The following is a 104,906-nucleotide window of genomic DNA, read 5'->3' on the forward strand; positions in this document are numbered from 1 at the left end:
TGGGCAAAAAGCCGCTCAATTCTCCACCTGAATTTGTACCATTCCAGGATTTGTAGCGCTTGCTCAAGGGATTCCACCGTGTGAGTGGTCAATAAGCGCCAATAAATCGGTTTCTGACCTTTGGGCGTTGTCTGTTCTTCCGCTTCGATGGCATACAGTTGAATACTCGGTGGATAGTCCAATTCCTTTAAATGCTCAGGTCGTTGAATTTTGACTGGAGCACAGCGGATCAGTAGCTTTGCATCTCTCGCCATCCGCTGAGTACGGGATTCGTACTCAATCGTAATCGTGGTAAATCCAATCCCCCATTGTGATTTGAGATATCCATAGAGTGATTTGGATTGACCTAGCAGACGACGGTCTTGACGAACCCTGACTAGGAGATGATTGAATGCATCAGGCACCGTTGCCCACTCTTCATACAAGTCCGATTCTCGGTCACCGATATGAGTGACCAGGCTAGCCCCTCCTGTCTTCAAACAGTGTTGACTTCGCTCAGCAGATGCTAACCATTTGAAGGATTCTTTCTCCTCAATCGGCAGATTTTGATATCCTCCTCTATCTTTGACTGTTGGACGATTCGGGTCCCGAGTCCACAGTTGAAGTGCACTCAATCCTAACGGGAAACCAGTCCCTGCATCTAAGGCGAGGGTCGGGTGTATGAAAAAGCCCACATCGCGATCATTGCCGACGACACCCAATTCTTCGAGCTTTAAGCGTCCTGAATGAGATTGTAAGTTGACCTCACTTGTATAGCAAGCGCCATTTTATTCAGGACATAATAAACTAGAGATACTGTTATGTCTTTCAATGGATGCCTAAAATCTACAGCTACGATTTACGTTGCAAAGTGATCGATGCTATTGAACTTGATGGCATGCCTCCCTCAGAAGCGAGTGACACCTTTCATATCAGTCGTAACACCATTAATCTATGGCAACGTCTCAAAGCAGAAACAGGTGATCTTCATCCCATCCCTAGACAACACCTTGGCCATAGCCACAAAATCACAGACTGGGACAAGTTTCGAGCTTTTGCTCAAGAACATCGCTATAAAACCCAAGCTCAGATGGCCGAGTTGTGGGAGGGGCAAATCAGTGAGCGTACTATTTCAAGAGCGCTGAAGAATATTGGATTTACTCGAAAAAAAAGACCTATGGCTACCGCCAACGCGATGAGCACAAACGGGCTGAGTTCGTCCAAAAGTTAACAACAGTAGACCCAGACGATATCGTCTATGCTGACGAGTCAGGGATGGACAATCGAGATGAGTATGACTATGGCTATGGTCCCAAAGGTGAGCGGGTCTATGCTTTAAAGTCTGGTAGCAGAAGTGGACGAGTCAATATGATTGCAGCTTTGAGAGGAAAGCAGCTCATGGCCCCGTTCACGATTGAAGGGGCTTGCAATCGCACCGTATTTGAAATTTGGCTTGAGACTTGTTTGATACCGATGCTCAAACCGGGGCAGAAGTTAGTCATTGATAATGCCACCTTCCATAAGGGAGGGCGAATTGAGCAACTGGTAGAAGCCGCAGGATGTGAAGTGTGGTACTTGCCACCCTATTCTCCTGATTTGAATAAGATTGAACGGTCGTGGGCTTGGATTAAAAGTCGAATTAGACACCAATTAGAGCACTTCGGTTCACTTAGAGAAGCAATGGAACATGTGTTGTACCTAGCGTCCTAATTAGAGTGGCGACTGCTATATCACTAACGGCTAAAACGTGTCGTCCTTTGACCTGTTGCTGGCAGTGGTCACAGAGGCTTTTGACCAACTCAGATATGGACACGTTTTCATTCTCTAAGAAGCGATAGAAGCCCACTTGCTCTGCGCGACCTTGGCTGATTTGACGGATGCTTACGCTCTGATGGTGATGAATGGCATCGAATAATGAAGCCCCCTTTTGAGTAAACGAAGGTCTCCAAAGGTAGTTCCATTGATCAGTTCTTCGTGCACCAGAATAGGATTTTCCATATCTTTGAGGATGCTCTATACGGCTTCACTACAGTCTAATTCAGACTTGTGTGTACACCGTAGCCTTCAACAACTTGTCCAACATTTGATGGATACTCTGGATACTAGTGATGATGACTGGATTATGGAAGGCTTAAAGCGAGTTCGCTGGAAGCAACTTCCGATAATATTGAGCGAGGCTACTTGACAATATTAAATTTTTCCCGCTGAGATTGAGTAGTGACAATCCTCATTTACTTTGTATTCAAAAGAAAGGGAATACTAGATTGATCTTTTCCTCCACTAACTAACACTCTTGGCATTTGGGACCCTCCCTCTCTCCAAGCTTGAATGGCTTCTTTTTGCAACACCAACTCACCACCTTGAGCTTTTAAGGTTTCAGCGAGTAGTCTTTGTGCTTCTGCTTTCCCCTTAGCTCGGTTAATTTCTGCCTGCGCTTCCTGTTCTGCTTCTTGAGCGATATAAACCGCCTTTTTTGCTCGTTGTTCAGCGATTTGCTTATCTTCGACAGACTTGGCAAATTCAGGTGAGAAATCTAAATCAACCACGCTGGTATCTAGAACTATGATGCCGTATTTACCTAGCCGTTCACCTAACACATCATCAAAGTCTTGTTTCAGCTCCGTTCTCTGGGTAATCGCTTCTTCAACGGTTTTCCTTGATGCAGCAATTTTGAAGGATTCCTGGGTTTGGGGGGCGATGATTTTGGTTACAATATTTTCTAAGGTGCCTTGCTTTCTACGAATTTCCACCACTTGAATCGGATCAAGCCGAAAATTGATCGCGAAACGGGCATTCAAATCTTGCAGGTCTTTGGTTGAACTTTGTGCTGGTACTTCAAACTTCTGCACCGTCAAGTCATAGATATCTACAGTGGATATTAACGGAGGCTTGAAGTGAATCCCTTCCAAAAATCCGATATCCCTTGCTTTCCCTAAGATACTGACAACTCCAGCTTGACCGGGATTGATCACAAAAAAACTACTCAACCCAATAACCAGAGTGACTAATGCCACACTAATAAGCGGTACTAAATTACTGCTGGACAGATTTTGTTTATTCAAGGTTAAGTGCTTATGAAGATGGGCAACTGCATCGCCTTAAGTATAGCTATCCTTCAACAGCTCAAGATCGACCCACTATCGTATGGCTCATAATTTTGACTTCCGAATGCTCTCCAACACCCTTACCGCAGCCCCCACCTTCGCCTGCTTCTTTGACGGCCCCTCACCAACTCCCTCTAGGCCCATCGCCCGCACTATGCAGCGAAAACCTTCCGGTAAATCCTCAAATTCATAAGCGGGCATAGAGATTTGCTGACGCTGACATAACTCCTGCAACTCACCGATCGGCCCAATTGAAAGGTTGCTGACACCAGCTGCAATCAAGCACTTTTTGGGTCCTGAAACAACGCAAATACGTTAGATCAGAATCTAAATTATTACAGAGAGCTAAAAAGTGTTGAGAGATATTAAGCTCTAGAAAGCTTACCCTATATAACTTATAGGCTTCGTTGCAGCTGGTGTCAGCGACCCTTCAATTGGGCCGAAGAAGGATGTCGAATGTCAATTACATAGTCCGAAAGTATTTTGATTTTCCTCCTGCTATTAGAGATTTGATTTGAAGCTTTGTCACTTGTACTTGAGATCGATGATCTTCTGCCTCGGTGATGGCCGAAGGCCGGTCGGAGACCATCGCGACAGAGAGCAAATGACAATTATCAATAAAACCACCATCAATAGAGATGCTTTCGAGTAAGCATCTCTATTGATGGTGGGGTAAAGGAGGTTTATTCTCGCTTGGGATTAGCTAGAAGTCTTTGGAGAATTGGCCGCGTTTTTAGCAGCTGCTTGTTTTCGAAAACTCTCAGCCTGCATCTCGAAAATGGTGGCATGGTGAATTAAGCGATCAATAGCAGCCACTGTCATCATCGAGTTGGGGAAGATCTTATCCCATTGGCTGAAAGGCTGATTAGCCGTGATGAGTAGGCTCTTTCGCTCATAGCGATGAGCAATCAGTTCGAATAGGACCGAGGTTTCAACATCAGACTTTTGAATATAGCCGAGGTCATCAATGATGAGCAGATCGTACCGGTCGAGCTTAGACAACAGGCTCTGCAATTCCAGTTGGAGTTTTGCCAGTTCCAGCTGTTGCACCAACGCTGTGGCCGTGACAAACTTCACCCGTTTCCCCAACTCAACAATAGAAGTCCCTAATGCAGAGCTGACATGTGTTTTCCCTGTTCCGCTTGGCCCAAATATCAAAATATTACTGCCCGACTCTAGCCAGTGAGTTGTTTGGGAAAACTCCATGATGGCTGCTGGATTGAGACTGGGAATATGGTCAAACTCAAAATTGGTCCAGGACTTGCCGTAGGGCAGCTGCGCTTCGGTTAGCGCGCGGGAGATCCGATTCTGTTCTCGACGGCTGGCTTCCCCTTGGGCTAAAGCCAATAGAAACTGGGCGTAGGACCAATTCTCCTGAGTCGCTTGATGCTCGATGCTCTGCCACTCGTCGAGGAAATGTCTTAACCGGAGCTGCTTGAGCGTCATCATCAAATTGTCGTATGGATTGTCCGGTGCTGCATTGGAGGAGTTGGTCATAGTCGGAGAGAGCGTGCTGTTGTGAAATGATGTCAGGATATTGCTCAGTCGAGAGCTTGAACTCAAAGGCTTGTTTTAATCTACTCAAGGTCAGGGTGGACTGTTCCAGTTGGGTTTGTAGATAGTCAGCTACCTGGGATTCTTGATCCTGAGTTGCAGCAATGTAGAGGGCTTCTGTCATCAAACGGGCAGCCTGGTCCCGCTCAAAGTCAGCTTTGAGGGATTCCCATAGCTGATGCCATTGAAGATTGGGCAGTAAGTCTGCTTGCCATTGGCAGTAGAGAAACGCATGGGGCTTTCTCCTGAGACTTTCTGCCACATGCTTGTAATCGATACTACGAGCCCGTCTCTTCTTCCCAGAGCCATGGACATGGACCCGCGCCAATTCCACTACGGGAGTGGTGCCTAAGAAACCGACAAGGCGGTCATGGTATAGGTGCAGTTTCAACCGATGACCAATTAAGCGAGAGGGGACTGTGTACAGGACACAGCGGACGGCAATCGTGCTGTTGCAGCTGACTTTAGCGCTGCGGATTTCATAATCAGGGGTGCGATATTTGGGCAAAGGTTGTAATGTGGGGAGCTCCAGTGCAAACTTCTTTTGACACTTGGCATTCAGCTTAGCGATGACTTGCTCGATGAACTGTTGATACTCAGCTACGGATTCGAAGTCAAAGCTGCCTCGACGATACAGGGCCTGGCATAATCGCCGCTTGAAATAGCCATGGGAGCTCTCGATGCCGCCATTCTCATGAGAGACGCCCAGATTGTTGCGGGTCGGCTCCATCCGGTAATGGTCACACAGAGTGGAATACAACTGAGTCAGCTGGGGGGTTACGACCGCCGGTATTGCGATAGGCGGCACTCAGACTATCGGTACGGTGGGTCTTAGGCACACCACCACAGGCAGATAAGGCATTTTGTAGTCCTTGAGATAAGCCGATAAAACTCTCTCCGCCTTGAATCACCTGCACGTACTGCCAGCCGCTATAACTCAGTCGATAGTGATACAAGATATGGTGAAAGGTTTCACCCTGAACCGTCACACTGAAACCTTTGAGCTGGGTGAAGTCTGACTGTCCCATCTCTCCAGGATGATGTTGAATTTTGAACATCACTTCTTTGGGCTTGCCATGAGCTGCCTTCCATTTAGCGGTTCGGCGTTGCACGGTTCTGATCTTGTCATCATATTGCCCAGGATGGTCCTCTTGTAAGGTCTCAAATAGAGTAGTCGCTTCTAATCGAGGCTCACGCTCTAACATCGGCTCAAGTTCTAATTCCCATAATCCATCCAGCGGATCTTCACGGGTTTTCCAGTCATGAGGGCGGCCTCGTTGGGGACGATGGGTGCCACTATCAATACGACGGGCAGTGCGGGTTGAGATCCCTGCTTTGGCAGCTGCAGTGTCTTGGGAAGAGCCGGATTGTTTTGTTTTCATATAAAGCTGTACCTGTTGAGGTTTAATAGGAGCTGGCACTAGAGGTCCCTAATCGTCTTAGGTGTACAAACCCTAGTGTCTTTCCTGTATGGAGTTATAAAAAAGTGAAAAGGTATAGATGCTCTCTGAACTGATTTGAGATCTCTTGTGTTTTGAGAATGAGATCCTGATTTCTAGAGAGGTCTACGTAATTGTCAGGCGGTCATGTATTCGGTCTATGCAATTGTCGCCTATCAGAAGGAGATGCTCATAAGCATCAAAGGCAACGGATGCACTTGGATGGGCAAGGACACTCCAAGCTAATGGCAAGGCACGATCCCGGTAGACCACTGCAATCCAAATCAGGCAGTACTCATCCCAGAACAAAGAGGTATCCAAGCTCAGATAAATCGTGGACTGCTGCCAATGAGACAGAGCCGATTGGATTAACGGTTTGTATAAACGATGAATATTGATGCGACTGTTACCCAGCCACCGACGCACTCGTCGTTGTTTGCTTTGGGCATACAGACCTCGACAGGGAATATAGGATAACCACTGGGGCAGATTCACTTGGCCTGTTTGAATCAAAGCGCAGACCATCCACAGGCAGATGGTTAAATGAGAGCGATGGCTCCAGCATGACCCTTGACCCAGCCAGAGGTTCAAGGAATCATAGAGACGGGAGTTTTTTTCACAGCATCACTAGGGTTAGAGTGATATCCAATCTTATGATGCTGGCTCCCACAGTATGCCGCCGATCACTATACGCCATTACTGGATACAGCTTGACTTTTATGTGGCACAGCTTTTGTCAGCCAACCAGTTCCGCCGACATTGCTTACAGCGAAACATGGCATAACTGAGATTGGGGTTTACGCTGTAGAAAGGAAACTCGGGTAGATCAGCAACGAAGACAATCCATGAAAGATAGATAGAGCATGGCTTAGGGTAAGCAATCAGCCTATCAGACTGGCAGTGATTCCTCAATTTTGGCTACTCAAGGCTGACAGTTTCGATTTAATTGCATGATTCCCAACCCAGTATTTTAGCCACCTGAGTCGTTAACGTTAGGGGTTCAAAAGGCTTGCTAATTACTCCGAAAACATCCAATTCGGCGTATTTCAATTGATCAGCGGGCTCTGCCCTTGCTGTTAGCATGATCACAGGCATGGATTGGGTTGATGCATCCTTTCTCAACTCTCGCAGAAGCATTATCCCGTCCATCCCCGGCATCATATAATCCAGTAAAATTGCATCTGGATGCTCTTGTTTAGCTATGAATAATCCTTCTGGACCAGACTCAGCCATTGACACTTTATACCTACTAAAAGCAACCAGACAAGTCTTTACTACCGTTCTGATATACGCTTCATCATCAATCAGGAGGATGTGTTTTTCTGACATCAGATCTTCTTGTCCTAAAGTAAGTAATCCTTCTGCTGCTAACCTTGCACTATCTGCTTTCTGGTTCAGGGAGCGTAAAGCAAAAGGTACTGCCTTGGCCTAACTCGCTATCTGCCCAAATAGTGCCGCCATGCTGCTGCACGATATTTCGACAGATAGCTAAGCCAAGACCTGTGCCTCCTTGCTCACGGGAATCAGAACCATTGACTTGTTGAAATCGATCAAAAATGATTTCCAATTTATCCGCCGAAATTCCCTTGCCATGATCTTTGACCTGAAATAGGACATGTGAAGAAGCGGAAATACCCCTTTCAAGAGAAGCTTGTTGATTACCCTGTGATAGCAATAGCGTATTGCCATTCTGCGTTAGAACACTGAGCCCTATCGTTGATCCAGAACTTGAGAATTTAATCGCATTGCTAACGAGATTCACAAGAACTTGAATGATACGATCTTCATCCGCCCAGACTTGATGGGTGGTCGGTGTAATGACGAGGCAGATATCTTTGTTATCCGCTGTATGGCTTAGGAGTTCAACAACTCTCTGCATCAGTAATGCCGCACTGCACCACTGCTGATGCAATATGATTTTGCGTAATTCAAGACGTTCTAAATCTAAGATGTCATTCACCAGGCGAACCAAACGTTCTGATTCAGTAGCAGCAATTTCGAGCATCTGTTTACTTGTTTCTGGCTGTTCATTCAGTACCCCAGATGCTAATAATCCTAGTGAGCCATGAATAGAGGCAAGCGGGGTCCGCAGCTCATGGCTAACACTGGAGATAAACTCATTTTTCATCTGCTCTAGAGCACGACGTTCGGAAATATCTACAACCTGTATAACAAAATAGAGTGGCTCCCCTTGAGAATCGCGAACAAGGGAGCCACTACAAATGGTCCATAGGGTCTTACCCAATTTGTGGAGTAACTTACTTTCAATCTGAAGATTAGATGTCAGATTGGTGATTAACTGTTGAACGCAGTTAAGATAATCACCAAGTTCTTGTGGCTGGATAAGGTCTTGAATGTCTAGCTGGAGTAGTTCTGGTTTGGAATAGCCTAAGAGTTGGCAGAGGGCTGAGTTAACTTGCATGAAATGCCCGCTCATGGTGAGCATAGCCATCCCATTCACTGCATTCTCGAAGGCGTTGCGCAGATGTGTTTCCCTGCTTAGGATCTGGGAGTAACTGTCGGATTGCTTCAGAGCAATCGCCAACTGATTGCTGATATCTTGAAGTAGTTCAGCATCACTAGTCTGCCACTGACGATAGTAAGAACAGCTATGGATAATTAACAGACCCCATACCCGCGGCAAATGGTTGTCATCCATTTGCACAATGGGCGCAACAATTTTCGTTTTGACCCCAACCTGCTCCATGAACTCTGCTAGACAGTCAGCCCATTCATCTTTGAACACATCTAAAACAATGCGAGGGTTCCCCTGACAGTAATGCTCATAGCATTCATCCGGAAAACATTCATCCAGAAACATCATTTCCAATGTCATCGGGTATTCTGGCACGACAGATTCCTTTATGACTATCCCAGATCCTTGTGAGGTGAGATGAAAGATAAGTACTCGATCTGCTTGTAAAGCTTGACGGACTTCGGTAACAGTTGTGGATAAAATTTCGTCAAAGTCTAAAGACTGTCGGATATTTTGGGTGATATTAGCGAGCAGTTGCTTGCGGGCGAGTTGTTCTTCTAGGTGCCTCGTTCGGGATTGAAACTCAGGCTCTATTTCCTGATTGAGATTGGGGTGGTTTATCTGTGGCTCCTGATCTCTGATAATGTAACCTTCTACCCATAGAAAGATAACCTGGCCTGATTCTGAGAAAATGGGTTTTATCGACAGTGTAAAGGGGTTGGAGATACCTGATAGGCTGATATAGGTGACATCTTGCTGAATCCTTTGTCCCAAAGCTACTTGAGCGATAGATGCTTGTAGCTGCTCTTGAAGGTCTGGTGAGTGTGTCCACCAAGGTGCTTCCCCAAAAAATTGACCGAGAATATTTGTCTTCTCTAAACCAATAGCATCTAGAGCTAATTGGTTTACCTCTAGAATAGTTCCATTAACAGTGAGTAATCCAATCAACTCAAAAGGCTGATTTGCCATCTTAAATGTTTAGGCTTTTAGACCTTGGGGAGAGACTTGGACATATGCCTAAAGAGGATTATAGGACTTGGGGTGCTGAGTAGATTGCGAGCTGCGGTATTTGCTAGCTAGACAATCTGCCCTTCATCCATGGAGTCTGTCCTTCAGTAAAGCCTTTATAAAGGTTGCTGTTAGAATTTTCATCATTAGCCCAGTGCCATTGATGTATTTTTTATAACGGATCAGATGGTCAAAAGAATTGAATTCATACAAAATTAACTTGTAAAACAGTCCAAAATGAAGAGCAGCAACAGTTAAGTTTATGATGCAGTCCATAGTTAAAGTCTGATCTGGCAAGCTGTTCTTTTCAAGTTGAGAGATTAATGATGTAGTATCTCAACTCAATCTACTAAGCATTTACACGTTTTTGAAACCTATACCTAAAGTATTACCAAGCAGGACCACCGCCACGATTTGCCATCCGATTTTTCTTGGGAGTTGCTTTATTCACGTTGAGATTACGTTCCATCATCTCGACACCATCAAGAGCTGAAATGGCAGCCTCTTCCTCGCTATTAGCTTCCATGTCTACAAAAGCAAAACCTCTAGGACGACTTGTCTCACGGTCTGTAGGAATATTGACCCTAGTGACTGTTCCATACCTGACTGCCTGACAGATCTTCGCCTTCCCCTGCTCATAAAGCCTTGCACTGTAAAGAGCGGATGCGAGAGAACCAGATTTTGTTGTAGTGTTTCTTTTGAGCTTTTTTAGACGCAAAACACGGTTGTGGATCATGGCAGAGCAAGGGGACTGGCATCAACAACTCCCGTCCTTTATGGACGACTCCCTTGAGCCACCGTAATCCAATTTTGAGATAACTAATGCCTCGTCGCCAATGTGGGTCAACCTGTTGGCGCAGCCCTTTAATGTGAACAGCCATTCCTTGAGTCGTGCTGAATAGCAGTGCCACAGCAGCAACCAGATAAAGCCTCTCTAATGCATCAGCACAGCGAATTTTCGACTCTTCTAGCTCAAACACTCCAGACTTACTATCGAGAAATAATTCTTCGACCCGAAACCTCAAAGCGTATTGCCACAAGGTCTGTAGCGTGGGTGATTCATCTGTAATCACCGCCCATGGTTCTTTCACTCCTCGGATATTAGCCAACACCAGATTGCACCGATAGATGCCGTCTTCCCAAAGCCCCACATTGCGGTAGAGGAGGGCTTCGCCTTTGGATGGCCACAATTGTCGGACTTCTCTTGGACATTGACGTGGACCATGGAGAAGGACATCACAAGGGACACGCAGACAGTAATGCCAATGGCTCTGTTGTAACCAGCTCATCAGTTGATGGTTCGCAAACCCACGATCTGCTAACACCATGACATCTGGATGCTGCCGCAATAACCAACGGGCCTGGCGCAATAGCGGTTGATATTCCTCAAAAGCGACAGCTGCACTCTTGTGCTCTAATACTTTCCACAACAATGGTACTGCTCTGCCACAGCAGACGACGGATAGATGAATCATGCAATATTCATTCCATAACACCGTTGTATCCATTGCCAGGTATAGACGATGAGATTGCCAGTTCTTAAGGGCTAGCAGGACTAGAGGTACATATAGCTTGTTAATATCAATGCGTTGATTGGCTATAAATCGTTGCCACCGACGCTCGACACTTTGGGCTTTTCTGGCTCGGCAGGGAACATAGGATTCCCAGGCAGATAAGCTTAAGCGTTCACTACAGATTAAGGCGCTTACCATCCAGCCCAGAGCAATGAGATGGCGTAAATCTCGATAATGGCTGTGTTGACGTAAAAAGGAAAACAGTTGACGATAAATTTGGGTGGGGCCTGACATTTGAATAACGCTGATTTGTGATTAAATCTAGCCTCACATGTCTCTCCACTCTTTTCTCATAAACTATGTAAATAAAGGCTTTGACCTACTTCTGTCAGGCAATCAGGTTCCATACTCTGAAAAGACTGTATTGATATCCGCTTCAGTCATAGTAAAGGACAGGTTACCAACATAAATTGACATAGTTAATTTTCCTAAGATAAAAGGTGATGCTGTCAAGCACTGTTAAATATAGTCTCGAGGAATCTGATGAAGTTCTTAACAATCGTCACCTACCTATCCAGCTGAGATTTTGAACCATAGCAAATTTCATCTTCCTGAATTTAGGGCTCAAATATGAGGAAATTGTGAGAATTAAAAGTAATTTCATCTATTTTTTAGAAAACTGGCATTAGAAGAATAGAATTGTATCTATCCCACAATTTTCTTTAGCTTAGTCAATATTTCTCCTAAAAATGAGAGGAATTTACGTAGAGTGTACAATTACTTATTAGAAGATAAAAAATATTTACTGAAAGCTTTGGGAAAGGCTAGGCCATCCCTAGATGCTATGTCTGAGTTCTCAGACATAGCAAGAAAATCACATTACTAGCCATTCAAGCTAAGGTTCCTAGGCCTTTTAAGATTAAGACCTGCCTTTTTAAGATGTCCTCTTAGCTTTTCATAGTTATGCGGCAAATCTCAGCTTTTTCGTTGGATCAGACACTCGATCTCCTTTCGCTTACGGTTGCGCCTGATACGCCTTTGCCTGCAGCAATTTGTCAAATGGGGCAGACCTCGATTCATTGTCCTCTTCCTTCAAGAAAGAATGCGGCCCCTCATCAGCGATCGACGGCTGTTCAGCACAGAGGTTGTGTTGTCGTGTTGGACAATTCCCAACTAGTCGGTATCCTGACTGAACGAGATATTGTCAGGCTGATTGCAGAACATCGATCTCTAGCTGAACTAACCGTTGCGGATGTCATGTCGCAGCAGGTCATGACCTTGAAAGCTGAGGATAACCTAGATGTTCTCTCGACTCTAGATCTGATGCGACATCATCAGATTCACCATTTACCAGTGATTGATGAGCAAGGACAGGTTTTGGGGTTGCTAACACCCAGCCAGTTACGTAGTCTTCTAGAGCCTGCTGATTTGATGGAAATCCGTCAGGTCCATGAAGCAATGAACTCGATGGTCATTCATGCATTGCCGAAGGAGTCATTATTCCAGATTACTCAGATCATGGCTCAACATCAGGTGAGCTGTGTGGTGATTGTTAAACCAAGAGATGGACCTGCCCATGCTCTCAGCCCGATTGGGATCATTACTGAGCGAGATATTGTCCAGTGCCAGCGGCTAGAGTTGAATTTGGAGCGAACCCAGGCTGAGAAGGTGATGAGTACACCGCTTTTTCTTGTTGACCCAAAAGATTCTCTATGGACAGTACACCAGACGATGCGACGCCATAAAGTGCAACGGCTAGTGGTGGCTGATACTCAAGGGAACTTGCAGGGAATTATTACACAGAGTCATCTGTTGCCCGTGGACCCAGTTGAGATGTACGAAATGCTGGATCTGTTGCAGCAACGCAATCAGAACCTTGAGCAAATGGTTCAAGAGCGATCCTCGAAGCTACAGCGACGTGAAGAGATGCTGCACAACTTAGCATTGGGGGTGGCAGCGGAGACAGGGAAGGATTTTTTGAGATCGCTAGTGAAAGCGCTAACCAAGTCATTAAGAGTAGACTATGCCTTCATCGGTGAAGTTCGTGAGCCTGTTCACTGCATACGCACCCTAGCCGGTTATGGTGACGGGCAGGAGATAGAGAATTTTGAGCACGATTTGACTGAAACTCCCTGTGAGAGAGTTGTGGAGAAAGAGACCTGTCTCTATCCATCCAATGTTCAGCAACTTTTTCCTCAAGACTTATTACTCCAGCGTTACCAAGTTGAAGGATATTTAGGGACACCCTTGATTAATGCTGCGGGTGAAGTTATCGGATTAATCTCTATTTTGAGTCGTCGCACCCTGCCAGACCCGCAGCTAATGACAGAGGTGCTGCAAGCTTTTGCAGCACGGGCTGCTGCTGAGCTAGAGCGACAAACTGTAGAAATTGAGCGGCAGCGATTCTTTGAACTATCTCTGGAGATACTCTGTATAGCTGGTTTGGATGGCTACTTCAAGCGGATCAATCCAGCTTTTGAGCGCATCTTAGGGTATACAAATGGACAGCTGTTGACGCAACCCTTTCTGAACTTTGTCCACCCGGAGGATCGTGCGGCCACTGCTGCTGAGGCGGAATCACTGGCTAGTGGTAGGCAGACCCTTACCTTTGAAAATCGATATCGCTGCTCAGATGGCTCTTATAAGTGGCTGTTGTGGAGTGCGACACCGGATCTTGAACAGCAACTGATCTATTGTGTCGGGCATGATATTACGGAGAGTAAGCAAGTTAAAGTAACTCTCCAGAAAAGTGAATCAAAGCTTCGTAGTTTCTTTGACAGTGCCCCCATGATGATGGGCGTTGTGGAACTCTTAGAGGATGACATTTTACATATTTCTGACAATGTAGTGACAGCTCGTTTGTTCAATGTCACCCCAGTCGAGATGCAAAACAAACGAGCCAGCAAATTGGGTGTTCCCTTAAGCTACATTCGACAATGGATTGCTCAGTACCGGGAGGCGGCACGAACCCAAAAACCACAGAATTTTGAATATTCACACGAAACGGAGGTGGGTCAACGATGGTTATCCGCAACTGTAGTGGCCATCAAAGATAGGGTTGAACAACCAACACGATTTGCTTATATCGTTAACGATATAAGCGATCTCAAGCAGGCAGAGACTGCCCAACAAGAAAGTCAACAGCGACTGAGCAGTATTCTAGATTCCCTGCAAGATATTGTCTGGTCTGTAACGGCAGATTCATTTGAGATGCTTTATCTCAGTCCTGCCGCTGAGACAATTTATGGTCAACCCATTACTGATTTTCTAAAACACCCGGAACTTTGGCTGCAAATGGTTCATCCTGATGATCGAGGTCGAATCAGAGCTTTTACGAATTCACTGATAGAAACTGGCAGCAATGAAATGGAATATCGGATCGTTCGGCCTGATGGATCTATCCGCTGGTTATTGGACCACGCTTGGGTAATCTATGACGATGGCGGTACACCGATGCGGTTAGATGGTGTGGCCACTGACATCACGGATCGTAAACTTGCTCAACAACAGGTCCAAGAGCAAGCAGCGCTTTTGGATGTTGCAACAGATGCCATTTTGGTTCGAGGCATAGATAACCGGATATTATTTTGGAATAAAGGAGCAGAAACCCTCTATGGTTGGGCTTCTGAGGAAGTCTTAGGTCAAAATGCTAATCAGTTGCTCTATCACGATGCAATGGATCAAGAAGAAGAAATTCATCCGTCCTTGACTCGTAAAGGGAGATGGGAAGGCAAATGTCAGCAAATCACAAAAGGGGGACAAGACATCACGGTTATGAGTCGATGGACATTAGTGAAGGATGAGCTAGGCAACCCTAAATCAATCCTGACCGTCAACACAGACATCACTCAGCAAAAGCAATTAGAAACCCAGTTTCTTCGTGCCCAGCGACTAGAGAGTATTGGCACACTCACAAGTGGAATTGCCCACGATCTCAACAACATTCTTACTCCTATCTATGGGGTCGCTCAGCTCTTACCGATGCAACTCCCTGATACCAACGAACATATTCAGCATCAGTTTGAGATTTTGCAAGATTGTGCCAAACGTGGTGCCAAGATCATTAGCCAAATGCTATCGTTCTCCAGAGGTGTGGAGGGTGAACGCACGGCGCTGCAAATTAAACATTTAATTACAGAAATTCAGAGCTTCGCCTATAGAACCTTTCCAAAATCTATTGAACTCTCTATAGATGTGCCTGAAGATCTTTGGTCTGTTAGAGGAGATGCAACCCAGCTCGATCAGGTGTTCATGAACCTATTCATCAATGCTCGTGATGCGATGTCTGAGGGCGGAATTTTAAGCATTTCTGCAACGAATCTAATGCTAGATCAAACCTATGCTGCCAACCACATAGAGGCTCAGACAGGCCCCTATATTCTAGCCACGATTACGGATACAGGGAGTGGCATCTCGGAAGATCACCTTGAGCATATCTTCGAGCCCTTCTTTACGACAAAGCAACCTGAGGGAGGGACGGGCTTGGGGGCTATCCACTGTCCATAGCATTATTCAAAGTCATGGCGGTTTTGTCACTGCCTACAGTGAATTAGGTAAAGGGACTCAATTTAAGATTTATCTGCCCGCGATTGAGGCAGCAGATGCAGTAGAGCAAGAAGCGTTAGATTTGCCCTCAGGGCACGAAGAGTTGGTGTTAGTAGTAGATGATGAGGCCCCGATCCGTGAAGTCGCCCAACGTGTTCTAGAAAATCATCACTATAGAGTAGTGGTTGCTGTCGATGGCATTGACGCGATCGCCCAATATACCCAGCATCAAACGGATATTAAAGTAGTTTTGATGGATATGACAATGCCCACATTAGGCGGGGCAACGGCCATCCAAATTATGCAAAAAATCAACTCTCAGTTAAAGGCTATTGTCGTCAGTGGTTTACCGGGTCATGAACAGGTTTCTTCAACGATCGGGGAGAGTGTTAAAGCTTTTCTCCAAAAGCCCTATTCCGCGGCTACCTTGCTAAGGACGTTACAGGATGTCCTTGAAAACAAGTCACAGGTAACAGATGAAGATACCGCTCAAAAGTGAAGCAACAATAATCCGTTAGAACAAGAAGCGAACGATCATACTGGAGAATCGTTGGGGTGCGGCCATAGGCAGTGTGCAGTGTTCATAGCAAAGGGTGAGGACTGAAGAGTTTCCTGGGTCTTTTCAGGGAGTGTCAAGACTTTTGTGTAAGCCCAATCACCCCCAAATCCTCGCCACCCGTTCCTGCTCCAGCCCAGCCTGAACCATCTCCTCAATCCACCCCATCATCTCCGGTAGCCACCAATCTATAGGATTGATCGTATTTCAGTTAGTGTCCCGATTTATTCGCCATGGTTTTTGAGCCGATCATGCTTGGCATGATCCCTGCGTGAGACGAGGAAGAAAATCGCTAAACAGCTCTCCTCATTGGGGAAAGCACCAATTTCATCAGCTTTGGTTCGGAATTCCCGGAACAGCCTTTCTAGGGCATTGGAAGTACGAATCAGCGAATGAAGGGATTCATCAAAATCATAGAAACTCAAGGTCAGGGCAAAATCTTTGATAAAGGTTCTGACCGCATCGGGTTCAAGGTCTGTCCATTTCTGTGCAAACACGAGCAACATCACAATCGCTTCTTCCCAGTCTGGCGCTTTATAGATAGCATAGGCATCGTGTTTAATTTGTGAATATCGCAGCTTCTTGGCTTCAGAGTGGGACAGTTCTTGTCCTTGAGCATCCAGGTGTGGCAATTGCTCATATCCCAAATGCCGGAGCATCGCTCGAACCTTATGAGTAATGCATCGCTGATGTTGTGCGAGGGGAAACAGAGCACGAATCACCTTAGGCAACCCAGTCGTGCCATCACTGACAATCAATTTCACCGAATAGGGTTGCAATCCCCGTTGCCACAGATGCGCAAAGAACAGTAACCAAGCTGCCTCCGATTCTTGCGTTGCCATTTCATAATGAAGCACCGTTTGGGTGCCATCGGGCCACACTGCCATAGCGACTAGAATGACTCGGTCTTCCGCATGACGTAGTTTCCGGATATGCCCAGCTTGGTCTTCCCAAAAGTCTTCTGAGGAACACTGAACACTAGCCCAAACACCATCGACAATCAGAATAGGAGGGGTTTCCTCAAGACGAGTCTGACGGCTTTGAAACATTTGCTTCTGAGCTTTTAGCGTAATTCGGTTAATGGCATTAACGGATAAGACTGCTCCTAGAATCTCATAGAGAGCTTCTTGCAGATCCCGAAGCGATAACCCCATGACGTACAAGCCGAGGCAAAAATCGAGGAGACTACCGAGAGACTCGTTGGTAACGTTCTAAAATCTGCCACTCTCGGTCTGCATTCCCTTTCCGTAGCTTAGGGACAGACAGCTGAGCAATACGGCCGTATTGAGTATCGAGGACCCGTTGATAGTAGCCTGAACGTCGAGGTCGATCCCCTTGAACCTCTGATAGATAAGCTTGAACTTCTTCGTCTAGTGCTGACTCTACTGCGTTCTGGGTGACTCGGTTTGCTTCAAGGCGAAGGGTTGCTTCTAGGGCTTTGTTAATAGAGGCATAGGAACTTTGAGACTGAATACGGATAATCTGCTGCTCGCGTTGGGCAATGTTCATCAAGGAATGCTCTGAATTATCTATTACCAAAGCATTTCAGCTATCTCAGCTCATGGCGAATAAATCGGGACACTAACGATTGTCCATGATTCTATTCGAGTCACCCTCAAAGGAGAGTCGATGCGAAAGCTCACCAGTTCACTGATCAATGACAAGGAAAGTGACAATTAGAAATCACATTGGGCAAAGCCCATATTGCCTATCGAATGACTGACATGCCAACATATCCACATTGCCTGTTTTGGGGCTACTAATGGACACTTCTGTCAGGGGGGCGCCGAGGTTCATGCAGCTGGTGCCGAAGATGCGCAAATACGCACAGGAAAACTACTCTCACACATTTCTCACATTTCTCTAGTAAATTATAAGTACTAAAAGAAAAAAGTTTTAGCTCGTAGCAATAGCAAGATATTATCTTAAATAGTTTAAAGGGGGTAGTCATGTTGCAATTTATTCAACTTTTTTTTGGATACACCTCATTTATGGGTAAAACTAAGTCTCCTTACACTGGCATTATTGGTTTATTGGTGGGCAAACCATACCCTCAAAGAAATATATTTTCCTAATGATGATGGAGAGAATAATTCCTCGCTTACCTGTCATATTCGCCATGGTTAAGCACTAGATAGCAAAAGAAACTGGCAGACTGCTGGCATGATTGCCCAAACTATGGGGCTTCAATGCCTAGAGATATTGCCAGTGCTGCAGTAATTAACCAAAATGCTTGTGGAGACGGTCTAGCGGGGGGTGGCAGCATGAATGCATTGCTATCTAGCCAAAAGTCGGTGAACCAGGAATCCCTATCCCTATTGCGAAGCAATTAGGTGGATGAGCGTCAATCCTTCACAGATTAGCGACTGTAGGTGCTGTTTAGAAATCAGCTCTAACTCTAGAGGTATTCATAAAGACCTCACAATATTTACTCACAATAAAAAAGCAAGAATGGGAAGTTAAATATCTCTAGTACTACACTGGTCTCTTCAAAGATAGATAACAACTGGTGACAAAAAGAACTGTGTTCATAAAATAACTTCTTGACATACAAGCAAAAGGAGAAATAATCATGAAATATTTTCAAAAAATTTTCATAGTGCTCTGCCTTACAGTTTTGATATTTATTGGAATAACATCTAGCTTTCAAATACCTGTCAATGCTGGAAAAGTACTAGAACAGTCTTTTGAAAATATGGAAGTCTCTGACTCTCCAGTAAAACAAAGCAAAAATCCATGTATACCCATTGACGAAAAGATTGATTTAAACAACGCCAATGCAATCGCATTTAAGAATTGCCCAGGTTATTATCCAACTCTTGCTAAAAAGATAATTAACAATGGGCCTTATGAAACGGTTGAAGAAGTCCTCAATATACGAGGATTGAATGTAAAGCAGAAAAAACTTCTTGAAGATAAGTTAGACTTTTTTGCTGTATCAAAACCTAACACTGATCTTGCCACACGGATGCCACCTCGTCCTATGATGCGATAGCTTCTTTTGACACAGAGTGGTTAAGAATAAGGCATTGAAAATGTAAAAAGTGATGTTCCTGAATGGTTCTAGTCAAATATCTTCAGTAATCTGAAAGCTATCTTTAAAACTTCTGCTGATAACCATCACAACTCAATCTTTCCCTATGAACTATGCATTATCTCCTCCAGATAAATGGCTCACGACCACCCAGGGGCAGCGCAAGAAAAATGAAGCTGTAATATGCTATGGAACTCCATTCTGTTAAAAGGGTTTCCCCATGGCTACAGGATTCAGCAAGCCCCCTTCCTCACCAGCTTCCACTGACTCATCCTCGTCACTCCTGCCTGCCAGTGATTGCGATCAGGCTTATCAACAGTTGTCCGAGTGTTTTGAAGATTTGCCTGATCCACGGGGAGGCCAAGGTGTCCAGCATCCGTTTGTCAGCATCGTCGTGATTGGACTATTGGCAAGTTTAGGTGGCGCACAAGGGTGGGAAGACATTGAAACCTATGGTCTAAGCCATCAAGATTGGTTGTCGAGTTTTCTGAGCCTACCGTCTGGGATGCCGACAGCAGACACCTATCGACGAGTGTTTGAGCGTATTTGCCCCTCCGCTTTTGAGCGGAGTTTCAATCACTGGTTGGATCAGGTAGTGACAACCCTCGGCGCTCAAGTGATACCGATTGACGGCAAACAACTCAGAGGTTCCTATGATCGCAATCAAGACCAATCCGCATTGCATCTGGTCAGTGCTTGGGCCAGTGAGTATCGGTTATTTCTAGGACAGGTCAAAGTTGCAGACAAGAGTAACGAAATTACCGCTATTCCAGCACTGCTAGAGCTATTAGACATTGCCGGGTGCATTATTACCATTGATGCAATGGGAACTCAGCACGAGATTGCCCGCCACATTCAAGCTAAAGAGGCTGACTATGTGCTGGCCCTCAAGGAGAATCATCCCACGCTGTTTGAGCAGGTTGAGCAATGGTTTGAAACGGCTGAAGCGAATGAGTTTAAGTGCATTGAGCACAGCTATGATGCGCGGGTGGAAGCAGGGCACCATCGTCGCGAAAAACGACAAGTTTGGGCCGTGTCCCTTCAACAGATGGGTCCTCTGTACAAGCAGGCGCAGTGGAAGGGCTTGCAAACCATCGTCAAGGTCGCTCGAACCCGTCACTTGTGGAACAAAACCACCTATGAGGTGATGTTTTATATCAGTTCTCTACCGCCAAATGCTCAGCAGTTGGGCAAAGCCATCCGCCAGCATTGGTCGATTGAGAACCAACTCCACTGGGTCTTAGACGTGACCTTTGGCGAAGATGCTAGCCGCATTCGCACAGGACATGCGCCGGAAAACATGGCCATCCTGAGACGCTGGAGCATCAACCTTCTCAATCAAGAAACGTCCTTTAAGAAAAGTACCCGTCAAAAACTAAAACGGGCGAGCATGGATGAAGCGTATATGCTCAAAGTTCTAGGCGCTTCTCTTCCTTTACAGTCTAGCCTTTCAGAGGCTTGATTTTCTTGCGCTTACCCTGCACGACCACCCCCCCACCAATCTTTGATTCATGGTGGAAAACTCTAAACGTTTTACATCATCTGAACAATGCGCTTGGGATAGATCTGGGAACTTCCAATACTTTAATTTATAGCCCCATAGAAGGTGTTGTATTAAATGAAGCCTCAGTCATTGCAATTAATCAATTCACTCAAACTCCAATTTCTGTAGGCAATACTGCTAGACAGATGCTAGGCCGTACTTGCACACCAGTAGTAGTTTGCCGTCCCGTTAGAAATGGGGTCATAGCAGACCTCAAACTGACCCAAACAATGTTGCAAGCCTTCATTCGTAAAGCCCAACGTGGAACGCGAATTTTCCGCCCTCGACTCGTCCTAGGCTGTTCTTGTGGTGCAACCAGTGTAGAGGGTGAAGCTTTGACTGAAGCAGCATTGGAAGCAGGCGCAAGAGACGTTGTTCTGATTGATGAACCTATTGCTGCAGCTTTAGGGATAGGACTTCCGATTTCGAAACCTAAAGGCAACCTCATCATTGATATCGGTGGTGGCACTACTGAGATGGCGGTAATATGCTCCTCTCAAGTTATCAATAGTCAAGCCATTTCTATTGCAGGAGATAGTTTTAATACAGCCATAATTGACTATTTAAGGCAAATCTACCAAGTCAAGATTGGTGAATTGACAGCTGAAAGTCTCAAAGTTAAATTTTGTTCTGCTTCAGACTCAGTCTGTAATGATACGCCAATGGAAATTTTAGGGACTAATGTGGGGTCGGGATTACCTCAACGACTTGAAATCAATAGTGATGAATTGCGGGATGCTATATCCACTCCGTTGCATAAGATAGCTGTTTCTCTTCTCAACTTTCTAGAAAAGACCCATCCTGAGTTAGTCAGCGATATTGCTGAGCGAGGAATTATGGTAACGGGAGGCGGGGCTTTACTCTACGGCATTGATAAGTATTTCCAAGATTTGACTCATCTACCTGTTCATATCGCCCCCAATCCATTAAATAGCGTTGTTTTGGGGACAGGTAAGATCCTCGAAAATAAGCATCTATCCCACTTCAGCATCGCTTAGACAGATTGAATCAAGATATGGGTTATATCCCAATACAGTTGAACTATATGAAAACTGATTGCCAATTCAGGTCACCTGCAGTCTCATCAATCACAACATGCCTAGCTTTAAGGATTGTCCTCTAACCCAGTGGGTGATGGGATTTCTTCACAGAATCCTCAAACTCACTGTTTAGATTATGGACTAGTTCATTCTGTAACGATATCGCTGGTGACTATTAGGTCGTTTCACCTAACAGGAGGCTAATAGATGGATTTAAGTACGACGTATTTGGGAATGAGACTCCGTTCTCCTCTAGTGGTTGGGGCTTGTGCACCATTATCAGAAAAGATTGATCATCTGCGTCATATGGAAGATGCAGGCGCTGCCGCTATCGTGTTGCACTCCTTGTTTGAGGAACAATTACGTCAAGATCGGCTTGGGTTTCATCATCATTTCACCCAGGGGACCGAAAGTTTTGCAGAAGCTCTCTCCTATTGTCCAGAACCTGATGTCTTTCGTGTAGGGCCAGAGCAGTATCTTGACCACATCCATCAAGCCAAAGCCACCGTGGATATTCCAATCATCGCTAGTCTGAATGGGGCAACGATTGGGGGATGGACAAGCTACGCTAAAAAAATAGAGGAAGCTGGTGCTGATGCCCTGGAATTGAATATTTACGCTGTCCCCACTGAGATGGCTATTACAGGAGCAGAAATCGAGCAAAGCTACATTGATATCGTTCATACCGTTAATTCCACAGTCAATATTCCAGTAGCGATTAAGCTTAGTCCCTTCTTTAGCAATCTAGCGCATATGGCGAAACGGTTAACGGATGCAGGGGTAAATGGCCTTGTCCTCTTTAATCGCTTTTATCAGCCAGATATCGATATAGAGACCCTAGAAGTCAGGCCCAACCTACTACTAAGTACACCGCAGGATATAAGATTACCTCTGCGTTGGATCGCTATTCTTTATGGAACCCTGCCAGTAGACTTTGCCGCTACGAGCGGTATTCATACTGCAGCGGATGTCTTGAAAATGATGATGGTTGGAGCCAACGCCACGATGCTGGTGAGCGTCTTAATCCAGCACGGCATCGATCATCTCCGCACGCTTGACCAGGCCCTATGTCAGTGGCTAGAGGGGCATGAGTATGAGTCGATTCAGCAACTTCAAGGGAGTATGAGCCAGGTTAATTGTCCAGACCCCAGCGCATTTGAACGTGTTCAATATATTGAAGCTTTGCAAACGTATCATCCCCTAGGATTGATGCCGATGAATGTTTAAATCTCTCAAAGAGACACTCAAGCTAAACGATCTAAATTTTGATTGAGACGGTTACCGGACCCTTCAGAATTTATCTCTTTCTGATCAGTCTGTTCTTTTTGTGAACCCCTTGTTATATCCAGTTCTATGGACCCAGCTAAACGGATCGGTATCCTCACCAGCGGTGGTGACTGCCCTGGGCTTAACGCCATTATTCGGGCAGTTATTAAATGTGCGACTCACAAAGGTTGGGAGGTGTTTGGCATTCCCTATGGCACCCAAGGCCTTATTAATCTTGAATTAGGACACTGTACTCCTGAAGACCTGAGATTAACAGAGCATGGATATGATGTTCCAGGATTGTTAGGGGGATTAGATATTTTACAATTCCTCAGTGGCAGTATCTTGGGAGCATTAAACAAAGGCAATCCGAGTGATCCTGCGATCGCACAGGAAATTTTGCAGGGTTTTCAGCGTTTGAATTTGGACTCTCTGATTGCCATTGGTGGAGATGGGAGTTTGGATATTATTGACGACCTTGCCCAAAAAGGGCAGTGGCGGTGGGTGGCCATTCCAAAAACCATCGATAATGATGTGCCCTTTACAGAAATTTCATTGGGGTTTGATACGGCTGTTAATACCGTTACGAGATCACTCTACGATCTCACCTTCACAGCAGCGAGCCATGATCGAATTATGGTCGTTCAGGTGATGGGGCGTGATGCCGGATATTTGGCGTTACATTCAGGTATCGCAGGGGGCGCAGATGTAATTTTAATACCGGAGTTAACCCCATGCTTGAGCCCATCCGTGATTGACCAAGTGTGTCGTCAAATTGCTTTGCTCCAACAAGGCGGTCGGCGTTTCGCTCTAGTTGTGATTGCTGAAGGGGTGCGCAGACCCAATGGGCAAAAAGTTGCAAGCATTTGCGAGTATTTAGCTCAACAGATTCAGGTGCAAAGTAAAACATTATGTTCGTCTGGTCATCCTCAGTTTTGTAATCTGCAAGAGGTAGATTGTCGTGCAATCGTTTTGGGGCATATCCAGCGGAGTGGGGTGCCCACAGCCTTTGATCGTCTCTTAGCAGCTCGCTTTGGCCGGGAAGCCGTTGACCTGATTTCTCAGCAATATTTCAACCGTCTTGTGGTTTGGGAAAATGGCGAAGTTGCAAGTAAGCCCTTAAGGAACGTTATCCCCAGAATTAAGGAATGTCATCGAGAGAAAAAGTGTCCAGATCCAGTTAATCCACAAGGGCGATTGGTCCAGACGGCTAAAGAATTAGGGATTTATATTGGAGCAAAATAGCGAGATATATCGAGACCTTTTTAAGACTGAGATGGGGATTGATCTGAGATCGGGAGCGTTGGAGGTAGGGCTGTAAGGAAGATTGGAATATGAAGTTTGTAGATGAGTATCGAGATCCTGGATTGGTCAAGTCTTGGGTGCGCGAGATTGATCATCTGGTAACTCGGCCTTGGACCATTATGGAAATTTGTGGTGGGCAAACTCATACGATTGTGAAGCATGGGATTGATCAACTGTTACCCAGGGCAATCACCTTGGTTCATGGACCGGGGTGTCCCGTCTGCGTGACACCAGTAGCGTTAATTAATGATGCAATTACACTGGCCAAAACCCCTGGAGTGATGCTCTGTTCCTTTGGGGATATGTTGCGAGTACCCGGAACAAAGGGTGATCTGTTATCAGCAAAGGCACAAGGCGGAGTGGTACGGATGGTGTATTCCTCCCTAGATGCCCTGAAGTTAGCTCAAGCCAATCCAGACCAGCAGATTGTGTTCTTTGCGGTGGGGTTTGAGACAACGGTACCAGCGACAGCGATGGCGGTATATCAAGCCCATCGACAAGGGATATCTAATTTTTCAGTACTCGTGGCCCATGTCTTGGTCCCACCAGCGATGAAAGCCATTTTGTCTGCACCAGACTGTTCTGTACAGGGATTTCTAGCAGCTGGGCATGTGTGTATGGTGATGGGGTATGCAACCTATGAGGAGATCGCAACCCAGTATCACACTCCAATTGTGGTGACGGGATTTGAACCCGTGGACATTCTGCAAGGTATTTACCACTGCCTCCAACAACTGGAGGTTGGAAAAGCAGTGGTGGAGAATCAATATCCTCGGGTGGTTCAATCCAAGGGAAATTCGGAGGCTCAGCAACTGATGGCAGAGGTTTTTGAACCGAGTGATCGTCAGTGGCGGGGGCTAACCACCATTCCCAATAGTGGTTTGAAGTTGCGCCCCCAGTATGCCTATCGGGATGCCCAGGCCCTTTTACCCCAAAATTCCAGTGTTTCAGTTTGCGTTGATACTAAATCTGAGATCAATTGCATCAGCGACCAGATTCTGCAAGGGTTTCTAAAGCCACCCGATTGCCCTGCTTTTGGTCACCAATGCACCCCAGAGCACCCGCTTGGTGCCCCTATGGTGTCTTCCGAAGGTGCTTGTGCAGCCTACTATCGATATCGTCAATTTAGGGGTGAAGTCAGTTAGCTTTGCTGCATCACTTAACTCATAAGATCTTCAGCATTGCTTCGTATTCTGAAGTTAGAGGGAATCTCAGCTGTTCAGAAGTATGATTTTGATTATCGTTGAGAACTTATATTACAAGTTGAAGGATGTTGGTTCTGCCTAAATCAGGGGGTGACCAATACCCTCAACGACAGGAGGTATTGATGATGATGCCGACAGAAAAGCCCTCCAATTCAAAACGGGCAAGCGCTAAATCCAAGAAATCGAAGCATCGACGACGCAAAGAAATATACTTACCAAGGGGGGGCAATATTGGTGTTCCTAAACAGCTATTGCGATCTCGTTCTCCAGCACCTAACCATGAAAAATTAAAGGACTGGGAAGCAGCATCTTAGCGAATGATTTACACTGACTTCAGATTTTTCAAGACTTCTTGGACACTAATTTAAGCTGAATTACGCGTAGTGGAACATCAATAACGCCAATAGTCGTTAAAGTGATGTCCTGGGTCATTCGCCTCTAGGCTGACCTTACATCGGAACTCATACGTAGCGAATCTGCGATATCCGTTTTTTCTGCTGATACTCCTCTAAGGTGAATGAGTCCACTTGAATCGTATGGCTACGTGAGATTTCTGCTTGTTGGAGAGAGGTGGCTTCTTGAAGATTAATTATTCCTTTTTCAAGGGCTTCATCAACCAGCTTCGATGGTTTGGATGGAGGAAGCCGCCCTCCTGCTATGGCGTTCTTGATGGTTTTAAGGATAGGGGCTGTCTGCACCGATAAGCGTAAAGCTTCTTCGAGGTGCCCTACCGCTTCCTCAGTGTGATTGGGAAGATAAATATTACGAGTGAGTCGATCCCTTTCTGGTCCAGGTATCAGTAAAATCTGAGTAGCCTGGTGCCCCAATTCATCAGATGGCACGGTTCCAAGAGGACTCAGTCGCCACATCCCTAAAATAGGTTGGCGCAGGCCAGCACTTAGGATCGGAAGATTAGAGACGACTCCTTCAACTGCCTGTTGAATTTGAGCAAAGGCATACTGCATCGACCAATGCACTAAGGGTAAATCTTTCACCTGTTGTCCTTCAGCTTCAAAGCGTCGGAGTGTTGCTGACCCCAGATACATCCAGGCAAGCATGTCTGCAAAGCGCCCAGTTAGATTTTCTCGACGCTTTAAAGCCCCCCCCAATGACAGCATGGCTAAATCACTGAGGTTAGCAAAGGTCGCTGCGGCCCAGGCTAACTTGTGGTAGTAAATAGCCGTTTCGCCTTGTACGGGAGAACGAGTGAGCCGCCCCCGCGTCAGGCATAACAGGCCAGCCCGTACACCGTTACGGACGATAAGGCCAAGATGAGACCAGAAAGCCTGATCAAAGGCAGCTACATCCGACTGCTCTATGGCTAAAATCTCATCGTAAATATAAGGATGACTGCGAATCGTACCCTGGCCAAATATCATTAATGATCGCGTCAGAATATTGGCCCCTTCCACGGTAATGGCAATCGGTATGGCCGTGTAGATATTGGCTAGTAGGTTCCGAGGCCCGCGACAAATCCCGGCTCCCCCCAGAATATCCATACCATCTAGGACGACGCGACGGGCCAGTTCGGTGGTTTGGGATTTTGCAATTGCGGATATCACCGCAGGCTGTTCGCCTTGATCGACTGCGCCACAGGTATAGAGGCGGACCGCATCAATCATATAAGTGAATCCCCCAATCCGGGCTAGGGGTTCTTCAACCCCTTCAAAACGGCTAATGGATAAACCAAACTGTTTGCGGACTACAGCATGGGCACCCGCTACGCGAGCCACCAGTTTAGTCACCCCCGTACAGGTGGCCGGGAAGCTAATCCCACGCCCCGCTGCCAGAGTTTGCATGATCATTTTCCAACCCTGACCTGCTTGTTCAATGCCACCCATGATCTGTCCAATCGGAACCATGACGTCGTGGCCTTCTAACGGTGAGTTATAGAAGGGAACGCCCATGGGATCGTGGCGACGGTTATGAATGACGCCGGGTGTTTCGGTCGGTATCAGAGCACAGGTAATGCCAGGGTGTTCCCCTTTACCCAGAAGATTGTCAGGGTCGTGAAGTTGGAAGGCCAGGCCCAGGAGGGTTGCGATGGCACCCAGGGTAATATAGCGTTTGTTCCAATTGAGTTTGAGGTAGAGCTGACCATCATCTCCCTTAAACACCACACCACTAGACGTAATGCTGGCCGCATCTGATCCGGCTTTGGGTTCCGTGAGGGCAAAGCAGGGGATATCTTCACCACTCGCTAAGCGAGGTAAATATTGATTTTTCTGTTCCTTGGTGCCATAGCGAAGTAGAAGCTTAGCAGGCCCCAAGGAGTTAGTGACGCCAACCGTTGCCACATGGGTAAAGGAGCGGGAGGCCAGTTTGGCCATTACGGCGCTATAGGCCAGATTTGAGAAGCCTAGCCCTCCGTATTCTTCGGGAATCATCATGCCAAAGAACCGCTCTTGTTTGAGATAAGTCCAGACATCGGGCGGGAGATCCTGGCGTTGATAGATTTCCCAGTCACTGGCCATCCGGCAGACTTGTTCAACGGGGCCATCCAAAAAAGCTTGAATCTCCGGGTTAAGTTGGGGATAGGGTTCGCTGAGGATGCGTTCAAAATTGGGTTTTCCAGTGAAAAATTCACCATCGACCCAGACATTTCCCGCTTCGATCGCAGCCTGCTCTGTTGAAGAAATTTTTGGAAACAGCTGCAGTGATTGAAGGAGTTTGACGACAGCAGAAGTGAGCAACAAGCGGCGTAAAAGGGGCCAGTTGATCACCACTGCCAGACCGATCAGGGGGCTCCAAATCCAAATAGACGGTTGGAGTGTGCCAATGCCTACTGCAACGTAAAGAGTCCAAATCCATAGGGGAACACCAAGGTATCCCAGGAGAATGAAGACAAACAGCAGAACCAGAGTTGTTATGGGGGAGATGAGGAGTGTCATGGGCTGTTCTCCTATGTGAGGTACAAAAAAGGGAGAGACGTTAAAGCATCAAGTTTTCAAAGACACCTGCAGCACCCATGCCACCCCCAACACACATGGTCACCAGTCCATAGCGAATGCCCCGACGCTTCATCTCGTGCAGTAGGGTGGCAGTCAATTTTGCTCCTGTGCAGCCCAATGGGTGACCAAGGGCGATCGCACCACCATTCACATTGACAATGCCTTCATCCAAACCCAGCTTTCGCATAACTGCTAAAGCCTGGGCCGCAAAGGCTTCATTCAACTCAATCAAACCGATATCGCTGAGAGATAATCCCACCTGCTTCAGCACCTTGGGCACTGCTTCCACTGGACCCATACCCATCAGTTCCGGTGGTACCCCCACCACGGAGTAGCCCAGCATTCGGCCTAGTGGTGCAAGGGCAAGCTCTCTGAGCTTACGCTCACTCATCACAACCGTTGCTGCTGCCCCATCCGACATTTGGGAAGACGTGCCTGCCGTAACGGTACCCTCGACCTTAAAGACAGGTTTGAGCTGAGCTAAGGCTTCAAGGCTGGTGTCAGCACGAGGGCCTTCATCTACGTCGAACCTGGTTTGAGTGGTTTGAGATTGTCCCTCTACTAAAGTGGTTTCCTTGACCATAAAGGGAATAACCTCGTCTTTAAACCGTCCCTTCTCAAGGGCAGCCAGGGCTTTGAGATGCGATTGCAACGCAAAAACATCCTGATCATGCCTAGAAATTTGGAATTCTTCTGCCACATTTTCTGCTGTTAGTCCCATCGAAAGATAAGCTTCAGGAACTTCAGACAGCAAGACTGGATTAGGCGTTAGGTAATGTCCCCCCATCGGAATCAGACTCATAGATTCGGCCCCCCCAGCCACGATCACCTCTGCCTGACCTGTCATGATTGCTTGGGTTGCCATGGCAATGGTTTGTAAACCCGATGAACAAAAACGGTTCACTGTACAACCAGCAGTGGAGTGAGGAAGACCCGCCCGCAGGGCAATCACGCGCCCCAAGTTGAACCCCTGCTCGGCTTCAGGGAAGGAACAACCGAATATCAGATCCTCGACTTGATCGAACTCAAGTTTGGGAACATTATCGAGTGCGCCCTTAACAGCAGCGGCACCCAAATCATCGGGTCGACTATTCCGCAAAGTACCTCGGGGGGATTTTCCAACAGCAGTGCGAACGCTACTGACGATATATGCGTTATTCATGTCATTGACCTCGTCTTTTGTGAGGGTTAAGGTGGAACCTACTAATTTCGTAGAGGCTTTTTAGTTCTCAACGTATGCATAATCCGTTCCTGAGTTTTTTGCTTTGTAAACAGGGGTAAAAACATGTCGCGTTCTAGTCCCAGTAGGTAATCATCGGAGACTAACGTTGGTGCTGACAGATCCCCCCCTGTGATGACAAAGGCCAATCGGTTTGCAAGAAAGCGATCATATTCAGAGATATAGCCTCCCTGTCCCATCAGATAGGCCGCTGCTTCAAACATGGCACGGGCCGGTTGGCCCAACACCTTGATCGCATTGCGTTTGGGTGGCGGAACATAGCCCTCACCAGCTAGGCGAAGCACTTCTTCCTTGGCTACGAAGAGACGACGATTGCTATTCATGACAATCTGGGCAGTAGGCGGTAAATATCCCCACTCTTGAGCTTCATAGGCGCTGCCAGCTACCTTCGCCATCCCTATATGCTCAAAAGCCTGTTTTAAAAACGGCTGAATATCGCTGGGGGAATCACTGGCAGCATGCTCAGCAGCCCAGTTAGCCATGGTCATAATGCCGCCTGCACCAGGAATGAGCCCCACACTCAGTTCCACCAAACCAATGTAGGTTTCAGCCGCTGCCACCACGTGGGGAGAGGCCATCACCAATTCGCAGCCACCCCCTAAGATTCGCCCCCGAATAGCTGCCACAATTGGCTTGGGGAAGTAGTGAATTCGCAGCATCAGAGCCTGAAACTGATCGAGGAGATGGGCAATTGCACCATGCTCACAATCTGTGAAGACATTGACCTTGTCTTGGTGTGAGAACTTGATCATGTCTGCCAGGTTAGCCCCGGCAGAAAAATGCTCCCCATCATTTCCAATGACTAGACCGCGATAGTCCCCAACTTCGACGATGTCCAATGCTTCTGAGAAACCATCCACCACAACCTGTCCAAGGGTATTCCCCTTCGAACGAAACTCAAATAGGGCAACGCGATCCCCCATATCAATCAGCGCGGCTTCAGCACTTGACCACAGCGTGTGCCTCGGATCAGTCTTAATCTGAGCAACAGTCAGTTCATCCCGTGGTGTTTCTGTTGGATGGTAGCCATGTAGGGGTTGGTAGACAAACGCTGCTCTATGTTCGCTAGCCCTTTGATAGAAGCGGTCAATGCCTGCAAGCTGCATGGACTCAATCCAGCTGGGCACCGTCATCCCAGACTCTTGCATATCTTTCAGGACTCTAGCAAAGCCAAGTTCCTGCCAAATTTCAAAAGGGCCGAGCTGCCAGCCAAATCCCCAACGCATGGCTTGATCAATGTTGAGGGGGCTATCGGCAATTTCAGGAATCCGATGGGCACTGTAACTTAAGATTCTCAGTATCGTTTGCCGAAACAATGTTCCCGCTCGACCGTCATCTTGATAGAGTTTTCGCAAACGTTCAGGAAGAGATTTAATTTTAGCAATGGCTTTCCAGTTCCCTAGATGCATGGACTGAGCCTTTTCGTATGCTAGTGTCTGCGGGTTGACGGAGAGAATATTTTTACCCACTTTTTGATAAAAGCCCCGACCCATTTTGGCCCCTAGTTGTCCTGCCTCTACTAAGCGTCTCAGAATCCCTGGCACCTGAAAAACATCACGACTTTCATCGTCAGGGATGGCAGGATATAGATTTTCAGCCACATACAGTAACGTATCGAGACCCACAATATCTGCCGTGCGGAAAGTTGCAGATTTGGGACGCCCCGTCAACGTCCCCGTGAGAGTATCAATCTCTTCAATGGTGTATCCCTGTTCTGTAAAGGCTTGGATACCGAGCATACTGATAAAAACGCCAATTCGATTGCCGATAAAGTTGGGGGTGTCCTTCGCGACTACCACCCCTTTACCTAGATAGAGATGTCCAAACCACTTTAGTTGATCCACAATTTGTGGATCCGTTTCAGCAGTAGGAATCAGTTCCAACAGCTTCAGGTAGCGCGGGGGGATTGAAGAAGTGTGTTCCCAGAAATCGCTGCCGGAAAGCATCAGAGCAATCTGCAGTGATCGCTTGAATAGACAACCCACTCGTATTCGTTGACACCACTGCATCATCGCGAATGTGACCCTCTAAACGAGCCATCAGCTGTTGCTTAACCTCTAGCTTCTCGACTACAGCCTCAATCACCCAATCCACATGGGTTAAGCGATGCCAGTCATCGTCAAAATTACCCAGAATAATGCGGCAGGCTGTTTTTTCAGTAAAGAAAATCGGAGGCTTTTGCTGGAGCCCTCTCTGGAAAGCAGCTTCAACAATCGCGTTTTTATGGACTCCAGGTGCAGGCAGATCTAAGAGATAAACCACCAAGCCTGCATTAGCGAGGTGGGCCGCAATTTGAGTGCCCATCACACCTGCACCGAGAATAGCAGCGGTCCGAAATGGTTTCAACATAACAACAAACCTCAATAAATTCAGCAGGAATGAAGCCCTAAGAAGCTTCCAACGTCAGCGATGCAGATGCTGGTAGGATAGGGGAAGTAACTGACTGGATCCTAGAAGGCACAACCGTGCTATACAGATCCTCAATCTCTTCAGCGAAGGCTGTGCAGGTTGATTCCCGATCGAGTCGTCGGGAGGGTGTCAGTAATCCATGGGTAACGGTGAGTGTTTCAAGTATTAGGCGAATGCGTTTTATCCTTGACCACGCCGGGAGTTTCTGATTAGCCGCATCGATCAGTAACTGATATTCAGCAACAATCTGCGGATGGTCTACGATCTCGTTAAGGGGAAGATGTAACCCCAGCTTCTTGGCCAATCTTTGCAGTCTCCGTCGATTGGGAAAAATGAGCAGACCACAGTAAGGGCGCTGATTACCCACAGCCAAAGCCCAATCCACTAACGGGGATTGAACAAGATGATGCTCAATGCGCTCAGGGGCTACATACTTACCGGTTGATAGTTTAAAGAGACTTTTTTTCTGGCCGGTAATGGTCAAGAATCCATCATCAGTTATCTCTCCATAGTCGCCAGTATGGAACCAGCCCTTCGCGTCAATGGCTTCTTGGGTTGCAACTGGATTATTGTAATAGCCTTTCATCACGTAGGGGGCTTTGGCCAAGATTTCGTCATCGGGTGCGATCTCAATTTCAACACCAGGGATAGGCACCCCTACTGTTCCAGCTCGATTCAGTTCCCCTCGATTCACGCACAGCACAGCACTCGTTTGAGTGAGACCATACCCTTGAAGGACTGGAATTCCGGCAGCAGAGAAGACCGTGGCTAACTCTGGTTTGAGGGCAGCACCGCCACAAAGGAGGAACCTGAGACGCCCCCCAAATCCTTGACGCCATTGGCGATACACGAACTGATCGGCTAGTTTTAGCTGCAAGGTATAGAGCCCGTGAGACTGACGTCCCAGCTGGTATCGCTGAGCTAGATCGATCGCCCACTTGAGGATTATCTGTTTGAAACGGGGCAATGGTTGGCCTCGCTCCTGAATCTTTTGATAGACCTTTTCTAAAAGACGCGGCACTGTGGATAAAATGGTAGGCTGGATTTCCCGTAAATGTTTAACGATCCGCTGGGGCGTCGTGAAATAAATCGTATGACCATAACTCAGATGCCCGTACAGCATTACTCGAGCAAAAACGTGGGTGAGCGGCAGAAAAGAAAGGACCGTTTCCTGGGGACCGGTTCGAAGACCCGGCATAATGCTAAACGCTGCCAGCGCATTCCCTGCCAGATTTTCATGGGTAAGCATGACCCCTTTTGGAAGTTCACACAGGTAGGGGGGCACCGTGCTGTAGTCGCTGTCTAAGGGCCGTCACTGCCTGAAAGATAGGCAATACCTGGCTTCTAAATGCCTGACAACGTCCCGTCGCACCAGCAACATAGACAATCGTGGCCACATCTTCAGGTGAAATCTCGGCCCTTAAATTCTTCCGGGATTGATCTGACCATTGCTCTATCCCCCACGCCCGCACGGTAGACAAAGAAATTAGCTGGATACTCTCTGGAATATCGACGCGAAGTTTTGTTAAAGCATCCTCAGTAGTCGAAGAGTTAAGGCCATTAGCAATAAAAACAAATTTCAGAGTAGATACTTCATGTAGGCAAGGGGCAACTTGCTTCAACACCTGCAGATCAGACAACATCAGGGCTGTTGCACCACTGTGCTGCAAAATAAACACCATGTTTTCGGGTGTTTCACCCATATAAACAGGGACGTTGATCAGGCGTGCCAGCAAGCTGCCCATATCGGCTAGGCAGAAGTTGACATCACTGTGCATCAGTAAGGCAATGCGATCGCCCGTCTCTAGCCCAAGTTCTTTTAGGCCCAAAGCGATTTCCTCTGTGGTTGTACAGAACGCCCGTGATGAGACGGGTTCCCAGCCTTCTCTCGTCCAATGATTAAATGCCTGGGCGTTCGGATGGCTCTTGCAGGCTTCATCGAGCAGTGATGGTAGGGTTCGCCCTAAGACCTCATGCTCGGGCTGCGGGGGTGGGCAGTAAATCTCGTTGGGTGTAAACATGATCCGCTTGAGCCACTACTTGCGACTCTCTTCCACAAACGGTGCTAGGTCTCCTCAACCATTCCGCGCTTTCATTGATGTGAGATGGCTTCTGGCAAAGCTACGCGATCTAATTTCTTATTTCTACAACAATAAGGAGCATTAGCGATGCCGAAGCACTGCTTGAATAATTTTGAATAGCATCAATACAGCGTGGTCATTGAATTGGAACCTTAAAAGATGCTCAGTAGCGTTGAATGACAATTTTTAAGGTACAATCGCAGTATAGCATATATCTATACATATGGCCCAGAATCAGCTTTGCATAAGAATTCCAGAGTATGAACTAAAAATATTGGACCGCTATGCGAAAAAAACACATCGGACCAAGACCGATATCATTCGTGAATTCATTCGCTCTTTGGAAGAGACCACAAAAGGCTGACTATACTAAGCTGTCGTTCCTTGGTCTTCTGAAAGGTTGTGAGCTGCTGACGAAGCCATTGGCTTATATCAGCGAGTACTGTTTGGGCATCCAGATCAGCGTGTAAGTCGTGAAAGGCTCCTGGATATTCTAGATGTTGTTTAGTCTTGCTACCGACCTTTTGAAAAAAGGCTATGCTCTCGGTGAGAGAAGCGGTCTGATCGTTGCTGCCATGGAGCATCAACAGCGGTAGACGGATATTTGTTGCCTGGGCTTGTAATTCGGCTTGAGTGCGGAGAAACTCAGTGGCTAACCGAGCTGTTCCTTGAGTGTGCTGCAGGGGATCCTGAGAATAGTCTAGAAGGATGGCTGGATCGCTAGAATTACTGGCTAGATCGATGCCCGTATTGAGAGAAAATCGAGGCCATAGCTGTGATAGAAGACTAGCGATTGCTAACTTCCAGGGTAAAACACCAACAGCTCCCATGGGTAGACCGGATACAATGATGCCCAACAGCTGATGGGAATAATGTAGGACGTAATCCAGAACAATTACACCGCCTAGACTATGTCCCCAGGCAAAGAGAGGAACGTTAGGCTGTTGGTACTCAACTAACTGCAGAAACATGTGAAAATCGGCTCTAAACTCTGACCAGTGGTTGATATAGCCTCGCTCTCCAGAAGAGCGACCATGCCCCCGTAGATCTAAGACATAGACCGCATAATCCTGAGGAACAAAGGTATTGACCGCATTTATAAAAGTACTGCCATGGCTACCGAGGCCGTGGATGATTGCCACCGCAGCTTGAGGAGGATGTTCGTGAAACCAAGCTCGATAGTAGAGCCTGTGCTGCTTTGCTCCGAACAAATAACCTGATTTAGTATTCATGTGAAAATTCCTGCCTTTATGCGTCAATAACACCATCCATTTAAGGCTGCAGGAAAAGGCCAAGTTTGCGCTTAGCAAGAGACCTGTAAGATAGTGCCATTTTAGCGAATAGCTTATGGAGCACCTTAGAACAAGGTATGAACTATGTCGAAAAAGGTGTCAGGAACATCAGAGTCGGACATAGCCAAGTACTTCTCATGACTGGTTCGCAATACCTCACGGTTTTTTTCTCGGGGCTAGAGCATGGGTCACAAGACAGTGATCTGTAAATTAATCCAGCAATTAGCACTGTGATCGCATCTTCATATTCAAGGTGCGATCACAGCCTCACGAAACAGTAATTAAGAATCTAGCTAATTGCTACTTTAACGGACTTTTTCATATCCTCCTCAGACTTCGCTAAGGTGAGACTCAAGACCCCATTGTTGAATTCTGCTTGAACGTTATCGGTCTTAATGGGGCTGGGCATGGGGATAACGCGTTCAAATTTTCCATAGTGGAATTCAGATCGAACGGTCCCTTCTGACTCTGCTTCAATTTCAGTCTTGCGTTCTCCTCGGATGAAAACGGCATCTTTGGTGACTTCAATGTCAAGATCCTTAGCATCAAGACCAGGAAGTTCAAATTTGAGATGGATTTCTTGATCGGTTTCGTCCATTTCCGCAGATGGCATAAAGGTAAGACTCTTTTCTCCATCCCCTTTAGAAATTGGCATTAACCGTCCAAACATCCGATCCATCTCTCGTTGCCAGCTTTCCAGTTCTTGAAAAGGTTCCCAACCTAATGGATACATGCGTTCAAAACTACGGAACGGATCACGAAGGACAATAGACATCATTACGCCTCCTCGCTGTCACAACTGGTTTGGGATGCTCCCCACAGAAGTTTTATAAAGCACCGTTATGTTTGAAATGGTTGGGGAGTCATCTCCTTCTACTTTGACTTTAAGAAATAAACTTGATGAATTTGTGAGGAGATCCCCTGCCCCAAAAGTATTGAGCGATCTACATCTAGCCTTGGAGGAATCAGCAATGCGAGCAATGCAACTAGATCAATGGCACTGAGATAAGCTTAATCAAGCAGCCAGATTGGCTTTGAGGACAGAGCGCGGTTGTCGCATTCTGGGGAAGGGCTTAGGTCTTCGTTTAACGACCCTGGGTTCGAGCCGATGGGGTCGAACAGGCAGAAGGTCAGTAGCAATATTTTCAAGCAGATGAGCATACAACCGTTGACGTATCGCTTGTGTCGCCGTTGCTAACAAAACCAGCATCTGATTAAAGTGTTGTCGAGCCCCTTGTAAAGAGAGTCGAGAGCGGTCATATTCTGCCCATGGGGCAGCCTGTTCCATGAGACTTCTCAATAAGTTGTAGCCTAGCAAATGAGACCAAATATCCTTGCGCACCATTTCAGGTGTCTTTGCCGTGAGCATTTCCATCTTTAAGGTGGTTTTGAGGTGTCTCAAATTGACTTCAGCCGCCTGCCATCGCCATCCGTACAAGCGAGTCAATTGTTTAGCACTATAGCGCTGAGCATCCAGTAAAGTCGTGACGACGATAATGAACTGGTCTCGAAAGCCTCGACGCGATAGACGTAGCGATACCTCCCTGACTGTCAATGTTTTGGGAATCTCTGCAAACTCCGTTGCACTCATGTGGGCGGGACACCGTGTGGGCTTTTGCCATTGAACTTGGTGGTCTCCTATCCCGTTCTTACGTCCTTTACGGAAGTCTGTATGACGGGCATGATGTTTACGTAAAACCCCATCGGCTCCTTGTTGTTGAATCAGGGCTAGAGCAACATAGCTGCCATAGGCTTGATCTGCTATGGCCACATCATCAACCTCCAGATCCTCATAAAGCAGCCGACTGATGACGATTTCACTCATGCTCCAGGGGGCAATGCAGGCTGAGACCACTGCCCCTGTGATTAAGCAAAAAACACCACTAAACGGGCAATGGGGAATCCACAGCCAGGAGCCTGATTGCCATGTTGAGGATACTCCCCTTGGTTCGCCGCACTATCAGCCATCAGCACTGTCGTGCCGTCATAGACTTTCACTGTTCGATTACACCAGTGGTGTTCTTGGGGAATGCTTTGCTCTATGTGATTAGCAGTTTCGGGAATTAACCGTTGCAGCAGGGACTCAGGTAATCTTCCTCGGGCTTTACTGTAGGCTCCTGTATCTGATGATGGGGGGTTGGATTCCTGCGGCAGTGAGCCAGGTGGTGATGCATTTGACCGTGTTGCGCAAGCTTTTGTCTGCAGATAATGCTTGGTAGAGCATGGCCCACAACGTAACGATGGGCGTATACACACGGTTGCGATAAGAGATTGATTCCTCTGCTAGGATGTCGGTCAGCATTGAAGCAGGAAGAATATCCGTCCAGGGCAATCCCAGGCTTTGGGAAAACTGGTGCTTGAGAATTTCGGCTGACTCAGACATAGTAGAAGGCAGATTATTGATGGATTGCAAGTCTTGATTCTATATCTATCAAGACTTACAGCCCTTTTCTACTTTCTTAAGTCAGTGACATTGATGCAACTAGATGCCCCTGGTCAACTTCTCCAGTGTATAGAACGCCCCATTCCCAACCCCAATTCTCACCAACTTCTATTGCAGGTTCATGTTTGTGAGGTTTGTCGAACCGATTTACATATTGTTGATGGCGAGCTGCCAGACCCAAAACTACCACTTATTTTGGGACATCAAATTGTGGGCACAGTGATTGAACTGGGTATTCATTGAGAAAGTTGTGAGCGTCCTTGCTACTTCACAAGTTTCTCAAGCTTGGAAACTAAGTTCAAACTAATGTGCCAAAGAGTTTTTACGTGCCGAACCGGGGAGATTACGGAAATAAGTCTTGTCGTGACGATGGTTTTAGCCCATGTCTCAGCCTTCACAAATCTCTAACAACAAAGGCAATTCCAGGATAACTCTCGCCAGTCCGAGTCTTTTTCAGGTGAGGGGTGTGACCAAAACCTATGTGATGGGAGAGGTGACGGTTGAGGCTCTCAGATCGGTGGATTTGGAGCTTTTTACCGGTGAATTTATCGTTTTACTCGGTCCTTCTGGCAGCGGAAAATCCACTCTGCTCAATATTCTCGGGGGATTAGATGTTCCTTCCAGTGGACAGGTGATATTTCAGGGGCAAGATCTAACCGCCGCTAGTGATCGCACTCTCACTCGCTTTCGTCGCCAGAGTGTGGGTTTTGTTTTTCAGTTCTATAACCTGATTCCTAGTCTTACTGCTCGGGAGAATGTCGCTCTCGTTACCGAGATAGCTCCCCAGCCCATGCATCCCCGCGAAGCGCTAGAACGGGTTCATCTCGGTGATCGGATCAATCACTTTCCGGCTCAACTATCCGGTGGAGAACAGCAGCGGGTTGCGATCGCACGAGCGATTGCCAAACGCCCCCAAGTGCTTCTCTGCGATGAACCCACGGGAGCCTTAGATTACCAAACCGGTAAGCTTGTCCTGGAAGCCCTCGCCCAAGTCAATCGAGAGTTAGGGACAACGACAGCTGTCATTACCCACAATGCTGGGATTGCCGCCATGGCCGATCGGGTGATTACCATGCGGAGTGGCGAGATAGTGGCTGTTCGAGAGAATGAACACAAATTGAAACCGGGAGAGTTGGAGTGGTAGCCCTTGACCAAAAACTCCTTCGAGATCTCCGTCATCTCCGTGGACAGGTAATTGCGATCGCCTTGATCGTCGCCTGTGGGATTGCTTGTTTGGTGACCATGCTGAGTGCCTACGATTCCCTGCAGCTTTCACAGCAGACCTACTATGATCGCTATCAATTTGCGGATGTGTTTGCACAGCTGAAGCGGGCACCGGATTCCCTGATAGAGCGGATTGCTGAACTACCAGGTGTGCAACAAGTGCAGACACGGGTGGTCGTGGATGTGAATTTAGATGTGCCCTCCCTGCCGGAACCAGCAACCGGTCGGTTGATTGCCATTCCTGAGCAGCGGACCCCGATGTTAAACGATCTGTTCATTCGTCAAGGCCAATATATTGAGCCTGGACGACGAGATCAGGTTTTAGTCAGTGAGGTGTTTGCGCAAGCAAATCATTTGGAGCTGGGGGATACCCTGGGCGCCGTGATCAACGAACGGTGGCAGCAATTACGGATTGTCGGAATTGCCCTGTCGCCAGAATATGTTTATGAAATTAGGGGAGTGGAGCTGTTCCCAGACAATCAGCGCTTTGGGGTGATCTGGATGGGGCGTGAAGCGTTGGCAACAGCCTTTGATCTGGATGGAGCGTTTAATGATGTCGCCCTGTCTTTGATGCCAGGCACTAATCCAGCCAGTGTCATTTTTCGGCTTGATCAGGTATTGAAACCCTATGGAGGACTGGGGGCATACGAACGGGCTGATCAGATATCCCATCAGTTTATCAACAGCGAAATCGAGAGCTTGGCCGCCACAGCGGTGATGGTGCCCTTCGTCTTTCTGGGGATTGCAGCGTTTTTGCTGAATCTTGTGCTCGCTCGACTAGTGAGTACCCAGCGAGATCAAATTGCCGTTTTGAAAGCCTTTGGTTACGACAATCTTGCTGTGGGTTGGCATTACTTAAAGCTCGTCTTGGTGATTACGCTGCTTGGAGCTGGGTTAGGGACCATTGTTGGCATGGGTTTGGGGGCCGTTATTACTGAGAACTATGCCCGCTTCTATCACTTTCCGGTGCTGCGGTATCACGCCAGCCTTCAGATCATGATTACTGCCATTGTCGTGAGTGGAGGGGCGGCTGTACTGGGGACTTTCACGGCAGTGAAACAGGCAGTCTCTTTACCACCTGCAGAGGCCATGCGGCCCGAGCCTCCAGCCTCTTTTCGACGGACGATTCTAGAGCGGTTAGGCATGCAACAGTTTATCCCGCCTGTGGGGCAGATTATTCTGCGGAATCTAGAACGACGATCGCTACAAGCGAGTCTTTCCATTCTGGGAATTGCTGCTGCAGTGGCCATCCTCGTCATTGGTCGCTATTTCGAGGATGCCACCACCTACATGGTCGAAGCCCAGTTTCGGCAGGTGCAGCGAGAAGATGTCACCCTCGTATTTAATGAACCGCTGTCCGGTCGGGCCCGTTATGAATTAACCCATTTACCGGGAGTCATGCAAGCTGAGCCCTTCCGAGCCGTGCCTGCTCGCTTACGATTTCAGCATCAAACCCACCTGAGTGGGTTGACAGGATTGGAGCCTCAAGGGGAATTACGTCGTCTATTAGACCAAGACTTCTACCCTGTCCCTCTCCCTGACCAGGGTGTGGTCTTAACCACAAAGTTGGCTGAGATCCTAGGCGTCACGCTCGGTGACCCGCTGACGGTGGAAGTATTAGAGGGAGAACGTCCCACCCGGACAGTGCCAGTAGTGGGGTTCGTCGATGAATTGATTGGTTTGGGGGCTTATATGGATATTTATGCCCTCAATCAGTTAATGCGAGAAGGGCCAACACTATCAGGGGCTTACCTAACCGTGGATGCCCACCACTCGGAGCAGCTCTATACCCAACTTAAACAAACCCCTGCTGTGGCTAGCGTAGCCTTGCGGGAACGGGTGATTACTGAGTTTGAAAAGACCATTGGTGGCAGTTTTGCAATATTTACGACTGTGTTAGTTATTTTTTCAAGTGTGATTGCCTTTGGGGTGGTCTATAACGTTGCCCGGATTGCACTGTCGGAGCGCGACCGCGAACTTGCAACCTTACGTATCATTGGGTTTACCCAAGGAGAAATTGCCGTCATCTTGCTCGGTGAGCAAGCCATTGTCACCGTTGTGGCGATTCCCTTCGGCTTTGCCTTGGGATTTGGCTTAGCGGCTCTGATTACTCGGGCCTATGACTGGGAATTATTTCGGTTCCCCTTAATTGTCACGCCCGCTAGCTACGCCTTTGCCTTTGTCATTATTTTTCTAGCAGCTCTGGGTTCTGGCGGATTGATTCGTCGTCAGCTCAATCATCTGGACTTAATTGCTGTGCTCAAAACCCGCGAATAAGGAGGAAGATCCGATGCAACACAAACAACATCGCCCCCTTAATCCCGTGGTTGCGCAAGCCGCAACAAAAGCCCACGGTGCCCTCCCCCCCTTACCCGTCAGATGATGGGCATTCTCCCCCTTCAACCAAACTTAAATCCCAAACCCCAAATCCCAAAACGCGCCTGCCTTCCTGGAAGCATCTCCCCCGTCGCCTTCCCTATTGGCTGTTGGGATTGGGCGTTGCGACCCTCGTGGCCCTTGCCTTTCGACCCACGCCAATTGCAGTGGATTTAGGCCAAGTTCAACGCGGTCAGCTCCAAGTCACCGTTGATGCTGAGGGCAAAACGAGGGTGCAAAATCGCTTTACGATTGCAGCACCTGTGGCGGGACGTCTGGCTCGCATTGGCCTGGATCCAGGCGATCCAGTTCAGCCCGGAGCCATCGTGGCTCGGATAGATCCCCTTCCGCTGACGACCAAGGTCGAAGAAACCCAAGCGCACTTGCGAGAACTGCGGGCGCAACTGGCAGGGGTAGAGACCCAACGCCCTAAATCCGCAGCCTTAGCTCAAGCCCAAGCTCAGGTTCGAGCTGCGATCGCTACCCAACAACAAGCAGAGGCTCGGCTAGCGGATGCCAAAGCGACCTTAGCTCAAGCCATTCGAGATCGCAAACGTACCCAGGACTTGGAAGTAGCTGGGGCCCAAACTCGAAAGGTCCGTGAGGATGCTGAGTTAGCGGCAACCCAACGGCAGCAAGAATTGGAAGTGGCTAACAAACAAGTCCAAGGTGCGATCTCAACTGTTGCTGCCGCTCAAAAAGCGTTTTCTGTCTTAAAGGCCGAACAGCAAGATCCCGATTATTTATTAGATGTCTATCGAGCCCAAATTTCCAGTACAGAATCCACCTTGGTTAACCTTGCGGATGAAGCACGTCGAACCGTTGTTCGAGCCCCCGTTGGAGGCAATGTCTTTCGCGTGATGCAAGAAAGTGCGCGCTTTATTTCAGCCGGTGAACCTCTCCTAGAGTTGGGAGATGCCAAACAATTGGAACTGGTAATTGATGTCCTCTCCACGGATGCCGTTAAAGTCAAACCCGGTGCTACTATTCAAATTGACCATTGGGGTGACCCCCACCCCCTCCAAGCCCGAGTGCGCTATGTTGAGCCCTCAGCCTTTACAGAAGTGTCTGCTTTGGGAGTAGAGGAACAACGCGTCAACGTTATTGCTGATTTTATTTCCCCTCCTCTATCCCTGGGGGATGGCTATCGGGTCGAAGCTCGTATTGTTGTCTGGGAGGATAAGGATACTCTCAAGGTGCCCCTAAGTGCATTATTTAGATGTGAGAATCAGAAATGGTGTACCTTTGTGGCGGAACAGGGAAAGGCCCAGCGACGTCAAGTGGTGATCAGCCAACGTAGTCAGCTTGAAGCTGCAGTGAAGAAAGGACTAAAAGTTGGGGAACAAGTCATCCTTCATCCCACGGAGCAGATCGAGGCGAACCAACGCATTCATAGTAGAAGCTAGCGTTTCCCTCACGACTTCTTCAAGGGAATTTTATACCTTTGAAATAGAGTTTTTCAGCGTTATGTTCAACCCTGAAGCGCTGCCTTATCTAGGAATCAATGAAGTCATGGAATATCTCTACTTCTTTGATAATGCCAGTCTGACGATCCAGGTGATCGAGTATCTGCAGCAATGCAGAGGGTTGTCGTTAGACGTTGTAACCGTTATTTATTTGTCCGGTGGATGGTTGATGCGGATCAAGTTCAAAGAACGGCTCGATCCCAAAACAGCAATGAACCTTCGGGCCGTCATGGATGAGTTTGGATATACTTGTATGCCTTCCCCAGCGATGATGGCTGCGTTGAAAAGTCTGATGGATGGGCAAACACCAGCAGCCGTGATGCAGCGTTATCGCATTGCCGTCGTTACCCATGGTCAACCGAGTCGAGAAGAGATTGAAGCCTTTCAACAGCAGTTTATCCTACGGTCAGGCACTTATCCCAAAAGTCTGCGGTAGGAAACATGAGGGAGGAAACAGTGTGATGGTAAATATTAAGCTCAATCAATACCCAGAACCATTTCAGCCAGTCACGGATCCTTGGCAGGGTGCCCTGGCGCAACCGATACCCCAGCACCCATCTGAGACGCTGACCTTTTCATTGGGATTACCGCCAATTCTGAGCCCGGTTAGCATTCCTGATGCTGCGGCTTTATCGGCTGGTATGCGTAAGAAAAGCCCTACGGTACAATTTTTACTTCGATGGGGTTTGAAACTTTCCCCCACCGATCATTCGGTTGCTGGACTCCGGGATGCCTTGGCCCTTCTCATGTGGCAGGCATCCATCTGCCAACTCTCTCAAATACTGATTGAAGAGGAGTTGAGACTCAACGTGTTTGGCCAGGATAAGCTCAAGACCCAAATCCAAAAGGCCCTAGCACTCCTCTTTTGGCTGGGACAAGGCGATGCGATGATGCCCGCCTAGCCTGTTCTTGTTACAACTACTGGAAATCGCCCATGCCAATCGATTCGATCTCTTGCCCGATTCCCATTGAGCAATATCCCCAAGTTTTGTTAGCTCATGGTGGAGGGGGGAAGCTGATGCATCAGCTGATTGAGCAGATGTTTGGGTGTCTGTTCCAATCGGAATATCGTCACCACCATGATGCTGCGGCCCTCGATTTTCCACCGGGGCGACTTGCGTTGACGACCGACTCCTATGTGGTCCATCCCCTATTTTTCCCAGGAGGGGATATTGGTTCGCTAGCGGTCTACGGCACCGTGAATGATCTGGCAATGGCAGGGGCTCGTCCCCTTTACCTCAGCACCAGCTTTATTCTGGAAGAGGGACTGCCCATGACGACCCTTTGGCAAGTGGTGCAATCCATGCAACAGGCCGCCCACCAAGCTGATGTCCAGATCGTCACGGGCGATACAAAAGTAGTGGAACGAGGCAAAGGGGACGGTGTGTTCATTAATACGGCAGGGGTGGGGGTAATTGAACACCTCCAGACTATCCATCCTCAATCGATCCAGCCAGGTGATCTTGTCATCCTGAATGGTGACTTAGGCCGTCATGGTATGGCTGTTTTGGCGGAACGAGAAGGATTGGAATTTGAGAGTGAAATCAAGAGCGATTCAGCTCCCCTGAATCATGTGGTGTTGGATCTAATCGCCCATGGTGTTGAGCTGCACTGTATGCGGGATTTAACCCGAGGGGGATTAGCGAGTGCCTTAAATGAGATCGCTTTGGCGGCTCGGGTTACGATGACCTCCGGTCGGTCTTTGGCCATCACACTGGATGAAACCTGTATTCCCATCCGAGAAGACGTCCAGGGTGCCTGTGAAATTCTAGGCTTTGATCCCTTGTATGTGGCAAATGAAGGTCGTTTCATCGCCTTCGTGCCACCACAATCTGTAGATTTAGCCCTTGCCAGACTGAATGCCCCACTATCCTTCCCCTTATCTGGGCAGAGCAATACCAATCCTCAAATGAAACATCGGTATCCAGCACGGGTGATTGGTCAAGTCACAACAGCCGCATTCCCTCGGGTGACCCTAACCAACCGAATTGGTGTGGAGAGAATCGTTAATTTCTTAAGTGGGGAGCAACTCCCTCGAATTTGCTAGGTGATTGAGCCGAGTTAACACAGAGTATTAAAACAATCGAATATTCCTCTCTCGGAAGCCATTCGTTTTTAGTATTGGTCCTATGATTAAACACAAGTGGTTTTTGTCTATCGAAGTCAGGCAAGTTAGATGGGGGACTCACCGTCAAAAGGTCCCATGACTGGATTAAGGCCACTGTGGATGGTTCATGTTCTCTCTATTGATCCTGCATTAGAGTTATGACTTCCCCAGGCTCATGTCAGCATCAATCCGACACGTTCGATAACTCTATCCAACGTCAACGCCTATTCCCCTTCTGGTCAGGTGGCGTTGCTATACTATTTCTTGCTTTTGGGTTGGAGTTGTTACCCCCCTTCGGTGCAGAGCCATCCACCCTATATCCTTTACTGATGCTCGGCGCAGTCCTGTCTGCCCATTGGCTTGGACTTTGGGGAGGCATATTCAGTTCCGGCGTCCTGTCTGCCTACACCCTCTATAAAATCCTAGTTATCTCAGATGCTATTACCCTCCAGGGAGCACTCAGCCTGAACCTTTTGGGAACGATTGCAGCAGCCTTATTAATTGGGGTCCGTCAAGACAATCACTTCAGTGAGCCATTGAACCAGGCTGTAGGGGACCTGCAGGTATCCAATCTGCAGGGTTCGGAAGCCATGTTATTAGGGATTCTCGATATTGCCAACGACCCCATTATCTCCGTGGATGCAAGCCAACGGATCAACCAGTTTAATAAAGGCGCTGAGAAAGTCTTTGGTTATCAGGCTGATGAAGTTCTAGGTCAATCGCTGGATCTCCTGTTACCCAAACGGGCAATATCTATTCATCACAAGCATATTCAAAAATTTGGTGCCTCTCGATCTACCGCCAGAATGATGGGGGATCGCAGCGAGGTTTTTGGTCGACGCAAGGACGGTACAGAATTTCCGGCGGAAGCTTCGATTTCGCAGTTACAGTTAGGAGACGAAAAAGTCTTCACTGCAATTTTACGGGATAGTAGCGATCGCAAAAGAGCAGAAACTGAGCTTCAGCAGGCCAAAGAAGCTGCTGAAGTGGCCAATCAGGCTAAGAGCGGTTTCTTGGCTAACATGAGCCATGAACTTCGGACTCCTCTCAATGCGATTCTGGGGTTTTCCCAATTGATGCATCGAGATCCTGCACTCACATCTGCTCAAAAAGAGCATCTCGACATCATTAACCGCAGTGGTGAGCACTTACTGGAATTGATTAATGACATTCTCGAAATGTCCAAAATCGAAGCCGGTCGAGTCACCCTTCATAAAACAAACTTCGATCTCTATGATCTCCTAGAAACCTTGATGCAAATGCTCGATTTGCGAGCAAAAACGAAGGGATTGCAACTCACTTATGATCTTGCGTCTGATATTCCCCAATTTGTTCGCACAGATGAAGGGAAACTCCGTCAAGTCTTGATTAATCTGCTAGGTAACGCCATTAAATTCACAGAATCAGGCCACGTTATTTTAAGGATTGATGCTGGGCAAGTTCAGACTCCAACAGAAGACAAAGCTCCTCAGTTATGTCTACTTTTTAAAATCGAAGATACGGGACCTGGAATTGACCCCAGTGAGATCAAACAGTTGTTTGCAGCTTTTACCCAAACTGAAACAGGCCGAAAGTCTCAGCAAGGGACTGGACTCGGCTTACCCATTAGCCACCGCTTTGTAAAGTTAATGGGAGGAGACCTTACCGTTAAGAGTGTTGTTGGGCAGGGAACGACATTTCAGTTTTATCTGCAAGTGACTTTGGGCAATGAGGTAGATCATAAACCTCAGCCGATGGCTCAACGCGTTATCGGACTTGCTCCAGACCAGCCAGCTTATCGGATCTTGATTGTTGAAGATCGGATGGAAAATCGCAAGCTGATGGTCAATCTTTTGCAACCCTTGGGATTTGAAGTCCGAGAAGCCGAAAATGGCAAAGTGGCCATAGAAGAATGTGACCGTTGGCGACCTCATCTGATCTGGATGGACATGCGAATGCCAGTGATGGACGGTTATGAGGCAACGCAATATATTAAAGCCCATATTAAAGGGCAAGCAACTGTAATCATTGCGCTCACCGCCAGTGCCCTTGACGAAGAGAGAGCCCAAATCCTCGCCACCGGATGTGATGATTTTGTTCGAAAACCTTTTCTTGAAGACACCATCTTCGAGAAGATGACCGAGTATCTGGGGGTTCGCTATATCTTTGAAAAGCCTCAACCCCTTTCACCGCAACCCGCAATGGAGGTGACCGCATCCCAACTATCCGTGATGCCGACAGAATGGCTTGCTGAACTACATCAAGCGGCAATGAGTGCGCGCAGCACACGAATTGAAACCCTCATTCAAGAGATTCCAGAAGAACATAGCATTCTCGCCGAAGGACTCACTGATTTGGTCAGTAATTTTAATTACGAAAAAATTCTAACTCTGACCCAACCCTGACTCCAGCCTAGTTCGTTCTGAAACTTAAACCTGAGTAAACGTTGTTATGAGTAACCCACTTGAAGATGAGTATAAAGGCGATATTTTGATTGTAGATGATACCCCAGAAAATCTTCGCTTGTTATCCAATACATTAACGAATCAGGGGTATGAAGTTCGGGCAGTCACGAATGGAACGATGGCGCTGTCAGTCGCCCAGACAGATCCGCCAGATCTTGTATTGCTGGATATCAAAATGCCAGAAATGGATGGTTATGAGGTCTGTCAACAGTTGAAGACTGACGTAAAAACCTACGATATCCCCGTGATCTTCCTCAGTGCCCTAGACGATACGTCCGACAAGATCAAAGCTTTTACTGTCGGAGGGGTTGATTATATTACGAAACCCTTCCAAACTGAGGAAGTTTTAGTACGGGTGGCAAATCAACTGACCATTACTCGTCTCCGCAAAAAGTTAATTGCTCAAAATGAAGAATTATTGCGCTCTAACCAAGCATTAGAACAGTTCACATCCATCGTCTCCCATGATTTAAGGCAGCCATTGCAGGGTGTTTTGGGCTTTGCAAAACTGTTGGGATTCAAATGCCAACAAACTCTTGGTGAAGAAGGGATGAAGTTAGTGAGTCGGATTGTCGACGTAGCATCCCACATGGACGAACTGATTGAGGATTTACTGACCTACAGTCAAGTAGGCAGCAAGGCAATGACCTTGGAATCAACAGACTGCAATATGGTCTTAAATCAGGTACTGGCAGATTTAGAGGTTGAGATTTCGAAGCAAAGAGCCACCATCACTGCCGATCACCTGCCGACGGTTCTTGCCGATAAAGTGCAATTGGCCCAACTATTTCAGAACTTGATTAGTAATGCCATCAAATTTCACCGTCCGGACGAGTTGAGTCAATTGAAGATTTCGGTAGAACGTCAGGATCAAGAATGGTGTTTTGGAGTGCATGACAACGGTATTGGCATCGAGTCATCGCAATTTGACCATATTTTTCAAGCTTTTCAACAACTCATGCCCCAGAACTATCCTGGTACAGGAATCGGTCTTGCAACCTGTAAAAAAGTCGTTGAACGTCATCAAGGAAAGATTTGGATTGAATCGAAGTTAGGTATTGGCACCGACGTTTACTTTACCTTGGCCATCCAAGAGCAAGATTGAAGCTACTAAAATAGTCCCATAAAAATTCATATCTGCTTTAAAGACGGAAGCTCAGGAAATCTTCACAATTCAAGCGCTAACTATAGTTAGCGCCTTAAAGATTCTGATGTAAGTGATAGAGCGCCTTTAATTCACACTTTTATCTCAAGCCAAATTCGAGATTCCTGGAGCTTAAATTCATGATTCACACAGAACCCCGCCTTTTCTCGGAAACCAGCCGTAAGCAAGTATTGATCTTAGGTTTTGATGAGGTGGGCATTGCGGATATTCCCCTGGTTGGCGGCAAAAATGCTTCCCTAGGTGAAATGATCCAGCATTTGGTTCCCCTGGGCGTGAATGTGCCCAATGGCTTTGCCACCACAGCCTATGCCTATCGGTATTTTATTCAACAGGCAGGGATTGAGGTCCAACTACGACAGATTTTTGCCGATCTAGATGTTGAGGATGTCGATAATCTACGTCAGCGAGGACGACAAGCACGATCGCTGATTCTCCACACTCCTTTCCCCAAGGATCTAGAATTAGCGATTTCCACCGCCTATTGTCAACTGTGTGAACAATATGGTGTGGGCAGTACCGCTCCAGAGGGACAAGACTCCAAAGCTCAAGAACGACTGCAAGCCTATCACTACAACGTCGACGTCGCCGTGCGCTCCAGTGCAACGGCAGAAGACCTGCCCGATGCGAGCTTTGCTGGACAACAGGAAACCTACCTAAATGTCCATGGCGTCAAGCAGGTTTTGGAATCCTGCCACAAATGCTTTGCCTCCATCTTCACGGATCGGGCGATTTCCTATCGTACCCTCAAAGGCTTTGACCATTTCGAGGTGGCTCTATCCGTGGGAGTGCAAAAAATGGTGCGCTCGGATCTGGCCTCTTCTGGAGTAATGTTTTCCATCGATACGGAAACTGGGTTTAAGAATGCAGCCTTAGTCACCGCTGCCTATGGTCTAGGGGAAAATGTCGTCCAAGGTGCCGTCAATCCTGACGAATTTCTGGTCTTTAAACCGACTTTGCGCGACGGCTTTCGTCCCATTTTGAACAAACATCTGGGCAGTAAAGAGATCAAAATGATCTACGACCTGGGAGGCAGCAAACTTACCAAAAATATTGCCGTTCCAGAGGCTGACCGAGCTAAGTTTTCCGTCAGTGATGAGGAAATCCTCACCTTAGCCCAGTGGGCTTGCATTATTGAAGACCACTATTCCCAGGTTCGGGGTGTGGACACACCCATGGATATCGAATGGGCCAAGGACGGCCAAACGGGGGAGCTATTTATTGTCCAAGCCCGCCCAGAAACCGTTCAATCCCAGAAGGTGGCAAATCGACTCTCCTCCTATCGGATGACAGTGGATACCTTACCCAAACCGTTTATTCAGGGCCGAGCCGTCGGTGATCGCATTGGCCAGGGAGCAGCTCGGGTGATTGCCTCGGTCCAAGGGATTAAGGAATTCCAGGCTGGTGAAGTCTTGGTAACCAACCGCACAGACCCCGACTGGGAGCCGATTATGAAAAGGGCCAGTGCCATTGTCACCAATCAAGGGGGACGCACCTGCCATGCAGCTATTATCGCTCGGGAGATGGGTATTCCCGCCATTGTCGGTTGTGGCAACGCCACCGAAGTTTTGCAAACGGGGCAGAACATCACCATTTCCTGTGCCGAAGGTGAAACGGGGCAGGTCTATCCCGGACTGCTGCCCTTTGTGGTGGAAGAAACCGCCTTAGATGAACTACCCCCCACCCAAACCCAAATTCTGATGAATGTGGGTAATCCTGATGAAGCCTTTGGGCTGGCGGCCATTCCCTGCGATGGGGTAGGACTAGCGCGATTGGAGTTTATTATCGCCAACCAAATTAAGACTCATCCATTGGCACTTCTGAAGTATGACGAGTTAACGGATATGGAGGCCAAGCTGGCGATTGCTCAACTGACCGCTGATTATGATTACAAACCTGATTTCTTTGTCGATCGGCTGGCCCAAGGGGTGGGTATGATTGCGGCGGCTTTCTATCCTAATCCCGTGATCGTTCGCATGTCCGACTTTAAGAGTAATGAATATGCCAATTTAATCGGGGGTCGCCAGTTTGAACCGACGGAAGAAAACCCGATGATTGGTTGGCGGGGGGCCTCTCGCTATTACGACCCCAACTATCGCCAAGCCTACGCTCTGGAATGTCATGCCCTGAAACGGGTTCGCGATGATATGGGGTTGCAGAATCTCATTCCCATGATTCCCTTCTGTCGCACCCCCGAAGAAGGCCAACAGGTTCTTGATGAAATGGCTCAACATGGTCTAAAACGGGGTGAGAATGGTCTGCAGGTTTATGTGATGTGCGAAGTGCCTAGCAATGTGGTGCTGGCAGAGGAATTTGCAGAGGTATTTGATGGTTTCTCCATTGGCTCTAATGACTTAACCCAGCTCACTCTAGGACTAGATCGGGACTCTGCCTTAGTTGCCCATATCTTTGATGAGCGCAATACGGCCGTGAAGAATTTGGTGCGGCAAGTGATTACCGTTGCCAAGGCCAAAGGTCGAAAAATTGGTATCTGTGGTCAGGCCCCCAGTGACTATCCTGAGTTTGCCCAGTTCTTGGTGGAGGAAGGGATTGATTCCATCAGCCTCAACCCAGATACGGTACTCAAAACTCGGTTGGCCATTGCCCAAGTTGAAGCCCAGATGAAAGCTACCCTCTAACCTTAAATGCTGGCCAGTACCAGAAAGTAAGGAGGTGATGTCATGCGATGTCATGGAGCGTTGATTCATTCCGGGTGCCCTCACATTTTCCTCAAGATTCAGCACTAAAACTCGAATCAATGGTGTCTTCTCTTCTATCGGACACATAGCAGGTAGTAGACTATGCTTCAGTCTCCAGCGATATCTGTAGCAACATCCTATTCTCCTTATCAGGGAAAGGTTGTCGCGATTAGGGGTAGCGTGGTTGATGTTCACTTCTCCGACGAAGTGCCACCCCTCCGCCACTTATTGAGAGCGGGTCCCCATGCTCAGATTGCAATTGAAGGACTCACTTACTTAAGCGCTAACCTCATTAGAGGAATTGCCCTCACGCCTACCCAGGGATTAGCAAGGGGGACACGAGTGATCGATACGGGACAGCCACTCCAGGTGCCCGTCGGAGATCATTTATTGGGCCGGGTGTTTAATGTATTTGGAGACCCAATTGATGGCCTGGGTCCCTTAAAGGGTATGAAGCGATCGCTCCATGCGCAGGCCGTACCTCTACATCAACGCACCACGGGGACCGATATTTTGGTCACTGGGATTAAAGCTATTGATCTGCTGGCACCGATTGAAAGAGGGAGTAAAGCAGGGTTGTTTGGTGGGGCTGGTGTGGGCAAAACTGTTCTGATTACTGAAATGATTCATAACATCGTTAGCCACTATGACGGTGTCAGTATTTTTTGTGGTATCGGTGAACGTTCCCGAGAAGGGGAAGAACTCTACCGCGAGATGAAAGCTGCTGGAGTGCTAGACAACACAGTGATGGTGTTCGGCCAAATGAATGAGCCTCCAGGGTCTCGGTTCCGTATCGGTCATGCAGCCTTGACGATGGCCGAATACTTTCGAGACCAAGCCCATCGGGATGTTCTTCTAATGATTGATAATGTCTTCCGCTTTATCCAAGCGGGTTCAGAAGTGTCTGGGCTGATGGGACAGTTACCCTCACGAGTTGGTTACCAACCCACCCTAGCTACGGAATTAGCAGAATTAGAAGAACGAATATGCAGCACGGCTCATGGGGCCATTACCTCTGTACAGGCCGTGTATATTCCTGCTGATGACCTGACGGATCCCGCTGCCGTCCATACGTTTTCTCATCTATCGGCTTCTATCGTTCTCTCTCGTAAGCGAACGAGTGAGGGATTGTATCCAGCGGTCGATCCGCTACAGTCAGGGTCCAAAATGTTGACGCCTAGTGTTGTCGGTCAACGCCATTATCAAGTTGCACAAGCGGTGCGTAAGACCTTGGCTGATTATGAAGACCTCAAAGACATTATTGCCATGCTGGGTTTGGAAGAACTTGCCCAAAACGAGCGCCAAACTGTTTATCGGGCAAGACGGCTAGAGAGATTTCTGACCCAGCCATTTTTCACAACGGAGCAATTTTCTGGCATTCCGGGAAAAATGGTCAGTCTTGATCAGACCCTAACAGGTTGTGAAGCCATTTTGCATGATGAATGTTCTGATTTGTCCGAACAAGCACTTTACATGATTGGTGCAGTCGATGAGGCGGAGCTAAAACGTCAAGAGAGTGAAGCCTGGGAGACAAGGAAAATTGGCCAATAGTGGACACCTACAGATCAGGATTTTTTTGCCCCATGAAATCCTGATGGAACAGCCAGTGATGAAGGTGACAGCCGAGTCTAAGCAAGGTGTATTTTGTCTATTGCCCCATCACATCGATTGCTTAGCAATCCTAGTACCTGGAATTGTCTCCTTAATCACTGAGCAGGGGAATGAATGTTTTGTGGCTGTGGATGAAGGCATTTTAGTGAAGTGTGGTCCAGAGGTTAGGATTTCCACTCGCAATGCTGTCCAGGGAACTGATTTAGGCAGTCTGAAACAACAAGTTGATCAGATTTTCCGTCAAATTGATGAGAAGGAGCGCCTCACCCGATCTGCACTTGCTCAGCTAGAAGCGAGCTTGGCACGTTACTTCAGTAGATTGTAAAAACGGAGTTATGGATGGAGAATTCACCACTACCGAAGGACTTAGGCCAAGCGGACAAGCATGGTTTTCAACATCAAGTTAAGGATAAAGTTAACCGCAAACTAAAGGCTCGACACCAGAAAAAGAGCGTCTGGTTTGGTCTAGGACTGTTCGGGTTAGTGGGGTGGTCAGTGGCAATTCCAACGCTATTGGGGATTGCCATCGGGGTTTGGCTAGATAATCATGTCCCTAGCCGCTATTCTTGGACCTTAACCATGCTGGTTGTGGGGGTGATTTTAGGTTGCCTCAATGCCTGGTATTGGATCAAAAAGGAAAGTCATCATGAGTGAAACGATCCTCCTGTATTTAGTTTTACTCGTAGGGACAACAATTGTTTTAGCTATCCTCTTTAAAGCAGGGGCCGAACGGTTGGGCATCCCTCCCTTAGTGGGATATTTATTGCTTGGTTTTATTTTACAACTTCTTGATGTTCGTGGTTTTCTAGCCTCCGAGGTGGTGTTGGAGATCTTTAGTTTTTTAGCTGAGCTAGGCATTATTTCTCTACTGTTCCGCGTGGGATTAGAATGCAATTTCACTGGATTATTGCGTCAGTTACCTCAAGCTTGTTTGCTCCTCATCGGTGATGTGATCTGTAGTGGTTCAATAGGGTTTATCACTGCCTATTTCTTCTTAAATTTATCTCTTGTTGCCAGCCTATTTATTGGCATTGCCTTGGTGGCAACCAGTGTGGGGATTTCAATTAGCGTTTGGCAAGATTCCCAAGCACTTAATTCCAAGAATGGAGAGCTGCTACTAGATATTGCGGAAATGGATGATATTGCGGCCATTATCCTGATGTCTTTATTATTTTCACTTGCTCCTTCCTGGCAGCAAGGAACCGCAATTAAGTTTCTGCCGCTTTTGGAAACAATCATTGGCCCTTTTTGCTTAAAGGTGATGATTTTTAGCACCTTCTGCTTGATCTTTTTTCGCTATATTGAACAGCCCTTAACTCAATTTTTTGAGCGAATAGAACCGGCCCCCGATCCGATGTTGATGGTTGTAGGAACAGGCTTCGTTATTGCTGCTGTAGCAGGGCTTTTAGGTTTCTCAGTTGCCGTTGGGGCCTTCTTTGCAGGACTGGCATTTAGCCGTGATCCCCACGCTGTCAAAATTGATGCATCTTTCGGAACTCTCTACGAATTTTTTGTTCCGTTCTTTTTTATCCATATTGGCCTACAGATTCAAGTTTCAACTCTAGCAACCACCCTAGGCTTGAGTTTATTGCTCCTGAGTGCAGCCTTGCTTGGCAAACTCATCGGTATTGGGGGTTTGATGCTCTTGAGCCAAAGAGATGTTTCCAGTTCCACTTTACTAGGGATTAGTATGATGCCTCGAGCTGAAATTACCATGGTGATTCTTCAGCGAGGTCGTGAATTGGGGGATTGGGCTGTCTCTTCCCAGATTTTTACTGGCATGACGCTGGTTGCGATCTCAACCTGTATCATCGCTCCGATGCTGCTATATCCATTACTCAAGCAATGGCCCCAACTACAAGAGGCTGAAGCATGAATAGTTATTCCCTCGCCCTATTCACCTCCTTAATTTTGGGGAGTGGACTAGGACTCCTTTACTTCGGTGGATTATGGATCACGATTCTCCGGTTTAACCGAACCACTCAACCCATCCTGCTGATGTGGAGTAGTTTCATACTCCGTCTTGGGGCAGTTCTAGGTGTGTTTCACCTCATCCTTCAGAAGGGAGTGAGCGATCATCTACTAGGACCTCTACTCCTTACATTTCTGGGATTTCTTTGGGCTCGAAATGTTTTGATTAGCAGCATTATTCCCCAACCCCAGAAGATAAAGAAAAGGCGGAGAGAAGTTGTGAATTGTGATTTATAAGTTCTGAATCAAAGACTTTATTAAAAAAAATTCTATATAGAAAAGAATTTTGGCTAAAAGGCTCAAATACTGTGCTCTCAGTATTACAAAACTCAAAATTCATTGTTGTTATCACTTGGAATGGAGCACAAATGTAATGCATCTAACGCCAGATCAAACCATTTTTTGGCAATGGGGGATGTTCTCTCTCAACGCGACACTGATCTTCACCTGGCTAGTCATGGAGGTGCTGGTGGTTGGCTCATGGTTAGTGACCCGACACCTCTCTGCCTCGACTCAGATCTCGCGGGGACAAAACTTGTTGGAGGTAATTGTGTTGGGCATTAGAGATCAGATTCAGGAAATCATTGACCAACCTGCAGGCCCATACTTACCGTTTATAGGCACCTTGTTTATCTTTATCGCCCTATCGAATCTGCTGAGTGTTATCCCCGGTTACCAACCACCGACGGGGTCTTTATCCACCACAACGGCTCTTGCCCTCTGTGTCTTTTTCGCGGTCCCCCTCTATGGCGTTCGGAAGAAGGGAGTGCGGGGTTACCTACAGCAGTACTTGCAGCCTAACCCCATTATGCTGCCGTTCAATATCATTGGGGATTTCTCCAGAATTGTGGCCCTAGCTGTTCGCCTATTTGGCAATGTCATGAGTGGAACAATGATCGTTGGCATCCTACTATCGGTAGCTCCTTTACTCTTCCCAGTCATGATGCAGGTCTTGGGGCTCTTAACAGGCATGATTCAAGCCTATATTTTCGCCATTTTAGCCATGGTTTTCATTGCAGCGGCGAGTCAAGTGGATCAACACAACCCTCAAACAGACAGTGAGGTCTTCCATGGATAATATTGCCCTTGTAGGCATGGCTTCGATTGTGATCTCTGGACTCACCATTGCCATAGGCTCCATAGGCCCAGCGCTGGGGGAAGGTCGAGCCTTATCCCAAGCATTAAGTGCTCTGGCGCAGCAACCCGACGAAGCCAATACCATCACCAGAGTGCTTTTTGTGGGAATGGCATTGGTAGAATCAACGGCCATTTACTGCTTTGTGATTACATTAATTCTGATTTTTGCCAATCCATTTTGGACCTATGTTGTGGAGCAGGCCAGCACAAATGGAGGATAGCCATGTTGATTGATCCACTCACCGTGGTGGCCCAAATCATTAATTTTCTGATTCTAGTGGCCTTACTGAGACGGTTCCTCTATGCTCCGATCACTCAAGTAATGAAAAAGCGGGAACGGCTGATTGCTCAGCAGTTAAAGGAAGCTGCTCATCAGCAAGAAGTTGCTCAGCAAGAAGCTGAGCGTTGGCGTCAGATGCAGCAATCTTTAGAACATCGACAAGCCTCGTTTTTGACCCAAGCGCAAGCAGCAGCAGAAGAGCATCGACATCAGTTGTTGCAACAAATTCGGGACGAAGTCGATAGTACACAAGCTCAATGGAAAGAGGCAGTCAAACATGAGCGGCAAGTATTTCTAGGGACTCTACAGAAGTTGGCAGGACAGCAGTTAACGACCACCGTTCGGTATCTCCTTCAAGATTTGGCGAATGCTGATTTAGAGCAGCAAATCATTGAAGCTTTTCTGACTCGTCTTAATCATCTACCCGCTTCAGAACAAGCGGTGTTACGAGTTGCTTTATCCAACGTCAGGGAACAGAAACTGATGATATCCAGTACATTTCCCATACCTCAAGAAAGCAGAAATCGCATACTTGAGGTACTCCTTAAGCAAGCCCGTGGAGTAGACCCTAGTGCGTACCAATTTACGACGGCTCCAGACTTAATGTGTGGAATTGAACTCAAGATTCCAGGATATAAGCTGGCTTGGACGGTAGAGCAATATCTTCAGCAGCTGGAGATGAAGTTAAATCAGGTATGGGATGGCATGGAAAAAGAATCAGTTGAGCAGGGGTAGACCATGGAGGCCCCAAAACTCGACATTTTGAAGCCAGTACTGCATCAAATTTTTGCTGCATTTGATCAGGTGGAAGGCCAGTATCCATTCGAGTTGCAGAGCCAAGAAATCGGAACTGTAACTTATTTAGGCCATGGTATTGCCCGAGCGACTGGTCTTTTACAGGTGCAATCTGAGGAGTTAGTCAGATTTCCCGGCGATCGGATGGGGCTGGCCTTTAATTTAGATCCGGATGAGGTGGGTTTGATTTTGCTGGATGATGGACATTCTCTGAGGGCAGGGTGTGAAGTCCAGCGAACAGGCCGGGTTCTAGATGTCCCTGTAGGAGAGGGGTTGCTTGGCCGAGTCGTTGATGCAACAGGTCGCCCGTTGGATCAACGCGGATTAGTGACTGAAAGTGAACGACGCCCCGTTGAACGGGAGGCCCCCTGCCATCATGGACCGGGCTCCTGTAACCGTGCCTCTTCAGACAGGCATTAAGGCGATTGATTCCCTTATCCCCATTGGTCGGGGACAGCGAGAACTAATTGTGGGCGATCGCCAAACGGGAAAAACAGCGATTGCTATCGATACTATCCTCAACCAAAAAGATCAGGGTGTGATTTGTGTGTATTGCGCCATTGGTCAGCGCAGTTCTGCTGTGGCCAAGCTGATCGCTGAGCTTCGCAATCGGGGGGCGATGGACTACTGCATTGTCGTGGTAGCAGGGGGGGGAAGCCTCACCTGGCCTGCAATATATCACCCCCTATGCTGCGACCACGATGGCAGAGTACTTTATGGAGCAAGGGCAAGATGTGTTGATTGTTTATGACGATCTGATTCAACATGCCCGTGCCTATCGTGAGCTATCGCTGCTATTGCGCCGCCCGCCAGGACGGGAAGCATTTCCAGGTGATATTTTTTATATTCATGCTCGGCTGCTGGAGCGGTCGACGTGTCTGCGGCCTGAGTTAGGGGGAGGCTCTCTAACAGCTTTGCCCATTGTGGAGACGGAAGCTCAAAATCTATCGGCCTATATCCCCACCAATTTAGTCTCGATTACAGATGGGCAAATCTATCTCACCCCTGATCTGTTCCAAAAGGGAATATTTCCTGCTGTTGATGTGGGCAAATCGGTTTCCCGCGTCGGGGGCAAAGCCCAGCTTCCTGCTTACCGAACCGTTGCAGGGGATCTACGACTGTCCTACACGCAATTTGAAGAATTGGAGTCTTTTGCTCGGTTTGGGACCCGTTTAGAAGAATCCACTCAGCAATCTTTAGAGCGAGGTCGTCGAGTGCGTGAAGTGCTGCAACAACCTCAGTTTCAGCCGTTGCCCGTTGCGGAGCAAATTGCTGTGATGCTAGCGGTTACTCAGGGACAGTTTGATCCCGTGCCCATTGAGCAAGTGTCCCAAGCAGAACAGCATATAGGAGAAGCGATACGACGTGAGCTACCGAATATTTGCGATCGCATCCAGAATGCAGGGCAGTTGCGCGAAACGGATCGGGAGGTACTTTTGAATTGGATCGCCAACAGCATATCGAAGGACCCAGACAATGAGTTGTAATTGCTGAATCTAGCCTGACACATTCCCTGAGCCTAATCCTTTGATGATGATCTCCATGAAAACCCAACTTTCATCCTTCCTAGCTAGCCATCAACATAATGCAAACTCTAGAAACCCTTAAGCGCAAAATCGCCAGCACTCAGGAGTTGCAAACCGTTGCTAAAACGATGAAAGCTCTAGCAGCCGCCAATATCCGTCAATATGAACAGGCTGCCAATGCACTCCAGCACTATCGCCAAACCTTGGCTATGGGGATACAAATTCTCCGAATGAATTATCCTGATACATTGACTCACGTTAGACCCAGTGCTCACCATCGCTTAGGAATGGTGATTTTTGGCTCGGATCAGGGGATGTGTGGCCGTTTTAATGAACAGCTATCAGAGGTGGTGATTCAGCACCTAGAACAGCACTCCTCTCAGGGAGAGCAACCCCTTCTGTTGGGAATGGGAGCCCGAATTTGCGATCGCATCATGGATCAAGGTTACGCCATCGAGCGATATCTTCCGGTCCCGACCTCGGTTGACGGAATTACATCTAAGGTACAAACGATTGTTGTCCAGCTTAAAAAATGGCGTGCTCTGTGCCAGGTAGACCAAATTTGGGTGTTCCATAATCATCCCATCAGCGGCCATACCAGTACCCCTCACCAACAACAGATCTTTCCCCTGGAAGTCGACCTTGAGCGCCCCTCCTCCTGGCCGACTCGCTGTCGCCCGATGGTTTTTCTGAGCCGTGAGCGATTATTCTCAGCCATATTCCGGCAGCATTTTTTTGTTGCCCTATATCAAGCCTGCGCTGAGTCCTTAGCGAGTGAAAATGCCAGTCGCTTAACCTCAATGCAGTTAGCTCAAACCAATATTGCTGAACATTTGACGGAGTTACAAGCTGCTTTTCAACAGCAACGCCAAACCAAAATTACGGAAGAGTTACTGGATATCGTGTCAGGCTTTGAAGCCCTTAACCAACCCCACTAGTGGGGCAAGGCAGGGTCCGTGAGCGGTTCACAAAGGATATCTGCACAAGTTGCCACCGTTTGCCACTCTTGCACCACTTGAGTAGGGACTTCAACCTGAATGGACTTCATCCCCTTTGTCGGAATAAACAGGTCAAGAGCAGCGTCTAACTCAGGCACGATGGGCTGGAGATTATATTGGGCAACGTTAGAGCCAGGGAGGACTTCAGTATACAAAGACTCTGGGAGGCTCTTCACTTTCACGGTTTTTCCTTTAGACATGATGAGGGTAAGAGGCAGGGAATGATCGATATCTACAAAGCCAGGGCAGCCAGCTAGCATCAGGTCAATGCTAGGGGGGCTAGCAAAACCCACATGTTTGGATGCTACGACCAACCAATGATTACCTTGTTGATCGGGTAGATGTTGTCGAGATTGATAGAGCATCTGACCTTGTGATTCTCGCGTCATACTCACTTCTGCGATCGCAGATGAACCTATCCCATTCCCCATATTGGTAACGAGCAGCAGCACCAAGGTACTGATCAATAACAACAAGAAAAGACCTCTACGAATCCAAACTCTCATTTGTCTATTCCTCGATTTATATTGATGTAGAGGGTTGTGAATGAGGTTAATAGTGGACCCTAGAAAATCTCACAAGAGTATTGCCAACAACGTTCTAACAACATTCTGTGCTGTTCAATTTCACATTCCCTGATATAGCAACGTTCCAGCAGCTCTCTGTCATCAGTATGAGAAAACATCAAGAGGTTGAGGAACCACTTAGGCTTAAACAAAGGCTGATTCAGGTAAAACCAAATCATCATTATCAACCTCGTGAAGGTATACTTTGGTCTCATCGGGTTACGACCTCCAACGTTTCATTGTGCTGAATGACTCAAACTGGGATTCAAAATCCCTAACTCATAGCAGCATGGCTGCGTTCATAAGTCATTCGAAAGCTGGGATGGACTTTCCCTTGAATATGATTCCAATATTTTGAGGGATCTACCTTAAGATGAATCTCTGATGTCGTCCGACCGAGCATACTTTGCTGGCGGTGCTTAATAATCCGATGATGATCCATCATTAACCACCGGGCTTCTTCAGCAACAGACACCCAATCAGCTCCAACTGTTTCAGGTTGGTCTTCCCTTTGTGATTGAGAAGTATCAGTCGGTGATTCACCGGTATGATACGCCACACCACGGTAGGTGAGATCAGCACTGACTTGAGGTACAGGCGTCTCCTTTAGATTTTGGCGTGGGTAAGTTGCGCCACGATATTTGCCTACTCCAGCGCGGTTGCCATAGCGAACCACTGGAGGACTATAGTCGTAATTAATGCCTCTATAGGTTAGTTTCATTGTCTCCTCTCCTTTAGGAAGTTCCCGATACCTCTCACTTAAAATCTATTGCAAGGGCCTGAGGAGCTTGTGAAGAATGGTTGACACCTCAATCTTCACAAGCTCCTCAAAATCGGAGCGCTGGATAAATATACTTGATGAAGTGGTTTGGCCAAGAAACTTCAACAAGTGTTGTTCTCCGAACGGATGCTGCCCCGATTTGCCGTTACTCTGAAGAATAGGATCGAATCCGTCACCCCAGCCCTCTAGGAGGATTACAGTGAGAATCCTAATCGTGGAAGATGATGAGTTAATCGCTGAAGCGCTAAAAACCTTGTTAGTCGATCTAAATTATGCAGTTGAACTGGCATCCGATGGCCAGACTGCAGCAGAATTGGTCGAAGCCTTTGAATACGACCTAATCCTTTCAGATGTAATGTTGCCTAAATTGGATGGAGTCAGTCTCTGTCGGCAGTTGAGATCGCAAGGCTATCAGCTCCCAATCTTGCTACTCACGGGAAAAGATAGCAGCCATGATCGAGCGATTGGCCTTGACGCTGGAGCAGATGACTATGTCGTTAAACCGTTTGATCCAGAAGAGTTAGCGGCTCGAATCAGGGCCTTACTCCGCAGAGGGGAAGCTATCAACCCACCGATATTAAAGTGGGAAAATTTACAGCTAGACCCGAGAGCGTGCGAGGTCAAATATCAAGATGTTCTCCTCAAACTTACTCCCAAAGAATATGCCCTAGTAGAGTTATTTATACGGAATACCCGCCGTGTATTTAGTTGCGGCATGATTCTAGAACATATATGGACCTATGAGGACACACCTGGAGAAGAAGCAGTCAGAACCCATATCAAGGGTCTCCGTCAAAAATTAAAAGCATCGGGGGCACCCACGGACTTGATTGAAACGGTTTATGGAATCGGGTATCGCCTTAAAGCTCTATCAGAACTCGATAAAAATAAAGCGACGCCTATTCAACCACCAGAAGCCAAAATTAAGCAGCAAACGATGAGTGCGATTGCTGATATTTGGATTAAGTTTCAGCCCCGCATCCTGGACCAAATCAAACTATTAGACAAGGCTGCAACGGCGGTTACTGAGGGTTGCTTTAATGATGAATTGAGGCAAGCGGCTCAACAAGAAGCCCATACCTTGGCAGGAGGATTGGGGACCTTTGGTTTATCGAAGGGGTCCCAGTTAGCACGTGAGATTGAACATCTGTTGCGTTCCAATTCCCCCCTCAACTCCAATCAATCCTTGCAATTGCAGCAGGATGTTGATGCTCTGCGCCAGGAAATTAATTATGCTTGCCAACCCGAAACTCAAGTGACCTCAGACTATCGGGATGATGTTGGGCAAAGGGTTGTATTAGCCATTGACGCTGACGGGCCTTCCCGAGATGCTCTATCTGCCGAGGCCCGTCAGCATCAAATTCGATATCTAACAGCAGAGAGCATTGATCTAGCACGAGACCTCATTCAGGAACAGGCTCCACATCTCATCCTCTTTGATCCAGCAGGCCAGTCTCCCATCCAAAGCCTAACCTTTCTAGAAGCGTTACTATATCTTCCACTACCCATTCCAGTCTTGATCTGGACGGCTGATGAGAATCGGTATCAAGAGATGGCTAAAGCTTATTCAGACGGCCAACTACCCATCTCAAAATCTTTACCCCTTCAACAAGTGTGGGAACGGGTTGAGCACACCCTCCAAAGTAAGGAGCGTAAAGAAGCCCGGATCATGATTGTGGATGATGACCCGCAAATATTGGAGACCGTTGCGGCTCTATGTAAACCCTGGGGGCTTGAAGTGATTGGACTCGCCGAGCCTACTCAGTTTTGGGAAACGCTTACCCATTCTCCCCCTGATCTATTGTTGCTTGATGTAGAGATGCCCCACATTGGTGGGATAGATTTGTGCAAGGTGGTTCGTAATGATATCCAATGGGAACAATTGCCCATCATTTTCTTAACCGCTCATACCGAGGCTGATGTGGTCAACCAAGTTTATGCTGCAGGTGCAGATGATTTCATCAGTAAGCCCATTGTCGGACCAGAATTGGTGGTCCGTATTCTCAACCGTCTAGAACGAACTCGATTGCAACGCCGTCTTTCCACTATTGATCCTTTGGCCAGAGTGCTCAGCCGCCACGAGACGGCCCATGCCCTGGAATTGTTGTTAAGTGAAGTGGCACATCAGCCCCGAAACATGTGCCTTGTCATTCTGGAAATAGAGCGTCTAAAGCAGATTAATGATTGCTTTGGCTATGCGGTAGGCGACAGTATCCTGAGACAGTTTGCTCAAGCATTATTAGGGTTGGTATCGTCGGAGGATGTGATTGCTCGTAGGGGTGGGAATCAATTTTTAGTGGGGTTGATGGGGGGTAACCAAAACTGAAGGAGGTCAAAGGGTTCAAGATTTCTTGGATGTTGTCTACAAAACTCCCTATTCAATACCTGATGGCACCAACATCCAGATGACCTGTAGTGCGAGTGTGGTTCATTGTCCTGAGGACAGTCAAGATTTTCAAGACTTGTGTATTTTGGCAGAAGAGACCCTGACTGAAGCTAGAGCATTGGGGTTGGGGAAAGCGCGCATTGCCAATCAATCCATGCCCCTCACAACTAAACTATATGCTGAGAAAGACTAGCTAGAATAGAGATAAGGCAGTCTGCAATGTATTGGTCCATGATGATAGGTTCCTTTAAACCGCTTAAACACAAGATTATCAACACTTTTTGAACATCACAGACTGTTCTGATCCCTTTGACAATTAGAGAGATTCTAGTTACACATCCTCAGATTAGTAGCTATTGCGCTAGAAATGTTTAGGCAAAATCTACGAGTCGATACCTTCGAACGCCAGCTTACTGCACTAGTTGGAGTGAGTCTACTCATGGCAATGTATTCCTTCGGACATCAGATCAACCTAAACACTCCAAGGGTCGGTCATTTTTCTGTAGAGCGGATTACTGTATCTTTGGATGTGTCTCACTCCAGGATTCATGACGCTCAGCCCCTCAAGTTAGACTCAGGGGAACGCCCCTTCCCTTGTAACCGCCCCCCAATTAGATTTCAAGGACAAACCATTTACGGGGTGCAACTGCCCCGTGATCAAAAAGCGATCGCACTCACGTTTGATGATGGTCCCTGGCCTGACAACACCTCAACGTATTGAATATTCTCCAGCAACACCATATCAAAGCCACTTTCTTTGTATTGGGCCGTAATGTAGCTCAATACCCTCACTTACTCCAACAGATTGCGACGGCAGGACATGCTATTGGCAATCACTCTTGGAGCCATGGCTACCAAGATCACAACTTTGAACTTGCCCTGACCGAGATTCAGCAAACTACTGATATTGTTGAACAGTACACTGGACATAAAACGGCTCTATTCCGTCCCCCTGGTGGATTTCTGGACAATGGATTAGTAGCCCAAGCTAGTGCTCAAAAGATGGTTACTGTCTTATGGACGATTGACGATACCTATGAGGGGTCTGTGGATTTAGCAGTGCAAAATGTCATTAAAAATGCAACATCTGGCGGCATCGTGCTGATGCATGATGGCGGGGGTAATCGCGAATTAATGATTAAGGCTCTGCCCTTAGTGATCTCCGAGTTAAAACGACAAGGCTACCAACTCGTCACTATCCCACACCTGTTAAATTTGGCAGAAACTCATGTCAGGTCGGGGGATGTCATCGATTGCAAGTCGCCCGAACACTTGAATTGAGGATACTGACTCTCTGTGGAGCGGAGCCCGAGAGGCTTGCGAAAGTGCGATGAAGTTGAGAGCCCAGGTGCTTTTACCCTTTCAGTCTGTTCAATGGGAGTCTTCTGAAACAACCGTTTCTCCTTGAATGACCAAGACAGAACAAGGGGCATGGTGGACGATATGGTTGCTGACACTCCCCAGTAAGAGTTCCTTGAGTCCTGTGCGACCATGGCGACCCACGATAATCAGATTAGCGTGCCAGTCTTTAGCCCATTCGCAAACCTGAGGTCCAGGATTGCCTAATTCGGCCTCAAAGGTTGTCTTTATACCTTGCTGCTCTGCTTTTAAGGAAAATTCCAGTAACCATTGTTTGGCTTCCGCAATTTGTGCTTCCCAGGCTTGCTGTGCCAACTCGTAATCCACAGCAGATGGAGAAAGGTAACCTGATTCTAAAGGGGGCCCTAGGGGTGAGATCGTTGAGTTACCCAAGGGATTAATTTCTGCCTCTACACCATGAAATAGCTTTAGCTCAGCTGAATGTAATTTTGCTTCTGCCAATGCCTGCTCATAAACAGCGGGTTGAAGGAATGAAGTATCTAGTGCAACCAAAATGCGATGGTATCTCATCAGGATTCCTCCACACAAATAACAACCGTCTGGACAGTTCCGATCAACCCCTTATACCTCCATGGTAGAGCTTTATTTTCTTGTCAGTCACTCAACTTAGCACTTGTCTGGTTGCTATCATTCGTCCCAAGATTGTGAAGCATACTGGATGGTTTGAGTAATCCCTGATGACAAGGGCTCGAAATTTTCTCTAGACATGAATGTCTGGGTTGCAGCTAAAGCTCATATTTTCCTCAATATCTTGTTCTATAACCCTAAGCAGGAAACGTCCAGGATAGATGTTTGGGTCGGTCTTCCCTTCTAGAAGGTCGACGGAAATTGGAACTATAAGTAGATATATAACTGGAGCTGGATGCTTTGGGAGGTTGTCATGTCAAAAAAAATTCTGGTGGCTTTAGATCACTCCGCCTTTAGTCAGCAAACCTTTATGCAGTCTGTGGTTCTAGCTAAGGCAACCCATGCAAAGCTCTTATTATTGCATGTCATTTCCTCGACTGAGGAGGGATATCCTCCGTATCCTCTGATGCCAGGCGTATTAGAGGAGTTTGACCTGTCACATACTGGGGTCGTAAACTCTTATCTCAATGACTTAGATGTCTTCAAAGCCAGCAGTCTTGAGTTACTCAGATCTCGAGCCAATCAGGCAAAAGAAAAGGGTCTTACCGTTGTCTATCAACAATCTTTAGGAGATCCAGGCAGGGAGATTTGTGAAATAGCCCGACAATGGCAAGCCGATACGATCATCATTGGACGACGCAGTCGAAACTTTCTCAGCAAACTTCTATTGGGCAGTGTTAGCAATTACGTCACACATAATGCTCCCTGCTCAGTCCTGATTGTCCACCACCAAGATGTCCCCGAGTTCATCCCCAAACAATCCATAAATACCCTAGCGGCGAATCAACAGTCTTCCGAAGCATGGCGCGAAAAGTTGTCTTACCGCAGTATATTAGTGGCCATGGATGGGAGTGCCATAAACCCACAAATCTTTAATATGGCGATAAACGTTGCCAAATCAATGTCCACGGCTAGGCTGATGTTGCTGCATGTCTTGCCACCGGATATTGCCAAAGTTCCCATTTCTATCACCCATCCAACCGCTTTTACTCAGCAACGGCTGGATGACTATCCTAGTTTGCGCGATGACATCCTCTACAGCCAGCAACGACAGTGGAATACCTATGATAGTGATTGCCTACCCCAATTGCGTTCCTATACTGCGATCGCAAGGGAAGCAGGTATTCCGACTGAATTTATTCAACAACCCGGATCTCCCGGCGAAATCATTTGTGAGTTTGCCAAGAACCGATCATCAGACTTAATTCTAGTGGGTAATCGGGGTCGTTCTGGACTCAGCGAAATGCTTCTTGGCAGTGTGGGGAAATATGTTGCGAACCATGCGTCCTGTTCTGTAATGGTTGTGCGTCCTCAGCAGCCGGCCTGAAGACAACAGACATGCTCTAAGAAAAATGCAGAGCTATCCAATGACAGTTAAGTGAAGGGAGTCAAACTATTGTGGATGGCAAACCTCATCCCAATAAAGATCATCGTTTTAGGGTGTTAGAGGCAACGATGAAACGGCATCAATATCAGCCCAATTCTCTGATTGAAGTTCTCCATAAAGCTCAGGAATTGTTCGGATATTTAGAACAAGATGTCCTATTGCATATTGCCCACAGTTTGAAGTTACCTCCCAGTCAAGTCTATGGTGTGGCCACGTTCTATCACTTTTTCTCGCTAACCCCCTCTGGACGTCATACCTGTGTGGTTTGTATGGGAACGGCATGTTTTGTAAAAGGGGCTGCATCACTCCTATCAACCGTGGAACAGATCGCTCAAATTCAAACTGGGGAAACCACCAGGGATGGATGCTTATCACTCAGCACTGCTCGTTGCTTAGGGGCCTGTGGGAGCGCTCCTGCTGTGGTGTTGGATGGTCAAGTTGTCGGCTATCAAACCTCAGAAAAATTGGGTCAGCAAGTCACACAGATGATGGGCCATCCTCAATGTAAGGTAGCAACATAAATGGATTTACAAGAGCTACAAACTCTAGCTAAGCGAGAACAAGAGATCCTCAGTGCTCCCTGCATCCGCTGTTGTACGGTGGGGGGCTGTTTATCTGCTAATGCATTAGAAGTAAAAAAACAAATCGAAGTTGCGATCTCAACACAAGCCCTCACCCCTCCCATTCAAGTCCGGGGGGTAGGTTGTATGGGACTATGTAGCCGAGGTCCCCTAGTCCGCCTAGACCCTTCAGGCATTCTCTACGATCAAGTGACCGCCGAGAGCGTCCCTGAACTGGTCCACGCCTGTCAAGAAACCCTCCAATCCAATCTTCCCAAAGAGTTACCAAACAATACTCCCCTCTCTTCGCCTCAACCCTCCTCTTATCAGCCCCGACATCACCCTTTTTTCACCCTTCAACACCCCATCGTCCTTGAAAACAGTGGCCACATCGACCCTAAGGAAATTAAGGAATATATGGCCAATAAAGGCTATATAGCCCTCTACCAGGCACTTTATGATATGACCCCCAGTGAAGTGATTGATCAGATTACTCAAAGTGGTCTACGAGGGCGAGGCGGCGGCGGTTACCCCACAGGCTTGAAATGGTCAACAGTTGCCAAAATGCCCCCAGGACAAAAGTATGTGATTTGCAATGGTGATGAAGGAGACCCTGGTGCTTTTATGGATCGCAGTGTCTTAGAAAGCGATCCACATCGGGTGTTAGAAGGGATGGCAATTGCAGCCTATGCTGTCGGCGCCAACCAAGGCTACATCTATATTCGAGGTGAGTATCCCCTCGCCATCAATCACCTCGAAACGGCCCTTCGTCAAGCTCGCAAGCAAGGTTTACTCGGCAGTCAAATTTTTGAGTCCCCCTTTGACTTTCGGATCGATATCCGCATTGGTGCGGGTGCCTTTGTCTGTGGTGAGGAAACAGCCCTAATGGCCTCCATCGAAGGGAAGCGCGGCTTACCTCACCCCCGACCACCTTACCCTGCTGAATCCGGACTTTGGGGTTGTCCAACATTGATTAATAATGTGGAAACTTTTGCGAATATCGCTCCTATCATTCGCAACGGTGCTGAATGGTTTGCTGGGATTGGCACAGACAAGAGCAAAGGTACCAAAGTCTTTTCCTTAGCGGGCAAGATCCAAAACACCGGATTGATTGAAGTACCCATGGGTACCTCCCTGCGTCAAATCGTTGAACAGATGGGCGGGGGGGTCCTTGATGGATCGGCTAAAGCAGTGCAAACCGGTGGCCCCTCAGGGGGATGTATTCCCGTCCATGCCTTTGATACGCCTGTAGATTATGAGTCTCTAACCCGTTTGGGGTCCATTATGGGGTCTGGTGGGATGATTGTCATGGATCAGGCCACCAATATGGTGGACGTCGCTCGTTTCTTCATGGAGTTTTGTATGGAAGAGTCCTGTGGCAAATGCGTTCCCTGTCGGGCAGGAACGGTTCAGCTTCACCAGTTGCTCACAAAAATCTGCGAAGGGAAAGCAAGAACAGATGATTTAGAGTCTCTGAACCAACTTTGCGAAATGGTCAAGGATACTAGCCTGTGCGGCCTTGGTAAATCTGCCCCAAATCCCATACTAAGTACCCTACATTTTTTCAAAGATGAGTACTTAGAGCTTATGCATAATAAGGCATCTGACGATCATCACTCCTCATAGAACTACGTCAGACTTGGGCTTGAAAATATTAGGCTTTGTCAGCACAAAAACGATTCAACTAATTATTACAAAACTCAAAATATGTTCTTTTTTTCTATAAACTTAGTCCGAATTATTCAGAATACGAGCATGCAATATCCTGTTGATCCAAACCGCTTCCCTCATCCCCTTGTAAAGGTTTGGGGGGCGAGGAGTTAGGCTTACTTTACTGACCACCCTTTGTAGTCTCTTCACCATAGCTAACCCACAGCTTGTTTCTGCAGAAACGGTCCTCGAAAAAGTAGCTCGTACTGGCACTGTAACAGCTGGAACTAATAAAAATGCTCTCCCCTTTGCCTTCATGGATGAACATGGGCAATTTCAGGGTTACTCAATCGAAATGTTGAAACAGGTACAGGCCCAATTATCAAAAACGCTTGGAAAAGAGATTGAGCTAAAGTTGATTGCTCTTACCCCTAGCGATCGAATTCCTAAATTAGTCACAGGTGAAGTAGATATTGTCTGTGATGCTAGCAGCTATACCTGGGAAAGGGATAAGGAAATAGACTTTTCCGTTAGCTATAGTCTGACAGGAACCCGCTTGTTGATGAAGAAGGGGAGTGAGGCATGGGAACCCGAGGCGTTGGCCAATAAGAAAATCGCCGCTGTTGCGGGCACAACAAATGAGATTGCGATTCGCCGTACTCAATCCCGAGCCCAGATCATCGCCATCCAAGATCATGCTCAGGGATATAAAGCATTGCAGCAGGGCACCGTTGATGCCTTTGCAGCCGACGGTATTTTACTAGAAGGCTGGCTACAAAACAGCCAGAATCCTGAGGACTTTAATGTTGTTGGGTATTTTTCAAGAGAGGGAATTGCCTGCATGATGCCTGAGAATAATTCCAAATTTGTTGATCAAGTGAATTACGCTCTAGTACGTTTCATGGAGGGTTACTTAAAGGGCAAAGAACCCTATGTCAAAACTTTTGACCGTTGGTTTGGTCCTGAGGCTAAACTCCCTCTCACTCAAGACCTCAGATCTTTAGTCCTAGAAACCATGCAATTGGTCATTGATTTTAAAGAAGAAATTCCTGAAAGCGATCTTTAGGTAACCTACGGTGCACGGTTTTCTAGCAGCACAGTAACCTGATTAGGCTAAAGTCAAGCAACCCTCCAATCAGTTGATTCAAATAGGGCATTGAGAAATATATAGCAATACTTGCGAACTGCTGTGGGGAATGGTTTGCAATGTTTCTGTTTTATCGAACTTGGACAGCATACCGCTCACGTTTTCCTCATATTGTCTATATAGCCTCAAATTAAGAGGTCAGATGTCACATCCTATGAAAACTGACATCTTTTCCTCAAATTTTTCTCTATATAGTTTAGTTGTGAGGACATTCGATAATGGCAACACTCCAGGGTAAATCTCTATCCATACGATCCTTAAGCAAAACGGTTCGACGCTTCCTTAGCTATATTGCTCAACCGATTCTCCGTATCTTTAGTCCTTCCCATGATGACTATCCAGAGGTGGGAATCCAACCCTTTGAAGGCGATCCAGCTGATCCAGATCTAAACCAGGAGAATTCTTGGTAAGGACTGGGTACACAGCAAAAGGAGAAAGCAGGTATGGGCTATGGCTGTTAAGACCCTCAAGATTGATGATCAACTCATCAGTGCACGGGGTGATGAAACAATCCTTGAAGCCGCTACAGCTTCAGGGATTCATATTCCGACGCTATGCAACTTACAGGGCGTTTCCTTATGGGGAGCCTGCCGACTTTGCCTAGTAGAGGTTAGTGGAAATTCTAAGCTATTGGCCGCCTGCGTCACGCCAGTGGCAGAGAGGATGATCGTTCTAACCCAAACAGAACGGCTTAAACACTATCGACGCATGATCGTGGAGCTGCTATTCGCGGAAGGGAATCATATCTGTTCAGTGTGCGTTTCCAATCACCACTGCGAGTTGCAAGATCTTGCCATTGAGATGGGGATTGATCATGTGCGTTTTACCTATCAATTTCCAGATCGCTCCGTTGATATTTCCCATCCTCAATTTGGCGTTGATCATAATCGCTGTGTTTTATGTACTCGCTGTATTCGAGTTTGCGATGAGATTGAAGGGGCTCATACCTGGGATATGGCAGGTCGAGGTCGGACTTCCCGAGTGATTACAGATTTAAACCAGCCTTGGGGGGAAGCCGAGAGCTGTACCGCTTGTGGAAAGTGCGTCAATGCCTGTCCAACAGGAGCCATCTTTCGTCGTGGTTCAACTGTTGGGGAGATGGAACATGATCGTACCCAACTTGAATTTATTGCTACTGCTAGAACGAGGCGGGAATGGATTCAAAAGTGAGTGAGAAATACCAAACAAAACAGTGAAAGGAAATCAGTTTTGAGGTTGGAATCGTGAGTTTGAATGCATCTCTTGAACATGCAGTCGAACTTAAAAGTGAGCACTCATCATGCACAACTATTTTTAAAGTATGGAGGCAGAATGGCAAAACTGAAGTTAGCGACTGTTTGGCTAGGAGGATGCTCAGGATGCCATATGTCTTTTCTGGACCTTGACGAGTGGCTATTTGAGTTGGCCCACCAGATAGATCTTGTTTACAGCCCCTTTATGGATGCCAAGCAGTATCCACAAGAAGTAGATGTGGCATTAGTCGAAGGCGCAATAGCCAATACAGACCATTGGGAGATGATTCATCGAGTCCGAGATTGCACTCAATACCTGATTGCCTTTGGGGACTGTGCCGTTACTGGGAATGTCACAGCGTTACGTAATGTTTTGGGTACAGCGGAGAGGGTTCTTGAGCGGTCTTACATCGACATGGCAGATCTGGTGCCCCAAATTCCTGCAGAGGAAGAGATTGTTCCCCCTTTATTGGATCGGGTTCAACCCGTGCATACCGTTGTTCCCGTTGATCTCTTTTTACCGGGTTGCCCGCCATCACCTTCTCGAATCCAATTGGTATTAGAAGCGCTACTGCAGGGGAAGAAGCCTCAACTCGAGGGCCGAGATCAAATTAAATTCGGGTGATCACAATCTCATTCAATGGTCAATGACCTCTGCTCGGTTCCTATCAATCGTGGACGTATTAAGGAGAACAAAGATACTTAAAGTTAGAGACATTATGACCCAAGAGGTGATTGCGATTCAGGATACAGCAACCGTGGCACAAGCCATTGCCCTGATGCAATACCATAAAGTCCGCTCCCTCATTGTTGAACACCCTGAGGGACAAACTGCTTACGGTATCATCACTGAGCGAGATATTGTTTACCAAGTCTTGGCTGTCGGCAAAAATCCCCATGAAATTGGCATTCAAAAGCTAGTTCGCGAACCTTGTATTACAGCCCATCCTGATCTCACTGTGGAAGAATTAGCTCAATTACTTGCAGAATCAGGCATTCAGAGAGCACCAGTGATTGATGAACAGCAGCTTTTAGGCATTGTATCCGTGACCGACTTAGTGATGAAAACGGATGGGAAGCATAACTATCAAGCCAATTGGCTTGCTCAGCAAATCGACAATGCCTTAAAACATGCCCGGATTATTTGTGGTGACCCGCAAACCCAGATTTCAAAAGAATGTTCTGTGGCCTGGGATGTGGTTGAAGCTTTTGAAGACCAAGCTGCCTTAAACGGAGCTATTTAGCCCTTCAGAACAGGCTACTTTATCACTTTCAGTGTAGGTACCTCAGATGCAAACTAAACCATCGAGACAATATTTTAGACAAGTGCTGTTGTTTCTAATGGCCTTGGTCATTGCCCCATTGCTATTAGCGGTTTCTGCGGTTGGAGCCCCCAATTTCGTGACGCAAGATCAGATCACCGTGGAGGCTACAGAGGTCATTCAAGGTAACTATTATGCAACTGGGGACCGTATAACGGTTGACGGAACCTTAAAAGATAATCTGTTTGCAGCAGGAGAGACCATTCAACTATCGGGCACCGTTGAGAAGGATGTTTACTTAGCAGGTGATGAAATAACGATTGATGGCACTGTTAAAGGTGATGCTATTCTGGCTGGCGCTTTGGTTGCCCTCAATGGGTCTGTTGAAGGGGATTTAATCGCTGCAGGGCAAGCCGTGGTGGTGAACGGAACGGTTCAAGACGACGTGCGGATAGCAGGAGAGGCACTGCTTCTCAAAAATCAGGCTCGGGTGAAAGATGACATGATCGCCGCAGGGCTGAGCCTGGAAAGTCAACCCCAAACGTCCATCGGTGGCACTCTCACAGTTGCGAGTGGTCAGGCACTACTGGCAGGAACGGTTGATCAGGATGTTGTGGGGGGGGTATGGGAGGACTAACCTTAGAGGGGACAGTGGGTCAAGATATGGCCGTTACCGTCGGCGACAACCAGACTTGGAAACCTATATTCGGACCTAGCCCTCGCCTTAAGATTCCTGATGTGCCGGCAGGATTAACCCTCACAGATTCGGCCCAAGTCAAAGGTCGGTTGACCTACAAATCACCAACTACTGCCTCCCTAAATGATGGATCGCAAGTGACAGGTAAAATCACGCATCAACCGATTCCAGAATGGGAACCGACGCCAGCCAAGCCGACGAATATCGTGCTAGATCAACTGCAACGCTTGCTGACGATTGGGTTAGTGGGATGTGCCTTGCTTTGGGCATTTCCAAAGTGGACAGAAGGATTAACTCAGAATATTCAGACTCGACCGTTGAGAACGTTGGGTTGGGGCATTGTGACCAGTGTGTTGGTGGGAGTAGCGAGTGTTGTGATCGCAGTTCTGACCATCCTTGCATTTATTGTGCTTGTCTTGACCCTCCAAGGACTAGCCTGGCCCGTTCTGGGAGTCGGAACCTTGGCTAATCTGGCCCTATGGGTCGGTATTGGCAGCTTCGCGAGTTTGATTGCTCCCGTATTAATCAGCGATCTGGGTGGACGCTGGCTCAGCAGCCAATTCAACCTGCATAAGACAGCAAACCGATTTATCCCATTCCTGATGGGGGTAGTGGTTCTGATGTTAATTACCGCTATTCCCCTCATCGGCGGAATTATGAGCATTGTCATTGTTCTCTTGGGCTTAGGTGCCCTCTGGAATTGGGGAAAGTCACGGTTGGTTAAGCCCCGCTTGCAAGCTCAGGAGGCACCAGTGGGGTGAGTTTGGATAGGACTGGCATAAACGCTTGGAGAAACAACAATGATGAAAGTTGCAGACATTATGACTACGGAAGTCATCAAAATTCGGAATTCGGCGAAGGTGGCTGAGGCCGTCCGATTGATGCGACGGCATGGGATTCATGCCCTCATTGTTGATAGGAACCATGAGCAAGATGCTTACGGAATTGTGACAGCCTTCGATATCGTTGCCAAGGTAACGTCCTTTGGCCGTGATCCACGGCAGGTGAGAGTCTATGAAATTATGACGAAACCTTGTTTGGTGCTCAATCCGGAACTCGGGGTCGAATATGCCGCACGATTATTGACCACCAGCGGTATTCATGCCGCACCCATTATCCAGTGGAATCTGCTGGGCATTCTCTCAATCTCTGACATCCTGGATCAAAGTGACTTCTTGGAAAACCCCTTAGAAGTGGAGCTTGCTCAGAAAACACAACAGTTAATTGCTGACGCTCACGCTATCTGTCAACGACAGGGAGCCGATTCTAAAGCCTGTCAACAAGCTTGGCAGGACGTTGATGCAGTCCAAGCGGAAGCGGCTCATCAACGTGCCGAAAAGCTTGAAAAAACTGCTTTTGAAGCGTTTCGTGAGGAGTACCCAGAAGCCTATAAAGATCGAGAGTATGATGCCTGGTGTAGTGGCTAGCTGACTCATGTGTAACCTAAAAAAACAGAAAATTCATAATGCCTCAGAGAATCATCATTGATCCGGTCACTCGGATTGAAGGCCATGCCAAAATCTCGATTTACTTGGATGACGCGGGTGAAGTCACAGATGCTCGATTTCATGTGACGGAGTTTCGGGGATTTGAGAAGTTTTGCGAAGGCCGACCATTTTGGGAGATGCCGGGAATTACCCCGCGCATCTGTGGGATTTGCCCTGTGAGTCACCTGCTAGCGTCGGCGAAAGCCGGAGACCAAATTCTTGCAGTTCATATTCCTCTAGCGGCAGAGAAATTGCGCCGCTTAATGAACTTAGGTCAGATTATTCAGTCCCATGCCTTGAGTTTTTTTCATCTGAGTAGTCCCGATCTACTGTTGGGGTGGGAGAGTGATCCGGCCCAACGGAATGTGTTTGGCCTGATGGCCGCAGAGCCGGAACTTGCCCGCAGCGGTATCCGGCTACGCCAGTTTGGACAGGAAGTGATTCAGCATTTGGGTGGGCAGAAAATTCACCCGGCTTGGGCTGTCCCTGGAGGTGTACGATCGGCTCTAACCGGCGAGGGACGTAAACAAATCCGAGCTGGGTTGTCAGAGGTACGGTCAACGGCCCTTTCAACCCTAAATCGGTTTAAAGACCTGTTGGATAGACATGCTAGTGAGGCTCGAATTTTTGGTAATTTCCCCAGCTTATTTATGGGGTTAATCAATACAGAGGGAACCTGGGAACATTACCATGGCTGTTTACGCTTTGTGGATAGTGTCGGAAATATCATTGCAGATCATCTTGATCCGTGCCAATTCCATTCCTTTATTGGCGAAGCGGTTCAGGCTGATTCTTATCTAAAGTCACCCTACTATCGACCCTTGGGCTATCCTAATCAGTCTCCAGGATTGTGCCGTTTGGAGAGTGGCATGTATCGGGTGGGACCTTTAGCCCGACTGAATGTCTGTGATCGCATGGGCACTCCCTTAGCCGATCAAGAATTACAAGAATTTCGACAGCGGGGCAATGGGACCGTTACATCTTCTTTCTTCTACCATTACGCCCGCTTAATTGAGATTTTGGCCTGTATTGAGCGCATTGAGCAGAAATTAGAAGATCCAGAACTCTGCAAGTCCCCCTTGCGAGCCCAGGCAGATGTCAATCAACTAGAAGGGATTGGGGTAAGTGAAGCACCGAGAGGGACATTGTTTCATCACTATCAAGTAGATGAAACGGGGTTACTCCAATCCGTTAATCTGATCATCGCCACGGGGCAAAACAATCTGGCGATGAACCGCACCGTTGCCCAGATTGCTCGTCACTACCTCCATGGACCGGATATTCCTGAGTCAATGCTCAATCGAGTCGAAGCAGGCATTCGGGCCTTTGATCCTTGTTTAAGTTGCTCAACCCATGCGGCAGGCCAGATGCCAATTCATATCCAATGCAAAGCGGCAAACAGTGGCCGAGTCCTGAGCGAGGTGTGGAGAACCTCAACGGGGGAATTTCAGGTCAAAGGTTGAGAGTATCAATACTTTTGTGAAAGCTCGTTTCCCTCGGGCAGGCTCAGGGGTTGATATTATGCAAGAGCTGTAAGGTCCGCTCAGCTTCTTCAACATCAATGACGTTCAATGCAAACCCTACATGGACAATGACATAGTCCTCAACCTCAGCATTTGGAACATAGGCAAGACTGACTTCTTTCAGAACGCCCCCAAAACTAACTTTTCCGGTCCGTAACAGCGGGTCATCATGATCCAAGATGCTAACAATCTTGCCTGGTACAGCTAAGCACATGGTGAATCTGCCTCCACAAAGGGCTGTTGTCTGTAAAAAGTCTCATTGACCTTGGGAAAGCGGCCAATATAGTGGCGATGAGCGGCCATGACTTGTCCGAGGGCAATCCCCCCATCATTGGTAGGCACTTGTTGATGCCAGTAGGGTCGAAACTGATTCTCCTGCAATTTGTGGATGACTCTTTTACTCAAATATTGGTTTTGAAAACATCCTCCTGTGAGCACAATACATGGCTCTCCAATTTGATGGGCAATCTGGACAATAATTTCGACCAAAGTATTGTGAAACTTAGCTGAGATCCAGCTCGTATCAACTCCTTGGTCAATCTCTGCCAGAATTGCCATCAGCATCGGTTCCCAATCCACCACTAAGGGCGATGACGTGGAGATAAGGAAAGGATAATAGTCTTCCGTTTCAGCCTTGCCCAAGATTGACTCTAAGGTCATCGCTGCTTGACCCTCAAAACTAGTGGTTTGAACCAGATTAGTGACGGATGCGATCGCATCAAAGAATCGCCCCACACTTGAAGTCAGGGGGGTATTGAGGGACCGATCTAGCATTGCCTGCAATACCTTTGCGGACTGCGGGGAAAAAGCATTCAAGGGAGCTAACCCTTCCCCCTCAAAGATTTGGGCACCCAAGCAGGTATAGAGCAGCCCCATCGCCGATCGTCTGGGCTCACGAGCGGCCAGGTCACCACCGGGTAAGAGAAAGGGACGCCAGTAGCCGACCCGCTCAAATCCTGATGGCGTGATTCGGAGGAATTCTCCTCCCCAGACGGTCCCATCCAAGCCGTAACCCGCTCCATCCCAAGCAATACCCAGAACAGGTGCTTCTAAGTGGTGCTCTGCCATGCAGGCCAATACATGAGCATAGTGATGTTGCACTGATAGTAAGGGGACTTGCCATTGCTGAGCCAATGCTTGGGCAGCTTGGGTGGAAGCATAATCTGGATGAGCATCACAGGCGATCAGGTTAGGTTGGCACTCGTAGAGCTGAAGTAACGCCTGTAGGGTTTGCTGAAAACGGTCGAAGGAGGGCACGGTGTCCAGATCGCCCAGGTGTTGACTTATAAAAACGTGATCGTCTAAGGAAAGGGCAATGGTGTTCTTCAGATGAGGGCCGACCGCGAGGATAGTGGGGAGTTTTGAGTTTCGGGTAGATTGTGGCTTTGGAGATGAGGGTTTAGATCTGGAGGGCAGAGATGGAAGAGTGATACATATGGGAAGCGGAGCATATCCTCGGGCACGGCGACGGAGTTGAGGTTGCCTGTTGATGACTTGGACAATTGAGTCATCTACAGGGTGAAGAATAGGGCGATTATGGATCAGAAAAAGATCAGCGATAGATTTGAGGTGATGCAGGGCTTGTTCCGAATTGAAGCAGATGGGTGCACCATTGAGATTGCCGCTGGTGGCAATAAGGGGGGAAGTCGAGGGCAGCCATCAGCAGATGATGAATCGGGGTGTAGGGTAAAAATATGCCCAGGCGGCAGCAACCTGGGGCGACTTCATCAGCAAGCCGGTCCTCCTGAAAGAGGTGTCTTCGCTGGAGTAAAACGATGGGAGCCTTGGGAGATTGCAACCACTCCGCCTCCAGTTCAGACACCTCACAGATGTTTCTGACCCGTTCCAAAGATGGATACATCAAGGCAAAGGGTTTATCGGGTCGCTGTTTGCGCGTTCTTAGCCTCTTTACCGCCTCTGGATTTCGAGCATCGACCAACAAATGGAAGCCCCCCACTCCTTTCACAGCGACGATCTGCCCCTGACGAAGAGCTGCAGCGGCTAACCCGATTGGCTCCAGTTCTTCTCCTGCTTCCGCCTTCTCCCCATGTCTTAACTGAGCACCCTGTCCCGGTAACTGATTGCGAACCCAGCGTTCCCCCCTGCCAATGCCCTACTTCAACGATAGGGCCACAGGTGGGACAGGCAATCGGTTGTGCATGAAATCGGCGAGATAAGGGATTCTGATACTCGGATAAGCAATCGGGGCACATTTGAAAGCTCGCCATTGCGGTATTGCCGCGATCGTAGGGTAAGGCTTGAATAATGCTATATCTCGGGCCACAGTGCGTACAGTTGATAAACGGGTAGCGATATCTGCGATCACAGGGGTTGAACAGTTCACGGAGGCAATCGGCACAAGTGGCGACATCTGGCAGCAAGAAGGCGGATTTAGGGCCTTGTTGGCTGGGACGAATCGTAAAGGTTCCCTCACCCAGAGGTGGAATATACGTTTGCTCGATGGTCTCAATTTCAGCGAGAGCAGGGGGATTGGCTTGAAGTTGAGTTAGAAACGGGTTCAACTGATCAGGGCAACCTTCCACTTCAATCACCACCCCCTGGGCATCATTCGAAACCCAACCCCTTAATTTCCAGTGGGTTGCTAAACGGAAGATAAATGGCCGAAACCCTACGCCTTGAACAGCCCCTTGAATCTTTAGTTGGAGGCGCTGATGGGTCATCGTCAGTATCCATTCACATGATCATTCATAACAAGGCTGCTTTGATGGAGAAGGCTAATCCGTTAAAGACCCCATCTTTAGAGCCTAAAATTTATAGCCAATTTGGCGAAGAAAATCTTGACGTTCCAAGATGTCTTCTTCTCCTTCCACCCCTTTAGGAGAGAAGCCATCAATCACGCCTAACACCCCAGCACCTTGGTCCGTCTGGGCAAGGATGACTTCTACAGGATTAGCCGTGGCACAGTAAATGGTGCAGACCTCTGGGGACTGCTGAATGGCATTCAAAACGCTAATGGGGTAAGCATCTTGCATCAATAGAATAAAACTATGACCCGCAGCGATCTTCTTGGCATTACTGACGGCGATGTCTTGGAGGGAGGGGTCGTTGCCAGCAAACCGGATCAGACAGGGCCCTGATGCTTCGCAGAAGGCCAGACCAAATTTTGCCTGTGGGCAAGTTCCAACCATAATCTCGTATAAATCCTCCACTGTTTTAATAAAATGGCTTTGACCCAAGATTAAATTTGTATTTTCAGGGATGTCTAGGGCAACGGTAGTCACTTCCATAGTGCTTAGCCTCACAACAAACGTAATGCCTTTAAGTCAACAAAAGGGCAAACAAACCACATAGGGCAATTCCGTCAAAAACCCCGGCCCCGCCAATACTGAGGACACCGCCACTCATAGCTGTAATATCCCTTAGATGTAATAAATCTGCACCGATTAACGTTCCTAAAATGCCCCCAGCAAAAGCAGTCGCTGGAGCATGGCTCATTCCAAATAGCATTGCTGTTAATGCCGCAGTCAAAGGGGCGAGTAATGGGTTCATCGTAATCCCAATTCCAGGGACGATATGGGCGGCATAGAAACAAACAACCGTCACGACAGATGTAATCAGCAAGATGGCTGCTGGATTGGCCTGTCTAAATTGGTAAACGGCCAGAATAATGGGGATTAAGCAACCTCCTACATTCAGGGCTATGACCTTTGTCTGTTTCATTTCGAGCAAAGGAATACCCCAGAATTGACGTTGGTAGTACATCAAAAAGTCGTCCATCCCATGCATAGGTGAGTCCATACGATAAAGAGGGATATTGAGGGTGCTGCCCAAAATAACTAAGACCAATAGTGCGAGGGCCACTTGAGGCGTAAATCCTAACTTTGCAGCAGCAAGTTGAACGACATCAATCGTCAATACCAGCCAGACAAAGGGTAGGAACAGTAAAAATAAGAGAAATAGCAGTAGAGAAACGGGTAAATAGATCATATAAAGTATCCTCACCGTTCTAAAAAGTCTTATCTGACCTGTTTAGCTAGCCTGGGTAACAACTGTTGATCGAGTAGGTATTGGTAGATCTCTGAAACAGATAAGTTACACAGATCCTTCGCGACTTCTGTGGGGACAATGGCTTTCGGTAACGTTGCCATTAGCGTGGGCCGTAAATGCCCCAGAATTTGTGGTTCAGCCACTAGCAGGATGTGTTGGATGGGGTAGGTATGAATGAAGTGGCTCATCCCAGCATTGATCGCATGGGCAAACCGTCGATCAAATTCCTTGAGGTGCCTTTGACGGTGGTCGTCATACCCATGACTTTGGCGGGTTGCCCCCCGATTGCCTCCGCTTTTGCTACTCGTCCATAATTCGCGCCCCACCTGACTCTGGATGGGATTGAGCAGTGCCTGTTGTTCCACTAGACGAGGACCAGAGTATTCAAGGGGTGGGGGATCTCTTAAGGTGAGAAAACGAGCGGTTGTTTTATTTACAATCATCACCAGATATTGGCTCATCTGATCACTCCTTCAGCAATTGCAAAATGGATGAATCAGTTCCCTCTGGGGCTAGTTTGAGGATAGTCTACCAATCTGTAAAACTTGTGAGTTTTGGGAGCGAGACAATGGTCCATTTAGGCCTTGGCGACACTGGTCCAAATAGGCATACCAGGCATGCATACCCGCTCCTGTTCGGGCCGATACCTCAAAGAGGGTCGCTTGGGGGGCGATTTGTTGGAGATTTGCGATCGCAAGGTCTCGTTGCCATCCCACAGCCTCTGCAATATCCGTCTTATTGATCAAAACGACCTGAGCCGACTTGAACATTGCTGGATATTTTTGGGGTTTGTCTTCGCCCTCGGTAACAGACAGGACGACGACTCTGATTTGTTCTCCTAAATCGAACGCAGCGGGACAAACGAGGTTGCCGACATTTTCAATCACAAGGAGATCCCAAGGTTTGGATGGGAGTTTGGATAAAGCGTGGCTCACCATACTGGCTTCTAAGTGGCACGCTGTCCCCGTTGTAATTTGGACAGCTGATACCCCAGCATGGCCTAATCGATGGGCATCATTATCCGTCGCTAAATCGCCAACAATGGTCCCGATTTGCCAATTATTCCGTTGATCTTGAGCAAGTCGCTCAATCAAAGCTGTTTTCCCCGACCCCGGCGAAGACAGAATATTCACCACTAACCAGCCCTGTTGGTGAAACAGGGCTCTATTCTGATCCGCAATGCGATCATTGTGCTCCAGAATCTTAGCGTGCAGGTCAAGGTGGCGTACGCTGGGTGTTGGAACTTCTAAGCTTGTTGTTGTTTTGTTCGGTTGAGGATCATGGCCTTGATGAATCTGGACAGATCCAGCACTACAACCGCAATCTTCACACATCCTACGACACCTCCATTGCTGTTAACTCTAGTTCTCTGCCTTGGCGTAAATCAGTGGTGAACTGATGACAGGTGGGACAAACATAAACCCAGCCAGTGGGCTGAAAATCTTGATAACAAGCTGAACAGTGGCAAATGACGGGTACCGTTTCTACTTCAAGCCGAGCATTCGCAGCCATGGTGCCAGTGGTGACGATTTCAAAGGCGAGAGTGAGGGCTTCGGGAATTACCCCTGATAGTTCACCTACCCGCAGCTTAATCCAGTGGATATGCTGAGCACCTTGTTGGGCTGCATGGTCGCAAGCAATGTCTAGGGTGGTTTGCATTAAACTCACTTCATGCATGACGTTTGATGGACCTTGCAGCAGAATCCAGCTGCGACTGGATGAGATTTTGAATGGCGTCCAGTGCTTCAGTAATGCCTTGCTCTGCAGTCGTGGACAAATGCTCACCCACGGCAAAATCGACGGCTGTCACCTCTACCCACCAGGCTTGGGGATGATGCCCATAGACTGAGTGGGTTAACGCGAGTAATGAACGAGGATCACAGGTATGCCCCATGGAAGGGACAGTGCTGCCCGTTGTTTCCATACCCCTAGGGGTAATCTGAGTGACTCTGACTGCCTGATCTGGGTTCAAACGGCATGCATCAATAAAGATTACTGTTTCTGTGTTCGCAAGTTCTGCAGCCAGTTCAGGTGTGAGTTGATGGACGGTTAACGATCTCACCTGAGGAAGACGCCAAATCGCTACCTCATCTGCAATCCGAGGGCCAAGAGCATCATCACAAAGAAGCTGATTCCCATAACCAATAACTAAGATTGAATGGGTTTTTGTGGGTTGGAGAATGGCTGGTGAAGAGTCCATGAAGATGCCTCCTTAATACTCATCACTTTAACTGTAGGGCTTAATGTTGAAGAGCTTATGAGGTCTGTCTGGTCTTCAACCACTACACTATTGACTTAATAAAGGAATCAATATTGAGGAACTTGTGAGGATGTAAATTCAAACTTACCGATAATCCGGCTAAAGCAGCAAACTCAGTCGTCAAAGCTTCTTCAAGTTTATGGCATAGGTTAAAAATGCAGCTTGGGCTGCATTGCTCATCTTAATAAATGCGGAGGTGAGAGGATGTTTGCAATAACCCCGATCCAGATATTGGCGATGATGGGCATCCCTTTAATCGTCACGGCATTTTCACCCAATATGGATGTCACTGAGCATCCGTCTGCGCCAACAATGCCCACTTCTCAACCCTGGCGATTGGAATTACTGACGGATGGGAACTATCAAGTTTGCAGTCTGCCTGAGCCTGAAGACGGACGCGATGGTAATGGGGTTTGCTTTAACTTTGCTAAGAGGGGCAACTTCGTGAATGGATATTACGGTTTCCCCCATTCTGGAGCATACATTTGTGTTCAAGGTAGAGCAGAACAGAATCAGGTGATAGGGCAGGGGTTAGCTTTGTCTTGGCCTGGTCACCCTTGGCCTCCGATCACAACGTCACAGTATATATGGCGATTAGATCAGCACTTAACCCTTCAAAATGGCTATGTGATTCGCAGCGTCAGAGAACCGTTCGGAAGAGTCAATTGGATTCGATTTGATGAAGTGAAGTTGGATATGGACGGATTCTATCAATATCCAACCGTGAAAATGCGTTCTCCGGCTCAACTATGCGATTGGCAGACTCCGGCGGAGTTCTGAGCTGAAAGATTTGCAAGCAGCCCACTATGACAACGTTATTCTTTGCACGGAGCTGAATGATGGTTACCCTTCCCTCCTCTCCCAAACAATTTAATTCTCCTAACCTGCTTCAGGGAGTAGCTCAACTTTGCCGCCCTACACTTAGCGTCCTAGCGGCTGTGGCAAGCTGTCTCACGGTCTTTGCCCTACAACCCGCGACATCAGTTTGGGTCTATCTACAGACTGCCACTGTATTGACATGTATGACGGCTGGAGCTTTCGCTATCAATGATTTCGATGATATTGAAAAAGATCGGATTAACCATCCTGATCGCCCCCTTCCCTCCGAAACTCTGCTACCTCATCATGCTTGGTGGATTGCAGTGACGCTATTTTGCGGTGCTTTAGGCGCAGCAGTTCCTTTAGGTCTAGCGTGCTGGATTGTAGTGGCTATCAGTGCTTTGCTGCTTTGGAATTATGCCGCTATCTTGAATCTCAGCGGTACTTTGGGCAACGGTATTGTGGCAATGATTGTGGGAACTTTAATCTTCTTTGCCAGCCTAGTAACGGAACGCCCTTGGGCAATGCTCTACCCGAGTATCTTTTTGTTTTTCTATATTTTGGCCAAAGAAATTGTCTGGGATATTCATGATGCAGAGGGAGATCGGCAACGGAATGTGCATACTATTGCCAATAGTTGGGGACCGACTCCGGCATTTTCAATCGCTTGGGGCTTAATACTTCTACTGCTAATTTCGATTCCCATTGCTATGATTCAACTCACCATGGCTCATCCAGCCTTGTTTGGATATTGTGCCACTTTCATGCTGTTAAGCTTCGCTCTAGCGCTCTGGCGTTATCAAACAATTCAGACTTCCCTAACCTATAAATACCTGATTGTGCTGGGACGATTAGGTATGATTCTTGGCTTAGCAGGGCTATTAGGAACGGCCCCTTCCCTCTAGACGTAACGGAGTTTAAGGACTGATCACCTTTGCGATCGCATCTCGACTAGGACAAGGTAACGGTTTACGTCCCAATGCTGATCTAGACCATACGGTGGCCTTCCCTGACTTAACTTCTCCAATCTCACAACAGGGAATACCAGACGCGATTAAGGTCCGGCAAATCGAGGTTGCATCACGTTTGGGAGCAGTCAGCAAAAGCGCTCCAGAAGCAATCGCAGCCAATGGATCAACCTCAAAAACTTGGCAAATCTGGGCTGAGAGGTCCGATATCGGCACTTTCTCAAGGTCGATCATTAATTGGCAGTTACTGGCCTGGGCTAACTCCCAAAGGGCGGCGAGTAACCCTCCTTCAGTTGGGTCATGCATCGCCGTTATTTGCCCAGCTTGGCTGGCAAGTTGGGCATCACGGAGCACACTAATACCAGGCTTATAGAGGTAACCCCTCGCCTGAGTCAGCTCATCGGGAGTTAACGCCTGACTGATTTGTTCAGAATATTCGCGAGCTAAGATTGCCGTAGCTTCAATGGGTACACTTTTAGTCAACAAAATGCGATCACCAGGCTTAGCACCACGAGGAGTAATAAGGCTATCTCGCGCCACTTCACCAATCAGTGTTCCGACAACGATGGGTCGGTCTAGGCCATAGGTGATTTCAGTATGCCCCCCAATTAAAGAGACATTGATCTCCTGACAAGCCGTGTAAATTTGCTGATGAATTCGTTCAGCCAAAGTTGCAGTGGTCCTCTGCTCGGGGAGAAGAATAGTGGCCATCAACCAGCGGGGAGTAGCCCCAGTTGTGGCGATATCATTGGCATTAATCTGGACGACATACCAACCAATTTCGTCTGTGACAAAGGTAATGGGATCAGATTTAATGACCCATAACTTTGCTCCCCCATCGACGACAGCACAATCAAGCCCAATGCCTGGCCCCAATAGGACTTGAGGATCATGAATGGGGGGTTTGAGAGAGAAAGTGGGCCAATAGATGTGTAGGTAAATTACCGACTGGTAGCGGATCCTGTGCCACCTCAACCTCCTCTTCTGAAAATTTCTTCTAGTGCAGCGTCAAGCTAAAAAATTAGGGTAGGCGATCTCCAGAAGGCTTGCATAATAATACTTACCAGACATACTTACCCTAAAATCAAGTCTTAACGATGCACTAGTCACTATTATTTGCAAGAGCTTTAATATCTGTATCCTGTGACTTATTTTGAAGGATATTCTGTAACATTCTGAGCAAGGTATCTGAAGAAAAAGGTTTCTGAAGAAAGGCTCTAACACACTGTCCAAGGGATAACGCAAACGTCTCATCAACCAGGAGGCCACTGGTTACGATGACCTTAAGCTGAGGATTGATTTTTCGCAGCGCCTGAATGGTTGTTTCTCCACTGAGTGTTGGCATCTGCATATCCATTAATACAACATCAATCTCTGTATGATGTTGAGCAAACTGAGCAATGGCATCAATACCATCAGCCGCAGTCATTACCTGATAGTTGTGTTTTAACAACATACTCTGGGCCACTTCCCGAATCGGAGCTTCATCATCAACGACTAAAACGATTTCTCCCTGACCGTTAGGACAGTCTAAATGTTCTTTCTCAACTCTAGCTGTTGATTCAACAGCAGGGAGGTAGATTTTGAATTGAGAGCCTTGACCGACTTCACTGTAGACGGTGATAAATCCATGATGGCTTTGAATAATCTTGTTGACCGTCGAGAGCCCTAACCCGGTTCCTCCTTCAGGCTCCTTGGTGGTGAAGAAGGGTTCGAATATCTGTTCCTGTAGTTTAGGAGGAATGCCAATTCCAGTATCTGTAATGGTGACCAAAATGTATGGGCCAGTTTGGGCATTGAGATAGTCTGCTGCAAGGGTTTCATCTAGAGTAAGGTTCATTGCGTGGACAGACAAAAAACCGCCATCTGGCATCGCATCACGAGCATTTACGAGTAAGTTCATAAAGACTTGATGGACTTGGGTTGCATCTGCATGAATCGACCAAAGATCTTCAGAGATCTGCATGGATATTTCAATGGATTTAGGAAACGTCTTAAGGGCGAAATCTCTAAGCTCACTCAGTAAAGGTTTGATGTAGAGAATCGCGCGTTCCCCGTCTGCGCCTCTGGAAAATGAAAGCACTTGGGTAATGAGTTTTGACCCCCGTTGCGCACAGGCTTGTAAAATCTCAAACTGATGCTGAATTTGTTCACTTGCATTGGGAAGTTGCAGGGGTAAAAGCTGGGCCACACCATAGATAGGTGTCAGAATGTTATTGAGGTCGTGAGCAATCCCACTGGCAAGTGAACCAATACTCTCCAGTCGCTGAGCTCGTAAAAATTGTTTTTCAAGTTTTTTTGCTTGAGTGACATCGGTATTGACAATGAGTATGGCTTTGGAATTTCCTAAACTATCTTGGACTAACGTCCATCGGCTCATCACCGTGATTACGTCCCCTGATTTAGTCACATGTTGTTGTTCGCCTTGCCACTTTCCCTGCTTCCTCACATATTGTTCAATCTCTGCTGCTTCCTCATTTGTTATATCTAGTAATTGGTCTACATCTTGACTGAGCGATTCCTTCTGAGTCCAGCCATATAGAGCAGTTGCACCTTTGTTCCAGTATTGAATCCGACCGTCAAGTCCCCGGACCAGAATGGCATCAGTGGCGACATCCAATAGCGCTGCTAGTTCTGATATTTGATCTTGTGATTGCTGGCGTTCCGTAATATCCGTCGCCACGCCATCCAATCGCAGGACCATCCCTTCAGCATCTTTAATCACCCAGCCTCGATCCAACAACCATCGGATTGAGCCATCTGGACGGACAATACGGTATTCCAATTCTTTATTGCCCGTCTTGAGTAGCTGATCAGAAAAAGACCTGACCTTTTCCTGATCCTGTGGATGAACAACGTGCAACCAGAGTTGTGAATTATCAAAAAATTCTGAAATGGAACGTCCATACACCTCTTCTGCAGCTGGACTAAGATACAACAATTCATATGAGTCTGCACTCACAGACCAAACGACATCTTGAAGCGACTCAAGAATACTATTCAGACGCTGTTGACTTTCTTGTTGTGCAGCTTCAGCTTGTTTGCGATCCGTCACATCAAAAATGACGCCATCAATGTGAAGTGGTTGACCATTTTGGGCTGGAATGGGTTGTCCTTTCTCCCAAAAGTACCGAATCTGATCCTGTTTATCCTTGATTCGATACTCCACTTGAAACGGCTTCAAGCAAGAGACCGCTTCTTGCACGGTTGTAACCACTTGAGACCGATCTTCTGGCACAATCATCGGGTCAATGGAGCAAACTTCTCCCACTGAAAGGTTGATAGAATCATTACCCGTCAATGTTTTGCACTGATCATTCAGAAACACCGTTCGGTTATGGTCTTCAGGAAAGACTCGATAAATAATTCCCGGTAGGTTTTCTGCCAAAGTTCGATATTCTAGTTCGTTTTGTCTCAATACTTGATCGATTTGGTGCCGGTCCATCGTTTGTGCCAACAGATTGGCCACTGCTTGGAGAAAGTCAATATCGTTCTCATTAAAGAGACGATGGTAAATCGTATGAGCACCTATGACCCCGTAAGTTTGATGTTGCCCTTGAATAATGACACTCATCCCACTGACAACCTTGTGATCTCGTAACAAGGGTGGTCCGCTAAACCGCGTTTCAGTCTCCAAGTTGTCAACAATGACCGGCCTCGTACTCCGCAATGTGTATCCGGCTTGGGACTCTCGCTCAGTCCCAATGATCGTTTGACCCACCAGCCCAGGTTGCCATCCAACCCCGGCCTTCAGCAATAAAGATTCACCATCGGGGAGTAATTGAAGTACTTTGCAATATTCCACCTCCAAAGTCTGAGAGATGACTCTGACAATTTCATTCATCAAATCATCGAGATCTCGATTTGCTAAGGCTAATGCTCCCAAGTGAGCTACTGAAGTCTGTTGTCTGGCTCTCAAGGCTAAAACTTGCTCAATTTCCTTTCGAGCAGTGATATCACGAGCACTAGCATAAATCTGTTGCTGCTGGAGATAGGGAGTGGCTGACCAGAGAAACCAACGATAGGAACCATCATGGCAACGATATCGATTCTCAAAGGCAATGGTATTCGTACCCATTTCCAACTGCTCTAATTCCCTAACAGTGGCATCCCGATCCTCGGGGTGAACAAAGTTGAGGAAAGGCTGAGCCAGAAGTTCTTTAATTGAATACCCTAAAATGCGGACAAAAGAGGGATTGACCGTTTTGAAGTAGCCATCAAAGCCCGCAATACAGTGTAGGTCCAAAGAGACTGTAAGGAAGCGATTGCGATCAGTTTCTGCGGTTTGGCGCTCAAGCTCTGCTGTGGTTCGCTGGGCCAGAATCGTCAGCACCTCTTCTATAAACTCCAGATCTTCAAGGGGCTGGTGGCATAGAACAACGATTAATCCCACGACTTGCTTTGAACTAGACATGAGGGGAGTTCCCAAATATCCTTTTATACATAAGTTTCTGAGTATCTGATCATGGGGAAAAACCGCTGAAACCCCTTGGTGGTATACACATGATTGTTGATCAACAACCTCCTCACAGGGCATCCCAGCTAGGGCATATTCAAAGTTGGATTGGAGCTGCCCTTCCTTTGCCACAGCGAGGGTGCGAATCGTTGCTTGCCCCTCAGACTCAACAAGTTGTCCAATATAAACGAAATCAGCAGGAAGTGCTTGATTAAGATGCATCACAAGAGATTGAAAGAAATCCTTGCCAGTAGATGTTGCCAGACCTTTAGCCAGATGGTGCCGCATGAGATCCCGGCGCTCTAATTTCGATGTTCGATCTTGAATAAGCTGCTCCAGTTCTTGGTTACGTTGTTGAAGTAGCAGATGGTTTTGGGTCTCCAGTTGTTTGATGAGCTGCTGCTGCTGCTCCACGAATTCATAAATTTCAGAAGGGTTTACGGGGAGTAAACTACTCTGGGTGACAATGCCCCGCAATGACCCTTGTGAATCCGCTACAACTAACCGACGCACTTTCTGGTGCTGCATTTTCTGATGTACGGCCCACAGTGAGTCATTTGGGCCAACGAGGGAAAGGGGGGTACTCATTACTTCTTGAGCTTGAGTCTGGGCAAAATCCAGCTCTAACCGCTGAAACTGGACAATGTCTCTCTCTGTAATAATCCCTTTAGGACAGGGACTTTCAGTGTTATGAGTAGCAGGTGCAATGATGACGACACAGCTGACATGCCGTTGGTTCATTAACTGGGTAATCTGCAATAGTGAATCCTCAGACAACGCATAAACCACGTCTGTGATCATCACTTCATGAACTCGACGAACTTTGAGTAAATCGGAGGGTTGCAGAAAATTCCGAATTCGACGAGGAGTCAGTAGTCCCTTAATCTGCCCGTGTTGATCCAGTACAGGCAAATGGCGAATTTTTTGACGGTTCATCAGCTCTAAAGCTGTAAACACTGTCAAATGCCCTTCATCGATTATCGTTACTACGGGCTGAGACATCACTGCTTGAGCAGTGAGTTTGTCCAATGAGCGATTTTCGGCTATTAACCGAACAATGTCTCGTTCCGTGAGGATGCCGACCAAATGTGAATTCTCGACAATTAGAACACAACCCTTTTGTTCGAATCCTAGGTTTTGAGGAGTTGAAAGGTTAACCTCTCCTGTTAGTAAATGGCATTGTGAATTAGTTTGACTCGTTAGACCAATGACTTCAATTAAGGGAGTATCAGGCCCAGCAATAAGCGGTTGTACATCCAGGGCTGATTCGACAGGAAACGTCATGATTTTCTGCTTAATCATACGTATTTGCCTAACGGATATCTAGATTCATTGTAAAAGCCATCCAATTTTATTTAGCGAGGGAAGTATAAATCGCAATACATCAGCCTACTGTACCTTTGATGCCAGGATCTGAGGGGTAGAATGACTCAACCAAGGGATGGAAGAGGAGAAGCAGCTTGTCAGGCATCAGCTTTTAACATCTGATTATCCAAAACTTGAGGACTATCCTACCAAATGTAATGTGCTCAATCTGAATGGACTGGAATATATTCTCGTCACAATTTCTTCAACATTCTCACTTAATGTTTTGACATTCTTAGCCGTGTGAAATTAACAGATTCCAACTTCCCACCAGTTCAATTTTTTTAGGTGGAATGTGGAGAGAATCGTTTATTACTGTCTTCTATCAAACCAAGATTGCGATTTGTTCAGTATCTATACTCTGGCATCAAGGTTAATGGGAAATCGTTTTGCTCAAGGTATTGCCTTGCATAGATGTTGAATGAATCCACTCGTCCAGAACAGTCTGTAACAAATAGGTTTTATTGTCGTGATGCCGTCAATTTTTCATGTCTGAACCATTTAAGAAACGCTCTTTCAATGAAGAGAACAACTCCTTTCATCTCTCGGAGCTCTCTCCTGAGAACATTACTGAAATTTGTGATTCATTTTGTATTGAGGACGACCGAACAGGACTGAGTTCTGAAACGCTACAGCGTGCGATCGCAGATAATCTCTATTACATCCAAGGTAAATTCCCAGAAATTGCCACCCTATATGACTACTACATGGCCGTCGCCTATACGGTGCGCGATCGATTACTGCATCGCTGGATTAACACCGTCAAAACCTACCGTGAACAGGATGTCAAGGTGGTTTGTTATCTCTCTGCTGAATATTTACCAGGCCCTCACTTAGAAAATAACCTGGTTAATCTCGGTATCTATGATCAAGTCCAACAAGCGGTGGAATCCTCGGGATTAGATCTGAGATCCATTTTGGCGCAAGAAGAAGAACCGGGATTGGGGAATGGGGGGACTCGGTCGTTTAGCCGCCTGCTATATGGACTCCCTAGCTACCCTGGAAATTCCAGCGATTGGCTATGGCATTCGGTATGAGTACGGCATTTTTGACCAGGAAATCCGGGATGGTTGGCAGGTGGAAATTACGGATAAATGGTTACGTCTGGGGAACCCCTGGGAAATTCCTCGTCCAGAGAATGCAGTGGAGGTCAAGTTTGGGGGCTATACAGAACCCTACACCGATGATCAAGGCAGCTACCGAGTGCGTTGGATTCCTCACCAAGTGGTAAATGGAGTTCCCTATGACACCCCCATTTCCGGTTATCGCGTGAACACCACGAGTACGCTGCGGCTATGGAAGGCAGAAGCCCCAGAGTCCTTCGATTTTCAAGCCTTTAATGACGGGGACTATTACGGAGCCGTCGATGCCAAAATTATTTCTGAAAATCTTACCAAAGTCCTCTATCCCAATGATGAACCTATCCAAGGGAAGCAACTGCGTCTTGAACAACAATACTTTTTCGTTTCCTGCTCTCTCCAAAATTTACTAAAAATTCATCTGTTGCGGGACGACCCAATCGAGACGTTTCATGAGAAATTTGTGATTCAACTCAACGATACGCATCCAGCTATTGGGGTTGCAGAACTCATGCGGTTGTTGGTGGATGAGTATCTGCTCGATTGGCAGAAGGCTTGGGACATCACCCATCAATCCTTCGCTTACACCAATCACACCCTCCTTCCCGAAGCTTTGGAGACCTGGCCTTTGAATCTATTAGGTCATCTCCTGCCTCGGCATTTGGAAATTATTTACGAAATTAATCAGCGGTTTCTCGATCAGGTGCGGCTTAAATACCTAGGCAACTCAGATAAACTCGCCCGCTTATCCCTCATTGAAGAAAGCGGGAACAAACGAATTCGCATGGCTCACCTGGCCTGTGTCGGGAGTCACGCCATCAATGGGGTGGCAGCTTTGCATACAGAACTCCTGAAAAAAAGGGGTCATGAAAGATTTCTATGACCTGTGGCCCCATAAGTTCAGAAATATTACCAATGGAGTAACTCCGCGTCGGTGGATGGTCTTAATTAACCCGAAGCTAACTCAGTTGATTACCCGAGAGATTGGTGCATCTTGGATGAAAAAACTGGACGATCTCCAACAGTTAGAATCTTTAGCTGACGATCCAGCGTTCCGCCAAGACTGGCGACAGGTAAAACGAGCCGTCAAACAGGATCTAGCAGACTATATTCAGGCTCACCAAGGACTGACCCTGAATCCCGAATCTATCTTTGATATCCAGGCCAAGCGCATTCATGAATACAAGCGCCAACATCTCAATGTGCTCCATATCATTACCCTCTATAACCGCATCAAGCACAACCCCCAACTCGCGTTTCCACCCCGCACTTTTATCTTTGGGGGCAAGGCTGCTCCCGGCTATCAGATGGCCAAGCTAATCATTAAGCTGATCACGTCGGTGGGAGAAGTGGTGAATCATGATCCTGACATCTGCGATCGCATCAAAGTGGTCTTTCTACCTGACTTCAATGTCACAAACAGTCAGCGGATTTATCCCGCTGCTGACTTGTCAGAGCAGATTTCCACTGCAGGGAAAGAAGCCTCCGGCACGGGCAATATGAAGTTCTCGATGAATGGCGCTTTAACCATTGGCACCCTCGATGGGGCCAATATTGAAATTCGAGCGGCAGTGGGAGCCGACAATTTTTTCCTATTTGGGTTGACCACTGAAGATATTGTCAACTTTAAGTCACAAGGATACTGCCCTCGGACTTACTACAATACCAATTCAACCCTGAAAGAAGCGATCGACCTCGTAGCCTCTGGATATTTTTCCCATGGGAATCGGGCGCTATTTCAACCCCTAGTGGATCAACTTCTGCAAGCAGATTCCTATTGCTTACTCGCAGACTATCAGTCTTATATTGATTGCCAAGATCAGGTGGGACAGGCATTTCAAGATCAAGATACCTGGACCAGAACGACCATTCGTAATGTCGCTCGGATTGGGCGGTTCTCTTCAGATCGGGCCATTCGGGAATATTGCCAAGAGATTTGGCGGGTTGATCCGGTCTCCATTCATTTGGAGGACTATCAGCAGGCTAAAGCCCAGTTGGGAGGACAACACTGTCTGGATGCAGATGCATGTCCTTTTTGAACCCTCATCTATGCAGCTATGAAATCTTGCAGATTGCCAAATTTTAGAAGCTTTGATTTTGCTGATTTTTCTAGATGTCTTACCCATTCCCGACTGATCCCCATTTGCTGACTCACCTGGTAGAGTGAACGTTCTCGCCCATCTTCTAGGCCATAACGGAGGATAAGAACTGTTCGCTCGTTGTCATTGAGCTGAGCTAGTGCCGACCATAAAGCATTTCGAAAAAAATCCTGTTCCACCACTTCACTCGGGCTGAGCATTTGCAGATCTTCTATTAAGTCTCCTAACTCCGTGTCTCGATCCTTTCCCATGCGGATATTCAGGGATTCAGGATTGGATACCCGGGCGGCTTGTAAGGTCTTCTGCAGTTGCTCCAATGTGATGCCTAATTCTGAAACCATTTCCTGGTGAGTTGGTGTGTGCCCAAGGGTTTGGGATAGCTCTCGACGCACTCGTTTGATTCGGTTGAGCTTTTCCGTCATATACACGGGTAAACGAATGGTATGGGACTGCATTGCGATCGCACGAGTAATAGATTGGCGAATCCACCAGTAAGCATAGGTGCTAAATCGATATCCCTTAACAGGATCAAATTTCTCTACCGCTCGCTCTAGCCCCAAACTCCCTTCTTGAATTAGATCAATTAAATCCATTCCCCGTTTTTGATATTTCTTAGCGATCGTGACCACTAACCGCAGATTGGCACAAATCATCCTGTGTTTTGCCCGCTGCCCCAGTTGCTGTATCTGGTCTAATTCAGCCTGGGAAATCCCATGCGGTGGATGTAGGGATGATTGAATTTGTTGGCCTAATGTCACTTCTTCTGCATGGGTCAACAGCGAGTATTCACCCATACGGGTCAAATAGGCCCCAAGAGCGTCTTTATTCGATCTGATGGTTGTAAACATATCGATCACCTGTTCGCGTTACTGACTTAAGCTGATTTGAAAGTGTCGGATTACACGATCGAGTGTCAGCCCATGACTAATATCGATCTAGGAAGTCTGATTCAGACTCGGTTCGACCGAGCATTATGGCAAAGCTCAACAATAAGAACAACGCCATCAATAACCAGCTCAATACCGTGACCCATTCCGGATAGTCAGGGTGAAAAAACAGTCTTAAATCGGAGGGGATTTGCATTTATCGCACTCCTATTCTTCTAATAAAATCCGATAAACTGGCAAAAAAGATTGTCCCATGGCGAGATTCTCCATTTATCCTCATTTCTACAGTAGAAAATAGTCTTGGTAATCTTGTGAGGTCGATAATCCAATCTCTGACTTACCTTCAGGCCACTACAGAGGTTCCATAAAGGAGAAACAGTGATAAGCTACACCTTCAGCCCTTCCATCACCAAGGAATCGGTGCGAATATCTGGCCAAGGTCTATCTGCCATGCCATATCTAAACCATGGCAAGTACTTCAGCCAAGATTCCAGGCTGAACAAAGACCGGATCAAACTTCAGCCTGGAAGAGTGATTGATTGTCTGGATCCGTCTCAAGATGGGTAATGCGTCCCCGCCAATAGGTAAAGGGGCCGTCTTCCAATTGCCAGCTCACTTGACCAAAGGTCGGAATATCGTACCCACTCAATGTCCTATAATCGGATACCGTACAACTCCAGGGGGTTTCAACGGCTTGTCCTGCAACCATTCGGGGTCGATTCGGTGCAGTGATATCGACGAGGTCACCGTTAGGATCGAAATTGTAATGGACTCCTACGTCCGGTTCACCTTTAACTTCTACCGTGAACTCATTCAGTTCGTGCCAATGTAACGCTGAATTATTCAGAAACGCGGCTGGGAAAAAGATCAGTTCCGCCAGGCACCGCATTAGCTCCCCTTTATCTGTACTCGATCCTGCCGCCCTTAAAAGGGGAACCGAACCCAACAGCCTTCCTTCCAGCCTGCCTTTGCCTTGGACATAACTGTCCACTACTTCGATATGAATAAAGGGCGCAAGCCGAAAGGTGGCTCGCCACACAAACCCTGGTTGTCGAATCGAGAAGTCTTGAGTGGCCGAAAAAGGTAGCCACTGCCCCTGCTCAGACAAACGCATTTCACCTGTTTGGTGAATCTGAATAGTGGTGGGACAATACTGAGATGGCCCTTTGTCTGTGTCTGGGCGATGGGATCTCATTGCCAATGCACAAATCAACCTAGGGGGTTGAACGACCTGTTCATCACCGGTAAGCATTCTCAAGGTTAGGACTTGTTGATCAATTGAGCGGTGAAACTGCCAAGCGGACCCAAAATGCAGAACGATCAAAAGGGCTAGAGCCAATAAAATTGCGAGCCTAAGGGACAAAACAACCTCCCTAACAGTCAAAAAAATATACTTGTCAAGAGACGACTGCTCTCGACCATAGGAATACCGGCTTTAACCTAGAGCAGATGGGTGTTCTACGGGTAAGGATTTGCTCTCTGGCTTGGATGAGTTCGCCTGGAATGTTTCATTACACAGTAAGACTAACTGACCTCTCACTGCCGCATGATCCAGTAAGTCATGGGCCGCCGCTGCGTCTGTTAAGAGTAGGCGATCGGCAATGATAGGCTGGATAGAGCCATCCACCAGTAGATCTAGAAGGCTCATTAAGTCATCTCGGAACCAATTTGGCTGACGCCGCTTTAAATCAGCAATGTTGTAAAAAACTGCCCTACGACGATCCGGCCAGATGTTTAACAGAGTCAGAAGGCCCATACTCCCTCCTACTATCAACAGCCTTCCCCATTGTGCTGATAGAGCTGAGGAAAACCCATAGCTAATGAGTTGTCCCCCAGGCGCTAAAGTTTGGTATGACCCCAGTAAATGACGCCCCCCAATGGCATCAAAGACCACATCCATTCCATTGGGCGTGAGACGACGAATCTGCTGTTGGAAGTCTTGCTGCTGATAATCAATCGGAGTGGCACCCAAATTGGCAATGAGATCATGTTTCGATGCGGAGTCCGTACCATACATCTTTAAGCCCGCGAGGTGACCTAACTCCAGGAGCGCAGTTCCAACACCGCCCGCAGCACCGTGAATCAAGATGAGATCGCCGGGTTGAACCTTAGCGATTCGGTGCAGTAGCTGATAGGCTGTCACGTACTGCAAAACTAGACCGACAGCCTCTGCAACATCCACCTCCGCTGGTACCGAAACACATTCGTGTTCGGGTAGACAAATGTACTCACTATATCCACCCACTACAGTCAGGGCTGCAATCCGTTGACCGATGTCCAGCCCAGCGACCCCTGGGCCAAGCTGATCAACAATCCCCACCACTTCATAGCCTGGGGTAAAGGGTACTTTGGGTAAACCCGGATAGAGTCCTTCGCGGATCAGAACGTCTGTAAAGGCCACACCAGTTGCTAGTACCCGCACTCCCACTTCTCCTGCGCGAGGTTCAGGCCGTTCATCCATGACCATCTCAAAAACATCCGATCCACCTTGGCGGGAAATTGTCACATGTTGATACTGCATGCTAACTCCTATGATGAATGCTAAATGCTTTACGGTTTAAGGCGTCTAGCACTCAATCTAGAGTGGGATATTGTGAAAATTGTGAAGGTCACAAGCACCAAATAGCAACAATCTCATTCCCTCACATTGTCTTCAACTTCTCACTTTAATCTCATAGCTAGAGACGATTTCAATGGGCTCTCAAGATCAGTCCTAACTCCTCTTTCTGAGCGCATAGCACTTGAAGTCAAGCATTTTATCGCCATTCAGTTATGGGAATTCAGGATGTCTTGATTGATGAGGGATCTTCTCACAGGCTTTCAACATGGAAAGCGATCGGAGATCTTAAAAATTCAATTGAATGGGCACACCATCGCTGAAACATTACAGTTGCTATTTCCTGAAGGATTATAGATACACCCATGTTCAATATTATCCGTTACAGTCAAGTGGTCGGATTATCTGCGGTTGGGAACACCACAAATTCTCACTTGGGAAATGTGGAAGAGATCTGGCTGGACGAGTCTGGATATGTCACATATCTATCCAGTCGCCAGCGGTATTGGTCTCTTAATCAAGTTGCTAGCGTGGGTAGAGGAACTATATCGGTTGATCGTCCTCTCCTGGTAGCAGCCCCACCCCACCTCCATCATGGATATCAACTCCCAGTCCGAACTAAGATCGGAGAAACGTTGGGATGGGTAGAAGATTTTCTGTTCGACTGGCATACAGGGGAAATAGTCGCGTATATCTTGGCAGGAGAGATTGCAATTTACCTTGGAGAGCGAGCAATCCTCCTCCCGGGGGATATAGAGAAATACACACCTGAAGCCCTCATTATTCCAGAAGGAGCAAGAAACTTACTCAAACCTGAGTTAGAAGGGTCAAAGGACTTTATCTGTGAAAAATCTGACCAGGTGAAATTTCTCATTCATGAAATAACAGATCGCCTACAGCGTTTGTTCTCTCTAAATGACGGGCCAGACAAGCTTCAGATCAAGATTCAGCAAGTTAGCGAAGACCTTGCTTCCACAAATGAGTATGATCAGCGCCATTTGGCCGAAGCAACAGAGTTTCTTCACGACCAATGGGCTAGTTTGCAGCATGGGTTTAATCGTAACCTCAATCTAGCCCAAACTGCTCTAGAAAAAGCTTGGAAAGAAATTTTGAGTCAGAAAAAACTTTAAAGGTTTATCACAATCTGAATACCTATCCATTATAGATATGCTGCTCGCTAACCCTGATGAACTGTCCCCGTTAACTTATTGGAGGATCGGTTATGACCACTCTTACCCTCAACGTTTCTACGGTTCGTCCCTTAGGAGACCGTGTTTTTCTCAAAGTGAATCAGGCGGCGGAGAAAACGCCCGGTGGCATCTTAATGCCCGATACAGCTCAAGAGAAACCTCAAGTGGGAGAGGTGGTTAGTGTTGGGCCTGGTCTGAGGTCTGGGAATGGCTCCTATGCCCCCATCGACATTCAGGTCGGCGATCAGGTGCTATATGCCAAATACAGCGGAACGGATATCAATCTGGGCAATGAAGACTATGTGTTGACCAAGGCCCAAGATATTCTCGCGATTGTCACATAGGGAATCAACGTGTTGGAGATAAGGAATAATGGCTAAGTCAATTCAATACGATTCAGCGGCTCGCCATGCCTTAGAGCAAGGGATCGATCTGCTGACTGAAGCAGTGTCAGTGACCTTAGGACCTAGGGGTCGCAATGTCGTCCTTGAGCAGAAATTTGGTCCCCCGCAAATTGTGAATGATGGCATCACCATTGCCAAGGAAATTGAGCTAGACAACCCTTTAGCCAATACAGGCGTGGCCTTGTTGCGCCAAGTTGCAGCCAAAACCAATGATGCGGCAGGGGATGGCACCACTACTGCAGTTGTTTTAAGCCATGCAATGGTAAAAGAAGGGTTGCGCAATGTCGCAGCTGGAGCCAATCCAATGGCAATCCGACGGGGCATCGACCAGGCCACCCAATTTTTGTTGGATCAGATTGCTGAACATGCACTACCTGTGAAAGATTCCAATGCGATCTCACAGGTTGGGACCATTGCTGCGGGCAATGATGAAACTGTGGGGCAAATGATTGCAGCCGCCATGGCAAAAGTGGGCCAGCAAGGGGTGATTTCTTTGGAAGAAGGCCAATCAATTCAGACCGAAGTCGAAGTCACGGAAGGGATGCGGTTTGACAAGGGGTATATTTCACCTTACTTCGTAACGGATGCCGAGCGAATGGTGACGACACTGGATGATGCCTACCTATTACTAACGGATAAAAAGATCACCTTAGTGAATGCCTTACTGCCCATTCTGGAAAAAGTTACACAAACGGGTAAACCTCTTGTGACAATTGCTGAAGATATTGAAAAAGAAGCCTTAGCAACCCTTGTCCTTAATCAATTACGAGGTACTCTCAGGGTGGCTGCGGTCAAGGCACCTGGATTTGGCGATCGCCGCAAGGATCTGTTAGCTGACATTGCGGTACTCACTGGAGGACAAGTTATCAGTGAAGATACTGGGCTGACCTTAGAAAACGCCACCCTAGAAATGATGGGCCGTGCTCGCCAAGTGGTCATCACTAAGGACCATACCACCCTCATTTCGGAAAGCAATGAAGCTGCTGTCAAAGCGCGTTGTAAGCAAATTCATCGCCTGATAGATGAGACAGACTCATCCTTTGAAAAGGAAAAACTGCATGAGCGTCTAGCTCAGCTTTCTGGTGGGGTAGCGCTAATCAAGGTTGGGGCCGCCACTGAAACAGAAATGAAGGACCGTAAGTTAAAACTAGAAGATGCGATTAATGCCACTCAAGCCGCTGTTGAAGAAGGCATTGTTCCGGGTGGTGGTACTACGCTCGTGCATCTTGCCCCTCAACTTGAGGACTGGTCTGCTGAACATTTGATTGGTGATGAACTGATCGGAGCCATGATTCTAGTCCGTTCCCTCTCTGCTCCATTGAGACAGATTGTTGAGAACGCGGGTCTGAATGGTGGGGTGGTTGTAGAGCAGGTTAAGACTTTACCGTTCAACACGGGCTATGATGCCTTGAACAACCAGTATGTGGATATGTTTACTGCCGGGATTGTCGATCCAGCTAAGGTGACTAGTGCTGGGTTGCGAAATGCCGCTTCCATTGCGGGTATGGTTCTGACCACGGAGTGCATTATTGCGGAGCAATCTCAGGCCACAACAAAGGATTTAGCGAATGCTGGTTGAGAAAGGAAAGAGTTCGGTGACTGATTTTTTTATCTGATGTTACGACATTAGGATTCCCTTCAATGTCCGATTTGGCCAGTATTCGTTGGCTGATCTTCATGGTTTTCACATAATTATTCCTTAATCTTTGGAATATCGGTAATCATCCATAGAGATGGAACGGAAGGAAAAAGTGCCCACATAGATGGAGTGAGTCATCATGTCATCCGCATCAACTGGCGTACTAGATAGGTGTCCTGATATTACAGAACTGCCTGAGAAAGTGATGTGTCGTTATGTCAATGAGATGCAGCGAACCCAAATTATCCGAATTGTCAATATTCCCCACGTCTTCCTCGAGCGGACTGTATTACCAGGTGATCACTTAGTTTTTGAAACCTATCCCGACGCTGAGTTGGAGGTTCATACCTATGAAATGGCCAGTGCTACTTTGACGGCGAAGATTATATGCGATCGCTTGGCCATTCCAAAAGTGTCAAAGATAACTAGGTCGCGTGCCTTATACAAAGAGTTGAATGGGGGATAAAAGGTCCCATAAGCCCCCTAAGCGCAAATGATTCTTGTTCTCACTCTGATAGTCTTTGCCTTTTATAAACTAGGTATGCTTTGGATTTATTCCCAAAAACAAGCTCCCTTTTGGTGGATTGAAATTGTGGCGCTAGAACAACAAAGCACCCTCTACTATGGCCCTTTCAAAACTTCGACAGAAGCTGCAAGTTATCAATCTAGCGTTATTAAAGATATGAAGGCAGAGACTCAAAAAATTACTGTCACAATCCGCATATATCAACCAGAAATCTTAGCCATCACCAGTATTGAAGACCCGAATAGAGAACCCCCTTCTCTACCTGAACGATAGACCTATAAACGACCACTGATACTTCAATGAGAAGTATGGACACTCAAAATCTAAAATTCATCCCTCAGAGCAATGTTTTTAAGCTGCTATGGGTCTTATTCTTATCTTTTCTAATTGGATTGGAGCGAGAAGGACATCATTCTCAAACAGGTCGCTATGCTTTTGGTGGGGTTCGTACCTACCCAATGATTGGATTAGTAGGGTATTGCATCGCCTTTTTGTCGAACGGTCAAAGTATCGCATTGGGAATGGGTTTTCTAGCCATTGCTGGTCTGATGGCTCTTTCGTATTGGCATAAGTTGCAAACAGTAGAAAATGCAGGGGTAACTTCAGAAATTGCTTGCTTGGCAACCTATTTGGTGGGTGCACTCGTCTACTTTGGTCACTACTGGGAAGCCGCAACCTTAGCAATTACCAGTTTATTTTTATTGGAATTAAAGTCTGTTTTAGAAAAGTTGGCTACCCAATTTTCTTCAGAAGATATTCTTACATTAACCAAGTTTTTACTACTGACATTTGTGATCTTGCCAGTTCTGCCTAATCAAGCCTATGGTGAGTTTCAACTCAATCCCTTTAAGACTTGGTTAGTCGTCATTGCTGTAAGCGGCATCTCCTATGCCAGCTATCTGTTGCAGCGTGCATTTCAGGGGAGAGGGACTCTGATTATTATTGCGTTGATCGGTGGAGCTTATTCTTCAACCGTTACAACCGTGGCCCTTGCAAAACAATCCACCTCAGATCCTCTGCCAAGAAGGTATGCAGGAGCAATTCTCATCGCCTCAGGGATGATGTATTGCCGCTTGATCGTTTTAACGGGTATCTTCAATAAGTCTCTTGCAGCACTCCTATGGGGACCTATGAGTATCGTGGCAAGCATCGCTATTTTAGGGGGTGGAATATGGTTAATATTTGCAGGTCGCTCAACTAAGGTTTACTCAGTCCGAGGAACAACTCAAAATCCACTTGAGCTGAGATTTGCGTTACTCTTTGCAGGGATATTTGTGATGTTGTTAGTTTTGACACACTACGCAATTGAGGTTTTGGGTCAAGCGGGCATCTACACTCTAGCTGGTATTTTGGGGTTCGCGGATGTAGATCCTTTCGTTATGGGTATCACCCAATCTGCTGGTCAGTCTACTGCGCTAAACGTTAGTGCGATCGCTATTTTAATAGCTGCCGCTAGTAATAGTATCGCGAAAGGTGTATACACATTGGGTATTGGTGATTGGAAAGTAGGGAAATCAAGCCTCATTTTACAAAGTATTCTAGCTTTGATCAGCTTACTTCCTATTTTATATTTGAGGTAGAAAATGCGAGGTTACTAAAACTATTAGCGCCACTATTTTGAATGAAAGTCTTGACAGTTTAGTGCATCACTTGTTAGGACTCTTCTTGGGTGAACAGCACAGCTAAGGTATACATTTCGATTGTAAAACTTACACTTTAGGCAATGATTACAATTATCTTTTCGCAAATATGCTATGGATCTGCGAAATAGCTTAATAAAGTTTGGGGAATAGCAAATCAAGATCACAACTAAAATCGCTACTATTATTCCTAAATTAATAGAAGAACTTACATGATTATCAGATACTTCTCTAGGATTAGGAATATCAAGCTGGTTAACTAAAATAATTTCCCTAGGTATTTCTTCTTGTTCAGCCAGTATTTTAATCAAATCTTTTGTGTATACCATGATTACATCCTGTCATTAACTTAAAAAAAATTCTTTTTTCAGTAACTAGTACTTCCCTGGAAAAGTTAACGATAACTTTCTTGCATTCGCGATATGAACCAGACAGTTATGACAAGCATCGCTTTCTGCCTGTTATAAGTTACACATTGACAATAAAAATATATTTGTAAAACTTGAAGTAATTGTGAGAAAGCAAGAACGAAGTGAGCAGTGATCAAGATATAGATAGTGCTTCTCTTTGCTGATAATTGATAGCTATAGGAATAAAAAGAACTTTAGCTTTCTTCTCTAATTATTAAATGACACTGATATATTTATCATCAATATTTGAAGGATTAAATACTATATTTAATTTTAATAAATATAATTATACTGCTGATAAATATTTTTAGTGGTGGCAGATTTCTCCTATATCTCACAAAACCTCTAAGTTTTTCGAATAGACTAGATACTAATCAATTCAAAGATTATGTGTAATTAGCTAAGTATGTCAAACTAAAAAAAAATATTTAGGGATTCAGAGTTATGAACACTAATGATCTTGCATAGAATCCTTAGCTCAAAATAATAGTTATTCTCCGTTATAGAGATAAAATTCTTCCTTGAAATATGTTCGTTATGTTTTTCATCTGCTTCCTATTTCTATGCTTCACCTAATTCTCCATGGCACCTTTTGAGCCTATATAAGAATCAGAATTTAAGATTAACTCAACCAAGGAATAAGCAAAAAGATACCCTGTATGCCTACGACAAATACCTAGGTTATATATATGTATATTTCTATAATTCAATACTATTGGAAATTCAGAAATATTTTCTGTATATCTAAAAGCAGATGATGGTCTTTTTTAAAGAAACAATCACTAGCCATGAAAGAAACCAACCAAAATCATCTAATATCAGCCAGCACTGAGCAAAAGATGCTAAGTAATCAAAGAAAGATTTCCTTTGGCACTTCAGTCGAAATCCTGAAAGGACCTTCGCGTGGATGTAAAGGCAAAATCATAGGAAGTACTAATGATGGTGTGTTTTTTTTCTTAAAAGATTTTGACTCAGTTCAAAAAGACAACCGCCAGTTTGTAGAGGGTCCTTACTTAGGATGTGAATTTAAGATTTTAAGTTAAATGAATAGTTAAACTATCAGCAGGTAATTTCATAAACACTTTGACATTCACCGATCAATCAACGGCATGTGAATAATCAGTTCCGCAATTTGTTTGTCTTTTTTCCAAGCGTATAAATTAAAATTGAAGCCTACCAAAATAAAAAGTTACTTAGGAATCAAATTTAAGTCAATAACTCTACAGAATTTGAGCCAGTAGGATCATTTCACTCACAAGATCTTCAAACTATATCAGTAATTTGAAGGTGAGGTGAAAAGGTAATACTATTTTCTACCTTCCACCACTAAAACAGATGGAGGTAATGATGAATAAGAGAATCTTGATCGCCATGGATGATTCTGATTCCAGTGAGTTTGTATTCGAACAAGCATTTCTCATCGCACAAGAACATAAGTCTAGTCTCAAACTACTCCATGTTCTAAATTCTCAAGATCAAAATTTACCTTCCAACAAGACACTTAGTGACCAATTACAATCTACTCAGAAAAATTCAGATGTAATGCCTGTTCAAAAGTCTATTTTCCCTAAATCCAATTCTGAGAGGAGGATTTTAAGGCGTCTAGTTGGTTGTGTAGAGAGAGCCAAGGCTGCCCGTATAGATGCGGACTATATCTGCATAATTGGAGAACCGGGACAATTAATTTGTGACTTAGCGTTATCTTGGCGTGCAGACTTAATTGTTTTGGGTGGAGAAGAACCAGCTAGTGATAGTACACCTTCTCACAATAGTGTCAGAAACCATGTTACACACCATGCACCTTGTTCAGTTGAAGTTGCCCGACTTTCAAGGAATCAACAGCCATCAAACTCACTAGAGAATGAGGTTCTTTATTCACATCTTTCTGGTTGGCAATAAATTTAGGTACCCAAAAAATCAAAAAAGTAAATTCAGTTCCATAAGGGAGGGATTATGATGCTATATCCTTTATATTCCAGCGGAGCGACTTACTTCGTAGTTAAACTAGGTGTTCTTTGTTTAGCCATTTTCGTTTGGGGCTGGGCACATCACACCCCTAAGATTTCTAAGGAAACTTAAAAACTCTGCACCTAAAGTGCAGAGGAAACTCATGGCACTGGTGTATTAATAGGGT

General features: G+C 47.0%; 89 protein-coding genes and 8 pseudogenes (1 of these 97 only partly in view). 59 read left to right on the forward strand and 38 right to left on the reverse strand.

Features of this window, described 5'->3' with window-relative positions:
• Positions 1 to 740: pseudogene (locus tag HRE53_RS29330) on the reverse strand (IS4 family transposase) (its annotated part extends 406 nt beyond the left edge of the window); the annotation flags it as partial.
• 74 nt (positions 741 to 814) lie between these two features.
• On the opposite strand from HRE53_RS29330, the gene HRE53_RS29335 reads away from it, so the two are divergent.
• Positions 815 to 1,689, forward strand: a protein-coding gene (locus tag HRE53_RS29335; protein WP_212662369.1) for an IS630 family transposase whose coding sequence is annotated in 2 segments (ribosomal slippage) — positions 815 to 1,144 and positions 1,147 to 1,689 — 873 coding nt in all. Because the reading frame shifts where the segments join, the coding sequence is not laid out codon by codon here.
• A gap of 521 nt (positions 1,690 to 2,210) precedes the next feature.
• On the opposite strand, the gene HRE53_RS29345 is transcribed toward HRE53_RS29335, so the two are convergent.
• From HRE53_RS29345 to HRE53_RS35405, 10 genes are all read right to left on the reverse strand, one after another.
• Complete coding sequence (locus HRE53_RS29345) at positions 2,211 to 3,041, reverse strand: prohibitin family protein (RefSeq protein WP_212661524.1); 831 nt, start codon at positions 3,039 to 3,041, stop codon at positions 2,211 to 2,213.
• A gap of 87 nt (positions 3,042 to 3,128) precedes the next feature.
• Positions 3,129 to 3,365, reverse strand: a complete 237-nt coding sequence (locus tag HRE53_RS29350) for a putative dsRNA-binding protein (protein WP_235111789.1) — start codon at positions 3,363 to 3,365, stop codon at positions 3,129 to 3,131.
• A 417-nt stretch (positions 3,366 to 3,782) separates the two neighbouring features.
• Entirely contained in the window at positions 3,783 to 4,532 is a 750-nt protein-coding gene (istB, locus tag HRE53_RS29355; protein WP_304518439.1) for an IS21-like element helper ATPase IstB, read from the reverse strand.
• Between the two features lie 845 nt (positions 4,533 to 5,377).
• Positions 5,378 to 6,058, reverse strand: coding sequence for a hypothetical protein (locus HRE53_RS35395; protein WP_396133476.1), 681 nt, complete (start codon positions 6,056 to 6,058; stop codon positions 5,378 to 5,380).
• Between the two features lie 144 nt (positions 6,059 to 6,202).
• Positions 6,203 to 6,601, reverse strand: coding sequence for a hypothetical protein (locus HRE53_RS29365; RefSeq protein WP_235111790.1), 399 nt, complete (start codon positions 6,599 to 6,601; stop codon positions 6,203 to 6,205).
• 417 nt (positions 6,602 to 7,018) lie between these two features.
• Positions 7,019 to 7,405: a response regulator gene (locus HRE53_RS29370; protein ID WP_235111791.1), complete on the reverse strand. Its 387-nt coding sequence runs from the start codon at positions 7,403 to 7,405 to the stop codon at positions 7,019 to 7,021.
• Between the two features lie 49 nt (positions 7,406 to 7,454).
• The gene (locus HRE53_RS29375) at positions 7,455 to 9,521 is read right to left on the reverse strand and encodes an ATP-binding protein (protein WP_235111792.1); all 2,067 of its coding nucleotides are present in this window, start codon (positions 9,519 to 9,521) and stop codon (positions 7,455 to 7,457) included.
• Positions 9,522 to 9,948: 427 nt separating this feature from the next.
• Complete coding sequence (locus HRE53_RS35400) at positions 9,949 to 10,296, reverse strand: RNA recognition motif domain-containing protein (RefSeq protein WP_396133498.1); 348 nt, start codon at positions 10,294 to 10,296, stop codon at positions 9,949 to 9,951.
• Complete coding sequence (locus HRE53_RS29385) at positions 10,196 to 11,368, reverse strand: transposase (protein ID WP_235107614.1); 1,173 nt, start codon at positions 11,366 to 11,368, stop codon at positions 10,196 to 10,198. Before HRE53_RS29385 ends, HRE53_RS35400 begins: the two co-directional genes overlap by 101 nt.
• Before the next feature lie 102 nt (positions 11,369 to 11,470).
• On the reverse strand, positions 11,471 to 11,551 hold the full coding sequence (locus HRE53_RS35405) for a hypothetical protein (RefSeq protein ID WP_396133506.1): 81 nt from the start codon (positions 11,549 to 11,551) through the stop codon (positions 11,471 to 11,473).
• A 486-nt stretch (positions 11,552 to 12,037) separates the two neighbouring features.
• Here HRE53_RS35405 and HRE53_RS29390 point away from each other — a divergent pair, with 486 nt between their 5' ends.
• On the forward strand, positions 12,038 to 15,580 hold the full coding sequence (locus HRE53_RS29390; RefSeq protein ID WP_235111793.1) for a PAS domain S-box protein: 3,543 nt from the start codon (positions 12,038 to 12,040) through the stop codon (positions 15,578 to 15,580).
• Positions 15,501 to 16,118 carry a response regulator gene (locus tag HRE53_RS29395; RefSeq protein WP_235111794.1) on the forward strand — a complete coding sequence of 206 codons (618 nt, stop codon included), beginning with the start codon at positions 15,501 to 15,503 and terminating at the stop codon, positions 16,116 to 16,118. Before HRE53_RS29390 ends, HRE53_RS29395 begins: the two co-directional genes overlap by 80 nt.
• Before the next feature lie 281 nt (positions 16,119 to 16,399).
• Here HRE53_RS29395 and HRE53_RS35410 read toward each other — a convergent pair.
• Positions 16,400 to 17,344 (reverse strand): annotated as a pseudogene (locus tag HRE53_RS35410) (transposase); the annotation flags it as partial.
• Positions 17,345 to 17,360: 16 nt separating this feature from the next.
• On the reverse strand, positions 17,361 to 17,684 hold the full coding sequence (locus HRE53_RS34705) for a transposase (protein ID WP_255801504.1): 324 nt from the start codon (positions 17,682 to 17,684) through the stop codon (positions 17,361 to 17,363).
• 680 nt (positions 17,685 to 18,364) lie between these two features.
• On the opposite strand from HRE53_RS34705, the gene HRE53_RS29410 reads away from it, so the two are divergent.
• From HRE53_RS29410 to HRE53_RS29445, 8 genes are all read left to right on the forward strand, one after another.
• On the forward strand, positions 18,365 to 18,508 hold the full coding sequence (locus tag HRE53_RS29410) for a hypothetical protein (protein ID WP_235111796.1): 144 nt from the start codon (positions 18,365 to 18,367) through the stop codon (positions 18,506 to 18,508).
• Between the two features lie 239 nt (positions 18,509 to 18,747).
• Positions 18,748 to 19,170: a photosystem II complex extrinsic protein PsbU gene (psbU, locus tag HRE53_RS29415; protein WP_235111797.1), complete on the forward strand. Its 423-nt coding sequence runs from the start codon at positions 18,748 to 18,750 to the stop codon at positions 19,168 to 19,170.
• A 259-nt stretch (positions 19,171 to 19,429) separates the two neighbouring features.
• A complete protein-coding gene (locus HRE53_RS29420; protein ID WP_235107866.1) occupies positions 19,430 to 20,671 on the forward strand; it encodes an ISAs1 family transposase in 1,242 nt (413 codons plus the stop codon).
• A gap of 5 nt (positions 20,672 to 20,676) precedes the next feature.
• Positions 20,677 to 21,750, forward strand: a complete 1,074-nt coding sequence (locus tag HRE53_RS29425) for a rod shape-determining protein (RefSeq protein ID WP_255801566.1) — start codon at positions 20,677 to 20,679, stop codon at positions 21,748 to 21,750.
• A gap of 249 nt (positions 21,751 to 21,999) precedes the next feature.
• Positions 22,000 to 23,019: a dihydroorotate dehydrogenase-like protein gene (locus HRE53_RS29430; RefSeq protein WP_212667109.1), complete on the forward strand. Its 1,020-nt coding sequence runs from the start codon at positions 22,000 to 22,002 to the stop codon at positions 23,017 to 23,019.
• Between the two features lie 126 nt (positions 23,020 to 23,145).
• Positions 23,146 to 24,303, forward strand: a complete 1,158-nt coding sequence (locus HRE53_RS29435; protein ID WP_235111800.1) for an ATP-dependent 6-phosphofructokinase — start codon at positions 23,146 to 23,148, stop codon at positions 24,301 to 24,303.
• An 89-nt stretch (positions 24,304 to 24,392) separates the two neighbouring features.
• Positions 24,393 to 25,508: a hydrogenase formation protein HypD gene (gene hypD, locus HRE53_RS29440; protein WP_212667107.1), complete on the forward strand. Its 1,116-nt coding sequence runs from the start codon at positions 24,393 to 24,395 to the stop codon at positions 25,506 to 25,508.
• Positions 25,509 to 25,633: 125 nt separating this feature from the next.
• Positions 25,634 to 25,882 carry a hypothetical protein gene (locus tag HRE53_RS29445; RefSeq protein WP_212667106.1) on the forward strand — a complete coding sequence of 83 codons (249 nt, stop codon included), beginning with the start codon at positions 25,634 to 25,636 and terminating at the stop codon, positions 25,880 to 25,882.
• A gap of 147 nt (positions 25,883 to 26,029) precedes the next feature.
• Here HRE53_RS29445 and HRE53_RS29450 read toward each other — a convergent pair whose 3' ends face one another.
• From HRE53_RS29450 to HRE53_RS34715, 5 genes and pseudogenes are all read right to left on the reverse strand, one after another.
• Complete coding sequence (locus HRE53_RS29450) at positions 26,030 to 28,459, reverse strand: acyl-CoA dehydrogenase (protein ID WP_212667105.1); 2,430 nt, start codon at positions 28,457 to 28,459, stop codon at positions 26,030 to 26,032.
• A 40-nt stretch (positions 28,460 to 28,499) separates the two neighbouring features.
• The gene (locus tag HRE53_RS29455; protein WP_212667104.1) at positions 28,500 to 29,681 is read right to left on the reverse strand and encodes a thiolase family protein; all 1,182 of its coding nucleotides are present in this window, start codon (positions 29,679 to 29,681) and stop codon (positions 28,500 to 28,502) included.
• 41 nt (positions 29,682 to 29,722) lie between these two features.
• A pseudogene (locus HRE53_RS29460) lies at positions 29,723 to 32,108 on the reverse strand (3-hydroxyacyl-CoA dehydrogenase/enoyl-CoA hydratase family protein).
• A 37-nt stretch (positions 32,109 to 32,145) separates the two neighbouring features.
• Positions 32,146 to 33,417, reverse strand: a complete 1,272-nt coding sequence (locus tag HRE53_RS34710; RefSeq protein WP_255801568.1) for a long-chain fatty acid--CoA ligase — start codon at positions 33,415 to 33,417, stop codon at positions 32,146 to 32,148.
• A 16-nt stretch (positions 33,418 to 33,433) separates the two neighbouring features.
• Positions 33,434 to 34,189, reverse strand: coding sequence for an AMP-binding protein (locus HRE53_RS34715; protein ID WP_255801569.1), 756 nt, complete (start codon positions 34,187 to 34,189; stop codon positions 33,434 to 33,436).
• Positions 34,190 to 34,472: 283 nt separating this feature from the next.
• On the opposite strand from HRE53_RS34715, the gene HRE53_RS29470 reads away from it, so the two are divergent.
• A complete protein-coding gene (locus tag HRE53_RS29470) occupies positions 34,473 to 34,613 on the forward strand; it encodes a ribbon-helix-helix protein, CopG family (RefSeq protein ID WP_235111804.1) in 141 nt (46 codons plus the stop codon).
• Here the strand turns inward: HRE53_RS29470 and HRE53_RS29475 are convergent.
• From HRE53_RS29475 to HRE53_RS29485, 3 genes and pseudogenes are all read right to left on the reverse strand, one after another.
• Positions 34,579 to 35,481, reverse strand: a complete 903-nt coding sequence (locus tag HRE53_RS29475) for an alpha/beta hydrolase (protein WP_235111805.1) — start codon at positions 35,479 to 35,481, stop codon at positions 34,579 to 34,581. The two genes, HRE53_RS29470 and HRE53_RS29475, sit on opposite strands and share 35 nt — an antisense overlap.
• A 349-nt stretch (positions 35,482 to 35,830) precedes the next feature.
• On the reverse strand, positions 35,831 to 36,316 hold the full coding sequence (locus HRE53_RS29480) for an Hsp20/alpha crystallin family protein (RefSeq protein ID WP_212667135.1): 486 nt from the start codon (positions 36,314 to 36,316) through the stop codon (positions 35,831 to 35,833).
• Positions 36,317 to 36,556: 240 nt separating this feature from the next.
• Positions 36,557 to 37,976, reverse strand: a pseudogene (locus HRE53_RS29485) (IS4 family transposase).
• A gap of 32 nt (positions 37,977 to 38,008) precedes the next feature.
• On the opposite strand from HRE53_RS29485, the pseudogene HRE53_RS29490 reads away from it, so the two are divergent.
• The 20 genes and pseudogenes from HRE53_RS29490 to HRE53_RS29585 form a co-directional block, all read left to right on the forward strand.
• Positions 38,009 to 38,218: pseudogene (locus HRE53_RS29490) on the forward strand (alcohol dehydrogenase catalytic domain-containing protein); the annotation flags it as partial.
• 148 nt (positions 38,219 to 38,366) lie between these two features.
• Positions 38,367 to 39,128 (forward strand): ABC transporter ATP-binding protein, encoded by a 762-nt coding sequence (locus HRE53_RS29495; RefSeq protein WP_212667099.1) that lies wholly within the window; start codon positions 38,367 to 38,369, stop codon positions 39,126 to 39,128.
• A complete protein-coding gene (locus HRE53_RS29500; protein ID WP_235111807.1) occupies positions 39,122 to 41,485 on the forward strand; it encodes an ABC transporter permease in 2,364 nt (787 codons plus the stop codon). The genes HRE53_RS29495 and HRE53_RS29500 overlap by 7 nt, the downstream gene beginning before the upstream one ends.
• 77 nt (positions 41,486 to 41,562) lie before the next feature.
• Positions 41,563 to 42,990: an efflux RND transporter periplasmic adaptor subunit gene (locus HRE53_RS29505; protein ID WP_235111809.1), complete on the forward strand. Its 1,428-nt coding sequence runs from the start codon at positions 41,563 to 41,565 to the stop codon at positions 42,988 to 42,990.
• A 61-nt stretch (positions 42,991 to 43,051) separates the two neighbouring features.
• A complete protein-coding gene (locus HRE53_RS29510) occupies positions 43,052 to 43,486 on the forward strand; it encodes a hypothetical protein (RefSeq protein ID WP_235111811.1) in 435 nt (144 codons plus the stop codon).
• Between the two features lie 25 nt (positions 43,487 to 43,511).
• Entirely contained in the window at positions 43,512 to 43,952 is a 441-nt protein-coding gene (locus HRE53_RS29515) for a hypothetical protein (protein WP_212667132.1), read from the forward strand.
• A gap of 32 nt (positions 43,953 to 43,984) precedes the next feature.
• The gene (gene hypE, locus HRE53_RS29520) at positions 43,985 to 45,097 is read left to right on the forward strand and encodes a hydrogenase expression/formation protein HypE (RefSeq protein ID WP_235111813.1); all 1,113 of its coding nucleotides are present in this window, start codon (positions 43,985 to 43,987) and stop codon (positions 45,095 to 45,097) included.
• A gap of 218 nt (positions 45,098 to 45,315) precedes the next feature.
• On the forward strand, positions 45,316 to 47,541 hold the full coding sequence (locus HRE53_RS29525) for a PAS domain-containing hybrid sensor histidine kinase/response regulator (RefSeq protein WP_235111815.1): 2,226 nt from the start codon (positions 45,316 to 45,318) through the stop codon (positions 47,539 to 47,541).
• 46 nt (positions 47,542 to 47,587) lie between these two features.
• Positions 47,588 to 48,706, forward strand: coding sequence for a response regulator (locus tag HRE53_RS29530; protein ID WP_212667095.1), 1,119 nt, complete (start codon positions 47,588 to 47,590; stop codon positions 48,704 to 48,706).
• 179 nt (positions 48,707 to 48,885) lie between these two features.
• The gene (gene ppsA, locus HRE53_RS29535) at positions 48,886 to 51,402 is read left to right on the forward strand and encodes a phosphoenolpyruvate synthase (RefSeq protein WP_235111816.1); all 2,517 of its coding nucleotides are present in this window, start codon (positions 48,886 to 48,888) and stop codon (positions 51,400 to 51,402) included.
• A 162-nt stretch (positions 51,403 to 51,564) separates the two neighbouring features.
• On the forward strand, positions 51,565 to 53,013 hold the full coding sequence (atpD, locus tag HRE53_RS29540; protein WP_212667093.1) for a F0F1 ATP synthase subunit beta: 1,449 nt from the start codon (positions 51,565 to 51,567) through the stop codon (positions 53,011 to 53,013).
• Complete coding sequence (locus HRE53_RS29545) at positions 53,003 to 53,398, forward strand: F0F1 ATP synthase subunit epsilon (protein ID WP_212667092.1); 396 nt, start codon at positions 53,003 to 53,005, stop codon at positions 53,396 to 53,398. Before atpD ends, HRE53_RS29545 begins: the two co-directional genes overlap by 11 nt.
• 14 nt (positions 53,399 to 53,412) lie before the next feature.
• Complete coding sequence (locus HRE53_RS29550) at positions 53,413 to 53,727, forward strand: AtpZ/AtpI family protein (RefSeq protein WP_212667091.1); 315 nt, start codon at positions 53,413 to 53,415, stop codon at positions 53,725 to 53,727.
• Positions 53,720 to 54,949, forward strand: a complete 1,230-nt coding sequence (locus HRE53_RS29555; protein ID WP_212667090.1) for a cation:proton antiporter — start codon at positions 53,720 to 53,722, stop codon at positions 54,947 to 54,949. Before HRE53_RS29550 ends, HRE53_RS29555 begins: the two co-directional genes overlap by 8 nt.
• Positions 54,946 to 55,281, forward strand: a complete 336-nt coding sequence (locus HRE53_RS29560) for an ATP synthase subunit I (protein ID WP_212667089.1) — start codon at positions 54,946 to 54,948, stop codon at positions 55,279 to 55,281. The genes HRE53_RS29555 and HRE53_RS29560 overlap by 4 nt, the downstream gene beginning before the upstream one ends.
• Positions 55,282 to 55,417: 136 nt before the next feature.
• Complete coding sequence (locus HRE53_RS29565; RefSeq protein ID WP_212667088.1) at positions 55,418 to 56,122, forward strand: F0F1 ATP synthase subunit A; 705 nt, start codon at positions 55,418 to 55,420, stop codon at positions 56,120 to 56,122.
• A complete protein-coding gene (locus HRE53_RS29570) occupies positions 56,115 to 56,402 on the forward strand; it encodes a F0F1 ATP synthase subunit C (protein ID WP_010476590.1) in 288 nt (95 codons plus the stop codon). Before HRE53_RS29565 ends, HRE53_RS29570 begins: the two co-directional genes overlap by 8 nt.
• A gap of 2 nt (positions 56,403 to 56,404) precedes the next feature.
• Positions 56,405 to 57,196 carry a F0F1 ATP synthase subunit B gene (locus HRE53_RS29575; protein WP_212667087.1) on the forward strand — a complete coding sequence of 264 codons (792 nt, stop codon included), beginning with the start codon at positions 56,405 to 56,407 and terminating at the stop codon, positions 57,194 to 57,196.
• A gap of 3 nt (positions 57,197 to 57,199) precedes the next feature.
• Positions 57,200 to 58,743 (forward strand): annotated as a pseudogene (locus tag HRE53_RS29580) (alternate F1F0 ATPase, F1 subunit alpha).
• Positions 58,744 to 58,841: 98 nt separating this feature from the next.
• Positions 58,842 to 59,720 (forward strand): F0F1 ATP synthase subunit gamma, encoded by an 879-nt coding sequence (locus HRE53_RS29585; protein WP_212667085.1) that lies wholly within the window; start codon positions 58,842 to 58,844, stop codon positions 59,718 to 59,720.
• Here the strand turns inward: HRE53_RS29585 and HRE53_RS29590 are convergent.
• Together HRE53_RS29590 and HRE53_RS29595 are read right to left on the reverse strand one after the other, a co-directional pair.
• Positions 59,717 to 60,256, reverse strand: coding sequence for a DUF3122 domain-containing protein (locus HRE53_RS29590; protein ID WP_235111819.1), 540 nt, complete (start codon positions 60,254 to 60,256; stop codon positions 59,717 to 59,719). The two genes, HRE53_RS29585 and HRE53_RS29590, sit on opposite strands and share 4 nt — an antisense overlap.
• A gap of 364 nt (positions 60,257 to 60,620) precedes the next feature.
• Positions 60,621 to 61,067 carry a DUF4278 domain-containing protein gene (locus HRE53_RS29595; RefSeq protein ID WP_212667083.1) on the reverse strand — a complete coding sequence of 149 codons (447 nt, stop codon included), beginning with the start codon at positions 61,065 to 61,067 and terminating at the stop codon, positions 60,621 to 60,623.
• A 259-nt stretch (positions 61,068 to 61,326) separates the two neighbouring features.
• On the opposite strand from HRE53_RS29595, the gene HRE53_RS29600 reads away from it, so the two are divergent.
• From HRE53_RS29600 to HRE53_RS29615, 4 genes are all read left to right on the forward strand, one after another.
• A complete protein-coding gene (locus HRE53_RS29600; RefSeq protein WP_235111820.1) occupies positions 61,327 to 63,453 on the forward strand; it encodes a response regulator in 2,127 nt (708 codons plus the stop codon).
• Positions 63,454 to 63,478: 25 nt separating this feature from the next.
• A complete protein-coding gene (locus tag HRE53_RS29605) occupies positions 63,479 to 63,706 on the forward strand; it encodes a hypothetical protein (protein WP_235111821.1) in 228 nt (75 codons plus the stop codon).
• A 174-nt stretch (positions 63,707 to 63,880) separates the two neighbouring features.
• Positions 63,881 to 64,234 (forward strand): hypothetical protein, encoded by a 354-nt coding sequence (locus HRE53_RS29610; RefSeq protein ID WP_235111823.1) that lies wholly within the window; start codon positions 63,881 to 63,883, stop codon positions 64,232 to 64,234.
• Positions 64,231 to 64,794 carry a polysaccharide deacetylase family protein gene (locus HRE53_RS29615; RefSeq protein WP_235111824.1) on the forward strand — a complete coding sequence of 188 codons (564 nt, stop codon included), beginning with the start codon at positions 64,231 to 64,233 and terminating at the stop codon, positions 64,792 to 64,794. Before HRE53_RS29610 ends, HRE53_RS29615 begins: the two co-directional genes overlap by 4 nt.
• A gap of 90 nt (positions 64,795 to 64,884) precedes the next feature.
• Here the strand turns inward: HRE53_RS29615 and HRE53_RS29620 are convergent, their stop codons facing one another.
• A complete protein-coding gene (locus HRE53_RS29620; protein WP_212667081.1) occupies positions 64,885 to 65,403 on the reverse strand; it encodes a universal stress protein in 519 nt (172 codons plus the stop codon).
• 370 nt (positions 65,404 to 65,773) lie between these two features.
• Here HRE53_RS29620 and HRE53_RS29625 point away from each other — a divergent pair, with 370 nt between their 5' ends.
• From HRE53_RS29625 to HRE53_RS29680, 12 genes are all read left to right on the forward strand, one after another.
• Positions 65,774 to 66,847: a universal stress protein gene (locus tag HRE53_RS29625; protein ID WP_212667080.1), complete on the forward strand. Its 1,074-nt coding sequence runs from the start codon at positions 65,774 to 65,776 to the stop codon at positions 66,845 to 66,847.
• Positions 66,848 to 66,918: 71 nt separating this feature from the next.
• Positions 66,919 to 67,428, forward strand: a complete 510-nt coding sequence (gene hoxE, locus HRE53_RS29630) for a bidirectional hydrogenase complex protein HoxE (protein ID WP_235111825.1) — start codon at positions 66,919 to 66,921, stop codon at positions 67,426 to 67,428.
• The gene (locus HRE53_RS29635) at positions 67,429 to 69,093 is read left to right on the forward strand and encodes a NuoF family protein (RefSeq protein ID WP_235111826.1); all 1,665 of its coding nucleotides are present in this window, start codon (positions 67,429 to 67,431) and stop codon (positions 69,091 to 69,093) included.
• Between the two features lie 340 nt (positions 69,094 to 69,433).
• Positions 69,434 to 70,183, forward strand: a complete 750-nt coding sequence (locus HRE53_RS29640) for an amino acid ABC transporter substrate-binding protein (RefSeq protein ID WP_235111827.1) — start codon at positions 69,434 to 69,436, stop codon at positions 70,181 to 70,183.
• 299 nt (positions 70,184 to 70,482) lie between these two features.
• Entirely contained in the window at positions 70,483 to 70,674 is a 192-nt protein-coding gene (locus HRE53_RS29645) for a hypothetical protein (RefSeq protein ID WP_212667077.1), read from the forward strand.
• Positions 70,675 to 70,714: 40 nt separating this feature from the next.
• On the forward strand, positions 70,715 to 71,434 hold the full coding sequence (gene hoxU / locus HRE53_RS29650; protein WP_212667076.1) for a bidirectional hydrogenase complex protein HoxU: 720 nt from the start codon (positions 70,715 to 70,717) through the stop codon (positions 71,432 to 71,434).
• Positions 71,435 to 71,575: 141 nt separating this feature from the next.
• Positions 71,576 to 72,121, forward strand: a complete 546-nt coding sequence (locus HRE53_RS29655; protein ID WP_212667075.1) for an oxidoreductase — start codon at positions 71,576 to 71,578, stop codon at positions 72,119 to 72,121.
• Positions 72,122 to 72,215: 94 nt separating this feature from the next.
• Positions 72,216 to 72,740, forward strand: coding sequence for a CBS domain-containing protein (locus HRE53_RS29660; protein ID WP_235111831.1), 525 nt, complete (start codon positions 72,216 to 72,218; stop codon positions 72,738 to 72,740).
• A 46-nt stretch (positions 72,741 to 72,786) separates the two neighbouring features.
• Positions 72,787 to 73,395: a polymer-forming cytoskeletal protein gene (locus HRE53_RS29665; protein ID WP_235111832.1), complete on the forward strand. Its 609-nt coding sequence runs from the start codon at positions 72,787 to 72,789 to the stop codon at positions 73,393 to 73,395.
• Positions 73,383 to 74,216: a hypothetical protein gene (locus HRE53_RS29670; RefSeq protein WP_235111834.1), complete on the forward strand. Its 834-nt coding sequence runs from the start codon at positions 73,383 to 73,385 to the stop codon at positions 74,214 to 74,216. The genes HRE53_RS29665 and HRE53_RS29670 overlap by 13 nt, the downstream gene beginning before the upstream one ends.
• A 39-nt stretch (positions 74,217 to 74,255) precedes the next feature.
• Positions 74,256 to 74,882, forward strand: coding sequence for a CBS domain-containing protein (locus HRE53_RS29675; protein WP_212667073.1), 627 nt, complete (start codon positions 74,256 to 74,258; stop codon positions 74,880 to 74,882).
• Positions 74,883 to 74,920: 38 nt separating this feature from the next.
• Complete coding sequence (locus HRE53_RS29680; protein ID WP_212667072.1) at positions 74,921 to 76,405, forward strand: Ni/Fe hydrogenase subunit alpha; 1,485 nt, start codon at positions 74,921 to 74,923, stop codon at positions 76,403 to 76,405.
• A gap of 43 nt (positions 76,406 to 76,448) precedes the next feature.
• Here HRE53_RS29680 and HRE53_RS29685 read toward each other — a convergent pair whose 3' ends face one another.
• The 8 genes and pseudogenes from HRE53_RS29685 to HRE53_RS29720 all read right to left on the reverse strand — a co-directional run bounded on the left by HRE53_RS29685 (position 76,449) and on the right by HRE53_RS29720 (position 82,673).
• The gene (locus HRE53_RS29685) at positions 76,449 to 76,679 is read right to left on the reverse strand and encodes a HypC/HybG/HupF family hydrogenase formation chaperone (RefSeq protein WP_212667071.1); all 231 of its coding nucleotides are present in this window, start codon (positions 76,677 to 76,679) and stop codon (positions 76,449 to 76,451) included.
• A pseudogene (hypF, locus tag HRE53_RS29690) lies at positions 76,670 to 79,175 on the reverse strand (carbamoyltransferase HypF). The gene HRE53_RS29685 and the pseudogene hypF overlap by 10 nt, the downstream one beginning before the upstream one ends.
• A 55-nt stretch (positions 79,176 to 79,230) precedes the next feature.
• Entirely contained in the window at positions 79,231 to 79,713 is a 483-nt protein-coding gene (locus HRE53_RS29695) for an adenosine-specific kinase (RefSeq protein WP_212667069.1), read from the reverse strand.
• Positions 79,714 to 79,744: 31 nt separating this feature from the next.
• Positions 79,745 to 80,413 carry a DUF1614 domain-containing protein gene (locus HRE53_RS29700; protein ID WP_212667068.1) on the reverse strand — a complete coding sequence of 223 codons (669 nt, stop codon included), beginning with the start codon at positions 80,411 to 80,413 and terminating at the stop codon, positions 79,745 to 79,747.
• Positions 80,414 to 80,442: 29 nt separating this feature from the next.
• Entirely contained in the window at positions 80,443 to 80,934 is a 492-nt protein-coding gene (locus HRE53_RS29705) for a host attachment protein (RefSeq protein WP_212667067.1), read from the reverse strand.
• Positions 80,935 to 80,985: 51 nt separating this feature from the next.
• Positions 80,986 to 81,807 (reverse strand): hydrogenase nickel incorporation protein HypB, encoded by an 822-nt coding sequence (hypB, locus tag HRE53_RS29710; RefSeq protein WP_212667066.1) that lies wholly within the window; start codon positions 81,805 to 81,807, stop codon positions 80,986 to 80,988.
• 1 nt (position 81,808) lies between these two features.
• Positions 81,809 to 82,150 (reverse strand): hydrogenase maturation nickel metallochaperone HypA, encoded by a 342-nt coding sequence (hypA, locus tag HRE53_RS29715; RefSeq protein ID WP_212667065.1) that lies wholly within the window; start codon positions 82,148 to 82,150, stop codon positions 81,809 to 81,811.
• Positions 82,143 to 82,673, reverse strand: a complete 531-nt coding sequence (locus tag HRE53_RS29720; protein WP_212667064.1) for a hydrogenase maturation protease — start codon at positions 82,671 to 82,673, stop codon at positions 82,143 to 82,145. Before HRE53_RS29720 ends, hypA begins: the two co-directional genes overlap by 8 nt.
• A gap of 264 nt (positions 82,674 to 82,937) precedes the next feature.
• On the opposite strand from HRE53_RS29720, the gene HRE53_RS29725 reads away from it, so the two are divergent.
• Both HRE53_RS29725 and HRE53_RS29730 read left to right on the forward strand, forming a co-directional pair.
• Positions 82,938 to 83,513, forward strand: coding sequence for a hypothetical protein (locus HRE53_RS29725; RefSeq protein WP_235111836.1), 576 nt, complete (start codon positions 82,938 to 82,940; stop codon positions 83,511 to 83,513).
• A gap of 56 nt (positions 83,514 to 83,569) precedes the next feature.
• Positions 83,570 to 84,457 carry a geranylgeranylglycerol-phosphate geranylgeranyltransferase gene (locus HRE53_RS29730; protein WP_235111838.1) on the forward strand — a complete coding sequence of 296 codons (888 nt, stop codon included), beginning with the start codon at positions 83,570 to 83,572 and terminating at the stop codon, positions 84,455 to 84,457.
• Between the two features lie 12 nt (positions 84,458 to 84,469).
• Here HRE53_RS29730 and HRE53_RS29735 read toward each other — a convergent pair whose 3' ends face one another.
• Together HRE53_RS29735 and HRE53_RS29740 are read right to left on the reverse strand one after the other, a co-directional pair.
• Positions 84,470 to 85,495, reverse strand: a complete 1,026-nt coding sequence (locus HRE53_RS29735) for an AIR synthase family protein (RefSeq protein WP_235111839.1) — start codon at positions 85,493 to 85,495, stop codon at positions 84,470 to 84,472.
• 127 nt (positions 85,496 to 85,622) lie between these two features.
• The gene (locus tag HRE53_RS29740) at positions 85,623 to 90,278 is read right to left on the reverse strand and encodes a PAS domain S-box protein (RefSeq protein WP_212667061.1); all 4,656 of its coding nucleotides are present in this window, start codon (positions 90,276 to 90,278) and stop codon (positions 85,623 to 85,625) included.
• Between the two features lie 551 nt (positions 90,279 to 90,829).
• Here HRE53_RS29740 and HRE53_RS29745 point away from each other — a divergent pair.
• Positions 90,830 to 93,459 (forward strand): annotated as a pseudogene (locus HRE53_RS29745) (glycogen/starch/alpha-glucan phosphorylase).
• Between the two features lie 8 nt (positions 93,460 to 93,467).
• Here HRE53_RS29745 and HRE53_RS29750 read toward each other — a convergent pair.
• From HRE53_RS29750 to HRE53_RS29765, 4 genes are all read right to left on the reverse strand, one after another.
• Positions 93,468 to 94,367: a sigma-70 family RNA polymerase sigma factor gene (locus HRE53_RS29750; protein WP_212667059.1), complete on the reverse strand. Its 900-nt coding sequence runs from the start codon at positions 94,365 to 94,367 to the stop codon at positions 93,468 to 93,470.
• Positions 94,368 to 94,443: 76 nt separating this feature from the next.
• Positions 94,444 to 94,602 (reverse strand): hypothetical protein, encoded by a 159-nt coding sequence (locus HRE53_RS29755; RefSeq protein ID WP_212667058.1) that lies wholly within the window; start codon positions 94,600 to 94,602, stop codon positions 94,444 to 94,446.
• 315 nt (positions 94,603 to 94,917) lie between these two features.
• Positions 94,918 to 95,769, reverse strand: a complete 852-nt coding sequence (locus HRE53_RS29760) for a DUF6544 family protein (RefSeq protein WP_235111840.1) — start codon at positions 95,767 to 95,769, stop codon at positions 94,918 to 94,920.
• 72 nt (positions 95,770 to 95,841) lie between these two features.
• A complete protein-coding gene (locus tag HRE53_RS29765; RefSeq protein ID WP_212667056.1) occupies positions 95,842 to 96,927 on the reverse strand; it encodes a medium chain dehydrogenase/reductase family protein in 1,086 nt (361 codons plus the stop codon).
• Positions 96,928 to 97,328: 401 nt separating this feature from the next.
• Here HRE53_RS29765 and HRE53_RS29770 point away from each other — a divergent pair, with 401 nt between their 5' ends.
• The 8 genes from HRE53_RS29770 (at position 97,329) to HRE53_RS29805 (ending at position 104,671) form a co-directional block, all read left to right on the forward strand.
• Positions 97,329 to 98,093 (forward strand): PRC-barrel domain-containing protein, encoded by a 765-nt coding sequence (locus HRE53_RS29770; RefSeq protein ID WP_212667055.1) that lies wholly within the window; start codon positions 97,329 to 97,331, stop codon positions 98,091 to 98,093.
• 92 nt (positions 98,094 to 98,185) lie between these two features.
• Positions 98,186 to 98,497 carry a co-chaperone GroES gene (groES, locus tag HRE53_RS29775; RefSeq protein ID WP_212667054.1) on the forward strand — a complete coding sequence of 104 codons (312 nt, stop codon included), beginning with the start codon at positions 98,186 to 98,188 and terminating at the stop codon, positions 98,495 to 98,497.
• 28 nt (positions 98,498 to 98,525) lie between these two features.
• The gene (gene groL / locus HRE53_RS29780) at positions 98,526 to 100,136 is read left to right on the forward strand and encodes a chaperonin GroEL (protein ID WP_235111841.1); all 1,611 of its coding nucleotides are present in this window, start codon (positions 98,526 to 98,528) and stop codon (positions 100,134 to 100,136) included.
• A 199-nt stretch (positions 100,137 to 100,335) separates the two neighbouring features.
• The gene (locus HRE53_RS29785) at positions 100,336 to 100,662 is read left to right on the forward strand and encodes a DUF1830 domain-containing protein (protein WP_235111842.1); all 327 of its coding nucleotides are present in this window, start codon (positions 100,336 to 100,338) and stop codon (positions 100,660 to 100,662) included.
• A 75-nt stretch (positions 100,663 to 100,737) separates the two neighbouring features.
• Positions 100,738 to 100,995, forward strand: a complete 258-nt coding sequence (locus HRE53_RS29790; protein WP_212667052.1) for a DUF1816 domain-containing protein — start codon at positions 100,738 to 100,740, stop codon at positions 100,993 to 100,995.
• A 35-nt stretch (positions 100,996 to 101,030) separates the two neighbouring features.
• On the forward strand, positions 101,031 to 102,302 hold the full coding sequence (locus tag HRE53_RS29795) for an MgtC/SapB family protein (RefSeq protein ID WP_235111843.1): 1,272 nt from the start codon (positions 101,031 to 101,033) through the stop codon (positions 102,300 to 102,302).
• 1,258 nt (positions 102,303 to 103,560) lie between these two features.
• On the forward strand, positions 103,561 to 103,815 hold the full coding sequence (locus HRE53_RS29800; RefSeq protein ID WP_212667050.1) for a hypothetical protein: 255 nt from the start codon (positions 103,561 to 103,563) through the stop codon (positions 103,813 to 103,815).
• A gap of 304 nt (positions 103,816 to 104,119) precedes the next feature.
• A complete protein-coding gene (locus HRE53_RS29805; RefSeq protein ID WP_255801601.1) occupies positions 104,120 to 104,671 on the forward strand; it encodes a universal stress protein in 552 nt (183 codons plus the stop codon).
• Positions 104,672 to 104,906: the final 235 nt, after the last annotated feature.

The organism is Acaryochloris sp. 'Moss Beach', assembly GCF_021497025.1.
Lineage (GTDB): Bacteria > Cyanobacteriota > Cyanobacteriia > Thermosynechococcales > Thermosynechococcaceae > Acaryochloris > Acaryochloris marina_A.

What these genes read in the sequence shown, in the direction of transcription:
- istB (WP_304518439.1), bottom strand. Translation starts at nt 4,532, where the DNA reads ATGATGACGCTCAAGCAGCTCCGGTTAAGACATTTCCTCGACGAGTGG.
- HRE53_RS29365 (WP_235111790.1), bottom strand. Translation starts at nt 6,601, where the DNA reads ATGGTCTGCGCTTTGATTCAAACAGGCCAAGTGAATCTGCCCCAGTGG.
- HRE53_RS29370 (WP_235111791.1), bottom strand. Translation starts at nt 7,405, where the DNA reads ATGTCAGAAAAACACATCCTCCTGATTGATGATGAAGCGTATATCAGA.
- HRE53_RS29375 (WP_235111792.1), bottom strand. Translation starts at nt 9,521, where the DNA reads ATGGCAAATCAGCCTTTTGAGTTGATTGGATTACTCACTGTTAATGGA.
- HRE53_RS35400 (WP_396133498.1), bottom strand. Translation starts at nt 10,296, where the DNA reads ATGATCCACAACCGTGTTTTGCGTCTAAAAAAGCTCAAAAGAAACACT.
- HRE53_RS29385 (WP_235107614.1), bottom strand. Translation starts at nt 11,368, where the DNA reads ATGTCAGGCCCCACCCAAATTTATCGTCAACTGTTTTCCTTTTTACGT.
- HRE53_RS35405 (WP_396133506.1), bottom strand. Translation starts at nt 11,551, where the DNA reads ATGTCAATTTATGTTGGTAACCTGTCCTTTACTATGACTGAAGCGGAT.
- HRE53_RS29390 (WP_235111793.1), top strand. Translation starts at nt 12,038, where the DNA reads ATGCGGCAAATCTCAGCTTTTTCGTTGGATCAGACACTCGATCTCCTT.
- HRE53_RS34705 (WP_255801504.1), bottom strand. Translation starts at nt 17,684, where the DNA reads ATGAACATTGCCCAACGCGAGCAGCAGATTATCCGTATTCAGTCTCAA.
- HRE53_RS29410 (WP_235111796.1), top strand. Translation starts at nt 18,365, where the DNA reads ATGCCTAGAGATATTGCCAGTGCTGCAGTAATTAACCAAAATGCTTGT.
- psbU (WP_235111797.1), top strand. Translation starts at nt 18,748, where the DNA reads ATGAAATATTTTCAAAAAATTTTCATAGTGCTCTGCCTTACAGTTTTG.
- HRE53_RS29420 (WP_235107866.1), top strand. Translation starts at nt 19,430, where the DNA reads ATGGCTACAGGATTCAGCAAGCCCCCTTCCTCACCAGCTTCCACTGAC.
- HRE53_RS29430 (WP_212667109.1), top strand. Translation starts at nt 22,000, where the DNA reads ATGGATTTAAGTACGACGTATTTGGGAATGAGACTCCGTTCTCCTCTA.
- HRE53_RS29435 (WP_235111800.1), top strand. Translation starts at nt 23,146, where the DNA reads ATGGACCCAGCTAAACGGATCGGTATCCTCACCAGCGGTGGTGACTGC.
- hypD (WP_212667107.1), top strand. Translation starts at nt 24,393, where the DNA reads ATGAAGTTTGTAGATGAGTATCGAGATCCTGGATTGGTCAAGTCTTGG.
- HRE53_RS29445 (WP_212667106.1), top strand. Translation starts at nt 25,634, where the DNA reads ATGTTGGTTCTGCCTAAATCAGGGGGTGACCAATACCCTCAACGACAG.
- HRE53_RS29450 (WP_212667105.1), bottom strand. Translation starts at nt 28,459, where the DNA reads ATGACACTCCTCATCTCCCCCATAACAACTCTGGTTCTGCTGTTTGTC.
- HRE53_RS29455 (WP_212667104.1), bottom strand. Translation starts at nt 29,681, where the DNA reads ATGAATAACGCATATATCGTCAGTAGCGTTCGCACTGCTGTTGGAAAA.
- HRE53_RS34710 (WP_255801568.1), bottom strand. Translation starts at nt 33,417, where the DNA reads ATGCTTACCCATGAAAATCTGGCAGGGAATGCGCTGGCAGCGTTTAGC.
- HRE53_RS34715 (WP_255801569.1), bottom strand. Translation starts at nt 34,189, where the DNA reads ATGTTTACACCCAACGAGATTTACTGCCCACCCCCGCAGCCCGAGCAT.
- HRE53_RS29470 (WP_235111804.1), top strand. Translation starts at nt 34,473, where the DNA reads ATGGCCCAGAATCAGCTTTGCATAAGAATTCCAGAGTATGAACTAAAA.
- HRE53_RS29475 (WP_235111805.1), bottom strand. Translation starts at nt 35,481, where the DNA reads ATGAATACTAAATCAGGTTATTTGTTCGGAGCAAAGCAGCACAGGCTC.
- HRE53_RS29480 (WP_212667135.1), bottom strand. Translation starts at nt 36,316, where the DNA reads ATGTCTATTGTCCTTCGTGATCCGTTCCGTAGTTTTGAACGCATGTAT.
- HRE53_RS29495 (WP_212667099.1), top strand. Translation starts at nt 38,367, where the DNA reads ATGTCTCAGCCTTCACAAATCTCTAACAACAAAGGCAATTCCAGGATA.
- HRE53_RS29510 (WP_235111811.1), top strand. Translation starts at nt 43,052, where the DNA reads ATGTTCAACCCTGAAGCGCTGCCTTATCTAGGAATCAATGAAGTCATG.
- HRE53_RS29515 (WP_212667132.1), top strand. Translation starts at nt 43,512, where the DNA reads ATGGTAAATATTAAGCTCAATCAATACCCAGAACCATTTCAGCCAGTC.
- hypE (WP_235111813.1), top strand. Translation starts at nt 43,985, where the DNA reads ATGCCAATCGATTCGATCTCTTGCCCGATTCCCATTGAGCAATATCCC.
- HRE53_RS29525 (WP_235111815.1), top strand. Translation starts at nt 45,316, where the DNA reads ATGACTTCCCCAGGCTCATGTCAGCATCAATCCGACACGTTCGATAAC.
- HRE53_RS29530 (WP_212667095.1), top strand. Translation starts at nt 47,588, where the DNA reads ATGAGTAACCCACTTGAAGATGAGTATAAAGGCGATATTTTGATTGTA.
- ppsA (WP_235111816.1), top strand. Translation starts at nt 48,886, where the DNA reads ATGATTCACACAGAACCCCGCCTTTTCTCGGAAACCAGCCGTAAGCAA.
- atpD (WP_212667093.1), top strand. Translation starts at nt 51,565, where the DNA reads ATGCTTCAGTCTCCAGCGATATCTGTAGCAACATCCTATTCTCCTTAT.
- HRE53_RS29550 (WP_212667091.1), top strand. Translation starts at nt 53,413, where the DNA reads ATGGAGAATTCACCACTACCGAAGGACTTAGGCCAAGCGGACAAGCAT.
- HRE53_RS29555 (WP_212667090.1), top strand. Translation starts at nt 53,720, where the DNA reads ATGAGTGAAACGATCCTCCTGTATTTAGTTTTACTCGTAGGGACAACA.
- HRE53_RS29560 (WP_212667089.1), top strand. Translation starts at nt 54,946, where the DNA reads ATGAATAGTTATTCCCTCGCCCTATTCACCTCCTTAATTTTGGGGAGT.
- HRE53_RS29565 (WP_212667088.1), top strand. Translation starts at nt 55,418, where the DNA reads ATGCATCTAACGCCAGATCAAACCATTTTTTGGCAATGGGGGATGTTC.
- HRE53_RS29570 (WP_010476590.1), top strand. Translation starts at nt 56,115, where the DNA reads ATGGATAATATTGCCCTTGTAGGCATGGCTTCGATTGTGATCTCTGGA.
- HRE53_RS29575 (WP_212667087.1), top strand. Translation starts at nt 56,405, where the DNA reads ATGTTGATTGATCCACTCACCGTGGTGGCCCAAATCATTAATTTTCTG.
- HRE53_RS29585 (WP_212667085.1), top strand. Translation starts at nt 58,842, where the DNA reads ATGCAAACTCTAGAAACCCTTAAGCGCAAAATCGCCAGCACTCAGGAG.
- HRE53_RS29595 (WP_212667083.1), bottom strand. Translation starts at nt 61,067, where the DNA reads ATGAAACTAACCTATAGAGGCATTAATTACGACTATAGTCCTCCAGTG.
- HRE53_RS29610 (WP_235111823.1), top strand. Translation starts at nt 63,881, where the DNA reads ATGTTTAGGCAAAATCTACGAGTCGATACCTTCGAACGCCAGCTTACT.
- HRE53_RS29620 (WP_212667081.1), bottom strand. Translation starts at nt 65,403, where the DNA reads ATGAGATACCATCGCATTTTGGTTGCACTAGATACTTCATTCCTTCAA.
- HRE53_RS29625 (WP_212667080.1), top strand. Translation starts at nt 65,774, where the DNA reads ATGTCAAAAAAAATTCTGGTGGCTTTAGATCACTCCGCCTTTAGTCAG.
- HRE53_RS29635 (WP_235111826.1), top strand. Translation starts at nt 67,429, where the DNA reads ATGGATTTACAAGAGCTACAAACTCTAGCTAAGCGAGAACAAGAGATC.
- HRE53_RS29640 (WP_235111827.1), top strand. Translation starts at nt 69,434, where the DNA reads ATGGATGAACATGGGCAATTTCAGGGTTACTCAATCGAAATGTTGAAA.
- HRE53_RS29645 (WP_212667077.1), top strand. Translation starts at nt 70,483, where the DNA reads ATGGCAACACTCCAGGGTAAATCTCTATCCATACGATCCTTAAGCAAA.
- hoxU (WP_212667076.1), top strand. Translation starts at nt 70,715, where the DNA reads ATGGCTGTTAAGACCCTCAAGATTGATGATCAACTCATCAGTGCACGG.
- HRE53_RS29655 (WP_212667075.1), top strand. Translation starts at nt 71,576, where the DNA reads ATGGCAAAACTGAAGTTAGCGACTGTTTGGCTAGGAGGATGCTCAGGA.
- HRE53_RS29660 (WP_235111831.1), top strand. Translation starts at nt 72,216, where the DNA reads ATGACCCAAGAGGTGATTGCGATTCAGGATACAGCAACCGTGGCACAA.
- HRE53_RS29665 (WP_235111832.1), top strand. Translation starts at nt 72,787, where the DNA reads ATGCAAACTAAACCATCGAGACAATATTTTAGACAAGTGCTGTTGTTT.
- HRE53_RS29670 (WP_235111834.1), top strand. Translation starts at nt 73,383, where the DNA reads ATGGGAGGACTAACCTTAGAGGGGACAGTGGGTCAAGATATGGCCGTT.
- HRE53_RS29675 (WP_212667073.1), top strand. Translation starts at nt 74,256, where the DNA reads ATGATGAAAGTTGCAGACATTATGACTACGGAAGTCATCAAAATTCGG.
- HRE53_RS29680 (WP_212667072.1), top strand. Translation starts at nt 74,921, where the DNA reads ATGCCTCAGAGAATCATCATTGATCCGGTCACTCGGATTGAAGGCCAT.
- HRE53_RS29685 (WP_212667071.1), bottom strand. Translation starts at nt 76,679, where the DNA reads ATGTGCTTAGCTGTACCAGGCAAGATTGTTAGCATCTTGGATCATGAT.
- HRE53_RS29695 (WP_212667069.1), bottom strand. Translation starts at nt 79,713, where the DNA reads ATGGAAGTGACTACCGTTGCCCTAGACATCCCTGAAAATACAAATTTA.
- HRE53_RS29700 (WP_212667068.1), bottom strand. Translation starts at nt 80,413, where the DNA reads ATGATCTATTTACCCGTTTCTCTACTGCTATTTCTCTTATTTTTACTG.
- HRE53_RS29705 (WP_212667067.1), bottom strand. Translation starts at nt 80,934, where the DNA reads ATGAGCCAATATCTGGTGATGATTGTAAATAAAACAACCGCTCGTTTT.
- hypB (WP_212667066.1), bottom strand. Translation starts at nt 81,807, where the DNA reads ATGTGTGAAGATTGCGGTTGTAGTGCTGGATCTGTCCAGATTCATCAA.
- hypA (WP_212667065.1), bottom strand. Translation starts at nt 82,150, where the DNA reads ATGCATGAAGTGAGTTTAATGCAAACCACCCTAGACATTGCTTGCGAC.
- HRE53_RS29720 (WP_212667064.1), bottom strand. Translation starts at nt 82,673, where the DNA reads ATGGACTCTTCACCAGCCATTCTCCAACCCACAAAAACCCATTCAATC.
- HRE53_RS29725 (WP_235111836.1), top strand. Translation starts at nt 82,938, where the DNA reads ATGTTTGCAATAACCCCGATCCAGATATTGGCGATGATGGGCATCCCT.
- HRE53_RS29730 (WP_235111838.1), top strand. Translation starts at nt 83,570, where the DNA reads ATGATGGTTACCCTTCCCTCCTCTCCCAAACAATTTAATTCTCCTAAC.
- HRE53_RS29740 (WP_212667061.1), bottom strand. Translation starts at nt 90,278, where the DNA reads ATGATTAAGCAGAAAATCATGACGTTTCCTGTCGAATCAGCCCTGGAT.
- HRE53_RS29750 (WP_212667059.1), bottom strand. Translation starts at nt 94,367, where the DNA reads ATGTTTACAACCATCAGATCGAATAAAGACGCTCTTGGGGCCTATTTG.
- HRE53_RS29755 (WP_212667058.1), bottom strand. Translation starts at nt 94,602, where the DNA reads ATGCAAATCCCCTCCGATTTAAGACTGTTTTTTCACCCTGACTATCCG.
- HRE53_RS29765 (WP_212667056.1), bottom strand. Translation starts at nt 96,927, where the DNA reads ATGCAGTATCAACATGTGACAATTTCCCGCCAAGGTGGATCGGATGTT.
- HRE53_RS29770 (WP_212667055.1), top strand. Translation starts at nt 97,329, where the DNA reads ATGTTCAATATTATCCGTTACAGTCAAGTGGTCGGATTATCTGCGGTT.
- groES (WP_212667054.1), top strand. Translation starts at nt 98,186, where the DNA reads ATGACCACTCTTACCCTCAACGTTTCTACGGTTCGTCCCTTAGGAGAC.
- groL (WP_235111841.1), top strand. Translation starts at nt 98,526, where the DNA reads ATGGCTAAGTCAATTCAATACGATTCAGCGGCTCGCCATGCCTTAGAG.
- HRE53_RS29785 (WP_235111842.1), top strand. Translation starts at nt 100,336, where the DNA reads ATGTCATCCGCATCAACTGGCGTACTAGATAGGTGTCCTGATATTACA.
- HRE53_RS29790 (WP_212667052.1), top strand. Translation starts at nt 100,738, where the DNA reads ATGCTTTGGATTTATTCCCAAAAACAAGCTCCCTTTTGGTGGATTGAA.
- HRE53_RS29795 (WP_235111843.1), top strand. Translation starts at nt 101,031, where the DNA reads ATGGACACTCAAAATCTAAAATTCATCCCTCAGAGCAATGTTTTTAAG.
- HRE53_RS29800 (WP_212667050.1), top strand. Translation starts at nt 103,561, where the DNA reads ATGAAAGAAACCAACCAAAATCATCTAATATCAGCCAGCACTGAGCAA.
- HRE53_RS29805 (WP_255801601.1), top strand. Translation starts at nt 104,120, where the DNA reads ATGAATAAGAGAATCTTGATCGCCATGGATGATTCTGATTCCAGTGAG.